This window comes from Stappia stellulata (genome assembly GCF_020176715.1).
GTDB lineage: Bacteria > Pseudomonadota > Alphaproteobacteria > Rhizobiales > Stappiaceae > Stappia.
Map to the genome: position 1 here is coordinate 113,581 of NZ_JAIVMF010000004.1, position 114,352 is coordinate 227,932.

Sequence of the window (114,352 nt, forward strand, 5' to 3'; positions counted from 1 at the left end):
GGCGAGCTTCAGGCTCTGCCGCGCTGAGCCGGTAGACTTTGACATCGGTGGGCGGCTCCCGTACGGGGGCCGCCTGTCGATTTGGATCGGGGAGCTTGGGCGTGAAACGGCTTGGTGAAACGGTGGGGAGCCTGTGCGCGCTTCCCGGAATGATCGTGGGGTGGCTGATCCTGCCGCTGATCGTGTCGGTGTGCCTCGGGGTGGTCGCCGCGCAGCTCGGGATCAACCAGCTTATCGATTGGGAGGGCAGCGTGCCCTTCTTCGACGAGGCGCTGACCGTCAACAGCATGCTCGACCTGCAGTGGCACATCTTCGCCATGGTGGTGCTCTTCGGCGGCGTCTACGCCTATCGCGACCGCGAGCATGTCAGCGTCGACTTCCTGGCCGCGCATTTCTCCAAGCGGCGCAAGGCCTGGGTCGACATGCTGTGCGACCTGTTCTTCCTGCTTCCCTTCTGCGCGATCGTCGTCTGGTTCGGCACCAAGTTCGCCTATCGCGCCTATCTCACCGGCGAAGGCTCCACCTACGGCGGCATGATCGACCGCTGGTTCGTGAAGGCCTGCATTCCGGCCGGTTTCCTGCTGCTTGGCACGGCCGCGCTTGCGCGGATCCTGTCGACGGCCGCCTTCCTCTTCGGCCCACGGGCAGCAGATGACGAGACGAGGCCCGCGCAATGATGGAAGATGCCTTCTGGCCCGTCCTGATGCTCATCGGTCTGATGGGCGGAATTTTCGCCGGCTATCCGGTTGCCTTCGTGCTGGCCGGCATCGGCATCTGTTTTGCCGTCCTCGCCGGCGTGCCGATGCTGTTCCTGTCGACCACCGTGTCGCGGATGTATTCCGGCATTCTCACCAACTGGCTGCTGATCGCGATCCCGCTCTTCGTCTTCATGGGACTGATGCTGGAGCGTTCCGGCATCGCGGAGCGCCTGCTGAAATCTCTCGCCTCGATCTTTCGCGGGCTGCCGGGCGGCTACGGCTTCGCCGTGGCGGTGATCGGCGTGATCATGGCGGCGTCGACCGGCATCATCGGCGCGTCGGTCGTCCTCATGGGCATGATGGCGCTGCCGACCATGCTGCAGAACAACTACGACCCGAAGATCTCCTCCGGCCTGATCGCGGCAAGCGGCACGCTCGGCATTCTCATTCCGCCGAGCATCATGCTCATTGTGCTCGGCGACCAGCTGCGCGTGTCCGTCGGCGACCTGTTCATGGCGGCCGTCGGTCCGGGGCTGCTGCTCGGCGGTCTCTACATCGGTTATCTGCTCCTCGTCGCCATTTTCCAGCCGCATCGCATGCCGCCGGCCGCTGTTGCCGAACACAAGCCGTTCTGGTCGGCAGTGGCATCGCTTGCGCTCGACCTGCTGGCGCCGGTGGTCCTGATCGTCTCCGTGCTCGGCACCATCGTCGCGGGCATCGCCACGCCGACGGAATCGGCTGCCATCGGCGCGCTGGGCGCCATGTTTCTCGCGCTTGTCTCGCGCAAGCTGGACTGGAAGACGCTGAGTTCGGCCCTGCGCGACACCACCAAGACGACGGCGATGATCATCTTCGTGATGATGGGCGCGACGGTGTTTTCCGTGGTGTTCCGCAAGCTCGGCGGCGACGCATTGATCGCCGACGCCTTCGCCATCCATGACGGCAATCCCTATGTCGTCTTCATCATGATCATGGCGCTGGTCTTCGTGCTCGGCTTCTTCCTGGAGTGGGTGGAAATCACGCTGGTGGTCGTGCCCATCGTCGCGCCTGTGGTGGCGGCGCTCGATTTCGGCCTGCCGCCGGAACAGGTGCTGATCTGGTTCGCCATCGCGCTCGCCGTGAACCTGCAGACCTCTTTCCTGACGCCGCCCTTCGGTTATGCGCTGTTCTACCTGCGCGGCATCGCGCCCAAGGGCGTGACCATCGGCATGATCTATCGCGGCGTCATTCCCTTCGTCGTGCTGCAGATCCTGGCGCTGGCCTCGGTCATCGCCTGGCCGCAGATCGCGCTCTACATCCCCAACGCGCTCGCCCGCTGAGGCGGCGCGGGGCGCTCACTTTGTCTCTGCGGTGAAAACGCCGTCCCAGACGGGGCCGGGCGGTGTCATGCTCAACCTGGCGAGGCGCGCGCGGTAGGCGGGCACCAGCCCCGCGAGGGCCGGCGGCGCGATCTCCGCGAAGCGGGTGAGCGCGGCCGCGGCCGTGCTCCAGTCTTGGCTGCGGTAGGCGTTAAGCATCGAGGCGAAGACGGTCTTCTCCTCGAGGAATGCCGGATCGCGGCGCATCTTCGCGTCGCCCACCAGGCAATGGATCGTCTCCGGCTCGCTCTTGCCCTTCACCCGGATCCTGTCGATCTCCAGGAAGGCGTAGTCGTCCGCCGCGCCGCGCGCCGTTTCCGCGCCGGCGATGATGGTGACGCCATAGGTCTTGGTCTGTCCCTCGAGCCGCGAGGCGAGGTTCACCGCGTCGCCCATCACGGAATAGTCGAAGCGGAACTCGGACCCCATGTTGCCGACGACGCAGTCGCCGGTGTTGAGGCCGATGCCGACGCGCAGCGGCACATGGGTGCGGCCCGCCTTTTCGTCTTCGGCGAGCCGTGCGGCGTTGACCTCGGCGAGCCGGCGGACCATTTCCAGCGCCGCCGCGCAGGCGTCGGCGGCATGGTCCGGCGTGTCGAGCGGTGCGTTCCAGAACGCCATGATGGCGTCGCCCATGTATTTGTCGATGGTGCCGCCCTGGCGCAGGATCGCGTCCGACAAGGGCGTCAGGAAGCGGTTCATCAGCGTCGTCAGGCCCTGCGGATCGCTCTTGTAGCTCTCCGAGATGGCCGTGAAATCCCGCACATCCGAAAACAGGAACGTCATTTTGCGGGTTTCGCCGCCCAGCGACAGCCGCTCCGGATTGCGGGCGATCTGCTCGACGAAGGACGGGGCCAGATATTGCCCGAAGGCGCTGCGGATCTGCTGGCGCTGAACCTCCTCGCGCCGGTAGTTGAGAAACACCAGGATCATGAAGGCGGTGAAGCTGGTCATGAGCGGATAGACCACGTCGATCAGCATCCGGTGCTCGATATAGAGATACCAGCTGCCACCGACGGTCGCCGCGGCGATCGCCATGCCCAGGAACAGCACCGGGATCGCGCCGAGGATCGGGGCGAGGATCACGACCAGCAGCGACAGCGCGATCGCCAGCACGATTTCCGCGCCGAGCGCGTAGTTCGGGCGCACGAGATAGCTCTTGTCCAAAATGGTCTCCAGGATCTGGGCATGGACTTCCACGCCCGGCATTGCCGGATCGAGGGGCGTTGCCTTGAGGTCCAGCAGGCCGATCGCCGAGGTTCCGACCAGCACCAGATGATTGCGGATGCGGTCGACGTTGAAGCTGCCGCGCATCAGGTCGACCGCGGAGACGAAGCGGGCCTTGTCATGCGGCGTGTAGTGGATCCAGATGCGCCCGCGCGGATCGGTCGGCACCTCCACGCCGCCGACGACGACGGAGCGCACGCCCGCCGCATCCGTCTTGATCGCCACCGCGTTGCCGCCGGTCGCGACCCGCAGCAGCTCGACGCTGAGGGACGGGTGAATGGTCTCGCCGACGGCCGCGACAAGGGCGACGCGGCGCACGATGCTGTCGAGATCGGGCAGTATCGACAGCAGCCCGCGCCCGCTTGCGGCCGCATCGAGCGGCTCGATGTTGCGCAAGAGCCCGGGATAGGTGATCAGATGCGAGCGCGGATCGGGGCCGATGAAGGCGACCGGCGTCCCGGGCTGCTCCGCGTTTTGCGCAGTGTCGCGGCCGCGCGCTGCCTGTCCGACGACGATCCGCATCTGGCCCATCGTTTCGGCCAGCAGCGTGTCGGTGTTCGGCAACCGGTCGAGTTCGGCTGCCGCCTCGCCGGAAAGTCTGGCGATGGAGCGTCCGAAGCGGTCCGGCGACAGCCGGTCCGGCTCGGCGAAGAGGATGTCGAAGGCAACGGCGATGCCGCCGGCCCGGCCGATGGTACGCAAGAGGTCGGCGACATCAGAGCGCGGCCATGGCCACTGGCCGATTTCGCGCAGGCTGCGCTCGTCGATGTCGACAATGACCACCGGCAGCGGTGCCCGCTCGCGCGGCTTGAGGATCTGGTAGAAGTCGAAGGTGCGCAGGCGCGCCGTCTCGAGAAGAGCCGGGTCCAAGAGCCGGAAGGCGACCAGGCCCAGCATGCAGGCGATGGCGACCAGCCGGCCCTGTCCGATCCAGCGGAATGCCCGCACGATCCGTGAAGATGCGGGCGCGGCGGCCTTCGGCGGCGTCTTGCTGGCCTTCCTCACCCCGCCTCCCGAGTTGTCGCCACGCCGCCTAGACGGCAATCTCGGCAGCGCCCGGTGCGCTGTCGAAGACGATGTCGATGGCGGCTCCCGCGCCGACGCCGGTGAGAACCGCCACGTCGACGAAGTCCGCCGCTGTCCCGCTGCCGTCGGCATCGACGCTGACGATCGTGTTGCCGCCGTCCTGGCGGATGCTGAAGAAATCCGCTTCGGCGCCGAGCGTGAAATAGGCTTGAAGAAGGGCCGAGATGTCGAGCCGATCCTCGCCGGGCATGAAATCCGTGATGGTGTCGACGCCGTCGAAATCGCTCATCGCGAAGGTGTCGGCCTGCGCACCGCCGGTGAGCGCGTCGAAGCCCGGACCGCCGGCCAGCACGTCCTCCCCGTCGCCGCCCTCCAGCGTATCGTCGCCCTCAAGGCCAAGGAGCCGGTCGTTGCCGCCGAGCCCGCGTAAGGTATCGTCGAGCAACCCGGGCAGGGGGGCTTCCGCGCCCTCGCCGTCGGCCGCGTCCGCGCTGCCGCGTCCGATCAGGAGTTCGTCGGCATTCGTGCCCGTGACCTCGTCCGCCGCGTCGGAGGCGCCGCGCGCGATCGAGGCGAAGGCCGTGGAGGTCGCCTCGCCGTCGTCGCCGACCTGGTAGAAAAAGCCGTCGCCCGCGCCGTTCGCCGGGCCGCCCTCGAAAAACTCGAAGTACACGGTGTTGCCGTACTGCCAGGCGCTCTCGTCGGTCAGTTGCAGCCAAATCGGCGCGCCTTCGGGATCGCTGTCGTTGGCAAGCAGCTCCGCCACGGGAATCGCGAGAGTACCGGCCATGGTATTCGTCAAAATGGTCTCGCCGACCGCATCGGGCGCATCGTCGACACCGGTCAGAAGCAGGGAGATCTCATGGGTCACGCTCTGGAGCCCGCTGTCGGTCAGGGTGAGCGTGTAGGTCTGGCTGATCGTATTGCCCGACTTCAGAAAATCGAGATCTGCATCGTCCACGGAGAAGCTCCAGGACACCGTGCCGACGCTGTCGCCGGTCGCCGGCTGCGTCACCGACAGGGAAAGCGTGCCCAGTGGATCGACCGGCTCTCCTTCCCCGATGGTTGCCGAAACCGAGGTGACGGAGATGCCATGCGTGTCGGTCAGGTCGATATCGGTGAAGCCGAAGGCGCCGCTCGTCGTCAGCGTCGCGCTGTTCTCGCCGGGCGCGCCGTCGGCCAGTTCGGCAATTGTGGCGCCGTTCCCGGTCTCCAGTCGGATGTTGTCGATATCGAGCCGGCTGTCGACGACGCCGTCGCCGATATCGAAGACGGCGAAGCCGAGTGTCAGTTCGCCGCTGTCCTCGATGGTGAGCGAGGTGGTCTGCCACCCCGTGCTGGTGGTGTTGCCGACGGTGTTTCCAAGCGCTGCCACATCGGAAAGTTCGGTCACCGCCGATCCGAGCACCACGGCAGCGAAATCGTTGAAGGGCAGATAGTCGCTGGTGGTGAAGCGCCAGTCGAAGGACAGCGTCGCTCCGGCCGTTGCCGCAATCGTCGTGCGCAGCCCCGCGCCTTCCTGCGGCGATCCGTTTCCGAGGCTAGCGAAGCTTCCCGACGTCAGACCGAAGAGCGCTTCCAGCGCGGTGATGTTGAAGGCGCCGGCGCTGGTGTCGAGCAGCGCGGACGCATTGCTTTCGGTGGAAACGCCGGTCTGGGTCTGGGCGTGCGCATTGCTCCAGCCGCTCAGCCCGCCCTCGAAGCCCTCGATCAGCCCGGCAACGATCACCGGCGGCGTGTCGTCGACCGGCTGGATCGTGATGGAAAGCTCTTGCGTGTCGCTCAGGGCAGCGGCGCCGGCCTGATCGTCGACCGCGACGCTCAGCGTGTCGGTGCCGAAGGAATTGGCGAGCGGCGTGTAGACGATGGAGTTGGCAAGCGCCGCGGTGATGGCCGAGGCCGTGCCGGAAAAGGCCAGCGAGCCATCGCTTCCATCGCTGTCGGTGAAGGTGAGGCCCGTCGTCTGCGTCAGCGCCAGCGTGCCGGCGGAGACGGACAGGGTCATGGCAAGCGGGGTGGCGGCTGCATCGACATCCGAAACCGCAAGGCCGCTGATCGTCAGCGGCTCGTCCTCGTCGGTCGACAACTCCGGCAGGGCGGAAACGTCGATCTCCGGCGCATCGTTTTCGCCGGTGACGGTGATTGTCACGGTTGTTGTCGCGGTGCCGTCTGTCGAGGTGACGAGGAAGCCGTCGGTCTCCGTCTGCCCCGCGTTCAGCGCTTCAAGTGCTGCCGAGCCGGTGGCGGGCACATAGGTCCAGGCGCCGGAGGCGGCGATAGAGAAGACGCCATAGGTGCCGGCGACATTGGTCTGCGGCTGGACGCCGGCCTCGCCGGTGTCGCTGTCGGAGACGGTGAGCGTTCCGGAGAGCGTTGCCGCGTCGTCCTCGTCGAAAGCGTCGGAGGTCTTGCCGGCGATGCCGGCCGCGTCATTCTCGCCGGTAACGGTGATTGTCACGGTTGTCGTTGCGGTGCCGTCGGCGGAGGTGACGAGGAAGCTGTCGGTCTCCGTCTGCCCTTCGCTCAGCGCTTCAAGTGCGGCCGAGCCGTTGGCGGGTGCATAGGTCCAGGCGCCGGAGGCGGCGATGGAGAAGACGCCGTAGGTGCCGGCGACATTGGTCTGCGGCTGGACGCCGGCCTCGTCGGTGTCGATGTCGGAGACGGCAAGCGTTCCGGAGAGCGTTGCCGCATCGTCCTCGTCGAAACTGTCCGAGGTCTTGCCGGAGATGCCGGCCGCGTCATTCTTGCCGGTGACGGTGATCGTGACGGTTGTTGTCGCGGTGCCGTCGGTGGAGGTGACGAGGAAGCTGTCGGTCTCCGTCTGCCCTTCGCTCAGCGCTTCAAGTGCGGCCGAGCCGTTGGCGGGTGCATAGGTCCAGGCGCCGGAGGCGGCGATTGCGAAGACGCCATAGGTGCCGGCGACATTGGTCTGCGGCTGGACGCCGGCCTCGCCGGTGTCGCTGTCGGAGACGGCAAGCGTTCCGGACAGCGTTGCCGCGTCGTCCTCGTCGAAACTGTCGGAGGCCTTGCCGGCGATGCTGGCGGCGTCATTCTCTCCGGTGACGGTGATCGTGACGGTCCCCGGGACCGGCGAAACCAGGCCGGTGCTGTCGATCGCCGAATACTGGAACGATACGGTGGCTTTTTCGCCGGCTTTCAGGGCTTCGAAGGCGCCGTTCGTTGCGAAGGTGAAGGTGCCGTCGTCGAAGGTCGTCAGCGTGCCGGCGGACGGCAGGGTGAGCGTGTTCAGGGTAAGCGTGTCGCCCACGTCCGGGTCGGCACCGAGGAAGAGGGCGGTGATCGCGCCGCTCTCGCTCACCGCAAGGTCGATGTTGGCGACCGTCGGCGCGTCGGGTTGCGGCGTGATCGCGATCTCCAGCGGGATGATGATCCAGTCGGTGCCGTCGAAGATGGCGAAGCTCAGGCCGCCGGTCTCGCTGTTCGGCGTCGGCGTATAGGTCAGCCCGTTGAGCGCGGCGTTGACGTCGGCTTCCGATCCGAAGAACACCATGCGTTCGTCGTCGACGCCGTCGCCCTGCTGGAAGGTCAGGCCTTGGGTCGTGGCGAGGGTGACGGTCGAAAACGCGGTGATGTCGATGGCGACCGGGCCGCTTCCCGGCAGATTGACGACAAGGCCGGTGATGACGGTGGATGTGTCCTCGCCGGTGACGATGTCGAAGGAGGGGAGCGAGAATGAGAAGACATCCGGGGCCTGTGCGCTCCCCGGATCGCCGGTTCCCCCGCTGTATTGCGGCGGGCCGCCTTGCTGGCCGCCGCCCGGGCCGAGCAACCCCAGGCCGTTCGGCGGCGGGGATCCGTCAAGCGGTCCAAGCAGCGAGCCCTGATCGCCGAGCGGCGGGGGAGCGCCGTCCTGTCCGGGCGATGGCGGGCCGTCGTCGGTCTGCCCCGGCTCGCCCTGTCCTTGTTGTCCGTTGCCGCCGCCGTCCTGACCGGGGTCGGAATCGCTCGGCGGCGCGGATTGGCGGTATGTGCTGAAGGCGCGGGCGATCTCGGCCTGTTCTGCTGCGATCTCCGCCTGGCTCTTCGGTTCGATCAGCGGCGATGCGCCGATGCTGAACAGGCTGAGCACGATGTCCGTGCTCGACACGCTGCCGAGCAATTGCCCGCTGACCCGGTCGAAGAGCTGATAGGAGCCGACGCGCCCGTCCGGGTCCGGAGACAGCGAGAACCGTGTGGCGCCATCGACAGCGGAAATCTGCACGATCGGGGTCGTGCCGCGAATGCCCATGGTCGCGACCGGGGTTTCCACGCGCATGTCGCCGGTGGGGGCGACCTGTCCGGTGACGAAGACGAAGGTGCCCTGCACCAGGTTCATCACCATCGAGTTGTCGGAGCCACTGGGAGAATAGATCAATTCGTCGAGCACCATCCGGGCGCCCGCAGACAGGGAAAACACCGTGCCGTCGACGAAGGTGATAGAGAGCGCGCTCCCGCCCGCGGTCTCAACGACATCGCCCTGGAAGACCGGCGCGCCCTGCACCAGCGGCTCGCTCGTTCCGTTCGCGTGCCGCACCGTGGCGCTGCCGTCCACCGTCGAGACGCTGCCGATCGGGTCGGCACCGGCGGTCTGGCCGAGCTGGGCATATTGGCCGGGCGCGCGCGGTCCGGCGAGGGCGGCGACGGTCTCCGCCGTCAGCAGCGCTCCGTCGGGGGAGTGCAGTGCCGGCGGTGTCGCGTGAGCGAAGTAGTCGGCAATGACATGGCCGCTGCCATCCTCTCCGGAAATGACAAGGTCGGACCCTGCGCGGGCATAGTTGCCGGAAAACAGCAGATGTGCGTCGGGCACGAGCACGGCGGCCGGTCCGGCGGCACCCGTTTCGCTGGAAATGATGTCTTGCGCCAGGCCATTACTGGTCGAAGGGCGCGCGTCGAGAGTCAGCATGGCGTGTCTCGATGTCCGGGGCCCGCCTGAGGCACCTGCCTTCAGGTTTGCCTCAGGATGTATAAGTCTTTTACCATTTGTTAAGAAGTTTGTCTTCTGGCGTAATCGTAAAAAATACATTATAGTTACGTTACGAGAGATAAGAAAACTTCTTCGCGATGACTTAAAGATGAAAAGTGCTACTACAAAGTTCTGACTTGTCGTTTGCTTGTATCGTAGGTTTTTTGCGGCTTTTTCATCGGGCGTAGTGGCGCGCAGTTGGCACTGGAAGAACAAGAGTGCATTGTTTCGAAAAGACTTGATGAAAATACGCGCGTTGAGTGGGGGCTACATGAGGCGGATACTCGTATTTCTTGCAGGGTCTTTTATGCTGTGCCTGCCTGCCGATGGTCAGGCGATGGATCTGTCTTCGGCGGTCGAATATGCGGTTGCAACAAATCCGCGTATTCTCGAGGCCGCAGCCAACCGGCGGGCGGTCGACCAGGAGCTTGAGGAGGCGACCGGCGCCTATCTTCCGCGGCTCGACATCGAAGGCGCGATCGGACCGCAGATGCTTGAGCGGCCCAATGCCTCCAATGCCGCAAATCTCGGCGTGTGGCGCCTGTCGCGGGAGGTGAGCCTTGTCGCGCGCCAGACCGTGTTCGACGGCTTTGCCCGGGCCAATGAGGTCTACCGGCAGGAAGCGCGCATCGACGGGGCCGCGGCGCGGGTGATGGAGCGTGCCGAGGTGATCGGTCTGGAGGCGGTGGAAACCTATCTCGACGTGCTGCGCCACCGGCGGATCCTCGACGTCGCGACCCGCAACATCCGCATTCACCGCGACTTGCTGGCGCGCGTGCGCACACGGGTCGACGGCGGCTCCGCCACCGTTGGCGAGTTGCGCCAGGCGGAAGAGCGCCTCGCCGGCGCTGAGGCCGTGCACGCCGATATCCTGAAGGCGGTGGGGGCGGCGGATGCGCGCTTTCAAAACGTGATCGGTCGCGAGCCGCTGAAACTCGCCCGGGCCGGCCCGCCGCGCGGATTGCCGCCGTCGCAGGCGGCCGCCGTGGCGCTTGCGCGCACTCGCCATCCGGCGCTCCAGACCGGAGGCGCGGACGTCAATGCCGCCGAAGCGGCCTTCGACCAGACCCGCGCGCCCTATCTGCCGCGTGTCGATCTGGAAGGCCGGGCGACCATCGGGCAGGACCTCGACGGCACGCCGGGGCAGAACAACGACTTTTCCGTTCGCCTGTCGATGTCGTGGAACATCTTCAACGGCGGCATCGACCGGGCGCGGCGCATGCGCGAGGGCGAGCGCGTCACGGAAAGCAAGATGCGGCTCGACCAACTTCGCCGGACGGTGGACGAGACCGCGCGGCGGGCCTGGTCGGATATTTCCGCCAACGACCTGCGGCTTGCAGCACTGAAGCGCCAGAAGTCGGCCGCGATCGCGGTGATTTCCACCTATGACCAGGAGTTCGAGGCCGGGCTGCGCGACCTGCTCGACCTGCTCGACGCGCAAAGCTCCGCCTTCAACGTCGAGGTCCAGCAGATCAGCGCCCAGACTATCGCGGTCTTTGCCCGCTACCGGCTGCTCGCCGCCACCGGCGGCCTGCTGCGCAGCTTCAACATCACGCCCCCGGCGGAGAGCATTTCGCTGCCGCGGGAGCGTCCCTGGTTTGTCGGCGGCAAGCCGCTGATCGAGCCGCTGAACAAGTGGTAGGGGTGGTGGGAGGATGCGTCACGATCACGGGTCTTCCTTTCCCGAACCGCCCGCGCCGCGCGCTGAACCGTTTCACCCGGACACGGAAACGGGTTCGGCCGCGTCCGCAAACGGCCTGCTCGAGGCGCTTGTGCATGTCGCGCGGGTCCATGGACTGTCACCCAGCGCCGATGCGATCCTTTCCGCCGTCGCGGCCGATCCCGAGGGGCTGACGCTCGCCGGGCTTGAGGAGGCCGCCGACGGGCTCGGCCTGCGCACGCATGTCGCGCGCCTGTCCTGGCGGCGGATCCCGCAGGTGTCGCTTCCCGCCATCGTGTTCGACGCGGATGGAAGCGCTGTCGTGCTCACCGGCGTGTCGCGCGCGACCCGGACGCTGGAAATCGTCGCGCCGGCGGCCGGGACCTCATCCCATAGGGTAGAGGCCGGCAGCTTCGGCGGCGGCGGGGCGCTCATCTGCGTCTTTCTGGCCCCGGCCACCGGCGGTGGGGCCGATCCGGGCGAGGCCGGTGCCGGTGCCGGCGCACTGCAGCGCGGCCACTGGTTCTGGTCGGCGGTCCGGCGGCTGTGGCCCGACTATCTCCAGGTCGTGGTCGCGGCGCTGATCGGCAATCTGCTGGGACTTGCGACCCCGCTCTTCGTGATGAACGTCTACGACCGGGTGATCCCCAATCTCGCGATCCCGACGCTCTGGGCGCTGACCGCCGGCGTCGTCCTGGCGCTCTTGATGGATTTCGCGCTCAAGATCCTGCGCACGCGCATTGTCGACGATGCCGGGCGGCGGGTGGACATGGCGGTGGCAGGCCGGATGTACGACAAGATCCTCGCCATGCGGCTGGAGGCGCGGGCCGACACCACCGGCGCCCTGGCAAATCGCATCCGCGATCTCGATACCGTGCGCGACGTGCTGACCTCCTCCACCGTGATCGCGCTGACCGACATGCTGTTCATCGGCGTGTTTCTCTGGGTGATGTGGGTGCTGGTCGGGCCGCTGGCGGCGATCCCCGCCCTTGCGGTGCCGCTGGTCCTCCTCGTCACCGGTCTGGTGCAGATCCCGCTCGCCGGCGCCCTGCGCGCCAGCCAGACCGATACCGCCCGCCGCCAGTCTTTGGTGGTGGAAACGCTCTCCGGCCTGGAGACGGTCAAGGCCGCCGGGGCGGAGGGCTTCCTGCGCCGTGCCTTCGACCGGGCGGTGGCGGTCGCCAGCCGCTCGACCGCGCGGGCGCGCGGCTGGGCCAATCTCGCCGCGTCCTTCACCGCCCTGGTGTTTCAGGGCGTGTCGATCCTGATCGTGGTCTTCGGGGTCTTTCTGGTGGTGGAGGGGCGCATCACCATCGGCGCGCTGATCGCGGCCAACATCCTGGCCGGGCGCGTGTTGGCGCCGCTCGGCAACATCGCGCAGACGCTGGCGCGGCTGCATCAGGCCCGCGCCGCGTTGCAGGGGCTCGACGGCCTCATGACGGCGCCGCCCGAACGCGCCCGCGATGCTCGTGCCCACGCTCATGCCCGCGTATCTGCGGCCGCCGCCGTCGAGGCGCCCGAGGCTGTCGGCTTCCAGCGGGTGTCCTTCACCTATCCGGGCGCACGGGACCCGGCGCTTGACGGTGTGAGCTTCTCGATCGCCCGCGGCGAGCGTGTCGGCATCATCGGCCGCGTCGGCTCGGGCAAGTCAACGCTCGCCCGGCTGATCGGCGGGCTCTACGATCCCACTGCCGGCACCTGTCTGCTCCACGGCACGGACGCGCGCCAATATGCCGCCGCGACCCTGCGCCGGGAGGTCGGCGTCTGCCTGCAGGACGCGGAACTCTTCACCGGGACGCTGGGCGAGAACATCGCCATCGGCCGGCCCTTCGCGACGGAAGCGGATCTCGAGCGCGCGGTGCGGCTCTCCGGCGTTGCGGCCTTCGCCGCGCATCATCCCCTCGGCCTCGATCTGCCGGTCGCCGAACACGGACGCAATCTTTCCGGCGGCCAGCGCCAGGCGGTGGCGCTGGCGCGCTGCCTGATCCGGCGTCCGGGGATCGTCTTTCTGGACGAGCCCACCTCGGCGATGGATGTCTCCAGCGAGCGCGCGGTCTGCGCGAACCTGAAGACCCTTGCCGCGGAGGGGGTGACGCTGCTGATCGCCACCCACCGCGATGGCCCGCTCGATCTGGTGGACCGGCTGCTGGTGTTCGAGGCCGGGCGGCTCGTCATGGACGGGCCAAAGGCGGAGGTGCTGGACAAGCTGCGCGGCGGCGGGGAGGGCGCGCGATGAGACCGCCGCGCGACGAGGCCTTCGCAAACGATGTGCGCGCCGCATTGATCCGGCGGCGCGGCACGCGGGTCTGGCCGCTGCTGCTGGTGCTTGTCGTCTGTCTGGGCGCGGGCATTGCCTGGGCGCATTACGCGGTGATCGAGGAGGTCACCGCCGGCAGCGGGCGTATCATCGCCTCGTCGCAGACGCAGGTGGTGCAGCCGCTGGAGGGCGGGCGGATCGCCGCCATCGAGGTCGCGGAAGGCGACATTGTCGAGGCGGGGCAGGTGCTCTTGCGCATCGACGACACCGACGTTGCCTCGCAGTTGGGCGAGCTTCGCCAACGGCGGCTGGCGCTGACGATGCGCGGCGACCGGCTGCGGGCGGAGGCGACCGGCACGCCCTTGCGGTTTTCCGTGAGGGGGCGCCAGGCGGAGGATCTCGTTTCAGGAGAGCGCGCGCTTTATGCCGCCCGACAGGCCGCGCTTGCCCGGGAACTGTCGGTGATCGACCAGGTGCTGGCGCAGCGCCGGCTGGAAAAGGTCGAGCTGGAAACGCGGCTGGACGAAACCCGCGGCACCATCGAGCTGCTCGACCGCGAGCTCGGCAAGGCCCGCGAATTGCAGAAACTCGGCGCCTATCCGGAGATGGACCTGCTGCGGCTGGAGCGTCAGGCGCGCACGGAGAAGACCGAAATCGCGGTCTTGGACGCTTCGCTGCCGCGCGCGGCGGCTGCCATCGAGGAGGCGGAGGCGCGCCGTGCCAGCGCCATGAGCGGTTTTCGCGCCAAGGCGCATGAGGACTTGACCGCGACCCTGTCGGATCTCTCGGTGCTGGAGCAGACCCTGCGCTCCGCGGAGGACAAGGTGCGCCGCACCGTTCTCAAGGCGCCGGTGCACGGCATCGTCAACAAGCTGATGGTGACGACGCTTGGCGCGGTGGTGCGCCCGGGCGAAAGCATCGCCGAACTGGTGCCGCTCGACGACACGCTGCTGGTGGAGGCGCGGATCCGGCCGAAGGACGTTGCCTTCGTGCGACCGGGGCAGGAGGCGAGCGTCAAGGTCACGGCCTATGACTTCACCATCTACGGCGATCTGCCCGGGCGGGTGGAGCGCATCAGCGCGGATAGCATCGCCGACGAAGAGGGGCGAACCTACTACCGCGTGGTTGTTCGCACGGAAAAGACCTTCCTTGGCGAGGAAAAGGATTCTTTACCATTGATTCCGGGAATGGTGGTTTCTGTCTCCATCTTAACCGGAGAGAGAACAGTCCTGAATTACCTTCTGAAGCCAATAATAAAGGCGCGCTCGGAAGCTTTCCGCGAGAGATAATGCGGGTTCGGCGCGCCGCTTCAGGGGTGTCGAACCATGCGGATGCCGGTCGCTGCGCCGCGCCTTGCGCGCGTGCGTGCAGTCTGTGCGTTGTCCTTTGCCGCGCTGCTGGCCGTGGCTGTCCTGTCGCCCTCCGCGACCGCGGCCTCTTCCAGTCCGTTCGAGAGAGCCCCGCCTGTCCCGCCCCGGCCTGCCGCCATCCTTGCCGGCGTTCCCGTCGATGCGGCGCCGCAACTGCGCTCCGCCCCGGCGACCCGCAACACGCCGCTTGCCCGGCGCTGGGCCCGGGCGCGGGCACGGCTTGATGCGGAGCTGGCGTGGCTGATGTCCTGCGAGCGCGGGGCATGCCGCGATCCGCGCGCGGCCGAGTGGGGCCGCATGCGCGGGCTTATCGCCGCCGCGCCGGCTGCTGCGCGCCCGGCGCTCGTTCAGGCCGGCGTCGGTCGCAGGATCCGCTATCTTGCCGATGCACCGGGCGATGACCACTGGGCGACGCCGCTTGCAACCCTTGCCCGCGGGGCCGGCGATTGCGAGGACATCGCCATCCTGAAATACGCGCTGCTGCGCGCCGGGGGCATTGACGAGGCCGATCTCGGCCTGATGGTTCTCGCGACTGCCGGCGGCGGCGGGCATGTCGCGCTGCTTGTCGGCAAAGAGCGACCGCTGGTCCTCGACAACCGCTTCCGCCGCCCGCGTCCCGCGTCCGCGCTGGCCGAGGATCGTCTGGTGGCGCTGCTGTTGCCGCGGGGTTTCGTGCCTGCGAAAGACAGCGGTACACCGGCACAGCGCCTTGCGGCAACCGCCGGGCTTTGATGCCTCCGCAACCTGCTCAAAAAGCGGAAATACCGCCGTCGACGGCGAGCGCCTGACCCGTGACATAGCTGTTGTCGGGTGAAATCAGCGCGATCATCGCGGCGACGACCTCCTCCGGTTCGGGCAGGCGTTTCATCGGTGCGCCAGCGGCGAGCCGCTCGGCGCGGTCGGCGAGCGGGCCGTCGCTCAGCATGGCAGTCGGGCTGTAGTAGGGGCAGACCGCATTGACGCGAATGTTGTCGCGGGCGTGTTCCACCGCCGCCGTTCGGGTGATGCCGATCACCGCATGTTTTGCCGCCGAATAGGCGGCAAGCCTCGGACCGGCGCCGATGCCGGCGAGCGAGCTGACGTTCAGGATCGCGCCGCCGCCTTGCGTCCGCATCTGCCGGATCTGGTGCTTGACGCCGAAAAATACCCCCTTGGCATTCACCGCGAGGGCGAAATCGAGGTCTGCCTCGGTGGTGTCGATGAGCGGCTTCACCTCGCCGGTCGCACCCGCGTTGTTGACGGCGATGTCGAGCCGCCCGAAGGCGGAGACGGCCGCGGCCACCAGCGCCTCGACCTCGGCCTCGCGGGTCACGTCGCAGCTTTTCGCGACGACATCGGGCGTGGTTTCGCGCAGCGTCGCGGCAAGCTGCTCCAGCGCGCCGGCGTTGCGGTCGCCGAGGACGAGCCGGGCACCGGCGGCGGCAAGCCGCGCGGCCAGACGCCGGCCGAAGCCGCCGGCGGCCCCGGTGATCAGCACGACGTGTTCGGCAAAGGCATCGTCCGCCATGGCTTGTTCCCCCTCCCCAGGTGAGCGAAGCCCGGAGGCTCTCCTCCAGGCCCGACCAGTTGTGTCAGGACGTGCGGTCAAAGCCAATCCCCGAGGCCCCGCGAAAGCCGCGCGACCGTGTGTCCTTGCGGCAGACAGGCGCCGCCATGCGCAGGCCGGACCGTGGCTTCCGCGGGCTGTCGGGTAACCAAAGTGGAGATTGGTTCTGCGCCCCTTGCGGGAAACGAAGAAAACCTGCGATTCGAGGTCGAGAATCGTTCAGAAAGTTATTTTTCAGGCGCATTGATTGAAATTTTTGCACAAGGTGCTGCAATCAGAGGCTTGCCAAGTTTCACTGTTCAAGAAATAATCGAACCAATATCGCAAAAGGTTCACAAGGGTTCCCGCGTCTTGTCAGGCTCTCCCCAATCGCTGCGAAATTCCAGTCTCGCGCTCGAACGGTTGCGCATCATCGTCGACCAGCTTGAGCTGGAGGCGCGAGAGCAACTGCCGACCGAGCGGGAGCTTGCCGAGGAGATCGGCGTCGGCCGCCGCGCCGTTCGCCGCGCGCTCGACGTGCTGGAGGCGGAGGGGCGCATCTGGCGGCGTCAGGGGGCCGGAACCTTCATCGGCGCGGCGACGCGGCTGACCGGCGCGCAACAGATCGCGCGGCTTCCGCAGATGAGCAACATGTTCGAGGTGATGGAGGTCCGGCTGCGGCTGGAGCCGGCGCTGGCGCGGCTTGCCGCGGTCAGGGCCTCCGCCGCTGACGTGGCGCGGATGCGGGCCCTGTGCGACAGCGTTTCGCGCGCCGACGACATGGACAGCCGCGAGCTGTGGGACGGCGCGCTGCACCGCGCCATTGCCGAGGCCGCGGGCAACACGCTGTTTCTCGCCGTCTTCGAGGTGGTCGACCGGGTGCGTCAGGACGACACCTGGCGCCACGTGCGCGAGGCGCTGCGCACCCATGTCACGGCGGAACTCTACACCTCGCAGCATTCCGAGGTGCTCGATGCCATCGAGCGGCGCGATCCGGTCGCGGCCGAGCGGGCGATGCGCCGGCATCTGCTGTCGCTTCAGGAGCGCCTCCTGCTGCAGTCTTCCGAGGAGCTCGCCGATGCCGAGTGACGCGATCGAGCCGGTGGCCCCGCTGCTTGACCTTGAGGGGCTGTCGATCCGCTTCAAGGGCGCGCGGGCAAATGTCGTCGACGGCGTGTCGCTGTCGGTCAGGCCGGGCGAGACCCTGTGCATCGTCGGCGAGAGCGGCTGCGGCAAGTCGGTGACGGCGCTGTCGCTGATGGGGCTGCTGCCGATGCCGCCGGCGGAGATCGTCTCCGGGCGGGCGATGTTCGAGGGGCGCGACCTGCTGCATCTCAGCCGCGCCGAGCTCGGGGAAATCCGCGGCGACCGCATGTCGATGATCTTCCAGGAGCCGATGACCTCGCTCAACCCGGTCTATACCGTCGGCGACCAGATTGCGGAAATCGTGCTGCGTCATCGCCGGATCGGCAAGCGGGAAGCCCGCGCCCATGCGCTTGAGATGCTGCGCCGGGTCAAGGTGCCGGCGGCGGAAAAGCGGCTGGACGACTATCCGCACCAGCTCTCGGGCGGCATGCGCCAGCGCGTAATGATCGCCATGGCGCTGGCCAACGACCCGCAGCTCCTGATCGCCGACGAGCCGACCACGGCCCTCGACGTCACCATTCAGGCGCAGATCCTCGACCTGATCCGCACGCTCCAGAAGGAAAGCGGCACCGCGCTGGTGCTGATCACCCACGACCTCGGCGTCGTCGCGGAGATCGCCGACACGGTCGCGGTGATGTATGCCGGGCGCGTCGTGGAGCAGGGCAGCGTCGATGCGGTGTTCGACGATCCGCAGCATCCCTACACCATCGGCCTGATGAGTTCCGTGCCCTCGCTCGGCAAGCGCACGGGAAGCCTTGCGACCGTGCCGGGCATGGTGCCGACCGTGGACACCATGCCGGACGGCTGCCGCTTCGCGCCGCGCTGTCCTTTCGCGAGTGACGCCTGCCGCCGGGAGGTGCCGCGGCTGCGCGCCGTCGGCGGAGACGCGGACGCGGCGCATCGCGTTGCCTGCGTGCATGCGCCGCTCGAGGCGACCTTCGGCGGGGTGGCGGCATGAGTGATACCCGGACGAATGCGCCTCAGGCGCCGACGGGCGAGGCGGGCGACTACGTGCTGGAAGCCCGCGACCTGACGCGTCACTTCAAGGTCGGCTCCGCATTCCTGTCGAAGCCGCAGGTGGTGCGGGCCGTCGACGGGGTGTCGCTGGGGGTTCGCCGCGGCGAGACGCTGGCGATCGTCGGCGAGAGCGGTTGCGGAAAATCGACGCTGGCGCGGCTGCTGCTGCGGCTGATCCGCCCCAGTTCCGGGCAGGTGTTCTATGATCGGCAGGACATCAGTGCCCTGCCGGAAGGCGAGATGCGCCGGCTGCGCAAGGACCTGCAGTTCATCTTCCAGGATCCGTTCTCCTCGCTGAACCCGCGGATGACCGTGGGGGCGATCATCGAGGAGCCGATGCGCGTGCATGGCATCGGCACCCGCGCCACCCGTCCGCAGCGGGTCGCGGACCTCCTGCGCCGTGTCGGCCTCAGGGCGGAATTTGCCAACCGCTACCCGCATGAATTTTCCGGCGGCCAGCGCCAGCGCATCGGCATCGCCCGTGCGCTCGCCTCCGGTCCCAAGGTGCTGATCGGCGACGAGCCGGTCTCCGCGCTCGATGTGTCGATCCAGGCGCAGGTGATCAACCTGCTGGAGGAGCTGAAGGCGGAGTTCGACCTGACGCTGGTGCTGATCGCGCATGACCTGGCGGTGATCCGCCACATGAGTGACCGGGTGGCGGTGATGTATCTGGGCGAGATCGTCGAGCAGGGGGAAACCGATATCCTCTATGACGCGCCGCTGCATCCCTACACCCAGGCCCTGATGCGGGCGATCCCGATCCCCTCGCCACGCAGCCGCAAGGTGGATGCCGGGCTGAAAGGCGATGTGCCGTCGCCGCTGGCGCCGCCGCCGGGCTGCCGCTTTCACACCCGCTGTCCGCTGGCGAGCGACGTGTGCCGCGCCAAGCGCCCGCCGCTCGCCGAGGTGGAACCGGGGCGTTTCGTCGCCTGCCATCACTGGGAGGCCGCGCGCGCCGGTGTGCCGGCGGCAGCGGATGCGCCGGCGCATTCGCCTGCGGCCGAGCGGCGTTTCGCGCTTTACCGGGAACGCAGTCTCGCCGCGACGGCGGACGGCGCGGAGCGCGCGTCGTGACCGCGGACTTCAGCCATCGTCTTCCGTTCCGCGCGGGGCAAGATGCCCGCCGCGCGGGGCGGCAGTTTACCGGACACGGTGTTGCCGGCGGCCTTCGCCGGCGCGCGCGTCCGCCCTGCCGTAGCCGGACACCCCGGACGCGGCCCCTTGGCGGGGGCGCGTTCACAAGATCCGGCATGGTCCGACCGAGTTCATCTCACCAGAGGAGCGTTAGATGAAAACCAAACTGCTAGCCGCAATGCTGTTCGCCCTTGGCGCCTCGACGGCGCTGACGGTCCAGGCCGCCGATCTGCGCATCGGCCTCCAGGAAGACCCGGACGTGCTCGATCCCGATCAGTCCCGCACCTTCGTCGGCCGTATCGTCTATGCGTCGCTGTGCGACAAGCTGGTCGACATCACCCCGGATCTTGAAATCGTGCCGCAGCTCGCCACGGGCTGGTCCTGGTCCGAGGACGGCAAGACCCTGACGATGGACCTGCGCGAGGGCGTGACCTTCCATGACGGCACGCCGTTCGACGCGGAGGCCGTCAAGGCCAACATCGACCGCTCCAAGACCATGCCGGAAAGCCGGCGTAAGTCCGAGGTGAAGTCGATCGAAAGCGTTGCCGTGACCGGCCCGTATCAGGTCGCCTTCACGCTGACGGCGCCTGACGCGACCCTGCTTGCCCAGTTCGCCGACCGCGCCGGCATGATGCTGTCGCCGGCGGCGACCGCCGCCGCCGGCACCGACTTCGGCGCCAAACCGGTCTGCTCGGGTCCCTTCTCCTTCGTCGAGCGCATCCAGCAGGACCGGATCGTGCTGGCGAAGTTCGCCGACTACTGGAACGCGGACGCGATCCACTTCGACACGGTGACCTTCCTGCCGATCCCCGATACGACCGTGCGTCTTGCCAACCTGCGCGCCGGCGATCTCGACATGCTGGAGCGTCTCGCGGCGACCGACGCGGCTGCCGTCAAGGGCGATGCCGGGCTGGTCTATGCGGAGGCCGTCAGCCTCGGCTACCAGGGCATCACCGTGAACGTCGACAATGGCGAGCGCGGCGACAATCCCTTCGGCAACGAGGCGAAGCTGCGCCAGGCGTTCTCGCTGTCGCTTGATCGCGACGCGATCAACCAGGTGGTGTTCGAGGGCGCCTTCGCGCCGGGCAACCAGCCGTTCCCGCCGACGAGCCCCTGGTACGACACGTCGCATCCGGTGCCCGCGCGCGATGTCGCCAAGGCCAAGGAACTGATGAAGGAAGCCGGATACGAGACGCTCGACGTCGAGGTCCAGGTCGCCAACAACCCCGTGCAGACGCAGATGATGCAGGTGGTCCAGGCGATGGCGGCGGAAGCCGGCTTCAACGTCAAGCTCAAGTCGATGGAATTCGCCAGCCTGCTCGCCGACCAGTCGGCCGGCAACTATCAGGCGAGCCAGGTGGGCTGGTCGGGTCGCGTCGACCCGGATGGCAACATCCACCAGTTCATGACCTGCAAGGGCGGCATCAACGATTCCAAATACTGCAACCCGGAGGTCGACCGGCTGCTGGATGCGGCGCGCACGAGCAACGATCTGGCCGAGCGCAAGAAGAGCTATGATGCGGCCCGGACGATCCTCGCCGAGGATATGCCGATCATCTATCTCTACCACCCGACCTGGATCTGGGCGCTGGATGACAAGATCGAGGGCTTCACCCCCTATCCGGACGGCATGATCCGGCTGGAGAACGTGAAGTTCAAATCCTGATCCATCCCTGTCCGACACTGCGAAGGGCGGTGCAGCCGCCCTTCGCCCGCTCTTTTGTACCGTCCCTGTTTCGCCACCGGTCGATGCGCTAACAATGTCCATGATGCAGACCTTCCTCATCAATCTCGACCGGGTTCCGGAGCGCCTTGCGCTGATGGAAGAGCGGTTTCGCGCCCATGGCGCCGCGTTCGAGCGGGTCCCGGCGGTCGATGCGCGGCTCTTGAGCGACGCCGACATCGCCCGCTACGTGGACGGCATCGGCTACTGGGGGCGTCTGTCGAGATCCGAGGTCGCCTGTTTTCTCAGTCACAGGCTGTGCTGGCAGCGGATCGTGGACCGCGACCTGCCATACGCGCTGGTGCTGGAGGACGACGTCAGGCTCGGAGAGGATGTCGGCGAACTGCTGGCACAGACCCGCTGGATCCCGCAGGATGCGGATCTGGTGAAGCTTGAAACCAGCCTCAAACCGGTCTGGCTCGACCGGTCCGTTGCCGCGCGGGCTGCCGGGCGCAGTGTGACCCGGCTCTACTCCTCCCACGATTGCACCGCCGCCTATGTCGTGTCGCTTGCGACCGCCCGCCGCCTCCTGCGCGAGACGCAGCGGTTTCGTGACGAGGTGGACGAACTGCTGTTCACCGAGCGCTCGGCGCTGAACCGGAGCCTGACGATCTACCAGATGGATCCAGCGCCTTTCGCGCAGGAATGGAAACTCGGCGACGTGGACGGTATTCCGGGCCTCGCCAGTTCCCTCAAGGACCGTGACGAAAAGGTCTGGCCGAAGCGCTCCCTGCCGGTCCGGCTGCGGAACATGGCCGGCCAGGGGCGCCGCGACCTGACCCAGGCCGTCATGGAGTTCCTCGGCCGCCGCCACACGACCGTGGTCGCCTTCCGATGACCGCCCGTCTTGCCCCTCCCGCCCGCGCAACAGGACCAGCGTGATGCTTTCCTTTATCCTTCGCCGCCTGCTGATCGCCCTGCCGACGCTCGTGCTGGTGTCGATCTTCGTCTTCACCCTGCAAAAGCTCCTGCCGGGCGATCCCGCGCTGGTGCTTGCGGGCGAGGAGCGCGACCCCGAGACGCTCGCCTTCATCCGCGAGAAATACCATCTCAACGAGCCGATCCTCTATCAGTACTTCTATTGGGTCGGCGGCTTGCTGCAGGGGGATCTGGGCATTTCGCTGAGGACCAACCAGCCGGTCCTGACGCTGATCGCCGACAAGCTGCCGGTGACGATCCAGCTTGCCGTGATGGCGATGATCATCGCCATGGTGATCGGCATCCCGGCCGGCATTCTCTCCGCCGTCAAGAAGGGCGGGCCGGTCGACTATATCGCCAATTTTCTGGCGCTGTCGGGCCTCTCGATCCCAAATTTCTGGCTCGGGATCATGTTGATCCTGCTGGTGTCGGTCAATCTCGGCTGGCTGCCGGCGTCGGGCTATGAATCGATCTTCGTCGATCCGGTGCGCTCGCTGGAGACGATGATCATGCCGGCCTTCGTGCTCGGCACGGCGCTGGCCGCCACCTTGATGCGGCATACCCGCTCGGCGATGCTCGGCGTGCTCAAGGCCGACTACGTGCGCACCGCCCGCGCCAAGGGCTTGAGCGAGCGCGTCGTCGTGATCAAGCATGCCTTTCGCAACGCGCTGCTGCCGGTGGTGACGCTGGGCGCGCTGCTCTTCGGCGAGCTGCTTGCCGGCGCCGTTTTGACCGAGCAGATCTTCACCATTCCCGGTTTCGGCAAGCTGATCGTCGATGCGGTCTTCACCCGCGACTATGCGGTGGTGCAGGGCGTCGTGCTGTGCACCGCCGCCGGCTTCATCCTGATGAATCTGATCGCCGACGTGCTCTACGTCCTGCTCAATCCGCGCATGAGGAACGCCCAGTGACTGGTGCAACCGTTTCCCCCGCTGCTGACGGTCTCGCCACCCGGCGCCAGAGCCGGGTCTGGAGCAAGCTGAAGCGCAACCGCGGCGCGCTGGTCGGCGCGGTGATCGTCGGCTTCTTCGTGACCGTTGCAGCCCTTGCTCCGCTGCTGCCGATCGCCGATCCCACGGCGACGAGCTGGAGTGCCGTGCGCAAGGCGCCCTCCGCGCTCTACTGGCTCGGCACCGACGAGATCGGCCGCGACATCTTCTCGCGCATGATCTGGGGCGCGCAGGCGTCGCTGCTTGCCGGCGTCGTCTCCGTGCTGATTGCGGTCGCCATCGGCGTGCCCTTCGGACTGGTGTCCGGCTATTTCGGCGGCTGGATCGACCAGGCGATCTCGCGGGTGACCGATGCGCTGCTGGCGACGCCCTTCCTGATCCTGGCCATCGCGCTTGCCGCCTTCCTCGGCCCGAGCCTGACCAATGCGATGATCGCCATCGGCCTGTCGGCGACGCCGATCTTCATCCGCCTGACCCGCGGCCAGGTGCTCAGCGTCAAGACGGAAGACTATGTGGAGGGCGCGCGCGCCATCGGCTTGAGCGACCTGGCGATCATGTCGCGCTACATCCTGCCCAATGTCTTTGCGCCGATCCTGGTGCAGGCGACGCTGACCATTGCCACGGCCATCATCGCGGAGGCGAGCCTGTCCTTCCTCGGCCTTGGCCAGCAGCCGCCCTATCCGAGCTGGGGGTCGATGCTGAATGTCGCCAAGAACTTCATGACCCAGGCGCCCTGGATGGCGTGGTGGCCGGGCGCCGCGATCTTCCTCGTCGTGCTCGGCTTCAACCTTCTCGGCGACGGCCTGCGCGACGCGCTCGACCCGCGCGAGAGCTGATCAAGAAACCAAACAAGAAATTTCGGGAGCTTCGATGTCCACCTTCACCACCCGTCCGGAAATCCAGGGCACCTTCGGCGTTGTCACCTCGACCCATTGGATCGCCTCGGCGGTCGGCATGCGCATTCTCGAGATCGGCGGCAATGCCTTCGACGCGGCCGCGGCCACCGGCTTCGTGCTGCAGGTCGTCGAGCCGCACCTCAACGGACCGGGCGGGGACATGCCGGCAATCGTCTATGACGCGGGCCAGGACCGGATCGAGGTGATCTGCGGCCAGGGCGGCGCGCCGGCGGGCGCGACCATCGAACGCTACAAGGCGGAGGGCATCGACCTCATTCCCGGCGACGGTCTGCTGGCGACGGTGATCCCGGGCGCCTTCGACGCCTGGATGGTGATGCTGCGCGACCATGGCAGCCTGCCGCTGCGCGAGGTGCTCGAACCGGCGATCCACTACGCCGAGGCCGGCCATCCGGTGCTGCCGCGCGTGAGCGCGACCATCGAGGGGCTCGGCGGCTTCTTCAAGGAGCACTGGCCCACGTCCCATGCCACCTGGCTGCCGGGCGGCTCCGCGCCCGAGGCGCATGCGCTGTTCAAGAACCCGGTTCTGGCGGAAACCTGGAAGCGTCTGCTGCGCGAGGCGGAATCCGTGTCCGGACGCGAGGCGCAGATCGAGGCGGCGCGCGCCACTTTCTACCGCGGCTTCATTGCCGAGGAGATCGACACATTCCTGCGCGAAACCGAGGCGATGGACGGCAGCGGCCAGCGCCACAAGGGGGTGATGACCGGCGAGGATCTGGCCGGCTGGCAGGCCGGCGTCGAGGCGCCGCTGACCTACGACTATCACGGCTGGAGCGTCGCCAAGACCGGGCCCTGGGGCCAGGGGCCGGTGCTGCTGCAGAGCCTGGCGATCCTGAAGGGCATGGATGTCGGCTCGCTCGATCCGGCCGGGTCCGACTTTGTCCATCTTGTCACGGAGACGATGAAGCTCGCCTATGCCGACCGGGAGGTCTATTACGGCGATCCGGATTTCGCCGAGGTGCCGATGGAGCACCTGTTGTCGGACGCCTACAACGCGGAGCGTCGCAGGCTGATCGGCCTGCAGGCATCCCTCAGCCTGCGGCCCGGCACCGTGCCCGGTTTCGAGGACCAGTGCGCGCGCGCAAGCGCCGCCATCGATGCGCTCGGGGTTTCGGACAAGGGCGTCTACGAGCCGACGATGGCGCATCTGTCGGAGCGGCGCGGCGATACGGTGCATATCGACGTCATCGACCGCTGGGGCAACATGGTCTCCTCGACGCCCTCGGGCGGCTGGCTGCAGTCCTCCCCGATCATTCCGGGTCTTGGCTTTTGCCTGAACTCGCGGGCGCAGATGTTCCTGATGACGCCGGGCCTGCCGACCTCGCTTGCGCCGGGCAAGCGGCCGCGCACGACGCTGACGCCGAGCCTTGCCTCGCGCGACGGAAAGCCGATGCTTGCCTTCGGGACGCCCGGTGGCGACCAGCAGGACCAGTGGCAGCTCTCGCTGTTCCTGCGGCTGGTGCATCACGATCTGAACCTGCAGCAGGCCATCGACATGCCGCTGTTCCACACCACCCATTTCCCGGCCTCCTTCCATCCGCGCAAGCGCGCGCCGGGCCATGTGATGGTGGAGGAGAACTTCGGCGAGGGCGTTTTGAATGCCTTGCGCACCCGTGGCCATATCCTCGACGTGGCGCCGCCCTGGACCATCGGGCGTCTGACCGCGGCCAAACGCGAGGCCGACGGCCTGTTGAAGGCGGCGGCGACGCCTCGGCTGATGCAGGCCTATGCCATCGGGCGCTAAGGCTGGGCCGCAGCGAAAAGGAGACGAGGATGACCTATTCGATTGTCGCGCGCGATCCGCGCACCGGCGCCTTCGGCGTCGCGGTTGCCAGCCGGTTCTTCGCCGTCGGCGCGCTGGTGCCGCATATGCACGGTCAGGCCGGCGCGATCGCCACGCAGGCCTTCGTCAGTCCGCTCTACGGCACCGACGGTCTCGACATGTTGAAGAGCGGCCATGACGCGCAAACGGTGATGGAGGCGGTGACCGGACGCGATGCCGGCCGCCATTCCCGCCAGATGCATGTGATCGATGCGCAAGGGCGCAATGCCGCTTTCACGGGCGAGAAATGCGTCGACTGGGCCGGGCATCTGGTCGCCGACAACGTCTCGGTCGCCGGCAACATGTTGGCCGGGCCAGAGGTGCTGGAGGCGACGCTTGCCGCCTATCAGGACGGGGCAGAGCTTGATCTTGCCGAGCGCCTGCTGCGGGCGATGGAGGCGGGCGAGGCCGCCGGCGGCGACAAGCGCGGCAAGCAGTCGGCGGCCCTTCGGATCACCCATGGCGAGGCCTATCCCTGGCTCGACATCCGCGCCGACGATCATGGCGATCCGCTTGCCGAGCTGCGCCGGCTCCTGGCGGTTGCCGGCGAGCGCTTCCTGCATGTGGCCGAAACCCTGCCGACGGCGGACAATGTCTCCGGCCTGCTCGACCGTAGCCATATCGACCTGAAGATCGCGGAACTGGACGCGGAGCGAAAGGCAAAGGGGCGTTCGTCGGCATCCCTGGCAACGCCGCCGCTTTGAACCGGGCGCCGCCGCCAGGCGCAAACGCCGGCGGCGGGCAGCACTGGCTTGGCAATCCTGCCTAGAATCCGGCTTTCCTGGCGTCCGGCTTTCGTTTCCACAAGTCATGAACTTTCGCCCTGTTGTTTATTTGTAGTACCGATGCCGATTTGAGAGAGTTGATTTGCGAAAATTCAGCCTGACTATGATGTAAAACCCGTTTGTGCACTAATTTTGTGCATTGTTTACAGAAACAATAAGTATATTGCTGCATCGCACAATAAAATATATGCATCTAATACGATATGATTGTTCGGTGTCGATTTCGGATAAAAAACGAAGCCGTTTAAACGGCGTATTATACTAAAAGAGAGTTGCGATCTTCTGGTGTTTCCGAAACCCTGATGGCTCGGATCGAAAGTGACGTTGCGTTCGCTTTCATCCCAAGAAAAGGCCCGTGAAAAACGGCGGGCATAGGGAAATGCTGGAGGAGAAATTTCATGATAAAGCGACCAATCAGCCGTCGCAGTCTCATCAAGACTGCCGGCGCCGCGGGTGTGGGTCTTGCCGCGCCGCACGTTCTTATCCGCAATGCGCATGCCTTTACCAACGAGCCGACGGGGTCGACCGTCACGCTCGGTTTCAACGTTCCGCAGACCGGTCCCTATGCCGACGAGGGCGCCGACGAGTTGCGCGCCTATGAGCTTGCCGTTGAGCATCTCAACGGTGGCGGCGACGGCGGCATGCTCGGCACCTTCTCGTCGAAGGCGCTGAAGGGCAACGGCATTCTCGGCAAGAAGGTCGAATACGTCACGGGCGACACCCAGACCAAGTCCGATGCGGCGCGCGCCTCGGCCAAGTCGATGATCGAGAAGGACGGCGCCGTCATGATCACCGGCGGGTCCTCGTCGGGCGTGGCGGTCGCGGTGCAGGCGCTTTGCCAGGAGGCGGGCGTGATCTTCATGGCCGGCCTGACGCACTCCAACGACACCACCGGCAAGGACAAGAAGGCCAACGGCTTCCGCCACTTCTTCAACTCCTACATGTCGGGTGCGGCACTCGCGCCGGTGCTGAAGAACGCTTATGGCACCGACCGCAAGGCCTATCACCTGACGGCCGACTACAACTGGGGCTACACCACCGAGGAAGCCGTGCGCTCCTCCACCGAGGCCATGGGCTGGGAGACGGTCGAGGCCGTGAAAACCCCGCTCGCCCAGACCGACTTCTCCTCCTATATCGCGCCGGTCCTGCAGTCCGACGCCGATGTGCTGGTGTTGAACCACTACGGCGGCAACATGGTGAATTCGCTCACCAACGCCGTGCAGTTCGGCCTGCGCGACCGTGTCGTGAACGGCAAGAACTTCGAGATCGTCGTGCCGCTCTACTCGCGCCTGATGGCCAAGGGCGCCGGCGCGAACGTCAAGGGCATCTTCGGCTCCACCAACTGGCACTGGTCGCTGGAAGACGAGGGCTCTGTCGCCTTCGTGCAGTCCTTCGGCAAGAAGTACGGGTTCCCGCCCTCGCAGGCGGCGCATACCTGCTACGTGCAGGCGCTGCTCTATGCGGATGCGGTGGAACGTGCCGGCTCGTTCAACCCCTGCGCCGTTGTCGAGGCGCTGGAAGGCTTCGAGTTCGACGGACTGGGCAACGGTCCGACGCTTTACCGGGCCGACGACCACCAGTGCTTCAAGGACGTGCTCGTGGTGAAGGGCAAGGAAAACCCGACGTCCGAGTTCGACCTTCTGGAGATCGTCGAAGTGACGCCGGTCGCCCAGGTGACCTATCCGCCCGATCACCCGCAGTTCGCGGGCGGACAGCTCGGGTCCTGCAACCCGGGCACCTGATCCCCGGGGTTTGCGCAACGACGGTCCGGCTGCGCCATGCGCGCAGCCGGTTCCCTCGTCTTTTCAGGCTGCTTCGCCAACACGGATACGACAATGGACGCAATCATCCTGCAGGTCCTGAACGGACTGGACAAGGGCAGTGCCTATGCGCTGATCGCTCTCGGGCTCACGCTGATCTTCGGCACCCTGGGGGTCGTGAATTTCGCGCATGGCGCGCTGTTCATGCTGGGCGCCTTCTGCGCGGTCACCCTCAACGGCATTCTGCGGCTGTCTTCTGAATCGATCGACCCGAGCCGGACCGACTTCCTCGGCAATCCGCTCAAGGTCAAGACGCCGTACGTGGAGAGCTGGTTCGGGCCCGAGATCGGCGGTGCGATGATCGAATGGTCCGTGCCGTTGGCGATCCTCTTCGCGATTCCGATCATGGCGGCCGTCGGCGTCGCGATCGAGCGCGGACTGATCAAGTTCTTCTACAAGCGCGCGCATGCCGACCAGATCCTGGTCACCTTCGGCCTCGCTATCGTGCTGCAGGAGATCATCAAGTATTTCTACGGCGCCAATCCGATCCCGACGCCGGCGCCGGATGCGTTCACCGGCAGCTTCGATTTCGGCATGCTGCTCGGCTTCGATCCGGGCGTGATCATCTATCCCTACTGGCGGCTGGTCTATTTCGCCTTCGCCGCCCTGATCATCGGCGGCGTCTTCGCCTTCCTGCAGTACACGACCTTCGGCATGGTGGTGCGCGCCGGCATGGCGGACCGCGAGACCGTGGGCCTGCTCGGCATCAACATCGACCGCCGCTTCACCATCATGTTCGCGATCGCGGCCTGTGTCGCCGGTCTCGCCGGGGTGATGTATGCGCCGATCAATTCGCCAAACTATCACATGGGCATGGACTTCCTGGTGCTGTCCTTCGTCGTGGTGGTCGTCGGCGGCATGGGGTCGCTGCCCGGAGCCGTGGCGGCCGGCTTCCTGCTCGGCATCCTGGAATCCTTTGCCTCCATGGCGCAGGTCGTCAGCCTGCTGCCCGGCATCAACCAGATCATCATCTACCTGGTGGCGATCATCATCTTGCTGACCCGTCCCCGCGGCCTTCTTGGTCGCAAGGGCGTGATGGAGGGATAACGTCATGCTCGGACTGAACAGGAGAGACGCGTTGCTGTTCGCGATCGTCATCGCGATCACGCTCTTCGCGCCGATTATCCTCAATCCCTTCCCGGAAGGCTCGGAACTCGCCCAGTTCAACGCGGGCTATCCGGACCTGATGCAGCGCTTCGTCATCTTCGGGATCTTCGCCATCGGCTTCAACATTCTCTTCGGCCTGACCGGCTATCTGTCCTTCGGTCATGCCGCCTTCCTCGGCGTCGGCTCCTATGCGGGCGTGTGGATGATGAAGCTTTTGACGATGAACGTCGTGCCGGCGATCATCGTCTCGGTGATCTTCGCCGGGCTGTTCTCGCTGCTGGTCGGCTATATCTCGCTGCGTCGCTCGGGCATCTACTTCTCGATCCTGACGCTGGCCTTCGCGCAGATGTCGTTCGCGCTGGCCTATTCGGTGCTGACGCCGATCACCAACGGCGAGACCGGCCTGCAGCTTGCGCTGGACGACCCGCGCATCCTCGGCATCAGCCAGACGGCGGACGGCTCGATCCCGCTCACGAACTTCTTCGGGATCACCATGCGCGACGGCTTCGAGATCGCGATGGGCGGCTGGCTCTTCACCTTCAACGCCGGCTACTATCTGTGCGCCATCGTGATGCTGATCGCTTTCTATGTCTCGATCCGGATTTTCCGCTCGCCTTTCGGCGTGATGCTGAAGGCGGTGAAATCCAACCAGCAGCGCATGCTCTACACCGGCCTCAACCCGCGTCCCTACACGCTGGCGGCCTTCGTGATCTCAGGCATGTATGCCGGTCTTGCCGGCGGGCTGATGGTGGCGATGGATCCGCTCGCGGGCGCCGAGCGCATGCAGTGGACCGCCTCCGGCGAGGTGGTGCTGATGACCATCCTCGGCGGCATGGGCACGCTGATCGGACCGGTGCTCGGGTCCGGCGTGATCAAATACCTGGAAAACATCTTCTCCAAGATCAACGACAACATCCTGCACCAGTGGTTTTCCTTCCTTCCCGACGGGCTGGAGGATTTCGTCGTCGCCATTGTCTATCCCTTCATCGGCAAGGGCTGGCACCTGACGCTCGGCATCGTGTTCATGCTGGTGGTGATCTTCCTGCCGGGCGGGATCGTGGAGGGCGGACAGCGCATTGCGGGGCTCTTCAAGCGCAAGCCGCCCGAGGACAAGAACAAGACCGCGGCGGCCTCGGCGCCGTCGGCGGCGGAGTGAGGCGTCATGGGCATTCTTGAAGTCAAGGGCGTCAACAAGCGCTTCGGCGGCCTGAAGGCGCTGAGCGACGTCAATCTGGACATTGCCGAGGGCAGCGTTCACGCCATCATCGGGCCGAACGGGGCTGGCAAGTCGACGCTGCTCAACTGTTTCGTCGGCCGGCTCGAACCCGACACGGGCACGGTGATGTTCGACGGCCGGTCGCTGCTGGGCATTCAGCCTTTCGAGATCAACCAGGCAGGCGTCAGCCGCGTGTTCCAGACGCCGGAGATCTTCGCCGACCTGAATCTTCTGGAAAACGTGATGATCCCGGCCTTCGCCCGGCGCGACGGCTCGTTCAAGATCAACGGCTGGATGAGCGTTGGCGACGAGGCGGAAATCCGCGAGGAGGCGATGACGATGCTCGCCGAACTGGGGATGGACGCCAAGGCCGACCATATCGCCGGACAGCTCTCGCGCGGCGACAAGCGGCGGCTGGAACTGGCGATGTGCCTGGTGCAAAAGCCCAAGCTTCTGCTGCTCGACGAGCCGACCGCCGGCATGGCGCGGGCCGACACCAACAACACCATCGACCTGTTGAAGCAGATCGCCAAGCGCGGCATCACGATGGTCGTCATCGAGCACGACATGCATGTGGTGTTCTCGCTCGCCGACCGGATCTCGGTGCTGGCGCAGGGCACGGTGATCGTCGAGGACGAGCCGGGCAAGATCAAAGGCAACCCGAAGGTTCAGGAAGCCTATCTGGGAGGGGCGCACCTATGAACGAGACATCGCCGGCCGAGCCGAAAGCCGCTCAAGCGGGTGGCGGCCTGATTCCTGACGACCCCTGGAAGGGGCATGCGCCCGGCGTTCCGCCGAAAAAGGCGCAGGGCGGTCAACGGGCCTATTTTTCGGTCTGGGATCTGCACGCCTATTACGGCGAAAGCTATGTGGTGCAGGGCGTCAGCTTCAACGTGCGTGAGGGCGAGATCGTCGCGCTCCTGGGCCGCAACGGCGCGGGCAAGACCTCGACATTGCGCGCCATCGCCCGCGTCGACAATCCTGAGGTTCGGCACGGTGAGGTGTGGCTCGACCACAAGCCGCTGCACGAGATGAAATCGTATCAGGCGGCGCAAAACGGCATCGGTCTGGTCCCGGAGGACCGGCGCATCATCCAGGGGCTGACGGTTGAGGAAAACCTCAAGCTTGCCCAGATCGCCCCGCCGCACGGCTGGTCGCTGGAGCGGATTTACGAACTGTTTCCCCGGCTTGCCGAGCGCCGGACGCAGGAGGGTACGACGTTGTCGGGCGGCGAGCAGCAGATGCTGGCGCTTGCCCGCATCCTCGCCCGCGACGTGAAACTGCTTCTCCTCGACGAACCCTACGAGGGGCTTGCGCCGGTCATCGTGCAGGAGATCGAACGCACGCTGGAGGAGATCAAGGCGCTCGGCATGACCACGATCATCGTCGAGCAGAACGCCATCGCCGCCCTGCATCTCGCAGACCGCGCGCTGATCCTCGACATGGGCGAGATCGTCTTCGACGGCACTGCCCAGGAGGTTCTCGACAACGAGGACCTGCGTCACGAGTATCTGGCGCTTTAGGGTTTAAAGCTCTGTTTTTTGGTCATTGGGTTCGGCGCTCGCCAGTCATGGCGGGCGCCTTTTCGTGCCTGCGGAAAAGGTCCAGGGTCATTTCGGCGTTGCCCTTACCAGATATCCATTCGTCAGAAGCTCCGAGGAACTCGCCGCTGCGGATGATTTTTCCAGGTCGGAGATACGACGAAGATAGGCGCGCGTCAGCCACAGAAGTCCGCGACCCAGTGGGCCGATCCGCCGGTTCGTATAGCGTTTGTGGAGACGCGGCACGCGTCCCGTCTCATGCGAGAGCCAATCGAAGTAGTTGCCGTTCGCTGTCATTTCGACGATGTCCAGCCCGGCCTTCTCAAGGTGGGTTTCGTAGAAGTAGCGCGAAAACCCCGTGCAGTAAAAATGGGGTGAGAAGTGCGTGAGGCTGCAGAAGGGCGCGGTGAGGATGAGTTCCCCGCCCTTGTTTAGCAGCCGGCCGAGTTTCGCCAGCGCTGCGGCAGGGTCGGGAACATGCTCCAACACCTCGATGAAAAGGATGGTATCGAATTTCCGATCCTCGGGAATATCCAGAAGATCGCAGACGATATCGATCTCCGAGAAGTCGAATTGTCCGGTCTGAAGGCCCGCCCCGTCGCCCGAGCCGTCATATTGCGCGATGTCCTGCGACGTATAGTCGAGGTGCCGCGCATAGACACGGTTCGCGCACTCGCCCGCGCCCACATCGAGCACGCTCGAACCGTTGGGCCGGTTCTTGAGTGCCGCTTCGATCCATCGTTGGCGGATCTGATCGAATTTGAGCTTCGGGGTCGGTGAGCTCATGGTTTGTCCTTCGAGTTCTGCACAGCGATGGCCGTGCCGAGATTGGTGGCGCAATGGAGGTAGCGCCTCTTTGACAGCCCTGTTCGCGTCGCGTTCCTTAGCTTCGCCGCAGAAGGCGATAAAGCACTTTTTTGATTCTGGATCGCGGCTTCTTGCTGTCCGTTTCTATCTGTTCGGCATCTTCGGGAACGAGAGCGTCGCGAATGTAGACGCCATCGCCCCAGCCGCGCCCGACCCAGTGCGTTTCCATGCGCGTGAAGCCGTAACCCGCCATGATCCTGTCGATATCCGTAATCGTCGCTGACGCGTGGTAAGTGATGTCTCGGTTGATTTCGCAGATCACGGCATCGAAAGTCCCGATCGTCTCCTTCGATCCAAGCAAAACCTCCTTCTCGAAACCCTGCGTATCCAGCACGAGGAAATTGAAGTCGTTGTCGCGGTCTATGTAGCGATCCAGCGTTTGAACCTCGACGGTCTCCTTTGCGTCGAAGTCGATGTTTTTCATCGAGCGCTTGCCGGCGATCGGCTTGAGAAGCGAACTGGAGGCTCCGCCGTTGCTGGCGACGAACATGTTCGCTCTGTCCGGCGACGAGCCGAGCGCCACCTGAAATAGCTCGAATGCGGCGAGATGCTCACGCGCCTTGACGTTCTCCGTCAGCTTCGCGAAGGGACCGTGCAGCGGTTCGAACATTTTGAAACGCGAGAAGCCGGCCTCGAGATAGGCGTCTATTTCCTGACCTTCGTTCGCACCGACGTGCACGACACCGCGCGTTTCCAGCCCGTAGCGCTTGGCGACCTCATCGAGTTTGAGCTGCACGAGTCTTTTCCTTTTGCCTGCGGAGTGGCGGCGCTCGAACCTGAGTTTCACGCCGAGCGTTTCTGCCGCGCGAGATAGAGGTTCCTGCGGATCGCGTCCTTGAAGCGCAGCATGCGTCCGTCGAGATGGTCGACCGTGCGCGGCAGGCCGAGCGATCCGTAGATATAGCCGCCGCCGACGATCCGGCACATGCCGCCTTCCAGCCCGCAGGTCGAGCCGTCGGGCCGGCGCAGGTGCGGCAGCACCATTTCGCGATAGTAGTGCATGTCGATGATATGCGGATTGTTGGAGCGCCCGCTCACCCGGCAGACCGGGAAGTCGGCGTCGCCGCGCGGTTCCAGCGCCAGGTCGTAAACGGCGGGCTTGTTGGTGCGCTTGTTGAAGCGCAGGTAGTTGACCTCATGGGCGCCCATCCAGGCGAGCATCTCGTCGAGCGTGTGGGTGATGCGGCTCTTCATGAAGACGAAATCATGCTCGAGCTGCATGGCGTATGCGCCTTCGCAGATCTCGAGGGAGCGCGCGAATCCGTCGATCAGGCCGTCGGTCGCGATGAACTCGAAGGGGACGTCGGGAAGGGCGTCTCGGATCGTCGCCTTCCATGCCTCGAGCGTCTGAGGGTGGGGATTGGCGTCGATGAAGACGCGTGTGACGATGCGTCGTGTCGTGCCGGCTGCAAAGACCTCGTGAAACGAGCGAACCGCATGTTGCGCCAGGCAATGTGCCGGATCGGGGGAGGCGACATTGGTGAAGACGTTCAGATTGAAGATGTCTCGATCCATGCTTGCTTTCCCGCGGTCCCGCTTCTAAGCGTGAGGCGCATATTCCGTTCCAATGCCTTATAGGTGTCTTGCTGTGACGACGCTAGCGTTGCGTGCCTGGCTGGTCAGACTGGAGGTCGCCGCGCGCCAGCGGGTCTATCGCGGGCTGGTGAGCCGGCTGCTGGTGCCGTTCTGGCCGCTTACCGATCTTTCCGGAAGCAGTGTGGAAACGCTCGCCGACGAGGCGATGCCGATCCCGCCCGCCGTGCTGACCGCAGCGCCCGAGGCCTTGCGCGAACCGGTGTCCCGTCTGGCGGAAACCCCGGACCGTCTGGCCTGCCGGCGCATCTCCGGGCGGACGATCGATGTCGAGCCGAGATCCGGCGCGCTGTTCTTCGACGGCAAATGGGCAACGGAAGCGCCCGTGCGCGAGCTGCTTCCGGTTCGGCGCACGCATCCCGATCTCACGCGGTTCCTGCGTCTGCGCCCGATGCTGCGCGAGCCGGTTGTCGTTCTTCATGGTGGCGGCGACACGTCGCTCGACGCCTTCTTCACCGATCTCCTGCCGCGCTTCTTCAGTCTCGATGCGCTGGATCTGCCGCGGGACCTGCTGGTGATCGTGCCGGTTTCCATGGCGATGACCGATCCCTTTCAGGATGCGATCAACGATGGGGTGTTTAGGCCCCGGCCGATCGAGCTGATGCAGCCGCGCCGCGTCACGCGCACCGAGACCGTCTATCGGGTCGACCGTCCGCTGTTGCGGCGCGATGTCTACGAACGTCTGTGGCAGCGGATCTCGGATGTCTATTCGCTAGACGGATCGTCAGCGGTACGTCCCGTGTTTCTGTGCAAAGGCGGCGCGGAGCGCGCGGCGAGGCTCTTTGCCACGTGGCCGCAGATCGCGGACTGGCTCGCGCATCGCGACATCGAGGTGATCGATCCGGCCGCACTGTCGCTCGGCAAGCTGGTCAGGCGGCTCTGGGGCGCGCCGCTCGTGATGGGACCGGATACCGGCGAGGTCTCCGCCTGCGTGCTTGGCGGCCCGGGTCTGGGGCGTGTGATCGAGCTCTCGACCGGGCGTCGGGACCCCAAGCGCTACCTGCTGGCATCCACGCTCGGCTGTGACTACGCGCTGCTGCCGCCGTCGCCCGCCGACTGGCCCGGGGACATGATCCCGGTCGCCTGACGGGTGTCGCTGCGGGCCGGGACTGGCAGGTCCGGTGGAGGCCGCCTCAGGTGAGCTTGCCGCGCGCGGCGATGTCGATGCGGCGCAGCACGCCGTCCTCGCCCTTCAGCCAGGCAAAATCGAAAAGATTGGTCACGACGCAGGCGTGGTTCGGCACGATGGCGACGCGCTGGCCGATGGCGAATTCGTTCTCGCCCGCGGTGTGGACGATGGCGTGTTCCTCGCTGAGCGTCACGATGGCGGCATCCGGATGCCCGAGGATCGTGCCGTGGCCGGTGAGGCCGAGAAGATCCGACGACAGCGCCTTGGAACCGGCGTCGAGGATCGCGCGGGCCGGTGTCGGCGTGCTGACCACCGTTGCCTCGACGGTAAGCGCGCAGTCATCGAGCGCACACGCCCCGCCCGCCACCAGCGAGCGGTCGTTGTAGATATAGGTGCCGGCGCGATACTCGGTGACGACCGTCCCGCCGCCCGATTTCCACATGTCGGGCGAGCCGCCGCTGGTGATCGTCGGGCAGGCGATGCCGGCCTGTTCGATCAGCGCCTTTGCATCGCGCATGAAGGTCTCCACTGCGCTCTGGCCGCCGGGGGCGGGGTAGGTCATCAGCCCGCCGAAGGCGAGGCCGTCGGTCGCATCGATCCGCGCGGCAAGACCGGCAGCTGCCTCGGGCGTCTGCACGCCGCAGCGCCCGGCGCCCGTGTCGCATTCCACCAGCACGGAGAGCGGGCGGTCCTCGCGCGCAAACGCCGCGCCCAGTCCGTCGACAGTGGCCGCGCTGTCGGCGACGACGGCGAAGCGCTCCACCCGGCGGGCGACGGCGGCGAGCCGGGCGAGCTTGTCGACGCCCAGGATGTTGTAGGTCAGCAGGATGTCGTCGATGCCCGCATCGGCCATGACCTCCGCCTCGCCGATCTTCTGCACGGTGATGCCGCAGGCCCCGGCCGCGATCTGGGCGCGGGCGAAGAGCGGCAGCTTGTGCGTCTTGATATGCGGGCGCAGCGCCAGCCCGGCCGCGTCGCAATGGGCCTGGAAGCGGGCGATATTGGCCAGTGCGACGCGCTCGTCGATGACGAGAGCCGGGGTCTCGGGGGCATGGGCGGTCATTGCGGGCAAATCCTTCGGCAGGTCAGCTTCCCGTTGCCTTCAGGGCGTGCGGGTCTTCCACGCGCGGCCAGATGGCGCGCGTCAGCTTGGTGTAGGCATTGGTCGCGGGATCGTTGGGGTAGGGGCCATCGACCGCAGCGTAGAGAATTTCCGAGGCCACCGGCAAGAAGGCATCGTGGAAATGGTTGGTCGACTTCACCACCAGCACCTTGCGTTTCGCCGGATCGATGCCGAGGTTGGAAAAGGCGTCCGGGCTGAAGATCTGCGAGCGCACGGTGTTGAGGATGATGTCGACGCCCTCGACGCTGATCCAGACGCTGTCGCCGAGCGGCACGATGCTCTCGCCGAAGCTCTGCACCGCGTTGCGCACCACCTTGCGCACCCGCACCGTCGCGTCGATCGGGTCGCCGGCGGTCGCCGACATCTTGCCGCCGAAGCGCAGCGGCAGCACGGCGCCCTCGCCGGCGGAGATGCAGGTGCGCACCGCGACCGGATCCCAGATCGAGGCGAGCGCGACATTCTCCATCTTCCGCTTCAGCATTTCGCGCAGGATGATGGTGGAATCGCCGGCCACGCCGCCGCCGGGGTTGTCCCAGACATCTGCCACGACGATGGGCGCGCCCTCGCGTGTTTCCGCCAGTTCCAGCGCCCGATGCGGCGACAGGAAATCCGGGCGCGTGCGGCCGCGGTAGGAGAAGAGCTCCATGCCGAGCTTTTGCGCCAGCGCGTCGCCCTTCGCCTTCTGGCCGTCGGTGACGACGACGATCTTGCTGCCGAGGTCGGCGACGTCGGCGGCCATGAAGCCGTGGATCGTGGAGACGGAGAGCACGCCGTCGTGGCCTTCCATCGCCTTCATCCGGTCCACGAAGCCGCGCATCGGTTCGCGGCTCGTCGGGAAGATCTCGATCATGCGGCAGTCGAAGACGGAGATTTCCGGCGCGACGGCGCCCGTCGAGGTGCGGTGGGCGAGATCCACCAGGCTTTCCGCCGCGATGACGAAATCGGTGTGCGGGAATTCCTTGAAGACGACGACGAGGTCGGCGTTTTCGGTCCGGCGTGCCGACAGGTGGCTGTGCGGATCGAAAGTCGCGCCGATCACCGTGTCCGGTCCGACGAGCTTGCGGACCTTCTCCAGCAGTTCGCCCTCGCAGTCGTCGCAGCTCTCCGCGATCATCGCGCCATGCAGGCCGAGCAGGACGATGTCGAGCGGAAGCGCCGCCTCGATCTCGGAAAGGATCGCATCGCGCAGGAACTCCCAGGTGGCGCGGTTGACGACGCCGCCGGGTTCGGCCCAGGCGGCGGTCCCCTCGATCACGGTCCAGCCGTACTGGCGGGCGCGGTCGCGCGCGACCGGAAACACCGCGCTGCACAGCGTCGGCGTCACCGGGTGATGGCCGGGGGGCGCGTAGAAGCTGTCGCGGAAGTCCTGCATGTCGGTGCGCAGCGGGGAGAATGTGTTTGTTTCCGTTGCCACGGATCCGACGTAGACGCGTTTGTTCCCGGCCATCACGCGGCCTCCCCTTGTTGTTTGCCGGCGTGGTGACAGGCGCTGAATTGTCCGTTGCCGAGATCGACCGGCTGCGGCCGCTCGCTGCGGCAGATGTCGGTGGCGATCGGGCAGCGCGGGTGAAACGGGCAGCCGGGCGGGGGGGCTGCCGCACTTGCGGGCTCGCCCCGGTCCTCGGCCGGAATGCGGCCCGGGCGGATGCGCGGGATCGAGGCGAGCAGAAGCCTGGTGTAGGGATGCGACGGCGCGGAAAACAGCGTCGCCTTTGGCGCGGTTTCCACGATCCGCCCGAGATACATCACCGCCACGCGGTCGCAGATGTGACGCACGACGCCGAGGTCGTGGGAGATGAACAGCATCGAGATGCCGCTCTCCTTCTGCAGGTCCTTGATCAGGTTGAGCACCTGCGCCTGGATCGAGACGTCGAGCGCGGAGACCGCCTCGTCGGCGATGACGAGTTTCGGTTCGACGATCATCACCCGGGCGATGCCGATACGCTGGCGCTGGCCGCCGGAAAACTCGTGCGGGTGGCGGCTCATCACCTTCGGATCGAGACCAACCTGCGTCAGCGTGCGGGCGATGCGCGCGCGGATGCCCTCGCGGGTGGTTTCCAGCCCGTGGATGCGCACCGGTTCGGCCAGCGTCTGCTCGATGGTCAGGCGCGGATTGAGCGAGGCGAAGGGATCCTGGAAGATCATCTGGATCTCCCGGCGCAACGGGCGGAAGGCGGCCTTCGACAGCGACAGCATCTCGCGCCCGTCGAATTCGGCCGTGCCGCCGGTGGCGTCTTCCAGCCGCGTCAGCGTGCGCCCGACGGTGGACTTGCCGCAGCCGCTCTCGCCGACGATGCCGAGCACCTCGCCGGCTGCGAGGTCGAAGGAGACGCCGTCGACGGCCTTGAGTAGCTTTTTGCTGCCACCGAAGAGGCTGCCGGACTTCAGCGTGAAATGGGTCTTGAGGTCGCGGACCCTGAGCAGGGGGCGTTCAGCGTCTGTGGTCATGCGTCCGGCTCCAGCGGGTGGTGGCAGCGCGCGGCGTGTCCGCCGCCGAAGGCGGTTTCGCCCGGGTCCTCTTCGCGGCAGACCGCGGAGGCGCGCGCGCAGCGCGGATTGAAGGCGCAGCCGTCGACCCGTTCGTCGAGGCCGGGCACCCGGCCGGGGATCGTCGGCAGGCGGTCGACGTCTTCATCGGGCTCGGGGATGGAATCCAGCAGCCCGCGCGTATAGGGGTGGCGCATCGTGGCGAAGAGGTCGCGGGTTTCCGCGCTTTCCACCACGCGCCCGCGGTACATCACCGCGATGCGGTCGCAGGTCTCGGCAATCACGCCGAGATCGTGCGAGATCAGGATGATGCCCATGCCGGTCTCGCTCTGCAGATCGGCGATCAGCTTGAGGATCTGGGCCTGCACGGTCACGTCGAGCGCCGTGGTCGGCTCGTCCGCGATCAGAAGGCGGGGCGAGCCGGCAAGCGCCATGGCGATCATCACGCGCTGACGCATGCCGCCCGACAACTGGTGCGGATAGCTGTCGATGCGCCCTTCAGGGTCGGGAATGCGCACCATGCGCAGGAGCTCGACGGCGCGGGTGCGGGCAGCCGATTTCGACATCGGCTGATGCTCGCGGATCGTCTCCACGATCTGGTCGCCGATCCGGTAGACCGGATTGAGGCTCGTCATCGGCTCCTGGAAGATCATGGACATCTCGTTGCCCATGATGCGGCGGCGTTCGCGAGGGGGAAGCGTCAGCAGGTCGCGGCCCTGGAACAGGATCTCGCCTGCCGTGACGCGCACCGGCGTTCCCTCCAGAAGGCCCATGATCGCAAGCGATGTCAGGCTCTTGCCGCAGCCCGATTCCCCGACGATGCCGAGTGTCTCGGAGGCGTTGAGGGAAAAGGACATATCGCGCACGACCGGCATCAGGCCGTCGCCGGTTGCGACCGACAGCGACAGGCCGCGCACGTCGAGGAGGGGCGGATTGGACTGTGTCATCGTCACACCCCCTTGATGTCGTTCTTGAACCTGGGGTCGATGCTGTCGCGCAGCGCGTCGCCGACAAGGTTCATGGAAAAGACGGACAGGATGATCAGCGCGCCGGGGAAAAGCAGCAGCCAGGGCGCGCGGGTGACGTAGATGCGCGATTCCGACAGCATGTTGCCCCAGCTCGGCACCTCCGGCGGCAGGCCGAGGCCGAGGAAGTCGAGGGCGGCGGCCTGCAACTGGGCGAAGGCGAAGATGAAGCTCGCCTGCACCAGCAGCGGCGAGATCAGGTTCGGCAGGATGTGGCGGAACAGGATGCTGGCGTGACCGGCGCCGGAGCACACGGCGGCGTCGATGAAGACCTCGTTCTTCAGCTTCAGCGTCATGCCGAAGAGAATGCGCGCGGTCGTCGTCGCATAGACGATGCCGATGACCAGCACGGTGTTCATCACGCTGCGTTCCAGCAGCGTCATCAGCACCAGCGCCAGAAGCAGCGCGGGAAAGGCCATCAGCACGTCGACGACGCGCATCAGGAAGGCGCCGAGCCTCGTGAAATAGGCCGAGATCATGCCGGTGAGGCCGCCGACCAGCAGCGCGACGAGCACGGAGCCGAGGCCGATGACGATGGCCATGCGGGCGCCGTAGATGCTGCGCGAGAAGGTGTCGCGGCCGAAGTGGTCGGTGCCGAAGAAATGCGCGGCACCGGGTTCGGTCAGCCGGGCCACCGGATCGATCTCGAGCGGATCGAACGGCACGATCAGCGGTGCGAAGACGGCGGCGAGCACCACCAGCACCAGCCAGGCGAGGCCAAGCGTTGCGAGCCAGCGGCCGCGGAAGATCCGCCGGCCGGTGGCGAACCACTGGATTGTCGCGTTGGGGGTCATTTCAGCGATACCCTTGGGTCGAGCCATGCGTAGGCCAGGTCGACGAGAAGATTGATGACCATGTAGAGGACCACGATGATCAGGATGACGCCCTGGATGACGGGATAGTCGCGGCGCAGGATCGACTGCACCACCAGCCGGCCGATGCCGGGCAGCGAGAACACGGTTTCCGTCACCACCGCCTCGGAGACCAGCGCCGCGAAGGTGAAGCCGAAGGCGGCAGCGACCGCGATCAGCGCGTTGCGGAAGACGTGTTTGGTGGCGACCTTCCAGGGGGCAAGGCCCTTGGCGCGTGCGGTGCGCACATGGTCCTCGCGCTGCACGTCCAGCATCGAGGCGCGCACCAGGCGGATGATCAGTGCTGCATTGGGCGCGGCCAGCGTGAAGCTCGGCAGCAGCAGGTAGCGCAGGTTCGCAAGCCCCCCGTCGTCGGAGATCGAGGGATAGCCGGACGACGGCAGCCAGCCGAGGCTCACCGAGAAGATCAGGATCAGGTAGAGGCCGAGCCAGAAGGTCGGCACGGAGGCAAACAGCATCGCGCCGCCGGAGGCGACCTGATCGACCCAGGTGCCGTGGCGGGTGGCCGAGACCACGCCGATCGGAACGCCGAGGATCACGATCCAGACCATCGTCATGACGGCAAGCAGGATGGAGGTTTCCGCGCCGTCGGCGATCACCGAGAGAACCGGGGCGCCGAAGAAGATCGATGTGCCGAGATCGCCCTGCAGGACGTTGCCGAGCCAGTAGAGATACTGGAGGTAAAGGGGCGCATTGAGGCCCATTTCGCGCGTCAGCGCCTCGACCTCTTCCGGGGTTGCCGTGTCGCCGAGAAGGACGGCGGCGGGGTCGCCGGGAATAAGATGGACGAAGAGGAAGACGAGCAGGGATGCGGCAAGCAGCGTGGGAATGAGCGCCAGCAGTCTCCGCGTCGCATATCCGAGCATGTCGACGGTCTTTCCGCGTTCAGGAGGGGTGGTTCAGGCAGTGTGCCGCGATTTTCAGCGCATGTCGCGGGGCGCAAAGGCCCCTCCCGCGCCTCGGTCCGTGAGGACCGGGCAGGCAGCGCGGGAGGGGCAGCCGGGAGGAAGCCGGCTTACTTGTCGACGTTCCAGAAGTGCGGCCAGATCAGGGTGGCTTCACCCAGGCCGGTCAGCTTCGTGGAGGCGATGTTGTAGGTGTAGACATCGCCCGTCTTCATCGTCGGGACCTGCTCGTAGATCAGGGCCTGGATTTCGCCCCACAGCTTCTGACGCTCGGCCGGGTCGGCGCTTTCGGTAAACTTCGCCTTGAGCGCGGCCTTCTCCGGGGTCGTCCACCAGCCCGGATAGTTGTCGTTCATCACCGAGATCAGGATCGGATCCGGAACGAAGCCGTGGTGAGTGAAGAACAGGTCCCACTGGTCCGGCTCGGCGCGCTTTTTGATCAGGGTGGCCCAGTCATAGACCTGAAGGTCGATGTTGAAGCCGGCCTGGGCGAGCTGCTTTGTGTAGACGATGGCCGTGTCGTAGTGGAACGGATAGTTGGTGGAGACCATGAACTTGATGGGCTCGCCGTTGTACCCGGCTTCCTTGGCCAGCGACCGCGCGGTGTCTGCGTCGCCCCTGGAGAAGTTCTCCGCACCCGCTTCCGTGTACCAGACGTTGCCCTTGGGCAGGAACGAGCCGTTGGCGCGCCACAGCTTGTCCGGGCCGATGGCGACCTGAAGCGCCGGCACCTTGTCGATGGCGGTCTGGATGGCACGGCGCAGCGCGAAGTTTTCCTTCAGCGGGCCGTCCTTGGAGTTCATGAAGACGAGGCCGAAGAGCGGGCCGCCGTTGACGATGGTGGTGACCTGCGGGTTGGCGTCCAGATCGGCGAAGAGATCGCCGGGGATGCTTTCGGCATAGTCGTAGTCGCCCGCCTGAAGGCCGCTGACACGGGTGCCGACGTCGGGCACGGGGATGAAGCGCAGCGCGTCGAAGTTGGCCTTGCGCTCGCCGGCGTAGCCGTCGGCGGCACCGGAGGGCGAATCATAGTCGTCGAAGCGGACCAGCTCGACGTGACGGTTGGCCTGCCATTCGCCGAATTTGTAAGGGCCGGTGCCGATGTAGTTTTCCGGGGAAATCGGTGCCTTGCCGGCGTCGGCGACGACGGAGGCCGGATAGATCGCCGGACCGCCGTTGATGAAGGCCATCAGGTTCTTCCAGGGGCCGAACGGCTTCGACAGGCGGATCGTGACTTCATGGTCGCCGGTCGCCTCGACGCTTTCCACGTTGGAGAAAAGCAGCGAACCGCGCGAGCCGTGCTCGCCCCAGCGCTTCAGCGAGGCAACGACGTCGGCCGAGGTCATGTCGGTGCCGTCGTGGAAGGTGACGTCCTTGCGCAGGGTGATGACGATGGTCTTGCCGTCGTTCTCGAGCCGATCGCTTTCGGCGAGCAAGGGCTGGGGTGCATTGGCCGCGTCGAAGGTGTAGAGACCTTCGAACATGTGATGGGCAATGGTCGTCGCCAGGTCCGAGGTGACCACGTGCTGGTCGAGGCTCGGCGGCTCGCCGACGGTCGCGTAGCGCAGCGTCCCGCCGGCATAGGCAGTGCTCGCCATCGATGCGGCAAATGCCGCAGCGAGAATGGTTTTAAGGGGTCTGTTCAGCGTCATGCCAGTCTCCTCCCAGATCGTTCGCATGCCGGACATCGGCCGGTCGATATGAAAGAAATTTTCAGAAATGGCAGAAATTGTCAATTCCAGATTTGCATATCGTGTAAATGACGCTAATTTATGAAAGAAACTTACAAAGCGGAGCTGACGCATGACCACTGGAATCACCCGATACGACACCGCCGACCTCGCAGCCGGCGGCACGCGCCGTCCTTTCGCCAAGGCGGTGCGCGCAGGCGATTTCGTCTATGTCTCCGGTCAGGTGCCGGCGGAAAAGGGCGAGATCATCACCGGGGGAATCGTCGCGCAGACGGAAAAGGTGATGGAAAACCTCATCGAGGTTCTGGCGCTGGCCGGCTGCACGCTGGAGCACGTCGTGAAGGTCAATGTCTGGCTCGACGATGCCCGCGACTTCTCCAGCTTCAACGGCGTGTTCGAGCGCTATTTTCTCGATCATCCGCCGGCACGCTCCACCGTCCAGTCGCCGCTGATGGTGGATGCCAAGGTCGAGATGGACGTGATCGCCTACAAGCCGGAATAGGCGCGGGCCGCGCGGGGCCCTATCCTGCGCGACGGGAAGATCGGGAAAGGCGAGGTCGGGGAACGTGAGCAAGGTGATCGACATCATCGCCCAGTTGCGGGGCTTGAACGGGGCGTTGCCGAAGCGCGAGCAGCATGTCGCCGACTATGTGCTCGCCAATCTGGAAACCATCGCCTATCAGCGCCAGAGCGAGATCGCCAAGGGGGCGGGGGTGTCGGACGCCACCGTCAACCGCTTCTGCCAGTCGCTCGGCTGCGACGGGTTCAAGGAGTTCAAGATCCGCCTGGCGCAAAGCGTGGCGGTCAGCCTCCAGTATCTCGGCGGGCAGGGCAACGACCGCTCGCCCGCCGACCAATTGGTCGCGCAGGTCTTCGGCGCGCTGGTCGACACGCTCAACACCGCCCGCTCGCAGCTCGACGGGGCAGCACTTCAATCGGCCATCGACATGCTGGCCGACGCGCGGCGGATCGTGTTCTTCGGCGTCGGCGGCGGCTCCGCCAATGTCGCGCGCGAGGGGGCGAATCGCTTCTTCCGCCTCGGCATTCCGGCCGAGGCCCATGCTGACGGCTACCTGCAGCGGATGATTGCCTCGACGCTGGAACGCGGCGACGTGGTCTTTGCGGTCTCTGCCAGCGGCACGCCGGCGGAGCTGCTCGACAGCGTCGCCATCGCGCGTCAGTACGGCGCGGCGACGATCAGCCTGACCAAGGCCGGCTCCGACCTGGCCGCAGCCTGCGACATCGCCATCGGGGTCGATCTGCCGGAGGATCACGACATCTACAAGCCGAGCGCCTCGCGGCTTGCCTATATCGCGATTGTCGACGTGCTGGCGGCGGGGGCCGCGCGACGCCGGCCGGAGCGGGTCAAGGAATACCTGCGCCGCATCCGCACCTCGCTGGTGCCGCTGTCGACCGACGTCGGACCCAAGCCCATCGGCGACTGACGCGCGCCGCCGACGGCCGCGTCGGCTATCGGCTTTCGTGATACCCGCTTTACTGAATGCTATTTGATTGAAATATCAATCTGCCGTCTCCTGAGCCTCGGAATCATGTGCCGGACCGGACCCGACAGCGCCCTGCTGCGCCGGGGGAGGGACTGGACCGGCAATGCGGGAGCGGGACATGTCGAGACTTGCAGCCTTCAATTTTCAGAAGTGGATCGAGGACAACAAGCATCTGCTGAAGCCGCCGGTCGGCAATCAGCAGATCTGGAAGGACGCGGACCTGATGGTCACCGTCGTCGGCGGTCCGAACAAGCGCACCGACTATCATGACGACCCGGTGGAGGAGTTCTTCTACCAACTCAAGGGCGACATGCTGCTCAAGCTCTACGACGGCAAGGAGTTCTACGACGTGCCGATCCGCGAGGGCGAGATCTTCCTGCTGCCGCCGCATGTGCGCCATTCGCCGCAGCGCCCGCAGGAAGGCTCCATCGGCCTCGTCATTGAGCCGGCCCGCCCCGAAGGCGCGCTCGACGCCATCGAATGGTACTGCTTCGAATGCGCGCATCTGGTGCATCGCGCGGAGCTCGACCTGGAATCGATCGTCGACGATCTGCCGCCCGTCTACAAGGCCTTCTATGCCTCCGAGGAGGCGCGCACCTGCCCCAATTGCGGCACGCTTCATCCGGGCAAGGAGCCGCCGGAGGGCTGGGTCAAGCTCTAGGCACGCCCGGCGCCCGGTCGCGGCGCCGCTTCGCTCTTTTCACCATCATCAACAACGTGACGGCCTGCCCGGCATGGAGGTGCCCGGCCGGTCTTCGGGAGGATCGACATGAACTTCAAGACCCTGATCGCGCGCACGCTGCCGGCGGCGCTGGTTGCCTTGGCCTCGACCACCGGCCTTGCCTCCGCCAAGGAATTCCGTCTCGGGCTGATCACCCCGCCGCCGCATATCTGGACCGTCGCGGCGCAGGCCTTCGGCGAAGACCTGAAGGCGGAAACCGACGGCAAGCATTCGGTGGCGGTGTTCCCGTCGCGCCAGCTCGGCAACGAGGCGCAGATGATGCAGCTCTTGCAGACCGGCGCGCTCGACATGGCCTTCCTGACGATCGCGGAAGTCTCCAACCGCGTGCCGGACTTCGGTGCCTTCTACGCGCCCTATATGGCCGACGACGTGGCCCATGCCGGGCGCATCCTGCGCTCGGATGAAGCCAAGGCGATGCTGGCCGACCTGCCGCAGAAGGCCGGTGTCGTCGGCATCGGCTACAGCATGGCAGGCCTGCGCCAGATCGTCAGCCGCGATCCCGTCACGAGCGCGGCCGACCTTGCCGGCAAGAAGCTCCGGATCACGCCGTTCGAGCCGATCAAGGACTTCTACAACGCGGTGGGAGCTGCCTCCACGCCGATGCCGCTGCCGGCGGTCTATGATGCGCTTGCCAACGGCCAGGTCGACGCCATCGACATGGACGCGGAGCTGATCTGGAAGCTCAAGTACTACGAGCATGCCGACACGGTGCTGATCTCCAACCACATGATGTTCCCGATGGTCGGTCTGGTGTCGGCCCGCGTGTGGAAGGACCTCTCCCCCGAGGAGCGAGAGACGATCACCCGGCTGATGGCACGCCATCTCGACGGGGCGATCGACACCTATATCTCCAAGGAGGCCGACTGGCTGCTCGCAGTCGAAGGCACCGGCACCAATATCGTCGAGGCGGATGCGTCCTTCTTCCAGGATGCCATCGCCCAGTGGGAAGCGATCTGGAGCGAGAAGGCGCCGGCGCTCGCCACGCTTCGCAAGGTTGCCGACGAGACCCGGCAGTAGGTCCCGGCCCGACACCCGCAACCCCGCATCCGGACGGTCAGGGCCCAATAGCCTTGCGGTCCGGGTGCGCGGCGTGGATGGATAACGCGCGATGCTCTACAGGATCTCCGCCTTCTGGGCGCGGTGCGAAATCGCGCTGGCAGCCACCCTTGCCGCCACGATCACCGGGCTGATCCTTCTCAATGTGGTCACCCGGTCCGCCGATATGGCGATCTACTGGATCGACGAGACGGCGATCACCGCCATGGTCTGGATGACGTTTCTGGCCGGCTCCGCCGCCGTCCACCGGCGCTCCGGCGTTGCCGTCACGCTTGTCTACGACATGCTGTCCTCGCGGGTCGCGCGCTGGTGGCGGCTCGGCCTCGATGTCGTGACGGTCGTCTTCGCCGTCGCGATGATCCGGTTCTGCCTGCTGTGGTTCGATCCGCTGGCGCTTTATGCCGCCGGCTTCGACGCCCTGGCCTTCCAGGGCGAGACCTTCAATTTCATCTATGCCGAGCCGACGGTGACGCTCGGCATCCGCAAGGCCTGGGTCTGGTCCATCATGATCGTCTTCACCTTCGGGCTGACGCTGCATGCCGCGTCCAATCTGGTTGCGAGCCTTTGCGTGCTCGCCGGCGGTGACGATCCGCAGGCGGACGCCGACGCGGGGACACGGGCATGACGGCGATTGTCTTTCTGCTTCTGCTGTTCGGCGCGGTGCCCATCGCGCTGGTGCTGGCGCTGTCGGCGATCTGGTACATCCAGGCGAGCGGCAACGAGGTGCTCTACGCAAGCTTCGCCCAGCAGCTTTACTCCGGGATCGAGAGCTACGGGCTCTTGGCGATCCCGCTGTTCATGCTCACCGGCGAACTGATGAACGAGGGCGGGCTGACCCGGCGGCTGATCCAGGCGGCGCGCGTCTTCGTCGGCGGGTTTCGCGGCGGGCTTGCCTATATCAACCTGCTCGCCAACATGTTCATGGCCGCGATCATCGGCTCCGCCGCCTCGCAGATCGCGGTGATGGCGCGTGCCATGGTGCCGGCGATGGAGGCGGAGGGCTACCGCCGCGATTTCGCCGCCGCAACGACCGCCGCCGGCGGCCTGCTGTCGCCGATCATTCCGCCGTCCATGCTGTTCGTCATCTACGGCGTTCTGGCGCAGATCCCCATCGGCGACATGTTCATGGCCGGCATCATTCCCGGCCTGATGCTGTCGGCGTCCTTCTTCGTCATCATCGCGCTCGTCGGGCTGACGCAGTCGTTTCCCAAGGGCAAGTGGATGAACCGCGGCGAGGCCCTGGCCGCGCTGCGCGACTGCCTTCCGGCGGCGCTCATTCCCGTCGCCATCGTCGGCGGCATCCTGCTCGGGGTGGCGACGCCGACCGAATCGGCCGCCGTCGCCTCGCTGATCGCTTTCCTGATCGGGCGGTTCATCTACCGGGATCTCAAGATCACCCGGCTCGGCGCCCTGTTCGTGCGCACCGCGACCAGCTCCAGCCTGGTGATCTTCCTGATCGCCGCCGCCAATGTGTTCGGCTGGGTGATCATCTACGAGGCGCTGCCGCAAAAGCTCGCGGGCCAGATCACGTCGATCACCTCCGATCCCTTCGTCTTCCTCTTGATCGTCAACCTGTCGCTCTTCGTGATCGGCATGGTGATCGACGGCATCGCCGCACTGATCCTGGTGGTGCCGATCCTGCTGCCGATCGCGCAGATGCATTACGACATCGATCCGTTCCAGTTCGGGGTGATCGTCTGCCTCAACCTGGTGCTCGGCCTTTTGACGCCGCCGGTCGGCGCGGGGCTCTATATCGCCTCGGCGATGAGCGGCACCCCGCCGATGCAGATCGTGCGCGCGCTCTATCCGTTCCTGATCGCGGTGGCGCTGATCCTGGTGCTGTTGAGCTGGGCGCCGATCCTGACGACGGCGCTGATCTGACGGGAGCGGCGCTCGCCCGGCGCTATTACAGCGTTGCGGCGACCGCCCGCAATTCGTCGAGGAAGAAGGCGGCCGCCGGCGTCAGGCCCTTGGTCTTGCGGTAGGAGACGCCCACGGGGCCGATGGGAATCGGCACGTCCCAGGGCACGCGCGCCAGGATGCCGGCGGCGATATCCTGTTCCACCACGTGATTGGGCAGGATGCCGATCATCGTCGAGGTGGCGAGCAGGCTGCGGTTGGCGAGGAAGGACACCGATTCCACCGCGTTGATCGGCGAGCTCAGGCCGTGGTCGAGGAACACCAGATCGATCTGGCGCCGCAGCGTCGTTTCCGGCGGCGGCAGGATCCAGCCATAGTCCATCATGTCCTGGAAGGTGACACGCTTGCGCCCTTGCAGCGGGTGGCTCATGCCGGTGACGGCGATGACCTTTTCCTCGTAGAGGCGCTCCTGCAGCAGTTCGTCGCGGTGGCGATGGGTCGGCAGCCGGCCGACGACAAGATCGACCTCGCCGGAGCGCAGCGCCGGCATCAGCACCTCGTTGGTGCCTTCCTGGATCTTGATCGACAGGCCCGGCTTTTGCGCCAGTACCCGGGCGATGGTCTTCGGCAGGAGCAGTGCCGAGGCAGCGAGCAGCGTGCCGATGACGATACGCCCGCTCGATCCTTCCGCCAGATCGTCGAGTTCCTGCGCGGCGTGGGAAATCTGCGCGAAGATCAGCTTGCCGTGGCGGGCCAGCGCCTCGCCGTAGATCGTCGGCACCACGCCCCGGTTGGTGCGCTCGAACAGCAGCACGCCGAAATCGGCTTCCAGATCCTTGATCAGCTTGGTGGCGGCGGGCTGCGACAGGTTCAGCTCGCGCGCGGCATGGAGAATGCTGTTGTGGCGCTCGACCGCGACCAGCAGGCGCAGCTGCTTGAGCTTGAGGCGGGTCAGGATCCGCTCGACGATGCGGACGTGCTTCTGGTTCGGTTCGCTCATCGCAGCGTCTTCAGTGTTGTGCCGGGAGCCGGGATGGCGGGACAGCGCGCACAGCCATAGCCCAACGGATCAGGCAATGCGAATGGCGTCTTCAAGCCGCGCCAGCGTGTCGACCATGCTCATCGCGGTCAAGGCGGAGGATTTCGGATTGTCCGGCATGGCGCGGCCGGAAATCTGGATGGCGAAGGAGCCGAAGGCGCCCTCGACGGCAAGCTCGTGCCGGTTCTCGCGACACGCGGGATCGGAAATCAGCTCGACCTCGGTCTCGTCGAAGCCGATCCCGGCGAGCGCGATGCTCGCCGTGACATTGGCGTTCTTGGGATAAAGCGCCGCCGCCTGACGGGCGGTGCCGCGAAAATGCACCTGCGCCTCGCTTTGCGCGTCGAGGTCAATCCTGTCCTCCGCCGGCGTGCCGCGCCAGCTCGCGGGCGGCTTGCGGCCCCGGTAGATCACGCGGGTCAGCCCACCCTGACGCGCCGCGCTCAGGATATCGAGGCCGCCGATCGCGCCCGACACGATCCTGAGCGCAGTCCCGCCGCGCCGGGCGGCATCGCTCAGGTCGCGGTAGAGATCCGCGTCGGCGAGGGCGCCGGCGGAGACGCTGTAGAGATCGATGCCGCCTGCAAGGATGTCGGGTCCGTGTTCGCGCAGGCCGGCATGGCCGGCGCAGTCGAGCACCAGGTCGGGGCGCTGCGGCAGATCGCCCACACTGTCGGCGATCGCAATCGCGCCGGGCGCGCAGGCGCGGGCATCCTCCAGCCGTCCGGCACGCCCGATGATGCCGCACAGGGTCACAGTGTCCCGCTCGGCGATCGCCGTCATGACATACCGGGCAATTGCGCCATAACCGATGATGGCGACATGTTTCATGGGCAGCTCCAGTCAGGTCTCGACGCTTGCGATCTTGCGCCAATCCGCGCGCTCCAGCTATCCAATTTCCAGATAGCAGGTTTGAAACACAATATTTGCCGCGATATCTGATTGCCGCCACTGTCGGCTCGAATTCCTGAAGGGCATGCCGCCCGCCAGCAGAAGACGAGTTTTGGCCGTGACAGTCATTTCCGCCCGGGACCGCGAGCGCGCGGGATCGCAGCAACCGCAGATCGGCCAACCCTTGCGCCGGCGCGAGGACCTTCGCCTGGTTACCGGAGCGGGCTGCTATGTGGCGGATGTGCCGTTGCAGGACCCCTTGCATGTCGCCTTCGTGCGCAGTCCCGTGCCCGGCGGGCGGATCGTCGGATGCGACGTGCAGGATGCCCGCGACATGCCCGGCGTGGAACAGGTCGTGCGTGCCGCAGATCTCGGGGAGTTGGGCCGGTTGAGCATCAATCCGGTGCTGGAACCTTTCGGGTCGGCGCCCTTTCCCGTGCTGGCGGGCGAGCGGGTCTCCGCCGTCGGTCAGCCGGTCGTGGCCGTTCTGGCGGAAACGCCGGCTGAGGCGCTGGATGCCTGCGACGCGGTTCTGGTCGAGATCGATGACGACGAGGCTGCCGTCGAGCCGGCCGGCTTTCGCGGCGCCTGGTCGTCGGGCGATTGCGATCAGGCTCTGGCCGGTGCCGCGCACCGCGTCTCGGTGAGGGTCGACCATCCGCGTCTGGCGCCCGCTTCGCTGGAACCGCGCGGCATTGCCGTTGCCTATCACGATGAGAGCGACAGCGTGACCGTCTGGCTGTCGACGCAGACCCCCCACCGCGCGCGGCGGGAACTGTCGCGCATCCTGTCCGTCGCGCCCGAGCGCATCCAGGTCGCGGCCCCCGATGTCGGCGGCGCTTTCGGCATGAAGGCCTCGCTCTATCCGGAAGAGGTGCTGTGCGTCTGGGCCGCGCTGCGGTTCAAGCGCGCGACCCGCTGGATCTCCTCGCGCGGCGAGGATTTCCTGGCCGCAAGTCACGGTCGGGGCGCAACGAGCGAGGGCACGCTCGGCGTCGATGCCGACGGGCGGTTCCTGGCGTTGAAGGCGCGGGTCGACGCGCCGCTTGGCCACTGGCTGCCGAATAGCGCCGCCATTCCCGCCTGGAACGCCGGGCGTATCCTGCCCAGCGGCTACCGCGTCGCGGCGGTTGATATCGTCACGCGAGCCGAGGTCTCCAACACGGCGGCGGTCGGAATCTATCGCGGGGCCGGGCGTCCGGAAGCCAACTGCCTGATGGAACGTCTCGTGGATGCGGCGGCGGCGGCGACCGGGATCGATCCGCTGGAGATCCGCCGGCGCAATCTGGTGGAAGCGGCCGCCTTTCCGCACGAGGGGCCGACCGGGGTCGTGCTCGATTCCGGCCGTTATGCGGAGCTGCTGGACCATCTTGCACGCGAGACGGAGTACGACGCGCGCCGCGCAGAGGTCGCGGCGCGCCGGGCCCGGGGCGAGGTCGTCGGACTGGGCGTTGCCTTCTACATCGAGCCCTGCGGCACGGGATGGGAAAGCGCGCGCGTCACGCGCAATCCGGACGGCACGGCGCTTGTCGCCTTCGGCGGCAGCACGCAAGGCCACGGGCGCGAGACGGCGCTCGCCCAGATCGCGGCGGATGCGCTCGGCCTATCGCCCGAGGCGGTGGAGGTCTTCTGCGGCTCGACGCGGGACTGCCCGACCGGCATCGGCGCGCTCGCCAGTCGCAGCACGGCAATCGGCGGCAGCGCGGTGCTGAAGGCCTGCGAGGCGCTGCTTGCCCGCATCGACAGTGGCGCGGACACCAGCGTGCCCGTCAGCGAGGAGGTGGTCTATGAGGCCGCCGGCGAGGCCTGGGGCTATGGCGCCTATCTGGTGCAGATGGCAATCGACCCGGAGACCGGCGATCCGACGCTTGAATATGTCGCCTGCGTCGATGATGCCGGCACGGTGATCAACCCGATGCTGGTCGAGGGCCAGATCCGGGGCGGCTTCGCGCAGGGGCTCGGCGAGGCGCTGATGGAGCGGCTGGTCTATGACGGCGACGGCCAGCTCGTGACCGGATCGCTGATGGACTATGCGCTGCCGCGCGCAAGCGACATTCCGGCCTTTGCGATTTCCAAGATGGAGACCCGCTCGCCCAACAATCCGCTCGGCGCCAAGGGGGTCGGCGAAGCCGGCACCATCGGCGCGCCCGCCGCCATTCTCAATGCCGCCATCGACGCGCTGCGTCCCCATGGCGTGACCGACCTTCCGATGCCGCTCACCAGCGAAACGCTGTGGCGCGCGCTTCACCGAACGTGAGACAGGATCAAGCGATGAACTACAGCAGACTGGACGCCAAGGCCTACGCCCGTGCCAACATGAAGGGCATCTGGGCGGCAGCGCTCAATCCCTTCCGTCCCGACTTCAGCCTGAACGAGGAGGGCCTGCGCGCCAACATCCGCCACTGGGTCGACGATCTCGGCATTGCCGGGCTGTTCATCGCCGGCAAGCAGGGCGAGTTTTTTTCCATGTCGCTCGACGAGCGCAAGCGCAACTTCGAGATCGCGGTGGAAGAGACCGGGGACCGGGCCGGCACTATCATGTCGTGTTCCGACCAAAACTTCGACACGGTGATCGACCTGGCGAAACACGCCGAGGCCGTCGGTGCCGACTATATCGTCGTGCATGCGCCGATGCTGCATTTCGTCACCGATCCCGACGAGACCGTCTATCAGTACTACAAGGCGATTTGCGAGAGCGTGAACATCGGCATCGCCATGTGGAGCCATCCGGATTCCGGCTATCTGATGAGCCCGGAGCTCTGCGCCCGCGTCGCCGAGCTGCCCAATATCGTCGCGATCAAATATTCCGTGCCCCGGCCGATGTACACGAAGCTGACCGAAATGGTCGGCGACACAATCCTGGTGTCGACGGCCTCGGAAGAGGAATGGCTCGACAACATCCTCGAGCTCGGCTGGCAGCTCTATCTGTGTTCCTCGCCCCCCTATCTGCTGCAAACGGCAAACGACCGGCGCATGCATGACTACACGCAGGCGGCCTTTGCCGGCGACGCGGCGCGGGCGCGCGAGATCAGCAAGAGCCTCGATCCCGTGCGCAAGGCGCTGAAGGGCACGCGTCCGGGCGGCAAGCCGCAGGCGCACCAGAAATTCTGGCAGGAGCTGCTCGGCCAGGTCGGCGGCCCGGTGCGCCCGCCGCTGCTGCAACTGACCGAGGACGAAAAGGCCGCGACGAAGGCCGCCTTCGAGGCCTGCGGGTTGCGGCTCTGACACCGGGCGGGGCGGGCGGAATTCACGCAACGGTAACCAAGCGGGGCGATTGATCCCGCTCGCCTTTCCCGGATTAACCGAACTTGAGCCTCGCTGTCGGACACTCGCCTTTCAAGGGGAGTGGTCATGGCGAAATCGTTTTTCAGGCAGGAGGCGCTCGACGCGGCGACCCGGGTGGACGAGACGCAGCGCACGATGCGCGTCTCCACCGCGGTGACGCGGCTGAGTGCCGCGGCCCTTGCCACCGCACTTGCCGGCGTCGTCACCTGGAGCGCCTTCGTCGACGTGCCGATCCATGTCACCGGCCACGGCGTTTTGGCGCGGTCCGGCGAGACGCTGATCTCGCCGGTGCGCGCGGCGTCTTCCGGTTATGTCGCCGAGGTGCTGGTGAAGCGCGGCGATACGGTTGCCGCCGGCGACGTGCTCCTGCGGCTCTCCCAGCCTGAACGCATGGCCGCCTTGAAGAAGGCGGAGCGCATCCTGGAGGTGCTGAGCCGCAATGCGGAGCGCAGCGAAACCCTGCGGGCCGAAGATGCCGAAGCCGAAAGCCGCAGCCACGCGCGCCAGCTGATCGCGCTCGGCGAGCGGATCGAGGCGCTGTCCTCCAAGAAGAGATGGCTCGACGAGCGCCGCGCCACCCTTGAAAAGCTCCATGCCGACGGGATCGTCTCGCTGGAGGCGGTGTCCAACGCGCGCATCGCCGCCGATGTCGCGGAAGACGATCTGGCGGCCGCCCGTGCCGCACAGGTCGCGCTCGACGTTGCCCGAGAGGAGGCAGCCTCCGAGCGCGAGCGTGCGGCCCTGTCCACCCGGCTCGAACTGGAGCGGCTGCAGGCCGAGGTCGCGGAAATCCGCGCCGATCTCGAGGCCGGTTCGACCGTCACCGCCGATGCGCCCGGCCGCGTCATCGCCATCAACACGCGCCTCGGCGCACTCGCCGCCCCCGGTCAGCCGCTGCTGGAAATCCTGGTCGACGGCACGTCCGGTGCCGATCCCGACGCGCTGGAGGCGGTGGTCTTCGTGCCGCTGTCGCAGGGCAAGCGGCTGTCGCCGGACGACCGCGCGCTGCTGACGCCTGCGGATCTGCCGCTCGACCGGCACGACCGTCTGATCGCCCGCGTGATCTCGATCTCGGAGGTTCCCGCCTCCTCGCAGGCGCTTCAGTTCGCGCTTGGCGACGACACGCTGGCGGAAAAGATCTCCGCCGGCGGGCCGACCTTCGAGGTGCGGCTGGCGATGGAGCGCAAGACGGAAGGGAGCACCGGCTACGCCTGGACCGGCGCGCCGCCCCCCGGCGTGACCCTGTCGCCGGGCACGCCGCTCAGCGCCGACGTGACGGTGGAACGCCGTCCGCTGCTGGCGCTTGCCGTGCCCGCGCTCAAGCGCTTCCTGCATCTTGAGGCCGACGACTGGACGGGCCGTCCATGACGGGTTTCGGGTCCCGGCGGGCGCGCACCATCCTGCAGATGGAGGCGGCGGAATGCGGCGCCGCCTGTCTCGCCATGGTGTTGAGCGCCCACGGCCGGGAAATCGTGCTGGAGGACGCGCGCGAGCGCTGCGGCACCTCCCGCGACGGGGTGGATGCGGCAGCCCTTGCCCGCGCCGGCGAAAGCTATGGCCTCAAGGTCAAGGCGGTGCGGCGCGAGCCGGAGGATCTGGCGGAACTGCCGCTTCCCGCGATCCTGCACTGGAACTTCAATCATTTCGTGGTGCTGGAAGCCGTGAAGGGCGACCGCTTCGTGCTGCTCGATCCGGCGGTCGGCCGGCGGGTCGTCACCCGCGCGAAGCTCGGCAAGGCGCTGACCGGTCTGGTGCTCGTCATGGTGCCGGGCGAGAGCTTCAAGGCCGGTGGCCGTCGCCCGATGGCACTTCCGGCGCTGCTGCGCCAGGCGGCCGGCTCCTGGGACGCGATGGCCATCGTCTTCGTCTGCGGCGTGGTCGGGATCATTCCGGGGCTGGTTCTGGCGGGTGCGATCCAGACCTATTCCGACTATGTGGTGGCGCAGGGCCGCCGCGACTGGCTGATCTTCATCCTTGTCGCGCTCGCCGCGACGCTTCTGGTGCAGGTCGCGCTCGGCGCGCTGCGCGAATGGACGGTCGCCGCGCTGAAATCCAAGATCGGCGTTGTCGTGGCGGCGCGCGCCTTCGAGCATGTGCTGTTCCTGCCGCTGTCCTTCTTCGCGCAGCGCAATGCCGGCGAGGTGGTCTCGCGGCTGCGCATCGGCTCCGAGATCGGCGGCACCGTCGCAGGCCCGCTGGCGCAGATGCTGCCCAACATCGCCGTCGCCGGCGGCTATCTGGCGATCATCTGGCTCTATGACGCGGTGCTCGGCGGCATCGTCACGGCAATTGCGCTCGCCAATCTCGTCGTGCTGATCCGCCTGTCGGAACGCCTGAGCGAGGCGACGCGGCTGCAAAACGTGCTGGAAGGGGCGGCAAGCGGCGTGGCAACCGCCGGTTTCATGGCCTTCGATGCCTTCCGGCTGCTGGGCCGCGAAGCGCTGTTCGCCTCGCGCTGGCTGACGGCGGAGGAAGCCGCGCTCGATGCCGAGCAGCGGCTCGGACGCATCCGCGCGGCGGTCAATCTCGGCCCGGCGGCGGCGATGCTCCTGATCAGCATGTGCGTGCTCGGCGCCGGCGCTTTTCGGGTGATGCAGGGCGATCTGGCGCTGGGCGGTCTTCTGGCGCTGCAGGTGCTTGCCGGCCTCGTTGCCGCGCCGATTGCCGCCATTGCCTCCCACTATTGCGCGCTTCAGGAATCCGCCGGCGCGCTGATGCGCCTCGACGACCTGATCGACCATGCCGCCGATCCCCAGATCAACCGCGGCGCGGCCTATCCGGCAAACACGGCCGATGCGGCCGCGCCGCTGCTGCGCCTCGAGGCGCTCTCGTTTGGCTTTGGCACGGGCGCGGATCTGTTTTCCGGTGTGGATCTGGCGTTTTCGGCGAATGAACTGACCGCGATCACCGGCGTTTCCGGCGCCGGCAAGTCGACGCTCGCCCGTCTGGCGGCCGGCCTTGTCGCGCCGCGCGCCGGACGGGTGCTGTTTGAGGGCCGTCCGCTCGGCGACTGGCCGCACGAGAGCCTGCGCCGGCGCCTGCAATATGTGCCGCAGGCTAGCGCGGTGATGAGCGGCACCATTCGCGACAACATCACCATGTGGGACGAGACCATCGCGCAGGATGCCATCGACGCAGCACTCGAGCTTGCCGGCGCGCAGGAGATGGTTGCGCGCGCCGGTGGCCTTACGGCGATGCTGTCCGCCGACCGTCCCGGCTTGAGCGGCGGCGAGATCCAGCGGCTGGCGCTTGCCCGTGCGCTCGCCCGCCGGCCGCAGGTGTTGGTGCTGGACGAGACGACATCCGCGCTCGATGCCTTGAGCGAGCAGCGCGTGCTCGACGGTCTCAGGCGCTCGGGCGCGGCGGTGCTTCTCGTGTCGCACCGTCCGGGGTCGATCCGGCGTTGCGACCGCGTGCTTCATCTGGACGGCGCGGGCGGTGTTTCGCTGCGCGCCACTGTCGAAGACGGGTCCGCGGAGGCGCAGCCCATGCAGCCGCGTGACGCGGGGAGGGCGGTCGCATGAGCGGGCAGATGGGAAACGATTTCTTCCTGCGCTCGGCCGAGCGCATCGAGACGCTGCTGACCGAGCCGCGCCCGGCAATGGCGACGCCGACACCGGTGCTGGTCGACGCGCTGCATGCGGCTGCTGACGCGGCGCAGTCGAAGCTTGTGCCGGGCAGCGCGCTGGTGCCGGGCGAGCCGGCGGCAGCCTCCATCGAGCGGCTGGCGCGCGCCGCCGGCCTTCAGGTGCGCCAGGTTCGGCTCAGCGACCAGAGCATCGGCGAAAGCCCGGTGCCGATCCTCGCGCTCCGCAAGCCGGCGAGGGAGGATACCGATGCGGACGCACCCGCCGAAGCGGTGCTGCTGACGCGCGACGGGCCGCGCTGGCGGGTCGCGGATGCGGGAAGCCGCTGGAAACCGGGACCCGCGCGCCGACTGCCGCTCGACGACTTCGAGGAAACCGCCTTTCTGCTTCTGCCGGCCCTTCCCGACACACGGCTGACCGGCAGGGCGCTGCTGCGCTTCGGCCTGCCGCAGGCGCGCGGCGATCTCGCTGCCTTCTTCGCCTTCACGCTGCTGGCCGGCATGGCCGTGGCAACGCTGCCGCTCGTCACCGGGCCGCTGTTTGAAACCGTCGTGCCGGAAGGCGATTTCGGCCTGCTCGCCAATATGCTGGCGTTCTTCGTCGTCCTCTTCGGCGCCAACCTCCTGACACGCTTTGCCGCCGGCATCGCAAAGCTTCGGCTTGACGGGCGCATCGGCTTCTTCCTGCGCGCGGCGGCCATCGACCGCGCGATCCGCATCGCCGATGCCACGGCCGCGAGCGCCGGCGACTTGCCGCCGGCACCCATCGCAGCACTTTCCACCCGCTCTGTGGAACGCTGGCATCGGGGTGTGTGGGGCATGGGGCTTTCCGTCGTCGCGGCGCTTCTCGTCGCGCTTCCCAATATCGCGGTCGTTGCCGCAACCTCGGCCATCGGCGCTGTGGTCATCGGTGGCGTGGTCGCCATCGTCATTCTGGCCGGTGCGCTGATCGCCCGCCGCCGGGTGCAGGCGCTTCTGAGCGGTCTGGCCGCCCCGCAAAGCTGGATGAGCACCGCCTATGAGGCGCTGACCATGATCGACACGGTGCGCGCCACCGCGTCCGAAGGCCGGGTGTTCAGCCGCTGGACCGACGGATTTTTATCGCTGCGTCACCGCTTCCTGAAAGCCGACCGGGTCGGGGCTGCCTCTTCCGCGCTGGAAGAGGCGGTGGAAGGCTCTCTGGTGTTGTCGGCCATTGTCGCGCTGGCGCTTGCCGGTGGTGTCGTCGCCGGCGGGGCGCCGATCTCGCTCGTCGTTGCCGCCGGCAGCATCGCCGGCGCGGTGTCGGCCGTGCTCGGCGCCTTCGGTCAGGCAACGATGCTGGGCCTTCAGTTTCGTATGATCAAGCCGCTGCTCGACGGCGTTCCGCGCCCGGCGATCGACGGCTGGACGCCGCCGCAGCTTGGCGGCGCCATCGAAGCCTGCGATCTCACTTGCCGGCACCGTGCCGGCGCGCCGGCGGCGCTGGAGGGCGTGAGCTTTCGCGTCGAAGCGGGCGAGCACATCGGCATCGCCGGACCGTCGGGCGCGGGCAAGTCGACACTGATCAAGGCGCTGCTCGGGCTGATCCCGCGCGAGGCCGGGTCGGTCACCTTCGACGGGATCGATCTCGACCGGCTCGACGACCGGCTGCTGCGCCGCCAGATCGGCATTGTCGGCCAGGGCGGGAAGCTGTTTCCCGGAACCCTGTTCGACAATATCGCGGCCGGCGCGCCAATCACCCCGGCGGAGGCCCGGGAGGCCGCGCGCAAGGCCGGCCTGGAGGCCGACATCGAGGCGCTGCCGCTCGGCCTGGGCACTCCGGTCGGCGACACCGAATGCGGCTTTTCCGGCGGCCAGGTGCAGCGCATCCTGCTGGCGCGCGCCTTTGCCGGCCGTCCGAAGATCCTCATTCTCGACGAGGCGACCAGCGCGCTCGATCCCGCCCTGCAGGAGCATGTCGCCTGGGCCATCGACGAGATGGATGCGACCGTGATCAGCGTCGCGCATCGGCTCGAGACGCTTGCCGCCTGCGACCGGATCCTGGTGCTTGACCAGGGCCGCTTCGTGGAATGCGGCGCCTACCGCGAGCTGGTCGCCGGAAACGGCCTGTTCTCGCAGATGATCGAGGCACAGGACGCGGCGTGACGACCCGGGCCGGGCCTGACCGAAGATCGGCAGCAGCCCCCTCGACTCATTGTCTTTTGTCGCGGCCTTCAAGTTATCGCGATGCTCTTTTGGAGACATCGTTCGCTCAAACGCGCTCATTCATATTATAAAACTGTTTACCCTTTGATATAATAAAAGAATTTTCCGGAAAAATTAGAATAATGGCAATCTCTGTTCCCTAGGGTTCACTCCGCAATCAACAAACCAGAGGTGGCGGGATGAACAGGGAAATTCGCAACAAGTTCGACAAGCTCGATGATGCCATTCCGCTGGAGACCCTGGACGGGGTGTCCGGCGGCACGCGCGTGTTTTCGACTGACGACGGCGGGTGGAGCGATCCCGACCTTGGCGTTCATGCCGGAGCCTCCGGCTCGACGGGCGACAGCAATCTCGGCGCCTCCGGCAGCGCCCATGCCGGCGACGGCGTCTCCGGTCATGCCGGCCACGGAAGCGTGTCGGGTGCGGCGGGGGCCGGCGCCAGCGCTTCGGGCGAGGTTCATGCGCATTCCGGTCCGGTCAGCGCGGGTGCGTCCGGTGAGGCGCAGGCCGGGGCCGGCGTCTCCGGCTCGGCCCATTCCAACAGTTCCGATACGGGCGCTTCGGCCTCCGCCGGCGCCTCTGCCGGTGTTTCCGGCGATGCCAGCGCGTCGGTCGGCACGCATGGCGTTTCGGCCGGCGAGAGCGCCGGCGGATCTGCGACGGCCGGCGCCAGCGCCAGCGGCTCGGGCGACATCCAGCACGGTCATGGCTCCTACGGGGCGGGCGGATCCGGCAACGCGATGGCGGGCGCCGGTGCGGAAGCTCATGCCGGCGGCAGCGCGTCGGTTCACGGCGTCGGGTCGGGCGGCGGGTCCGGCGGTGTCGACGCGGGCGAGGTCGGTGTTGGCGGCGAGGCACATGCAGGCATTTCGCATCACCATATCAATTTCGGTCTCGGCGGCGATCTGGCGGCCGGTCTCGGCATCCACTTCGACTTCCACATCTCGATCGATACGCGTCCCTTCGAGAACGCCTTCCACTTCCTGGAGCATTCCTTTGGCGGGGCGGTTGCCCATGCGGCGTCCGAGGCCGGTCACGACATCAGCCATGCGGCGCATGAGGTTGGCCATGCGGTCAGCCACGAGGCGCATGCGGTGGAACACACCGTCAGCCATGCCGCCCACAAGGTCGGCCATGCGGTGAAGCATTTCTTCCATCACTGGTGATCGCGGAAACGCGCGGGCCGCGTCATGCGGCCTGACACCCAATTGAAGACTTTCCGGTTTCAGGAGTGAATGAACATGAGCATGGGCAAGGAATCCGTTTCAAAGGTGAAGGACATCGTCACCGGCCTGGCCGCCGGCGGCGCATCGCTGGCCGGCTGGTCGGCGGGCGAGGCCGCGCTCCTCGGCGTCAAGGCCGAAGAGGCGACCACCGCGCGGCTGGCGCTCGGTCAGGATTTCGACGGCGCCATGGATGCCTCCATCTCGGAAGCGGAAATGGTGCTGGTGATGGACGTCTTCTGCAAGGCGATGGACGAGACCGGCGACGCGCAGGCCGCCTTCGACCGGGTGGTCGCGATCAAGATGAACGCGGCCGAGGGCGCGCCGGGCGCGGAGACCGCGTTGAAGGTGGCGCGGGCCTCCTTCCTGGATGCGGTACGCGGTGGCTTCGCCCCGCAGGCGGCAATGCTCAGCGCCTTCATCTCGGCCGCCGCGACGATGCGCCTGGCCGCCGCCGGCACACACTGAGCGACCCGCGCAGCCGCTTTCAAGACACAGTCAAAAGGGCCGGCAATGTCGGCCCTTTTTGCGTTGGGGATACGCGAATGCTCGATCTGGAAAGACCGTGCCTCAGTCGCGCCTGAGACCTCTCAGACGGCCGGGCGAGAGCGTCCCGGACGGGTCAAGGGCTGCGCGCAGACGGGTGAGAACGGCCGGCCAGTCGTCGTCGGCGGTGGCGATCTCGTCGAGCGCATCCGCATCCGCAAGACCGAGCCGATAGGGCGCAAAGCCAAGCGCATGACAGCCCCTTATGAGCGCGTCATGGGCGGTCATCGCGGCCGCGTCGGCGCCGGGCGTTGAGCGGTCCCAGGCGAGCGAGACATAGCCGTGCAGGGCGCGTGCGGTCACCGCCTGCAGGCCGAGTGCCGGATAAAGCGGCGTTCCGGCGGCGACCGTTTCCAGCAGGTCGGCGAGCGCGCGCACCGCCTGGCCCTCCAGCGGAAGCGCCGGACAGACCCACAGGAAACCGCAGCCGTCGAGATCCGGATTGCCCGGCACCTCGGGCCGCTCCGCCTTGCCCCAATAGGCGCTCATCACGTTGTTGCCGTCGCTGAAGCCGGTGATCGGCGTTTCCAGCCGCCGGCCGTCGGCGTCGCGGTCGCTTTGAACCTGGATGTCGCGGCAGACCTTGGCCAGTTCGCTGGTGACGATCCTGACGCTCAGTTGCAGCAGGTCGGGATGGGCGGCGGTGACGACCACCGAAAGCGCCCAGTCGTCCGGTTTCGTGGCGAGTGCGCCGGCGTCGCCATGGTGGCGGCCGACGAGCGAGGAGACGCGTTTCGCGCCGTTCCAGATCGCCGCCGCGTGGGGCGCGACGAGGCCGGCGTGGATCAGCCGGGTCAGCGTCGCAAGGGCCGCATCGAGGCCGTCTTTCGTGCCGATGTCGGCGAGGATCATGTTGGCATGGGCAAGGGTCGGCTGCAGCGCGATGCGGCCCGACAGCATGACGCCGAGGCCGGACTGGCTGAACAGCCCTTCGACCAGCGGGCCGGCGGGACGGGCATGGCGGGCGGAGAGCGGCTCTTGTGCGAAGCGCGCGTGGCCGGTGCGAAACCGCTCGCCGGTCGCAAGCGCCACGTCGAGATCCCAAAGTGATGCGAAGCGGTCGCCCAGCGGTCCGGCGCCTTCGCCGCGCTCCAGCGCATTGGCGAGCACGCTGGCGTCGCGCGGTCCGCCGAAGGAGGGAAGGTGAAAGGCCAGACCCTCTGCCTTCAGCCGGGCCTGCAGCGCCTCGAAGGTGACGCCGGGCTCGATGCGCGCCGTGCCGCGCGCCATGTCGACATCAAGGATGCGGTCGAGCCCGGAGAGATCGAGGATCGCGGCATCGCGCGGCGGCAGGCGCGAGCCGAGCCCCCAGCTGCGGCCGCGACTGACCGGGTGCACGGCCACGCCGTGGTGTGCGGCGAGCGCCAGAAGCGCCGGCACCGCGTCGGCGGTTTCGGGCGACAGCACCGCCAGCGGCCGGGCCGTCCAGGGGAGAGTGGCGGAGGTCCATTCCGCGCCAATAGCGTCGCCGGCTGCGACCTGTCCGGCTCCGATGCGCGATCTCGCGGCCTCCAGGAAGGCGGCAAGCGCGCTCGGGTCGTTGGCAGGAGGCGTGGATGGCACGGAGCGCGGGTCCCTGGGTGCGAGGTGCCGCGATTAGACGCGATTCGCGCGGCATTGGCGACGGGTGTCCCGGACGGGAGGTTGAGTGTTATTCCCCTTGGTCGCGGCGGAAATCCCCGTCGCCGGCCCCTGACGCGCGGCGGCGCGAGATGCGGCAGATTTTGCAAGATCGGCAAACCAGAGATCAATTTTCGCAAATTCCGGACTTCATTTTGCAAAAATTGCACAAGCGACGGCGCCGCGCGCCAGGGCCGCCTTGTCTGAAAAAAAAAGCGCGCGAGGGGCGCCCCTCACGCGCTCCAGAGTGATGACAAAGGGCGCGACTGATCTCCCGCGTCATACCGGGCAAGCGCAAGCGCGATCCGGTATCGGAGAGCCAAGAACCTGTCCGTTTGATGGAGTTGCCAGGGGGCGGGTCCCAGCCTCTCCGATCCCGGATCGCAGCTCACGCTGCGTCCGGGAGGATGCCTGCTCGAGGCCTTTGCATCATCCTCAAGCGCGCGAGGGTGGCCCTCACGCGCTCTTCGATGGTGCGGTCCGGCGGTCGCGGATCAGCCGAGGACTTCTTTGACCGCCTCGCGGGTCTTGGCCACGACGTGCAGGGCTTCGGCTCGCGTGATGCAGAACGGCGGGGCGAAGCCAAGGATGTCGCCCTGGGGCATCGCCCGGCCGATGACGCCGTGCTTGAGCAGGGCGCCCGACACCAGCGCGCCGATCTTCTTGGACGGGTCGAAGAAGGTGCGGCTTTTCTTGTCGTCGACGAATTCGACCGCGCAGAGCAGGCCCTCGCCGCGCACGTCGCCGACATGCGGATGGTCGGCCAGCGCCTCGCGCATCTGGGCGTTGAAATAGGCGCCGGTCTCGCCCGCATTGGCGACGAGGTTCTGGTCGTCGATCAGCTTGAGGTTGGCGACGCCGGCGGCTGCGCCGATCGGATGGGCCGAGTAGGTCCAGCCGTGACCGATCGGGCCGTTCTCGTCGGTGCCCTGTTCCAGAACCTTCCAGACCTTGTCGGAGATGATCGAGCCGGACAGCGGCGCATAGGCCGAGGTCAGGCCCTTGGCGATGGTGATGATGTCGGCCTCGATGCCGTAGTGGTCCGAGCCGAACATGGAGCCGAGACGGCCGAAGCCGGTGACGACCTCATCGGCGATCAGCAGGATGTCGTGGCGCTTCAACACCTCCTGGATCGCGGCCCAGTAGCCGGCGGGCGGAGGCACGATGCCGCCGGTGCCAAGCGCCGGCTCGCCGATGAAGGCGGCGATGGTGTCGGCGCCCTCGCGGTCGATCAGCGCTTCCAGCTCGGCGACGCAATGGGCGACGAAATCGGCCTCGCTCATGTCGAGGTCGGGGCGGCGGAAATAATAGGGCGCTTCCGTATGAAGCACCTGCGAGAGCGGCAGGTCGAACTTCTTGTGGAACAGCTCAAGCCCGGTCAGCGAGCCGGTCATCAGGCCGGAACCGTGGTAGCCGCGCCAGCGCGAGATGATCTTCTTCTTCTGCGGCAGGCCGCGGATATTGTTGTAGTACCAGACCAGCTTGATGTTGGTCTCGTTGGCATCCGACCCGCTCAGGCCGAAATAGACCTTCGACATGTTCTTCGGCGCCCGCTCCAGCACCATATGGGCGAGCGTGATCGAGGCTTCCGTGCCGTGGCCGACATAGGCGTGATAATAGGCAAGCTCCCGTGCCTGTGCGGCGATGGCGTCGGCGATCTCCGTGCGGCCGTAGCCGACGTTGACGCAGTAGAGGCCGGCGAAGGCGTCGAGCAGCTTGGTGCCGTCGCGATCCTCGATGTGAACGCCCTTGCCGCCGGTGATGATGCGCGCCGGGCTTTCGCCGCGCGCATGCTGCGCCAGATGGGTGGAGGGGTGAAAGAAGCTCTCGCGGTCCCACTTGCCCAGTTGATCGTTGGTCAGCATGTCGTGTCTCCCTTTTGTGTCCCGGGATCGCTATCCGGATCCTGTAAAGAAATCATGTGCTTGGTGTGTCGCGCCCGCGGCTTGGCTCAGGCCCAGTCGCGGCAGACGTATTTGAGTTCCATGAAGGCCTGCATGCCTAGTGCGGCGCCCTCGCGGCCGACGCCGGACTGTTTCATGCCGCCGAAGGGGATCGGCGCGCCGGTCACCTTCGTGCGGTTGACCGCGACCATGCCGTAGGTCAGCGCCCGCGTCAGGCGATAGGTGCGCCGCGCGTCCTGGGTGTGGACATAGGCGACCAGCCCGTATTCGCTGTCGTTGGCCCGTGCGATCGCCTCGTCTTCCGTGTCGAAGGGGGTGATCGCGGCCACCGGTCCGAAGGTCTCCTCGCGCATGATCAGCGCTTCGTCCGGCACATCGGCGAGAACCGTCGGCTGGAAGAACAGCGGCCCGGCGGAATGCCGCTCGCCACCGGCGAGAAGCTTCGCGCCGTGCTTGAGGGCATCCTCGACATGGGACACCTGCTTGGCGACGGCGCGTTCGTTCATCAGCGGGCCGATGTCGGGATCGTCGAGGCCAACTCCGACGCTGAGCGCCCTGGTGCGCTCGGCGAAGAGCTCGCAGAAGCGCTTGTAGAGCGGGCGGGCGACATAGAAGCGGTTGGCGCCGAGGCAGTCCTGGCCGGAGGTGGCGAATTTCGCCTTGATGCCTTCGTCGACGGCGCGGTCGAGATCGGCGTCGGCGAAGACGATGAAGGGCGCGTGTCCGCCAAGCTCCAGCACCATGCGCTTCACGGTGGCCGCGCACTGGCTGTAGATCAGCCGGCCGACTTCGGTGGAACCGGTGAAGGAGACGGCGCGCACGCGGGCGTCCTTGGTCCAGGCGCCGACCACGGTCGCCGCATCGCCGGTGACGACGTTGAAGACACCGGCGGGAAAGCCGGCGCGTTCGGCGAGTTCGGCGAGCGCCAGTCCGGAGAACGGGGTCTCGTGCGAGGGATGGATCAGCACGGTGCAGCCGGCGGCAAGGGCTGCCGCCGCCTTGCGGGTGATCATCGCGCAGGGAAAGTTCCAGGGCGTGACCAGCGCCGCGACGCCGACCGGCTCGAGCCAGACTTCCATCTCCGCGTCGGGCAGATGCGATGTCACGCTCTCGATGTTCGGGCGCTTGGCTTCCTCGGCGTAGAATTCGGCGAAGGAGGCGGCGTAGTCGATCTCGCCGCGCGCCTCGGAAATCGGCTTGCCCTGCTCCAGCGTCATCAGCCGGGCGAGGTCTTCCTTGTGTTCCACGATGAGGTCGAACCAGCGCCGCAGGATCGCCGAGCGCTCCTGGGGAAGCGTCAGCGACCAGTCCGCGAAAGCCTCATGGGCAACGGCGACGGCCGCGCCGCTCTGCTCGGCGGTCAGGCTTGCGACCTCGCCGAGGCGCTCGCCGTCGCCCGGATTGCGCACGGCAATGGTCTCGCCTGTCTCGCCGGCGATCCAGCGGCCGCCGACATAGGCGAACTGGCGCATCAGCCGTGCGTCGTGAAGCGAGGGCCGGGTGTGGCCGGTTTCCGTTCCCGTCTTGATCATGGCGCCGAACTCCCTGCTGGCGGTCGCGTCGTTGACGACAGAATGGGCGCGCAGGTGCAGACGATGCATCTGAACTGGCGCCATGCGCCAGACGATCCGTCTTTTTTCGGTCGCTCTCGCAGGCCGATCAGTCTGCCTGGGAGGAGAGCAGGAAATCGAGTGGCGGCGTGCCAGACGATTTCACGTCCTTGGTGACGATGTAGGTGTAGTAGCGCGCCAGCCCCAGACCGCGGTCGAGCAACCGGTCGATCAGTCGCTGGTAGGTGTCGACGTCGCGGGTGACGATCTGCATGAGATAATCGAAGCCGCCGCCGAGCGCCCAGCAGTGAACGATCTCGTCCTGGGTCTCGACCATCTGCTCGAACAGCTGGAAGGCACCGGCGCTGTGGTTGTCGAGCTCCAGCGTGACGAAGACGGTGACATGCGGTGCGGTCTTCTTGAGCGCGATGCGGGCGTTGTAGCCCTCGATGATGCCGGCCTTCTCCAGCCGCTTCAGCCGTTCCCAGCACGGCGTCGGGCTGAGGTTGATGCGCCGCGCGAGATCGGCCTTCGACAGCCGGCCTTCGCGGGCAAGCACTTTCAGGATGGCGATGTCGCGGTCATCGAGGCGGATCATGCTTTGGTCATAGCGCCAGCCGGCCCCGCCTGTCCATCGCGGCGCGGGTGGCGGGTCTGCCTGGACGCGCGCGCAGACGGGATCAGGCGCGGATGATCGTGCCGATGCGCTCTTTCGTGCCGGCGTCCCGGCACACTGCGAAGACATGGCTCGCTATTGCCGTGTCCTGCGCGCCCGTGCCGGTGAGGTCGCAAATGGTGACATCGGAAGGCGCCCGCCGTCCCGGCCGGGTGCCGGCGATCACTTCGCCCAGTTCGGCCGGGGTTTCCTGCAGGAGCAGGCCGGCGGCCCGGGCGCTGCGCAGTTCGCCGAGTTTCTCGCACTGGCTCACCCGGTCGCAGACATAGGCATCGGCACGGGCAAGCGCCTGCGGATCGATCTCGGTCTTGCCGTTCTGGTCGGACCCCATGGCGGTGATGTGGAGACCCGGATGGAGCCAGTCGGCCAGAAAGACGGGCTCGCGCGCCGGGGTGGTGGTGATCGCGAGCTGGCTTTGCGCCACGGCCGTCGCCGGATCGTCGGTGGCGCGGGCCTCGACGCCATGGGCTTGCGCGATCTCGCGGGCGCAAGTCTCGGCCTTTGCCGGATCGCGTCCCCAGACGAAGACGCGCGAGAACGGACGCACCAGACGGGCGGCGGCGACCTGGAGCCTGGCCTGAACGCCGGTGCCGAAGACCGTGACGGTGTCGACCGTCTCCGGCGCGAGGTGGCGGGCGGCAACCGCACCGGCGGCGGCCGTGCGGATATCGGTCAGATAGCCGTTGTCGAGGAAGAGGGCTTCCACCAGTCCGGTCTTCGCCGAAAACAGGATCATCAGCCCGTTGAGGCTTGCAAGCCCGAGGGCTGGATTGTCGAAGAAGCCTGGGCTGACCTTGATGGCGAAGCCGTCGAAGCCCGGAATATAGGCGGTCTTGACGTCGACCTCGCCGTTGACCATCGGCAGGTCCATCGAGAGAACGGGGGGCATCACCACGTCTCCGCGCGCAAGTGCCCGAAAGGCCTCTTCCACCACATCGACGATGCGTTCGTCGAGCTGCACGGACCGGCGCAATTCCGCTTCGGTGGCGATCACAATGTCATGCGGCATAGGAGCGTCCCTCGATCCGGTAGTCGCCGAGTGTCACGTCCTGACCCGTGATGACGCGGGTGAAGACCGTCATGTCGACATTGCGGCCGGTGATGATGGTGGCGATCGGGCCTTTCGGCCTCGGCAGCTTGCCGGCCATGAGGGCTGCGATGCCGACGACGCAGGCGCCTTCGGCGACCAAGCGTTCCTCGAAATAGAGCGCCTGCATCGCCCGGTAGATCTCCGCTTCGCTGACGAGGATGACATCGTCGAGCAGGTCGCGGCACAGCGCGAAGGAGAGGCGGTTGTCGAGGCCGATGCCGCCGCCGAGCGAATCGGCGAGGCTTTCCACCTCCTCCACCTCCACCGGGCGCCCCGCCTCGATCGAGGCATGCATCGCCGCGCCCCGGTCCATCGAGAGACCGATGACCCGGATCGCCGGGTTGATCGCCTTGGCGGCGAGCGCGACGCCGGCGGCGAGACCGCCGCCCGACAGCGGCACGAGGATGGTGTCGAGCTCGGGCGCGTCCTGCAGCAACTCCAGCCCGATGGTGCCTTGGCCGGCGATGACGTGTTCGTCGTCGAAGGGGGAGATCTCGACAAGCCCGTTTTCGGCGGCAAGGCGGCGGCTTTCGGCGAGCGCGTCATCCTGGCTGCGGCCGATGATGCGCACCTCGGCGCCAAGCGCGCGGATGCCGTCGACCTTGGTCTGCGGCACCAGCGCCGACATGCAGACGACCGCCTTGAGACCCCGCGCCCGTGCGGCATAGGCGACGGCGCGTCCGTGATTGCCGGTGGAACAGCAGGTCACGCCCTTTGCGTCCGGCGGCAGGTGGGCAAGTGCGTTGAGCGCGCCGCGCAGCTTGAAGGCGCCGGTCGGCTGGGCGGTTTCCAACTTGAGCAGGACCGGCTGGCCGGCGATGGTGCGGGCGGCGGACAGGATATCGTTCAGATGCAAGGGGTTCATGGTCTCCGCCGAAGGGGTCTTGTCATGAGCGGGCAGGCGAGCACGCAGCGCGCCCTGCGTCAATCCTGCCGGACGACACCGAAGGCACGCAAAGGCGACACAAACGAAAAACCCTCTGTCCAAAGGCGGCTCGGCGTGTGTACAACGCGAGAGAGGTTCACTTTTTCCGGATGCAAACAGGGGGGCTCATGCCGGCGTCTGAATTACCGTTTTCCGCAGCAGAGTTCTCGCGCCGCCTGGAAAAAGTGCGTGCCGCCATGCGGAAAGAGGACATCGACATTCTGTTCGTCGAGGATCCGTCGAACATGGCCTGGCTGACCGGCTACGACGGCTGGTCGTTCTACGTCCACCAGGGCGTTCTGGTGTTTCACGACGCGGAGCCGATCTGGTGGGGACGGTTGCAGGATGCCAATGGCGCGATCCGCACCGTGTGGATGGATGACGAGCGGGTCTCCGGCTATCCCGATTTCTACGTCCAGTCGACGCTGCGCCACCCGATGGAGACGCTGGCCGCGATCATCCGCAGCTACGGCTACGACAACAAGCGCGTCGGCGTGGAACTGGAAAACTACTATTTCTCGGCCAAGGCCTTCCTGACGCTGCAAAGCGAGCTGCCGGAAGCGGAATTCGTCGATGCGACCGCGCTGGTCAACTGGCAGCGGGCGGTGAAGTCCGAGGAGGAAATCGTCTTCATGCGCCGCGCCGCGCGGATCTCGGAAAAGATCATCGACGGCATTGTCGAGCGCATCCGTCCGGGCATGCGCAAGACCGATCTCGTGGCGGAAATTTATGCCGACGCGATCCGCGGCACCGAGGACGCCTGGGGCGACTATCCGGCGATCGTGCCGCTGCTGCCGAGCGGATCGGACGCCGCCGCGCCGCATCTGACCTGGGACGGCCGGCTGATCGAGGCGGAGACCGCGACCTTCTTCGAGATCGCCGGCTGCTACCGGCGCTATCACGCGCCGTTCTGCCGGACGGTGTTTCTCGGCAAGCCGCCGCAGTATCTGCTGGACGCGGAGATGGCGCTGGTCGAGGGGCTGGAAGCCGGTCTGGACGCTGCACGCGCCGGCAACACCGCCGCCGATATCGCCGAGGCGCTGGGCGCGCCGCTGGCCAGGGCCGGCATCGACCGGGCGGCGCGCTGCGGCTATCCGATCGGCGTTTCCTATCCGCCCGACTGGGGCGAGCGAACGATCTCGCTTAGGCCCGACGACGACACGGTGCTGGAAGCCGGCATGACGTTCCACTTCATGCCGGGCCTTTGGATGGATTCCTGGGGACTGGAAATCACCGAAAGCATCCTGATCCTGCCCGAGGGGCCGGCCGAATGCCTGTGCAAGCGGCCGCGAGAGCTGATCGTCAAGGCCTGAGCGACGGACTGCGTAGCCGAAACGGAGAGAGCCCGATGGCCCTGATCGACGACACGCGCGACATTCTGGCCGAGCTGATCGCCTTTCCCACCGTCACGAGCGACAGCAATCTGGAGCTGATCGCCTATGCGGCCGACTATCTCGGCGCGCTGGGCGCACGCACCCAGGTGATGGTCGACCCCACCGGTCACAAGGCCAATCTCTTCGCGACCCTCGGACCGGAGACCGACGGCGGCATCGTGCTGTCGGGGCACAGCGACGTGGTGCCGGTGGAGGATCAGGACTGGTCGTCCGATCCCTTCGCGCTTCGCGAGGCGGACGGGCTGCTCTACGGGCGCGGCAGCTGCGACATGAAGGGCTTCATCGCAGCCGCCATGGCGGTGGCGCCGCGCTATGCCGCGCGAGAGCTGACGCGGCCGCTGCATTTCTCTATCACCTACGATGAGGAGGTCGGTTGCCTCGGCGCGCAGCAACTGGTCGAGGATCTGGTGCGGATGAAGCTGCGTCCGTCGGTGGCGATCATCGGCGAGCCGACGGAAATGCGCATCATCGAGGGCCACAAGGGCTGCTGCGAATACACCACGCGGTTCACCGGGCTGGAGGGACATGCCTCCGCGCCGGACGCCGGCGTCAACGCGGTCGAATATGCCGTGCGCTACGTCTCGCGGCTGATGGAGCTGCGCGAGGCGCTGAAGGAGCGCGCGCCGCAGGGCAGCCGCTTCGATCCCCCCTGGACGACGGTGCAGGTCGGGCGGCTCGTCGGCGGCGTGGCGCATAACGTCATTCCCGGCCATTGCAGCGTCGACTGGGAGATGCGGCCCGTGACGGAGGCCGACCGGCTGTTCGTGCGCTCGCGCATCGAGGCCTATGTGGCGGAGGAACTGCTGCCGGCGATGCGGGCGGTGTCGAAGGACGCGGAGATCGTGATCGAGGTGATCGGCGAGGTCGCCGGGCTCGAACCCGCCGACGAGAACGAGGCACGGCGGATCGTTTCAGAGCTCACCGGCGCCAATGGCGCGGATGTGGTCGCCTTCGGAACGGAAGCCGGTATTTTCCAGGCGTTCGGCATGTCCGCCGTCGTCTGCGGGCCGGGCTCGATTGCCCAGGCGCACAAGCCTGACGAATTCGTCAGCCGCGACCAGCTGCAGTCCTGTCTCGACATGCTCTGCGGCCTGGAGCGCAAGCTGGTCGCCTGAGCGGCGCTGCCTGCTCGCCATTGCGCCGACACCGCCACGCAATTCGGCGCGCCATCGCCGACGTCCGCATGGATTTGCACTTTTTGCGCGAAATTTGGGATGTTGAACTTTTCTGGTGTTTCCGGGTACTCTTTTTGCGCGCAGTCTTCCACTTCTTTGCGTTTTTCTGGTCGTGACTGTGCGTTGTTTCGACCTGCCGCAGCGGCGGGGCGTTCTGATTTCGGGTCTTTTTTTCAGGGAGATATTTGAAAATGGTCAGCTCACCGAAGGATGCCAAGGGCAATCGCGACATCATGGCGCGGATCGTGGTCAAGGCCTGGACCGATCCCGATTACGCCAGGAAACTCGAGGAACATCCGCACCGGATGCTCGAGGAGGAGGGCTTCGAATTCGAGGAGGGCGGCGACGTCAAGGTCCAGTTCCATTTCGATACCAAGACCCACAAGAACATCGTCATCCCGTCACCGCCGGATCTCCTGAAGCTCGACAAGGAAGACCTCCTGACGATCGCCGCCCAAGTGATCGGCATTCAGCTCGAGTTGTTCTGAGCGCGGGAGGGCGTCATGACCGTACAGGCAAGCACGCCGGCGGAAGCGTCGGCGGGCCTCGCCTCGATGCTCGCGCCGGTGTCGGTGGAGACGTTTTTCGCTGACTACTACGAAAAGCGTCCGCTGCATCTCACGGGGCGCAGCGTGGCGGAGCGCTACCCGGGGTTTCCCGACATCGAGGGGTTTGAACATCTGCTCTGGTCGCAGGAGGAAAAGCTGCGCCGGGTGCTCAGGGTCAACCGGCAGGGCAGCTATTTCGCGCTGCCGCATCCCTCGCAGGGCAAGAGCCTTTTTCGCTGGTCGGTGGACAGGCTGGCCGACGGATGCACGCTGATCCTCAACGGCATGGACACGATGTCGGTGCCGGTGGCGCGCGTGGCGCGCGCCATCGAGGCGGAATTCGGCGGAAAGGTCGCGGCGAACGGCTTTCTGACGCCGGCCGACCAGCAGGGGTTTCTCGCCCATTTCGACACGCATGACGTCTTTATCCTGCAGCTTGAGGGCGGCAAGCGCTGGCCGTTGTTCGATCAGCGGCTGGAGCTTCCGATCGACCGGCAGATCCATCTGATCGATCAGGCCAGCGTGGGCGAGCCGACCGCTGTTTTTGATCTGGAGCCGGGCGATCTCCTGTATGTGCCGCGCGGTCTTGTGCACGGGCCGCATACGCTTGAGGGCCACTCCCTGCATCTGACCATGGGGTTCCGGCCGATGCGCTGGGTCGACTATCTCGCCGCGATGGTGCAGATCGCGGCGGAGCAGGACCCGGCCTTTCGAAGCTCGATCCTCCAGCATGACGGCGAGGCGTTCGAGGCGCTGCTGGCGGAAAAGACCGCAGTGTTCGCGAAGATTGCCGGCAAGGCGCGTCCGCGCAAGCTGGCGATGGAACGCCTTATGGAGAATTTCGGCGCGCAGCTTCGCCCCTTGCCGGGCGACCACATCAAGGTCGCGACGCGGGCCGGAGAGATCGATGCCGGGACATCCGTGCTCCGGCGTCCCGAGTGCCCCTGCCATATCTACGAGACGGGGGATGCGGTGCGCATCCAGTTTCCCGGGATCGGCCTTGCGACGGAGGAGGACCTTCAGCCCGGCTGCATCGAGGCGCCGCTGGTGGCCGGCGGCGCGCTGCGCTGGATCGCGCGCTCCCAAGCACCGTTTTGCGCGCGTGACCTGCCGGAACCGCTTGCGCTCGACGCGCGTGTCGAACTGATACGCCGGCTTGCCCGCGACGGGCTGCTCACGCTCTGCCCGCCCGGATGATCTATCGCGGCCGGGCGGAGGACCTGCCCGGGTTCGAGACCTGTCGGGCGCTGGCCGAACATGCGGTGGCGGAGGCGGTTTCGCGCGCGGGCGCAGGCGATCCGGAGACCGGCGCGCGGATCACGCGGGACGCCTTGCGCGGTCTCGTTGGCGAAGGCGCAAACGTCCTTGCCGGCATCGCGCTTGCCGAGACGGCGATGGCGCAAGCGGCCGGGGCCGCACTGCCCTTGTCCGGCCTGGCGGGGACGGGCGGATTTCATGCCTTCCAGGATGCGGCGCGGCGCGATGGCGCGCGCGGTCTGGCGGTTCATCTCGCCGTCTTCCTGGCGGACTGGACGGATGGTCTTTCGGCGGTGATGACGCGGCTTGCCGCGGATGCGGCGGCGCTGGAGGAGATGTTCGCCGTTCCCCGCGCGGCGCGTGTCGTCGGCCTCGTCGGTGCCGGCGGCGAGTATCATCGCGGCGCCTGCGTGCGGCGGATCGACTTCGACGACGGCACTCGGATTGCCTACAAGCCGCGCCCGGTCGAGCGCGAGCTTGTGTGGCACACGCTCGGCGAATGGCTTCGCGGTCAGGGAGCGGCCTCCGTGCTGTACGCACCGCAAACGCTGAAGTGCGGCGACTACGGTTGGAGCCGGTGGGTCGATCCGCGCGCTGCGACCGACAGCGCGGAGCTTGAGGCCTATTTCCGTCACGCCGGCCAGTTGCTGTTCTGGTTGTGGCTGACGAATTCGCGCGACGCGGTTGCCTCCAATCTCGTCGCGCGGGGCGCAGCGCCGTGGCTGATCGACTGCGAGACCTGTTTTTACCCCGGTGCCGATGAGCCCGCGCCACCGCTTGCGCAGACCGGGCTCTTGCCGACAGCCGGGGCCGAACCGGAGCGTGCGCGCGCCGGTCTCGCGGTGTCGGTCGCGCCGCGCCACAGCGTCCGCCATTTCAGCGTCGGGGCGGACGGCCGCCTGGTGCTCGCCCGGCGCGACATCGCCGACGACGGTCTCGCCAACCTGCCCCGGCTTGACGGACGCGCCGTTTCGGCTCGCGGGCGCGCCGAAGAGGTGTTGCGCGGATTTCACGAGGCGGCGGGCGATGCCCTTCGCTTGCGCGAGGGACTGTTGGCGGATGGCGGGCCGTTGCGCGCTCCGGCGGGCGGCGGACGGTTCGTCCTGCGCGCGACGGTTCTCTATGGCGAGTTGATGGCCGGCTATCTGGCGCGCGGACGCGCGCCGGCGTGGCTTGAGACGATGTTGTGCGAGTTGCCGACTTCCGTCGCGCTCGATCCTCGGGTCGAGACCGCGTTGCGCGCGCGCGAGTTCGATGAACTGACGCGCATCTCCATGCCGAAATTCTTCTATGAGGACGCGGCGGCGGCGCGCGGCGGCAGTCCCCGGCTGATCGATGGCGGTCTTGCTCTTTCGCCGCTGCGCTGCGGCCGGGCGATCGCGAGAGCGCGGCTTGCGGGTCTGCGGGAGGGCGATTTGGCGGCCCTGGACCGGGAGATCCGGGCGGCGCTGACGGGCGAGGGAGAGAGGTGTCCGGGGCGACGGGGAGCGGCGCTCACAAGCGGATGAAGCTGCGCTCCGCGTGGCGCCTCTTCCAGCGCGGGTCCGCCTCCACCCAGGCGACCGGCAAGAGATCGAAGGCGACGGAAATCCGCGCGTCTGCACCGCTATAGGCCGGCACGTCATGGGACAGGCCGGGCCTGGCGAACAACGTGATGTCGCCCGGCCTGTTTTCGATTTCCACCGGCTCCGTCGTTCCGTAGCGGGTCACGCTTCCGGAGGTGGAGATGTTGATATGGCCGTGCAGCGGATAGGGGTGGGCGTGGCGCGGCAGGCCCGCGCCGCTGCGCAGGATGTTCGACCAGCACTGGATGTACATCGGCCTTTCGGCGATGCCGCGGTCCGCGCGCAGCGCGTTGATGCTTGCGCGGATCGCGTGGCCGAGGGCCTGAAAGGCCGGGTCGGCGAGCGCCAGCAGATTGTAGCTTGCGTAGCGCGACGAGGCGACGTGATCGTGCCGTTCGCTCCAGTCCGCACTGCGCGGCAGGCTCAGGATCTCGGCTTCGCGGGCGAGCACCGCGTCGCGCACGGCCGAAACGGCGGCCGCGTCCCTCCACCGGTAGAGATGCAGCGGGACGGCGTCCACGGTGAGGGTGCGAACCGGCTCTAGCCTTGCGCAGCCCTTGGCGCAGGCTCGGGTTTCCTGGGCTGGGACCATTCGGGCTTTCCGTGAACATGGGTGGCGAGATGGGAAACGAAGTCCGGGGACACGTGGGCGGGAGCCGGTGCGGGCGGGATGCGCGGACGGCCGTCGAAGGCGCCCAGTCCCGAAAGCACGACATCCCAATTGTTCGGCCGGTAGAAAAAGCCGGGGTCGGTTTCGATCGCCCGATAATCGCCTCGTCCCGCGGCGTTGATCACGTCCGACAGGCGCCGGCTCGGTATGCATTGCTTCAGGTCCCGCCAATAGGGCGTGTCCATGCGTTTGCTCAGCCAATAGTGGGCGAAGATGAAGTCGACGGTGGTGTCGAAGCGGCGGCGGCACAGGCGGTCCCATTCGCCGAGGTCGGCAAGGCCGGGCACGAGCGCCATGATCGCCGCCTGGGTCATCGACAGGCCTGTCGATTCCAGCGGCTCGATGAAGCCGAAGGCGCCGCCGAGCGCCACGCAGTTGCCGCGCCGGGCGCGCCGGTGGCGACCATGGCGAAAGGCAATGTGCATGGCTTTCAGGCCATCGCTTTCTTCCGCGCCAGCCTTAAGCCCCAGATCCGCGCGCAGGCGGGCCTCGGCCTGCGAGGGCGATATGTGGCGGGAACTGTAGCAATAGCCGGTGCCGAGCCTGGACCAGAGCGGGATGCGCCAGATCCAGCCGGCCTCGCCCGCGGTGCAGCGGGTGTAGGGGACGGGGCGGTCCTCGATCGCGTCATAGGGCACACGCAAGGCGACGGCGGCATCATTTTGAAGCAGATCCGACAGCGGGTCGAAGGGCGTTTCGAGCGTCTGTCCGATCAGGAGCGCGCGAAACCCGGTGCAGTCGACGAAGAGATCGGCCGCCAGCCCCTCGACACGGGCAATGCGCTCGCCATCGCGGACCACCTCGTCCACGTGGCGGACAATGTGGTGGACGCCGAGCGCCAGCGCCAGATCGCGCAAGACGGCACCGTAGCGGGTGGCGCAGACGTGATAGCCGCGCGCCTCCTGACCGGGATCGAAGCGGTTTTCCCGGCAGAGTGTGGTGGCAGCATAGCCTTCCTGCGCACCGGGGCGGGCCCGCGTTTCGGTTTCCGGTTTGCCGAAAGGGTGGAAGAACACGCCCCCCTGGCGGTCGAAGTTGTCGAAGCGGATGCCGATCTTGTAGGTGCCGTCGGTTGCCCGGAGAAATTCGGCCTCGTCCAGTCCGAGCGCCGTGTTGAAGCGCCGCGAGATGTCGTTGAGCGATTCTCCGACGCCGAGCGGGGCGACATCGGGCGAATCCATCAAGGTGATGTCCGCCGAGGGCAGGGCGCGCTTGAGGTAGGCGGCGGCCATCCATCCGGTGGCGCCGCCTCCGATCACGGCGATATCGGTTTGCCTCGGGCAGTTCATGGCACGGCGGTCCGGCTCCATTGTCCCTGGTCCTTGAGGATGGTCCGCAACCGCTGATTGGTCAAGCTGTTACCCCTCGCGGATGCGGGTCCGCAGTTTCGCGAGGTTGGCCTCGTGACGATTTGATGACACTCTTGATGTTCCGTCACGGAACGTGGGGAGGGGATCATGATCAGTCTGGTGGACTGCATCGCGCTGAGCGGTCTCAGCGAGGAGGAAATCTGCGCGATCGCCGAACATGAACATGTCAGCGAAACGGTTGCCTGCGGGCTGGCGCAATATCTGTCGCAGGACAAGTCCGGCGAGGGGCGGATGCGCGACATGATCATCGACGACATTCGCAATGCACGGGCGCGCGGCGACGACGACCATGTGCGCGAACTCCTGCACGTGCTGCACCACTATCTGCGCACGCACCCGGATGCCCGCCCGGCCGTGCACCCCTGGAGTGCGGTGTTCTGAAACGCGGTGTCTGCATCTGTCCCGGAAGACGCTGCGCCGGAAGATGCCGCTACGGAACGAAAAGACGCCGGCGCCCGGTGCAAGCCGGTTGCCGACGTCTGTGCGATTGCGGTTGCGTGGAGCGAAGGTCGGACAGGCTGCACGCCGGGGGGACGATCAGAACGACAGGATGCGTGCATTCTCCGCCAGAAGATGGCCCGCCATTGCCGGCGGCTTGGCCACCGAAACACCGTCGAGCAGGACGTCCGGCCCGCTGTCGCGGTTGGGAAGATAGATCGCGCAGACTTCGACCGGGGTGCCCTGGGACATCAGCTTTCGCATCAGGTCCTGGGGACCGACGCCGAGCGGTTTCTGTGGTTTTGTGGCGGAGGCCGGCGCGTCCTTGAGCGCGAGATCCGCGGCCGGGCCGCACAGAAGGATGCGGGCCTTCGACCCCTGTTTCACGGATTGCATCGTCAGCACCATGGCCATCATCTGCGTCTGGGCATCGGGGGCCGCGAGCACGGTGACGAGCGCGGGCTTCGCGGCGGTCTCGGCGGAGACGGCGGCGGAAAGCGGCAGGGTGACGGCGACGAGCGCGGCCGACAGGAGGGTTTTCAGCATGGTGGGGTTCCTGGATTGCTGGGGAGGGGACGGTTGCTTCAGGATTCGCGACGCGGCGCGATCAGCGCCAGTGCGACATAGGTGACGATCGTCAGGCCGACGGCCCCGGTCGTGCCGATGGCGATCAAGACGATGACATCGACAGGGCCGCCGATGTCGGAAAAGCCCGAACTGGTGATCCATTGCACGAAGAGGATCGCGGCGAGCGCACCGACGGGAGCCATCAGTTCGGCACGCAGGAAACGGTGCCCCTCGAGCCGGTGCTCGCGCAGCACGATCACGATGAAGGCGGCGGTGACCGCGAGTGCGGCGGCCACGAGTCCCCAGAACAGGAACACACCGAACATCTCCTCGAAGACGGCGAGCAGGGTGGAAAGGGTAAGGTCCTTCATGGTGTCTTGCTCCTTACGCGCGGCCGCGCAGCATGGCGTTGTAGGTGGCCTTGAGCGCGATTTCCTTCATCAGCCAGGAGATCCAGAGCTCTTCAAGCGGCGCGATGATTCCGGGAAAGGACGGGGTCAGGTTGTTGTCGTAGTCGAACTCGACCAGCATCGCGCGGCCGATGCGGGTGATCAGCGGGCAGGAGGTGTAGCCGTCGTAGCGCGCCTGGCTGTCGCGGCCGGCGATCTGCGCGGTGAGTTGCGCCTCGACGACGGGGACCTGCCACTTGACGCTGGCCGCGGTCTTGCCCTTCGGCACACCGGCGACGTCGCCGACTGCAAAGACCTCCGGATAGCGCAGGTGGCGCAGGCTGTGCTTGTCGACCTCGACCCAGCCCTCGGAGACCCATTTTCCGGTTTTCCACGACAGCGGGCTGTCGCGGATGACGTCGGGTGCACGCATCGGCGGAATGACGTTGGTAAAGTCGTAGCCGATCTCCTTCGACCCCTCCGGGGTCTGGAAGGTCGCGATCTTGCGGCCGGGATCGATGGCCGTCATGACATGATTGCGGACCGACGCGACGCCCCGGTCTTCAAACAGCATGCGGACCTTTTCATCGACGATGGGAACCGAAAAGAAGGTGTCGTTGTGAGCCGCGTAGACGAGTTCCGCTTTGCTCCGAGTGCCTTTCTTGCGGGCGTAGTCATCGGTCAGAAAGGTGTATTTGAGCGGTGCGCCGGCGCATTTCATTTCCGTCGCCGGTCGCGTGAACAGGGCGATGCCGCCCTTGTCGGTGAAGCGGTCCATTTCTTCCCAGGTCCTGGCCGCATGTTCCGGCCCGGCATAGACCGCGCCGATGCCGTTGCTGCCGACCAGGTCGAGCGACATTCCCTCGATGGCGTCGAAGTCGAGTTTCAAGCCGGTGGCAACGACAAGGTAGTCGTAGGCGATGGCTGTGCCGCCGGTGGTCACGACGCGTCGGGCATCCGGATCGATCTCGGCGGCAGCTTCCGGCACCCAATCAATGGTGCGCGGCAGCCAGTCGGCGGTCGCGGAAACCGAGTAGTCCGCCGGCTTGAGCCCGGCGGCGATCAGCGTGAAGCCCGGCTGATAATAGTGCTGCATGCGCGGATCGAGGATCGTGATCCGGGCCCCGTCGAGCGTTTCCGACAACCGGTTGGCGAGCGCGGTGCCGGCCGCGCCGGCGCCGAGGATCAAGATACGGGCATTCGTCTTCACGCTCTGGGCCGAAGAGGCGGCGGGCAGTGCGGACAGCGCCGCCAGTCCCGCGGACATCGCCAGGAAATCACGTCGCGTGGTCAACAAGGGCGTACTCCCGAGGTTCGTTTTTGCCATGCCGTCGGGCCAATGCCTGCAGCAGGAAATTATATTCACATGTTCGAATAAACTAACACTAAAGGTGCCGCCGGCTTTGACATTTCGCAATCCGGGGCTTGAAAAATGCCTGCGGCATTTGCGCTCATGGACGCGCGGGCTCCGCCGGCCCGTCCCCGACGCGGTCGGTGCGGCGAAAGATCTTGAGGAAGCTCAGGCGTTTACGCGATCTTTCCAGGTTTCGTGCCATGTCCCGCACCTGGGCGGTCGCCCCCGGTCGCCGCCGACCGGCGTTCTGCCGCAGACACACCGGGCAAAGAGGGGATGGAATGACGGGTTTGAAGACAGTTGCGGCGACCTGCGTCTTGAGCGCGGCATTGGTGTCGGGCGCGATGGCCGAGGAGGTCGACTTCAAGCGGTTCCTGGCGACGCCCGCCGGCGCTTCGGGCGTTGCGGCGATGGTGGCCGGGCTCGGCAGGTGCGACGGGGCGATCAACTGGGGCTATGCCTATGACGAGGCGGCCGGCAAGGTGAGCCAGGACATGCTCTTCGCCGGCTGCGAGGAGACGGTCGAGGGCGAGGACGATCCCTTCGAAAAGTCCGTGGTGGCGAAGTTCCAGTTCTGGAACGGGCCGATGCTGGAAAGCCTGACCTATCTGCCCTGACCGGGCAGGACTGCGGCCCCGCGGGGCCGCACTCTAGTTCGTGGCGGTCGTGGGCACGGACACGGTTCCGGTGTAGCGACCGTCGCCCTGGCAACTGCCGGCGATCGTCACATGCACGATCCGCGCGGTTCCGATGAAGCTGCTGCCGGCCAGCAGCGGCATCGGATCGCCGCCCGGGTCCCGCAGTTCCTTGCCGTCCCGATAGAGCGTCAGCGTGCCCGGATCGCAGGAGATATTGCTGGCGTTGAAGGCGACCTTGAAGCGCGTCGGCGTGTTGAAGGCGGCCAGCATCAGGGTGTGGTCGCGGGCCGGGTCGTAGCTCCACCGGGTGGAGAAGCTCTTCGTCGCATCGCCCGGTGCCTTCCAGGTGCAGGGGCGGACCGGGCGATCCTGATTGAGCTGCACCGCGATGTCGCGTCCCTTCACGAAGGCCCCGCCTTCCTCGTTGAAGGTCGAGATCACCTGTGCGCCGTCCACATTCACCCGGTAGCGCGGATATTCGCTGTCGTTGACGATGTCGTTGCATTGTACGGCGATGAGCAAGGGCGCATCCGGCGGCGGGTCCATCAGCACCAGGGTCTTTGCGCTTGGCGACAGCATGAAGCTGCCGGAATGGAATTTTTCCGCCCGGGCCGCCCCGGTCAGGGCGAGCGCTGTTGCAGCAATCAGGATTGCGACGATCCGGTTCATGGCGCTTTTCCCCCCGCCCGCATGATGCCCAAGCCTACCGTCCGTGTGGCCCCGGTGTACAGGCTCTAGCCGTCTCCGTTCCCGTCCCGATCCCCGCTTTCGGGCGCATTGCGCACCGACAGCGTGACCCGGTCGGCGGCGAAGCGGCTGCGGCTCATCTGGATCGGAACGCCGTCCTGATCGGCATTGACGGAGGTGGTGAGCAGGACCACCGCGCCGGCCTGCAGGCCGAGGTCCTCGCGGTCCGTCCGGCTTGCGGGGGCGGCGGAAATCTCCGTGGAAAGGCGCTTGTAGTCGCCGACGCCGCAGGCCTTCAGCGCATGGGTGATCGAGCCGCTTTGCGCGCAATGCGCCGGAAGCTCTGCGAAGCGTGCGGCGTCGAACCAGTGGGTCGCGCGCGACAGCGCCGTTCCGTCGGCGGCGCCGACGGTTTCCAGGCGCAGAACGGGGGTCTGCGGCGCCAGTGCCAGCGCCCGTGCGACCTCCTCGCTTGCCGGCTCCGTTGCCGTCTCGAGAAACCGCGTCGCAGCCTTTGCCACCTGTCCGCCGAGGCCGGCGGAAAAGCGGGTGCGCGCGCCGATCGGATAGCTGACGCGGGCGCGCGGCAGGAGCTCCGTTCCCCGACCCTGAACGGTTCGGACCACGCCGTCGCGGGCAAGGGCCGCCAGTGCCTGACGTACGGTGTGGCGGTTGACGTCGAATTGCGCGGCAAGGGCTGCTTCGGTCGGAAGTTTTCCTGCCGCGTCATAGACGCCGTTGCCGATGGCGGCGCGAATGTCGTCGGCGATCTGGCGCCACAGCGCGACGCCGCTGCGTCGTTCGATCCCGCTTTCCATCTGCTTCTGCCTCCCCCGTTTTCCACCATCCGCCAGGCGTCCGCCGGGCGTCGGTCCGCATGCCTCAGCGTCCGTTTCGCCCGCTCCTTCGTGCGACGCAAGCGGTTTTCCAAGATGCGGCTGGAAGGGCGCGAGGGTCATCAAGGCGTCATGCGGCGGATATAGAGTGCTTGCTGTTGGTTGTCTATAAAACTATACAAATCAGCGACTCGCCGGGACCCGGGACCGGAAGAGACGCGACCTGCCTGACCGGGCCGGGGGTCCGGTCCGCTGATTGAAACGGAGCGAGTGAATGACATCGCAAGCCAACGGGCATGCCACCGGCGCCGAGCCGCAAGGGGGTGACGCGCGCGGACTGAAGACCCTGATGGACGTGCTGGCCGCCTCACCGGCCGGCGAGATCGCCGCCTGCGCCGAGGCGCTTGGGCGGCTGCCAGAAGCGGCGCCCGTGCGCGGGCCGGAAACGGGCCTCGTCATGGTGCGCGGCCGCATCGGCGGCGATGGCGCGCCGTTCAATCTGGGCGAGGCGACGGTGACCCGCGCCACGGTGCGGCTTGAAGACGGTGCCGTCGGCCACGCCTATGCGCTTGGCCAGGACCGCGCCAAGGCGACGCTTTCGGCAACGCTTGCCGCGCTCTGGGCGCAAGGCGCGCGCCGGGCGGACATCGACGCCGCCGTAGTCGTGCCGCTTGTCGCGGCCCGGGCCCGCGAGGCGACACAGACGAAACGCGAGGCGGCCGCGACCAAGGTCGACTTCTTCACCATGGTACGCGGAGACGACTGATGCAGACGGTTCACTTCGACGCAGGCCCGTTCACGGCAAAGGCCATCGAGGGCGGTTTCGCCGATCCGGTGTTCGGGTCCCAGGCGGTCTTCGCCGCGCTGATGCAGGCAATGGCCCGCCCGGGCAGGCGCAAGACGCTCGACGACTGTCTCCAGCCGCCGGCACCGCTGGAGCCGGGTCTTGCGGCGGTGGCGCTGACGCTTTGCGATCCCGACACGCCGGTGTGGCTGTCGCCCGCCCTGCGCAGCGACGCGGTGCGCGCCTGGCTCGCCTTTCACGCCGGCTGCCCGCTGACGGAGGATGAAGGCGCTGCCGCTTTCGTCTTCTGTGCGCAAGACGATACGCCGCCGGCGCAGGCGGCACTTCATGCCGGCACGCAGGAATACCCCGACCGGGCGGCGACGCTGGTGCTGGCGTTGCCGGCGTTCGACGGCGGCCCGGTCCTGACGCTCACGGGTCCCGGCATCGACGGCAGCGAAACCATCACGCCCGTCGGCCTGCCGGAGGGTTTCGTCGCCGCGCGCGCCGACAACCGCGCGCTCTTCCCGCGCGGGGTCGATGTGGTGCTGGTTTCGGGCCGCGATCTCCTCGCCCTGCCGCGCACGACCGTTGTCGCGGTGGCGGACGGCTCTTCTTCCAATGCGGAGGCCAACTGACATGTATGTTGCAGTCAAGGGCGGTGAGGCGGCCATCGCCAACGCCCACAAGATGCTGGCCGACCGCCGGCGCGGCGACCGGTCGGTGCCGGCGATCACCGTGGAGCAGCTCGTCGAGCAGCTCGCGCTCGGCGTTGACCGGGTGATGGCGGAAGCCTCGCTCTATGCGCCGGACCTTGCCGCGCTCGCCGTCAAGCAGGCGCGCGGCGACATGATCGAGGCGATCTTCCTGCTGCGCGCCTATCGCACGACGCTGCCGCGCTTCGGCGCCTCGCGGCCGGTCGAGACCGGCGAGATGATCGCCGAGCGGCGGATTTCGGCCACTTACAAGGATCTGCCGGGCGGGCAGGTGCTGGGGCCGACCTTCGACTACACCCACCGCCTTCTCGATCCGGAGCTTGGCCGTGACGCCAAGGTGCCGGCCGCGCCGGCGCGCGAGAGCGAGGGCGAGCCGCTGACGCGGGTGGCCGACATCCTGGCGCATGAGGACCTGATCGAGCGCACCGCCCCCGATCCGGACGGCGAGCCGTTGCCGGAGGAGCCCTCGGGCGATCTCACGCGCGAGCCGCTGGAGTTTCCCATGGCCCGCGACCTGCGCCTGCAGGCGCTGGCGCGCGGCGACGAGGGTTTTTTGCTGGCGCTCGGCTATTCCACCCAGCGCGGCTACGGCCGCACCCATCCCTTCGCCGGCGAGATCCGCATGGGCGAGGTCGCGGTGGAGATGGACGTGCCGGAACTCGGCTTCGCCGTCGCGCTCGGCACGATCAAGGTGACCGAATGCCAGATGGTCAACCAGTTCGCCGGATCGGCGAAGGTGCCGCCGCAGTTCACGCGCGGCTACGGGCTGGTGTTCGGCCAGTCGGAGCGCAAGGCCATGTCCATGGCGCTGGTCGACCGCTCGCTGAGAGCCGGCGAGCTCGGCGAGGACCGGGTCGCGCCCGCGCAGGACGAGGAATTCGTGATCTCCCATTCCGACAACGTCCAGGCGACGGGCTTCGTGGAGCACCTTAAACTGCCGCATTACGTCGACTTCCAGGCCGAACTCGACCTCGTGCGCCGCATGCGGGGCGAATTCGAGGACCGGGCGAAAGACGTCGACACCGCCACACAGGAGGCCGCGGAATGACGGTCATGACCGGCGACATCGCCACCTACAATTTTGCCTATCTGGACGAGCAGACCAAGCGGATGATCCGCCGCGCGATCCTCAAGGCCATCGCCATTCCGGGCTATCAGGTGCCCTTCGCCAGCCGCGAGATGCCGATGCCCTACGGCTGGGGCACGGGCGGGGTCCAGGTGACGGCCTCGATCATCGGTCCCGACGACCGGCTCAAGGTGATCGACCAGGGCGCCGACGACACCACCAACGCGGTCTCGATCCGCGCCTTTTTCCAGAAGGTTGCCAATGTCGCGGTGACGACGCACACGGGCGAGGCGACGATCATCCAGACCCGCCACCGCATTCCCGAGGAGCCGCTCGTCGAGGGGCAGGTGCTCGTCTACCAGGTGCCGATCCCCGAGCCGCTGCGCTTCCTGGAGCCGCGCGAGACCGAAACGCGCAAGATGCACGCGCTTGAGGAATACGGCCTCATGCATGTGAAGCTCTATGAGGACATCGCCCGCCACGGCCATATCGCCACGACCTATGCCTATCCGGTGCTGGTCGCAGGCCGATACGTGATGGATCCCTCGCCGACGCCGAAGTTCGACAATCCGAAGATGGACATGTCGCCGGCGCTGCAGCTCTTCGGCGCCGGCCGCGAGAAGCGGATCTACGCGATCCCGCCGTTCACCCGCGTCGTCAGCCTCGATTTCGAGGATCACCCCTTCGAGATCCAGAGCTTCGAGGAGCCCTGCGCCCTCTGCGGGGCGGAGAACGTCTATCTCGACGAGGTCATCCTCGACGACCGGGGCGGGCGGATGTTCGTCTGTTCCGACACCGATCACTGCGAGGGGCGGCTTGAGCAGGGCCACAAGGGCCGGCTCGCCCCGGAAGACGCCTATGCGACCAGGGAGACGGCGCAATGAGTTCGCTTTTCGAGGATGCCGCGCCGCTTCTTTCGGTCGACGGTCTGACGAAATTCTATGGATCCCGCATCGGCTGCCGCGATGTCTCCTTCGACGTCTATCCGGGCGAAGTGGTTGCCATCGTCGGGGAATCCGGCTCCGGCAAGACGACGCTCCTGAACTGCATCTCGACCCGGCTGGAACCGTCTCACGGGTCGGTTCGCTATCGCATGCGCGACGGCGGGACCCGCGACCTCTACGCGATGAGCGAGGCGGAACGCCGCCTGCTGATGCGCACCGACTGGGGCTTCGTGCACCAGAACCCGGCCGACGGGTTGCGCATGACCGTCTCCGCCGGCGCCAATGTCGGCGAGCGGCTGATGGCGGTCGGCGAGCGGCACTACGGCCGCATCCGCGAGACGGCCACCGGCTGGCTCGAGCGGGTGGAAATCGCGGAGGACCGCATCGACGACCAGCCGCGCGCCTTTTCCGGCGGCATGCGCCAGCGTCTCCAGATCGCCCGCAACCTCGTGACGGGTCCGCGCCTCGTCTTCATGGACGAGCCGACCGGCGGTCTCGACGTTTCGGTGCAGGCGCGCCTGCTCGACCTGTTGCGGGGGCTTGTCGCGGATCTCGGGCTTGCCGCCATCGTCGTGACCCATGATCTCGCGGTCGCGCGGCTCCTGTCGCACCGCATGATCGTGATGAAGGGCGGCGATGTCGTGGAGGCCGGTCTCACCGACCGCGTGCTCGACGATCCGCAGGCGCCCTACACCCAGCTTCTGGTTTCCTCCATCCTTCAGGTGTGACGATGGCTCAGGCTCAGACTTTTGACGCGGCGCTCGCCGTCAGCGTCGCCGATCTTTCCAAGACCTTCACCATGCATCTTCAGGGCGGCATCGTCCTGCCGGTCGTCGAGGCCGCGTCCTTCGACGTCGCGGCAGGCGAATGCGTCGTGCTCGGCGGGCCTTCGGGCGCCGGCAAGAGCTCGATCATGAAGATGCTCTACGGCAACTACGCGGCCGCAAGCGGACGCATCCTGGTGCGGCATCGCGGCGAGGTGGTGGATCTTGTCGCGGCGAGCCCGCGCGCGGTGATCGCCATGCGGCGCGAGACAATCGGCTATGTCAGCCAGTTCCTGCGCACGGTGCCGCGCGTGAGCGCGCTCGACCTCGTCGCCGAACCGCTGACGGCGCGGGGCGTGGCGCTTGAGGCCGCCCGTGTCCGGGCCGGCGAGATGCTCGCCCGGCTCAACGTGCCGGAGCGGCTGTGGGCGCTGCCGCCGGCGACCTTTTCCGGCGGCGAGCAGCAGCGGGTGAACATCGCGCGCGGCTTCATCACCGATCATCCGGTGCTTTTGCTCGACGAACCGACGGCCTCGCTCGACGCCACCAACCGGCGCGTCGTCATCGAGATGATCGCCGAAAAGAAGACGGCCGGCGTCGCGCAGATCGGCATCTTCCACGACGAGGAAGTGCGTGAGGCGGTGGCCGACCGGATCATCGACGTGCGCGCCTTCGCGCCGAAACAGGCGGCGTGAGACGATCATGACGAAACTCTCCGAGACGCCGCTCGTCCATGAGACGGCAACGGTGACGCAGTCCGATCTCGGGCGCTACACGGAAGTGGCCGAGGGGGTGCGCATCAGCGAGACCACCCTCGGCGACTACTCCTATGTCATGTACGACAGCATCGTCTGGTGCGCGGAGATCGGCAAATTCGCCAATATCGCCGCCTCGGTGCGCATCAATGCGCCCAATCACCCGACCTGGCGGGCGACGCTGCACCATTTCACCTATCGCGCCAACGACTACTGGCCGGACGCGGAGGCGGACGTCGCCTTCTTCGACTGGCGGCGCGAGGGGCGGGTCGTGATCGGCCACGACGTGTGGATCGGTCACGGGGCGACGATCCTGCCCGGCGTCACGGTCGGCGACGGCGCGGTGATCGGCGCGGGGGCGGTCGTCTCCCGCGATGTCGCGCCCTACACGATCGTCGGCGGCGTGCCGGCAAAGCTTATTCGCGAGCGGTTTCCCAAGGCCGTTTCGGAGCGCATGCAGACGCTTGCCTGGTGGGACTGGGATCACGCCCGTCTGCGGTCCGCGCTTGAGGATTTTCGCACCCTCGACGCGGAGGCGTTCCTCGCGCGGCACGGCGGTTAGCGGCCGGTTTTGCTTAGCCGCGCCGTGAGCCGGCTGTGTAAGCAAATCGTCACAAAATCGCAGACCGCCTGTCATGAACTGCCGCTAAGCAGTTCTTGCAAGACAAACAGGGGCGCACATGTTCAAGCTCGAAGGCGTGACACGAAAGTTCGGGTCCAATACGGCGGTCAAGTCGGTGACCCTCGACATTCCCGACGGCCAGATGGTCGGCATCATCGGCCGTTCCGGGGCAGGCAAATCCACCCTGCTTCGGATGATCAACAGGCTGATCGACCCCAATGGCGGGCGCATCGTCTTCAACGACACCGAGGTGTCGGCGCTGCGCGGCAAGGCGCTGCGCAGCTGGCAGCGCGACTGCGCGATGATCTTCCAGCAGTTCAACCTGGTGCCGCGTCTCGACGTGCTCACCAACGTGCTGCTCGGCCGGCTCAACCATCGCAATTCGGCGAAGAACCTGCTCGGCATGTTCTCTCAGGCCGAACGCGCCATGGCGATTGCCGCCCTTGAGCGGCTCGGCATCGCCCAGACCGCGCTGCAGCCGGCGGGAACGCTCTCCGGCGGCCAGCAGCAGCGCGTGGCGATCGCCCGGGCGCTGATGCAGCAGCCGAAGATGGTGCTCGCCGACGAGCCCATCGCCTCGCTCGATCCGCTGAACGCGCAGAAGGTGATGGACGCGCTGAAGGACATCAACGAGCGCGACGGCATCACCGTCGTCACCAACCTGCACACGCTGGACACCGCGCGCAGCTACTGCGAACGCATCATCGGCATGTCGCAGGGCGCGGTGGTCTTCGACGGTCCGCCGGAAGAGCTGACGACAGAGGCCGCCCGGCGGATCTACGGCGCGGAAGGCGAGGCGCTCTCGGAAGCGATCACCTCCACAAGCATCACGGCGCCCGCCCGGGCCGCCTCCTCATCCGCTGGGGTCCTGCGGCCGGCGCTCGCCGGCTGAGGGTCACGGATCGGCTTCCCACGAAACGGGACAAAATCGACATTCAACGGCCGGATCACCCGGACCATCATGGAGACGTCAATGCTCAAGAGCACCCTTCTTGGCGCAGTTGCTGCCGCCACCCTTCTGGTCACCGGCGGCGCGATTGCCCCGGTTCAGGCCGAGGACCTCAAGGAATTCCGCATCGGCATTCTCGGCGGCGAGAACGAGGCCGACCGCCTGCGCAACTTCCAGTGCATGACCGAAAAGCTTCCGGACGTGCTCGGCGTGGAAAAGGTCTCGCTGTTCCCGGCCGCCGACTATGACGGCGTGATCCAGGGCCTGCTCGGCGGCACGCTCGACTATGCCGAACTCGGCGCCTCGGGCTACGCCAAGGTCTACCTGAACGACCCGGAAGCGGTGGAGCCGATCCTCACGACCGTGCAGACCGATGGTTCGACCGGCTATTATTCGGTCATGGTCGCGCGTTCCGACAGCGGCATCGCCTCGCTTGAGGACATGAAGGGCAAGAAGCTCGGCTTCGCCGATCCCGACAGCACCTCAGGTTTCCTGGTTCCGTCCGTGACGCTTCCCGAGGCCATCGGCGGCCCGATCGACGGCTATTTCGCCGAGACCGGCTTCGGCGGCGGTCACGAGAACCTGGTTCTCGAAGTGATCAAGGGCACCTTTGACGCCGGCACCACCTGGTCGTCGGGCGTTGGCGAGTTCAAGGACGGCTACACCTCCGGCAACCTGCGCAAGATGGTCGACAAGGGCATCCTCGACATGGACGACCTGGTTCAGATCTGGCAGTCGCCGCTGATCCCGAACGGCCCGGTCGTCGTGCGCTCCTCGCTGAGCGACGACATGAAGACCAAGTTCAAGAACTTCATGCTCGCAATGCCGGAGACCGACCGCGACTGCTTCATGGCGATCCAGGGCGGCGACTTCAAGGCGTTCACCGAAGTCAACGTCGACTTCTACAAGGCGATCATCGCCGCCCGCAAGGCGAAGATCGGCTCCTAAGCCCCACTCGCTTGCGGACGCCGGCGCCAACGCCGGCGTCCGTTTTCTTTGTTCCCCGTTGCCATTGCGAGCCCCGCCCATGTCGCTTGCGACGCTTTCCCCCAACGCCGCACCCCGCGACGGCGTCCCCTTGAGCGCGCAAGGCGCGCTCGTCGAGCGCCACTGGCGCGAGCAGGCCGGCCGGCGCCGGCTCTACACCGTCGGCGGCCTTGCGGTGCTTCTCCTCGCGCTTTCCGGATCGCTCTGGTTCGCGAATGAGACCAACGCCGGCAAGTTCTTCGACCGGCTGCCCTATTTCTTCGATTTCTTCATCGATCTCGCGCCGCGCGATCCGATGGAAATCTGGCGGGCGCTGTTCGACCTTCCCTCGCCCTATGACGACGGCAGCTTCAAGTACAATTATCCGGAAGGCCGGGTCTATCTGACCCAAAGCTTCTACATTCCGGAATATTTCTACAAGATGCTGGAGACGCTGAACATCGCGATCCTGTCGACGCTGATCGGCTTTACCTTCGGCTTCCTGCTGTGCTTCGTCGCCTCCAAGAACCTGGTGCGCAATGCCTGGCTGCGCGGAACCGTGCGCCGACTGATGGAGCTGCTGCGTGCCTTCCCCGAGATCGTCATCGCCGGCTTCTTCGTGGCGATCCTGACCATCGGCCCGATCCCGGCGATCATCGCGGTGTCGATCCATACGGTCGGCTCGCTCGGCAAGATGTTCTTCGAGGTGGTGGAAAACGCCGACATGCGCCCCGACGAAGGTCTTCGGGCGGTGGGCGCCAACTGGTTCGAGCGGGTGTGGTTCGCCATCGTGCCGCAGGTCGCGCCCAACTTCATGAGCTATGCGCTGCTCCGGCTGGAGATCAACGTGCGCGCCTCCACCATCATCGGCGCGGTCGGCGGCGGCGGCATCGGCGAGGTGCTGCGCCTGTCGATCAGCCGCGGCCACGAGGCCAAGACGCTCGCCATCATCCTCCTGCTGTTCCTGACGATCGTCGCCGTCGACCAGTTCTCGGCCTGGCTGCGCAAGCGCCTCGTCGGCAACCAGGCCTTCGAGTTCGGACGCTAGACAAGGTCCCGTTTCATGGCTTCCACCGCTTCCCTCCCGCTGAGCCAGAGCGATGTCGACGACATCGCCGCGCGCCATCCCGAGGTTTTCAAGAACCGCCCCTGGCGGCGCTATCGCGCGCCGCTGGCGATCCTCGCGGTCGTGCTCTACAGCGTCTATTGCTGGTCGTTCTTCGGCATCGGCAAGGTGCTTCAGGACGCCAATTGGGACATCGCCGGCAATTATCTCGCCGACTGGATCTCCTATGAGGTCCGTCCCGACTTCGAGATCGAGCCGGACGGGGCGATCCTGCTGGAATGGCCGAGGTTCTCGCCGCTGGGGTCGGACCCCGACCCCGACTGGATCACCACGCAGACCGCGACGATGGAGCGGGTGCGCGCCTCGGATGGTGCAACGCCCGCAGCCACGGCGGCCGAGAAGACCGCCAACAGCTTCATGGTGCCGGATGCCAAGGGCACCGCACCTTCGTCCGCCGGCACCTCCAGCAGCTTCTCCTTCATGGCGCCGGATGCGGCGACCGGCGCGGGGACGGCTGGCGATGCGGGCGAACCTGCTGCGCCTGAGACTGTCGTCGAAGAAGTGATCACCGAGGCAACGGTCGAGGTGGGGCGCGGCAACCTGATCGAGATCGCGCCGACGCGTGTGGTCCTGACGCGCGGGTCGGAAAGCGTCGCCGTGCGGCTCGGCCCCGGAGAGCTGGTCACGGTCGAGGGCGAGATGCCGGACTGGGTCCAGCAGAAGCGCGCCGGGCGCAAGGTGCTTGCCTCCTTCGGCTTCGACGGGCGCGCCGAGATCGACTACGACGGCGTCAAGGTGCGCCACCGCTTCATCGGCTGGGAGAACTTCGTCTTCGACGCCAATTCCCCGTTCTGGGGCAAGAGCGCGGGCGAGGTCCTCGGGCTGATCGTCTCCGGCAAGCGGATCGATCCGGAGCGCTCCAACCTGTCGCTTGCCTGGAACAACATCCTCTACAATGCCGACTGGCAGCATCTCGACGTGTGGACCAAGCTGCTGCAGACCATCGTCATGGCCTTTGTCGGCACGCTGTTTGCCGGGGTGGTGGCCTTCCCGCTCGCCTTCCTGGCGGCGCGCAACATCACCCGCAGCCGGATCCTCAACCAGATCAACAAGCGCTTCTTCGACTTCCTGCGCTCGGTGGACATGCTGATCTGGGCGCTGTTCTTCACCCGCGCCTTCGGTCCGGGACCGCTGGCCGGCATGTCGGCGATCTTCTTCACCGACACCGGCACGCTCGGAAAACTCTACGCCGAGGCGCTGGAAAACATCGACGACAAGCAGCGCGAAGGGGTACGCTCCGTCGGCGCCTCTCCGGCGTCCGTGCAGCGATTCGGCGTGTTGCCGCAGGTTCTTCCTGTCTTTGCCAGCCAGGCGCTCTATTTCTGGGAATCCAACACGCGCTCGGCGACGATCATCGGCGCCGTGGGTGCCGGCGGCATCGGCCTGAAGCTGTGGGAAGCGATGCGCACCAACCAGGACTGGGAGAACGTCGCCTATATGGTGATCCTGATCCTCGCCGTCGTCTTCCTGTTCGACGGCATCTCCAATGCCCTGCGCTCGCGCCTGATGGGCGGGCAGAAGCGCTAGGACGCCTTAGTCCGGGCCCGCCCGATGGCGCGGGTCCGGCTTTTCACCCGATCCGCGGCGTCCCGTCCAACGGGGGGCCGCGCGATCATTCGTTTGCGGGATGTTTTCGTCCCGCACAGGACCGACCGACCCGATGCGATACGCTCTCTACTACTCCCCCTCCGCCGACCATCCGCTGGTCGCCGCGGCTGAACACTGGCTCGGCCGCAGCCTCTTCGGCCGCGAGGTGCCCGGCGACACGATCGGCGGGCTGACGCCGCAGGCGCGCGCGCCCTGGATCGCCTCGCCGCGCCGCTACGGCTTTCACGCGACCCTGAAGGCGCCGTTCCGCCTGGCGGAGGGGTGCGACGAGGCCGCGCTGATTGCGGCCATCGACGCGTTTGCAGCGACCACAGGGCCGGCGCCGGCGGCGCGTCTCGGGCTGGAGAACCTGCGCGGGTTTCTGGCGCTCACCTTTGTCCGGCCGACCCCGGAACTCGACGCGCTTGCCGCGGAGATCGTGCGGGACTTCGACGGCTTCCGCGCGCCGATGAGCCCCGAGGATCGCGCCCGCCGGCAGCCGGAGCGTCTGGAGGAGGCCCTGCGCCGCAATCTCGACACCTGGGGCTATCCTTATGTGATGGAGGCCTTCCGCTTCCACATGACATTGACGGAGCGGCTCGATGCGGCCGACGCCGCGCGCGCCGGCGAGGCGCTGCGGCAGCATTTCGCCGAACTGCTCGAGACGCCCGTCACTGTCGACCGGATCGTGCTGTGCCGGGAGCCGGCCCCGGGCGCGCCCTTTACCTCTATCCACGCGACGCCGCTCATCGGCGCTGCGTCCAAAACCGCCTGAAAGACGAAACGCATGGAAACGATTTTGACGAATGCCCGCATCGTGTTGGGCGACGAGGTGATCACCGGCACGCTGCACCTCAAGGACGGGGCGATCGCTGGCGTGGATACCACCGCGAGCACCGCGGCGGGCGCCGAGGACATGAACGGCGATTATGTGATCCCCGGGTTGGTCGAACTGCACACCGACCACCTGGAAAACCACTATATGCCGCGCCCGAGAGTGCGCTGGAACCCGATCGCGGCGGTCTGCGCCCATGATGCGCAGGTTGCCTCGAGCGGCATCACCACCGTGTTCGACGCCCTGCGCGTCGGGCTCGACGAGGACGCCGGGGTGACGGCGGAGGACATGCGGCGGCTGGCCGACGCCATCGAGGCGGGCGTGGTCGGGGACCGGCTCAGGGCCGACCATTTCATTCACCTGCGCTGCGAGGTGTCCGCGCCCAATTGTCTGGAGAGCTTCCGCCTGTTCGACGGCGATCCGAGGGTGCGCATCGCCTCGCTGATGGACCATTCGCCCGGCCAGCGCCAGTTCGCGAGCCTCGAGGCCTATGCGGTCTACTACAAGGGCAAGATGAAGATGAGCGACGCGGAGTTCAACGAATTCTGCGAGACGCGCATGGCGCAGTCGGCCGAATATTCCGACAAGAACCGCACCGCCGTCGCCGATCTGGCCCGTCCGCGCGGGATCGTGCTCGCCAGCCACGACGACGCGACGACCGCCCATGTGGACGAGGCGGTCGACCAGGGGATCAAGATCGCGGAATTCCCGACGACCATGGAAGCGGCGCGGGCGTCGAAGGACCAGGGGCTCGCGGTGCTGATGGGTGCGCCGAACGTGGTGCGGGGCGGCTCGCACTCCGGCAATATCTCGGCGCGCACGCTTGCCGAACACGGGCTGCTCGACATCCTGTCGTCCGACTACATCCCCTTCAGCCTCATTCAGGCGGCGTTCTTCCTCAGCGAGGTGGTCGACGAAGTCGACCTGCCGCAGGCCGTTGCCATGGTGTCGCGCAACCCGGCGCGGGCGGCGGGGCTTGAGGATCGCGGCGAGATCGCGCTTAACCGGCGCGCCGATCTCGTGCGGGTGCGGGTCGAGGATCACATCCCGATCGTGCGCTGCGTGTGGCGCGAGGGGCGCCGCGTCGCGTGATGGGCGAGACATCCACGGGAAACGGGATGACGAGCGCACGGCCCCGGGGCCGGCTGATCGCCGTGGTCGGCCCGAGCGGGGTCGGCAAGGACAGCCTGCTGACGCTTGCCCGGCGCGAACTCGACGGCGAGCTGCACTTCGTGCGCCGGACCATCACCCGGCCGGTTGCCGCCGACGCGGAGGATCATCTGGCCGCGAGCGACGCGGACTTCGCGGCATGCGAGGCGGCGGGAGGGTTTTGTTTTTCCTGGCGTGCGCACGGGCTGAGCTACGGGCTGCCTATCGCGCTTGACGATCACCTCGCCGCCGGACGCCCGGCGGTGGTGAACGGATCGCGCAAGGTGCTGCCGCAAATGGCGGACCGGTTTCCGGGGCTTGTCATCGTTTCCGTGACCGCGGATCCGCAGGTGATCGCCGCCAGGCTGCTCGCCCGCGGGCGCGAGGATGCCGACGCGGTGGCCGCGCGTCTGGCGCGCTCCGCGCCGGTTCCGGCCGTCGCGCCGGTGCGCGTCATCGACAATTCCGGAGCGCTGGAGGCCGCGGCGGCCGAGTTCATCGGCGCGCTGCGGGCCTTTGCTCATTCCGACGGGTTGTCCTCAGACTGACAGGCTGCGTGCGGAGATGCTGCGGACACTGCGCTGAAGCCGCAGTCTTCGCCCGCCGAAGGCTGTCGGCGCTCTGACTACGGCGCTCGGGCCACGGCGTTTTCCACACATCGCGCGGACTTGCAACGCTGAGCAGTGATTTTGTGGTTTGCACGCAATTTTTGATATATGATTTTCGCAATCGATAGCTGCGCAAGACGCGGCTGCAACAGCCTGTTCCCGCCCGGCCAAGACCGGCGGGCTGCGTGCTTCGGCAAGCATCGCGGGATTTCAGGCATCATCGCAAGGTTCGAATCGTGACGGGTTTTCTGGCAACGCATGGAACGAGCGGACTGGTGCTCAGTCTCGACGACGAGGTGGCGAACGAACGCATCGTCTCCGAAATCAAGCGCGGCCGCTACGAGGCGAGCGAACTTGCCATCGCGTCGCGTTTCGTGCGCGCCGGGGACCGGGTTCTGGAACTGGGGGCCGGCGTCGGCTTCATCTCCGCCGGCGTGATGCGCAACGTGGGACCCGCCTATTACGCGGCGGTGGAGGCCGATGCCAGGCTCATCCCGCATATTCGCGAAACCCATGCGCGCAACGGCGTGAGCGGGGTCGAGATCATCAACGCCGCCTTCACCAGCGATCCGGACGTGCTGGCGAAGGGGACGGTGGCCTTTACCCTGCACCGGGAGTTCTGGCGCTCCGGGATCGGGCAGGATCAGCCGGGCAGTGCGGAAACGGTCAGCGTTCCGGCCCGGGACGTCTCCCGGTTCCTGGCGGAAAAGGACATCACCGTGTTGATCGCGGATATCGAAGGCGCCGAACTGGACCTGCTCCGCCACATCGACACCGCGCGGCTGGAAAAGATCGTGCTGGAGCTGCATCCCCAGCGGATCGGCAAGGCGGGGGTGCTGGAAATCTTCCAGATCCTCTGTGCCCGGGGATTTGCCTATAACACGGCTTTGTCCGAGGGGTCCGTAGTGTGTTTCGAGGCGGTCCCATCCCAAAGCGCGGCAATCGGCGAGGCGGCCTGTTCCGCCGGGAATCCTTGAGCGAAAAAGACGCACTTAAGCGATCGCCGAGACTTCGTAATTCTTACGATGAATTGCAAGTCATTTTTGGGAAATTTATAAATAAATTTATTGTAGTATCCGGATAAATGACAGTAAGTATTATTCGTTTTTGAATCTATCTTTTCATTTATACGATGGGTTAGCGGATCTCATTAAAGAAACATTATATTTGTTGGCGTCACTCTTGTGCTATGATGCAATATCTGTCGCGGAACACCTTCGCCGGGCGGTGTGCGGCAGTAGCAAGAGCGAGATGTGATGAAGAATCTTCGACTGGTTTGCGCCGGGTTTCTCCTGCTGGTGTCCGTGCTTGCGAGTTCGGTTCTGGCCGACGATGCGGTCGTGCTGACCGTCGACGGCCGCATTGCGGGCGATACGGCTGTCGACTTCACGCTTGCCGACCTGCAGGCGCTAGGCATGGAGCGCATCGAGACAACGACGCCGTGGCATGACGGCGTGATGGTGTTCGAAGGCGTTCCCCTGTCCAGGCTGATGGCGCATGTCGGAGCGCAGGGGGACAATCTGACCGCCATCGCTCTCAACGACTTCTACGCCGAAATCCCGATCTCCGATGCCGCGGCCTATGACGTCCTGCTCGCCTATCGCGCGAACGGGTCGATCCTGACGGTGCGCGACAAGGGGCCGCTTTTCCTGATTTACCCGTTCGACCGGTTTCCCGACCTGCGGAACGAGTTGTACTATTCCCGTTCCATCTGGCAGCTGCGCCGGCTGACGGTCAGATAAGGCCGCAATGATGGATGGGTTTTCGCGTATCGGCGAAACGCTTGTCGGAAAGATGAGGCTCCTTGCCATCATGGTGCTGGGCGGCCTCGTGCTTGTCATCATCGTGCAGGCGGAAGCGGTTCTCACGACCGGCGAGGCGGTCAACCGGTCGATGCGCTACGACATCGCCATGAACGGGCTGAACGGCAAGCTGGACGCGGTGAATGCGCTGGAACGGGTGTCTCGTTTCGCGGCAACCCGGACGCCTGAAGATGCCCAGGCCGCCCGTCTGTTCCACAATATCCTGCTGAGCCGCATCGACACCTGGTCCGCCGGGGCCTTCGGGAACTTTGTCGCCACTTCGCCGGAGCGCGTCGCGCTGCTTGAGCGGGTCCGGGCGCAAGTCTCGGGCCTGTCGCCGCTTTATGCCCGGATCGAGGATCCGGGCGTGCCGGACGAGATCCGCCGAACCCTGGCGCAGGCTGTCAGCGGACTGATCCGAATCGGCGGTCAGGCGATGATGTCGAACCTGACGGAGGCCGCGGACATCCGGGAGACGCTGCGCGAGCGCCAGCGCTTCCAGAATGCGCTCGTCATGGTGCTGATCGTGTTCGGCGCGGTCCTTTTGGCGATGATGTCGTTTCAGGCCAGAGGCCTGCGCCTGGCGCGCGAATCGGCGGAGCGCAGCGCCCGGAAGTTCGAGCAGGTTGCGCAGCGCGATCCGCTGACGCAGCTCGCCAACCGGCTGGCCTTCGACGCCGCGCTCGACAAGGTGATCGTCGAGGGCGATGCGGGCGCGGGGCGGCTGGCGGTCTTTGCCATCGACCTCGACGGCTTCAAGGCGGTCAACGACATGCTCGGCCATGCCGCGGGAGACAGTCTCCTGATGTCGGTGGCGCGGCGGCTGGAGGAAATCGTCGGCGGCTGGGGCGGCGACGGCCTCGTGTCGCGGCTTGGCGGCGACGAGTTCACGGTGCTGACCAGGGTGCCGAAGGGCGCGCCGCAGGCCAAGGCCCGGGCCCAGGAAATGATCGACGGTCTGCATGCCGCCCATGGTCTCGACCACGGAAACATCGTCGTCAATGTCACCATCGGCTACGCCCTGGTCGATGGGCAGACCGCCGATGCCGACTCGGTGGTCCAGAACGCGGATCTTGCCCTGAGCCATGCCAAGGCCGCCGGAAAGGGGCGCTCCCAGGCCTATGACGCGTCGATGCGCGAGGATGCGACGCGGCGACAGTTGATCGAGGCCGGATTTTCCTGTGCATTGTCGCGGGGCGAGATCGTGACGCACTACCAGCCCCAGGTGGAGATGGCGACCGGGCGCATCGTCGGCTTCGAGGCGCTGGCGCGCTGGCGCCATGCCGAGCTTGGCTGGATCCCGCCAAGCGAGTTCATCCGGATCGCGGAAGCCTCGGGCCGGATCGCCGAGATCGGCGAACACATCCTGCGCTCCGCCTGCCGGGACGCCAGCCTGCTGCCGCAGGACGTGCCGGTGTCCGTCAACCTGTCCGTGGCGCAATTGGCGCGCGCGGACCTGCCGGGCACGGTTGCCGACATCCTGGAAGAGACAGGGTTGCCGCCTGAGCGCCTCAAGCTTGAAGTGACCGAGAGCATGGTGATGAGCGATTCCACGCGGGCGCTCGCGACCTTGCGGCGGCTCAAGGCGCTCGGCGTGTGGATCGCGCTCGACGATTTCGGCACGGGCTATTCCGCCTTGTCCTATCTGCGCGACTTCGCCTGGGACGAGTTGAAGGTCGACCGCAGCTTCGTCCAGACCCTGGAAAGCGATGCGCAAAGCCTGCTGATCATCCGCTCCATCGTCGAGCTGGCGCAGCGTCTCAACATCAGCGTCACGGTGGAAGGGGTGGAGACACCCAGCCAGTGCGCGCTGCTGCGCCGCGCCGGGTGCCGGGTCGCCCAGGGGTTCTATTACGGCCATGCGGTGCCGGCCGGCGAACTTGCCGGCCAGTTGCTGCGAAGTTTCGCCCGGGTGCCGTTGCTGGAAAAGCCGGACCTGCTTGGAAAAGGCGCCTGAGGCTCGGGGCGGACGCGCCGGGCCATGCTCGGGTGCGGTTTGCTGTTGCTGGCGGAAGCTGATAACCAAAACACCGTTGCCGCATCCTGCGGCCAGCCGCCTTCGCGCCGGTTCATGACAATTGCCAAAAGAGGCGCCGGAGGCCAAAGCAGCCGCCGGGCGCATCGCGTTTCACGGGAGCCTTCTCGCATGTCCGATCCATGCATTATCTGCGTCGCCATCACCGGTTCGGTGCCGAAAAAGTCGGACAATCCCGCGGTTCCGATCACCGTCAGCGAGCAGATCGAAAGCACGCAGGAAGCGTTTGAGGCCGGGGCCACCATCGCCCATTGCCATGTGCGCGAGGACGACGGCACACCAACCTCCGACCCGGATCGCTTTGCCCGGCTGATGGAGGGGATCAAGACCCATTGTCCGGGCATGATCGTGCAGCTCTCCACCGGCGGCCGCTCGGGCGCCGGCAAGACACGCGGCGGCATGCTGCCGCTCGCACCCGAAATGGCGTCGCTCTCGGTCGGATCGAACAATTTCCCGACCCGCGTCTACGAAAACCCGCCCGAGCTGGTCGACTGGCTGGCAAGCGAAATGCGCACCTACAACATCAAGCCCGAGATCGAAGCCTTCGACCTGTCGCACATCTTCCAGGCTGCGGCGATGGTCGCCGACGGGCGGCTCGCCGCGCCGCTGCATGTGCAGTTCGTCATGGGCGTGAAGAACGCCATGCCGGTCGACCGCCGCGTGTTCGAGTTTTACGTCGAGACCACCCGGCGGCTGATGCCGGAGGCGACCTGGACGGCGGCGGGCATCGGCCGGCACCAGCTGGAGGTCAGCCGCTGGGCAATGGAAGCCGGCGGACATTGCCGCACCGGTCTGGAGGACAACATCCGGCTGGACCGCGACACGCTTGCCCCCTCCAATGCAGCTCTGGTGAAACGCACCGCCGATATCTGCGCCGACTACGGCCGGCATCCGGCAAGCGTTGCGGAGGCACGCGCGATCCTCGGTCTGGAGGCCTAGCGGGCCACGACCTTCGGCGGTCGGTGTCACACGAAATTGACATGTGTCAATTTCGTGTGACGGTGTCGGGTGTAACCTTTCCCTTTCACGGGAGGGTTTGCCATGCGCATCGTGCTTGTTCATCCGAATTATCATTCCGGCGGCGCCGAGATCGCCGGAAGCTGGCCGCCGGCGTGGGTTGCCTACCTCGCCGGCAGTCTTCGGCGCGCGGGCTTTGACGATATCCACTTCATCGACGCGATGACGCATCACATCGACGACGAGGCCCTGGCGGCGCGCCTTGGCGCGCTCCAGCCGGACCTCGTCGGGGTGACGGCGATCACACCGTCCATCTATACGGCCGAGCGCGTGCTCGAGGTGGCGCGCGACGCCTGTCCGGACGCGGTGCGGGTGCTTGGCGGCGTCCATGCCACCTTCATGTACAAGCAGGTGCTGAGCGAGGCGCCGCAGGTCGATGTGATCGTGCGCGGGGAGGGCGAGGAGATCTTCGCCAATCTGGTGACCGCCATCGCCGCCGGGTCCTGGCGCGATGCGGTGGGCGGGATCAAGGGGCTGGCCTTCAGGCGCGGCGACGAGATCATCGCAACGCCCGCGGCGCCGACGGTGAAGGACCTGGACGGCATCGACCCCGACTGGTCGCTGCTGGAGTGGGAGAACTACATCTATGTGCCCTTGGGCGTTCGCGTCGCGATCCCCAACATGGCGCGCGGCTGTCCCTTCACCTGTTCGTTCTGCTCGCAGTGGAAGTTCTGGCGCGACTACCGGGTGCGCGACCCGAAGAAGGTCGTCGACGAGATCGAACGGCTGGTGGAGGATCACCAGGTCGGCTTCTTCATCCTCGCCGACGAGGAACCCACCATCAACCGCAAGAAGTTCATCGCCTTTTGCGAGGAGCTGATCGCGCGCGGCCTGCCCGACAAGGTGAAATGGGGGATCAACACCCGCGTCACCGACATCCTGCGCGACGAGGCGCTGCTGCCGCTCTACCGCAAGGCGGGGCTGGTGCATGTCTCGCTCGGCACGGAAGCCGCCGCGCAGCTGAAACTCGACCGGTTCAACAAGGAAACCAAGGTCGCCGACAACCGCCGCGCCATCGAGCTGTTGCGCAACGCGGACATCTTCGTCGAGGCGCAGTTCATCGTCGGGCTTGACAACGAGACCCCGGAAACGCTGGAAGAGACCTACAAGATGGCGCGGGACTGGAACCCGGACCTCGCCAACTGGGCGATGTACACCCCCTGGCCGTTCTCGCCGCTCTACCAGGATCTCGGCGACAAGGTCGAGGTTTTCGACTTCTCCAAGTATAATTTCGTCACGCCGATCATGAAGCCGGAGGCCATGGACCGGGCGGAACTGCTCGACCGGGTGATGAACAACTACCGGCGCTTCTACATGAAGAAGGCGCTGCTGGACTATCCATGGCGCGGCAGCGGCTTCCGCCGGCGCTATCTGCTTGGATGCCTGAAGGCGTTTCTCAAGGCCGGGTTCCAGCGCACGTTCTACGACCTCGGCAAGGTCGGCTACTGGGGGCCGCAGTCGAAGAAGAAGGTCGACTTCCATTTCGACGACACGCGCAAGATCGCCCCGGCCCAGTTGGAAGACTGGGAGGCGGCGGCGGAGCGGGCGCAAAAGGCGAAGGCGGTGCGAAGCCAGGCGGCGGCGCAAAAGGCCTGCGGCGGCGGCGAGGAGCAGATGGCCGATGCGTGAGGAGGTCGCGCGCGACGGCGCGGCCGTGCGGCCTGCCGCGTCCGTGCCATCCGGTCAGGCCGGGGTGATCGGTCCCAACGCCGCCTTGCAGCTGGCGGTCGCCATGACGCAAATGGCGGGGGCGGAGGAGACCGGCCGGCTGTTTGCCGCAGCCGGACTGTCCGCCTGGCTCGAGACGCCGCCGGGCGAGATGGTTCCGGTCCCGGAGGTTGAGCGCCTCTATGCGGTTCTCTATCGCGACTGGCCCGAGACAGCGTCCGCCTTTTGTACGCAGGCCGGGTGGCGAACGGCGGATTACCTGATTGCCAATCGCATTCCGGCGCTTGCGCGCGGCGTGCTGCGGGCGCTTCCAGCCGGTGCGGCCGCGCATCTGCTTGCCCTTGCGGTGGCGCGCAATGCCTGGACCTTTGCAGGCGAGGGCACGCTGCGGGTGCTGCCGGGGCGACCGATGAAATTCCTCTTGCAGGGGCATCCGCTGGCGCTTGCCGGCTGCCCCTGGCACCGGGCGGTGTTTCAGCGTCTGTTTCGGGCGTTCGTCAGCCCGCGGGCGGCGGTCGCCCATGTGCCGGCTACCGGCCCCGACGGTCCGGGAGACCTTCTGATCGTCACCTGGTGAGACACTTTTAAGCGACGGGCGCGGCCGGCATGCGGTCGGTGAACTTCGCCGCAAGGTCGACGGAGGCTGCCTCTTGCGGATGCAGCTCGTCGTTCCAGCGGCCATCGACGACATTGCGCAGGTTCACCACCTGCACATGGGCATGTTCGCCCGCAACCCCCTCGAGCATGTCGTAGAAGGCATCGACAAGATGCCTGAGGATCGCGGCGATCAGCTCCTCGTCGACGGTCAGGTCGTAGCCTTTCGCGGTGAAAGGGACGGCAAGCCACGGCTGGCCGGCGCGCGGGGCCGGATAATCGTAGCCGTGGACGAGCATGGTGACGCCGGTGTCGGCGGCCCTGACGTCGCGGGCGATGAAGTCGTAGCCGCTCGCAAGGGTCGCCACGGCGGAGGCGAGCGCGTCCGGATCGATGCAGTCGTGCGGATCCGGGCTGCTGCCCACGGCCTGCCGGTCGCGCAAAAGGGCGACAAGCGCGCTGCCGCCGAGGATATCGTTGCCCCCGCCGGAAAAGACGAAATAGTCGAAGGTCCCGGAATCCAGCGGTTGGCGGTAGTCGCGCGCGGCCAGCATGTCCGCCAGCGTGTCGCCGGGATAGCCGACGCTGCGGCTGTAATAGGAGACGTTCTCCTCGATCACGTCGAAGAAGGTCTTCTCGTGGCCGAACAGCGTTGACCATGGCCAGAGGATGTTGATCCAGGAATCGCCGTCGGCGCACACGCGCACGAGGTTCTCCGCCGGCGCAGTTTCGCTGCTCTGGCGGGCAGCGCGCAGCCGTGCGCGCAGCTCGTCGGTCTCGTCTCGCCCGTCGGGACCGAAGATCCGATAGGCAAGGGCAACCTCCGGGTCCTTCTTCATCGATCGCCCCGGGAGCCCGAGCATGTCCAGAATTGCCTTTACCATCGTACCGCCTCCCATTTCGAGATGGCCTTGATTTTGACTGTATCCCGAAAAAATTCAATCAAAGGGTGTAAGTGCCGCGGCTGCCGGGGTCAGGCCCGAATGAGCTCGGACGGTTCTGCGGGCACGACAATGCGGGTGCCGGCCTGCTGCAGCCGGCGGCGCAGCGCGTCGGGGGGCGGACGGTCGCAGACGACCGCCGCCACGTCGGTGATATGCCCGCCGCGCACATGCGCCGGCCGGCCGAACTTGCTAGCATCGAGCACGAGATAGGCCTGACGGCAGTTCGCCAGGATCGCCTGGCGGGCCGTGACCTCCTCTTCGTGGAAGTCGAGCAGCGTGCCGTCGGCATCGACGCCGGCAACGCCGAAGATGCCGATATCGACCTTGTAGCCGGCGAAGAAGCTCTGGGTTTCCGCGCCCAGGATGTCGCAGTCGCCATGGCGCAGGCGGCCGCCGGCGATGGTGACCTCGAAGCTGTCGCATTGCGAGGCGGCAAAGGCGACATGCAGGTTGTTGGTGAAGATGCGCAGGTTCTTGTGGTGCACCAGCGCCTGCATCACGATTTCGGGCGTCGTTCCGATGGAAAACGCCAGGGCGGCGCCGTCGCGCACTTCTTCCGCAACCGCCTCTGCAATCGCGCGCTTGGCCGCGAGATTGAGGATCTGGCGCCGGGCGTAATGCAGGTTTCCCGTCTGGGCCGGCGGTTCCACCCCGCCATGGGTGCGCCGCAGGATGCCGCGCCGGCACAGTCGCGTGAGATCACGCCGGATGGTCTGGGTCGTGACCCCGAAGCGCCGGGCAAGATCCTCCACCGAGGCAAACCCGTCCGACTGCACCAGGTCTGCGATGTCGCGCTGGCGCGGCGTGATGTCCCCTTCGCCGAACATGGATGCGACGATGCTCCCTGGTTGTCTGCGGAGGCTCGCCCGAAGAGGCAAGCCGTTCGGGTGATCGTTGAACTACGTTCATATGAACATAGCGTGACGCGACGGTGCCGTCCCCGTCGCGCGGCCGCTTTTCCCTATTTTGCGCAAAGGAGCTCGCGCGCGATCCGGCAGGGGCGCATTGCCGTAAACGCAATCAGGCTATGCCCGCGTGCTGGCGCGACAGGGCTTGGCTCGTTTTTGCAAATGGTTCTCATTTTCATTGACAGTTGCAAATCATTCTCATATTCATGTTGGGCGCGGACCGGAGACGGCCGCGCAAGGACAGGCAAAGAGGCGAGGTTGGTAAATGCGCGACTGGACGAGACGGCAACTGGTGGTCGGCGCCGCGGCGCTTGGTCTGATGCTCTCCCTTGCCGCGCCGTCGCCGCTTCGCGCCGAGGGCGAGGCGCTCAAGGTCGTCGCGACCACGGGCATGATCGCCGACGCCGCGCGTCGCGTCGGTGGCGATGCGGTGACCGTGCAGGCCCTGATGGGGCCGGGCGTCGATCCGCACTCCTACCGCCAGACCCGCACCGACATCGTCGCGATGGTGAACGCCGATCTCGTGCTGCGCCACGGCCTCTATCTCGAGGCGCAGATGGAGGACTTTTTCGCCGGTCTCGGCAAACGCAAACCGGTCGTTTCCGTCGCCGAGGTTTTGCCCCGCGACGCGCTGATCGCCCATGAGGACTATGCCGACAAGTTCGATCCGCACGTCTGGATGGATCCGGACCTGTGGTCCAATGCAATCGTTGCGGTGCGCGATGCGCTGATCGAGGCGCGGCCGGCGTCGGAAGAGGTCTTCCGCGCCAATGCGGCCGCCCATCTGGAGGAAATCGCCGCACTTGCCGCCTATGCGCGCAAGGTGCAGGCGAGCGTTCCGCCGGAGGCGCGGGTGCTGGTCACCGCCCATGACGCCTTCAACTATTTCGGCCGGGCCTACGGGTTCGAGGTGCTCGGTATCCAGGGCATTTCCACGCAAAGCGAGGCCGGATTGCAGCGCGTGTCGGAGCTGGTCGACGTGCTGGTGTCGCGCGGGATCAAGGCGGTCTTCGTGGAATCCTCCGTGTCCGACCGTAGCGTGCGCGCGCTCATCGAAGGAGCGGCGTCGCGCGGCCATGAGGTCGCCATCGGCGGCGAGCTATTCTCCGATGCCATGGGCGAGGACGGAACCTATGAGGGGACCTATCTCGGCATGATCGACCACAATGTGACGCTGATCGCGCGGGCGCTGGGCGGCGACGCTCCTGAGCGCGGCGCGACCGGGCGTCTGGCGGCCGGAAGCTGAACCCGCTATCGTCGCGACACCCGCAACGCCGCCGTCGGGCGGCAGGGAGCCATGAATGTCTGCGCCCAAGCTTGAACTTGCTGCCAAAGACGGTGCCCGGGCGCCGTCGCCCACGGAAATCGCCAATGCGTCGCTGGCGCTCAGCGAGATCACGGTCTCCTATGGCGAGAAGCCGGCGGTGTTTTCCGTCGATGCCGCGCTTCCCCGCGAAAGCATGGTCGCGATCATCGGCCCGAACGGGGCGGGAAAATCCACGCTCCTGAAGGCCGCGCTCGGCATCGTGCCGCGGCTGTCCGGCAGCGTGCGTGTGTTCGGCCAGGAGATCGAGCGCGCCCGCGACCGGGTGGCCTATGTGCCGCAGCGCGCCTCGGTCGACTGGGATTTCCCCACGCGGGTGATCGACGTCGTGCTGATGGGCCTCTACCGCGAGCTCGGGCTCCTGCGCTTCGTACGCAAGGCGCACCGGGAGCGCGCGCGTGCCTGCCTGGAGCGGGTCGGCATGGCCGACTTCGCGGAGCGTCAGATCGGCCAGCTCTCGGGCGGTCAGCAGCAGCGCGTCTTCCTGGCCCGCGCGCTGGCGCAGGATGCGGATCTCTATCTGCTCGACGAGCCCTTCGCCGGCGTGGATGCGGCGACCGAAAAGGCGATCATCGACGTGCTGCATACGCTGAAGGCGGCGCGCAAGACCGTGGTTTGCGTCCATCACGACCTGGCGACGGTGGTCGATTATTTCGACCACGTGCTCCTGATCAACGTGCGCAAGATCGCCGAAGGGCCGACGGCCACCACCTTTACCTCGGACAATCTCCAGGCAACCTACGGCGGGCGGCTGGCCTCCACCCATATCGACCAGCTCAAGCTGTCGAGCTGATCGGCCATGCCCGACGCCATCCTCTCCGCGCTTCTGTTCCAGGCCGGCTACAACGCGGCTCTCGTCGCGATCGGATCCGCGCTGCTGGGGATCGCCGCCGGCGCCGGCGGCACCTTCCTGTTCCTGCGCAAGCGCGCATTGATCAGCGATGCGGTGGCCCATGCCACGCTGCCCGGCATCGGGCTGGCGTTCATCGCCATGGTCGCGCTTGGCGGCGACGGCCGCAATCTTGTCGGGCTGCTGGCCGGTTCGGCGGTGTCGGCCGCCGTCGGACTGTTGCTGGTCGACTGGATCGTGCGCCACACCCGCCTTGCCGAGGATGTCGCCATCGGCGCGATCCTCTCGGTGTTCTTCGGACTGGGCATCGTGTTGCTCACCGTGATCCAGACCATGTCGAGCGGGCGTCAGGCGGGGCTGGAAGGCTTTCTGCTGGGCTCGACCGCGGGCATGCTGCGCCAGGATGCGCTGGTGATTGCCGTTGGCGGGGCGCTGGCGCTGGCGGTTCTGGTGCTGCTGCGCCGGCCGATGACGCTGGTCGCCTTCGACCCGGGCTATGCGGCCGCGCGCGGCGTGCGGGTGCAGGCCGTCGATCTCGCCATGATGGGGCTGGTGCTCGCCGTCACCGTGATCGGGCTGAAGGTCGTCGGCCTGATCCTGATCGTCGCCATGCTGATCATCCCGCCGGTGACCGCGCGGCTGTGGAGCGAGCGGACCGACACGGTGGTTGCGGTCGCGGGCGTGCTCGGCGGGCTTGCCGGCTATCTCGGGGCGGCGATCTCGGCTTCCGCGCCCAATCTGCCGACCGGGCCGATCATCGTGCTCGTTTCGTTCTCGCTATTTTGCTTTTCGCTGCTGATGGCGCCCAGCCGGGGCGTGCTTGCGGCCGCGGTGCGCCACCGGCGGTTTCAGCGCCGGGTGCACCGCCGGCAAGGCCTGCTGGCGCTGGCCCGCAACGAGCCGATCCTCGATCCGTTGACGCTGAAGGTGCTGCGCCGGGACGGGCTCATCCGGCCCGACAAGGTGGCCACCGACGCCGGACGGGCCCGGGCCGCCAAGGCGCTCAGGGACGAGCGTCGCTGGGAGGTGGCGCGGCGGATGCACCAGGACGAGGGGGCCTCGGGCCGCTACGACGGGCTGACCTCCATCGAGACGGTGCTGACGCCGGACGAGATCGCGGCGATCGACGCGGAGATCGGTGCGCCGCGGCTCGCTGGCCAGGGAGCCAACTGACCATGGATGCCTTTCTGCAACTCTCTCTCGCACCGATCCTGATCGGCGTGCTTTCGGCGATCGCCTGCGCGCTTCCCGGCAATTTCCTGATCCTGCGCCGGCAGGCGCTGATCGGCGATGCGATCAGCCATGTGGTGCTGCCAGGCATCGTCGTCGCCTTTCTCGCCACCGGGGTCATCGCGGCGCTGCCGATGCTGGTCGGCGCGGCCGGGGCGGCGCTGGTCGCCGTGGTGTTGATCGAGACGATCAAGCGGGTCGGACGGATCGAGCCGGGTGCGGCGATGGGCGTCGTCTTCACCGCCATGTTCGCCGGCGGCGTGCTCTTGCTGGAACAGACCGACACGAGCGCGGTGCATCTCGACGTGGAACACGCGCTGATGGGCAATCTGGAAAGCCTGATCTGGTTCGACGCCGCCGGATGGGGCTCGCTTGTCGACCCGGCAGCGCTCGCCGGGCTGCCGCCAGAACTGCCGCGGATCGCCGTGGTGGCCGCCGTGATCGCGCTGCTCACCTTCGTGTTCTGGCGTCCGCTCAAACTGTCGACCTTCGACGAGGGCTTCGCCGCGACCGTCGGCGTGCCGACGCGGACGATCGGGCTGGCGCTTGTCGCGGCCTCCGCCGTTGCCGCCGTCGCCGCCTTCGATGCGGTCGGCTCGATCATCGTCATCGCCATGTTCATCTGTCCGCCGGCGGCGGCCCGGCTGATGACCAACCGGCTGGAGGCGCAGGTCGGCTGGAGTATCGTCTTCGCCACGGTGTCCGCCATCCTCGGCTATGTGTTCGCCGGCTATGGCCCGCTGTGGTTCGGCGCGCAGAATGCCGTCAGCGCGGCCGGCATGATCGCGGCGGTGTCGGGCGCCATTCTCGCCGTCGCCTGTCTCGCGGCCCCGCACCGGCGCCGCATCGGCGCCGCGCAGGGGCAGGGCTAGGCGTCAGACGCGGACACCCGGGCCGATTGCCGGCCGGGCGCCTGGCCCGGACCTCAAGAACCTCGCCGGCTGCGGATATCATGATCTTCCCTTTGCCATGACCCGGAGGTCGGCGCGCGTCTGGCCGTGTGTCGTTTGCACGGTGGCAAGACGTCGATGAACCGCCCGCGGCGGTCTGCGGCGGCGGATTAGAATTCGGAAATTTCAGATTTTTTAGAAAATTATACTGATAACACACGCAAATCGTGTAAAATTGTTATTTTGGTTGCATTAGAAACTCAGCATCATCCGGCCAAATTCACTTGTAAGTTGAGTTGTCGAATGTCACTCTTCTCTCATAGGTAGATTTCTCAAATTCTTCTAATTTATCGCGATGCGAGGACGCCATGTTTGACATCACCACAGTGCGCGAAATCGATTACGGCCCGAACAGCGTTGTCTATGTCTATCAGGACCACGACAATCCCAAGCTCTGGTACATGGTGCCGGTTCCCACGCTGCGGACGTTGAATGGCGCTCCCGCCTTCTCGATCACCGAATACACCAAGAACGGCGGGGGGATCTCGGGGCTTTGCACCTTCGAGATGGAGCTCGTCCAGCCGCTGGCGGCCCGTCAGGCCGCGGAGCAGGTGCTGGGCGACGACATCAGCTGGGGCGGGTTCACCTGGGTCGGCGGCACGGCCTATTTCTACTATGACATTGAGGGCGAGACGGAGGTTCTGGCGGTCGAGCCCACCCTCTACGGGACCAATGTCGCGGCCTTCCAGATCCCGCTCGAGACACCGGAGGCGCTGAACACCTTCAAGGCCGCCTATTCCGAAGGCGGCGGCGCCTCGCCCTTCCGCATCGAATACGACATGCAGGTGCTGACCAAGCTTCTCGGCGCCAAGGCCACGGTCAAATACGTCGCCGAAGCCGCCATCCACTACGAGAAGACCTACAAGACGGTTCGCGATACCTGGGGCAACCAGAAACGGGTCCTGCAGGACGTCAAGCAGGTGTTGCAACAGTCGGGCGCGGGCGAGGTGCATGTGGAAATCGGCGCCGGCAGCACGCAGGAGCTGGAGCAGCGCGTGCGCGACTGGGGCTGGACGACGCTGGAAAACCAGGTGGCGAACACCGTCGCGGCCGCCGCGACCATGGCCACCGGCCCCAATCCGGTGTCGGCGACAACCTCCTTCGAGCAGACCTACAGCGAAGACACGGTGATCGACTGGTCGACGCCGGTATCCAGCTTCATGCGCAAGTTCTCGAGCGAGGAATGGAACAAGCTCTTCATCAAGGTCGACAACCGCAAGCTGTCGGTGGTGTTCAACCTGATCGGTCAGCTGACCCGTACCGACAATGGCGATGCGGTCGCCGAATCCGTAACGGTCACCGTGACTTATCCCACCCGCACGACGGACAACACCTTCGTGCTGATCGTCAAGGACGGCGACCAGTCGTCGATGATCTACGAAGCGCCGGGAGACTTTTCCGGCGGGTCTTACAACGCCGAGTACAGCTATTCCTATGTCATCGCGTTCAAGGACGGGACGAGCTTCCAGAGCGACCCCGTCACAACGTCCGACACATTGATCAACATCACGCCGAATGTCTTCGGCACGCGTCAGGTCAGCTTTATCGGGCAGTCCATTCCGTTCCTAACCGCCTCGTCCCCCAACGGCGCCGTCAAGACGGTCAATATCGACTTCTTCTTCGCGCCGCCCTCCGGCAGTCCCGCGATCGTTCAGACGAAGACGATGACCGGAAACGGCGAAGAGAGTGCGGTTCTTTTCGACAGCTTCTACAATCTCCCGATCGGGCAGGCCTACAGCTATCGGCTGCGCTACCAGATGGCGGACAATTCCGAGGTGATCTCGCAACCGCCCGGTGCGCTGTCGAGCGCTCCCGACAACACGAACTCCGGGAATGCGGATATCGTGTTCGTGAAGGATCCGAAGGGGTTGTTCACCCAGTTCACCCTGCGCGCCTTCAACTATGCCAATCAGTCGCAGGACCTCCTGCTGGTCGATGTCAACGCCCAGTATTTCGATCCGGCGAACGACCCCAACAGCTGGCTGTTTGAAAACACCTGGTCGAACTGGCAGCCGACCGGACTTCTCAGCTTCGCCGAGCCGCGCTGGAACTTCCAGGCGGTCGATAACACCAATTCGGCCTATTACAACATCGCTGGCACGATCTTCTACTCGGACGGCACCGACTTCACGCTCGCGAACTACAAGCAGTCGAGCGAGTACAAGACACTGACGATCACCAATACGATCGAGAATTACAGCGTTCTTGTCGACACCACCCTGATTGACTGGACCAAGGTGGCCAGCGTCAATCTGACGATGTTCCAGTTGAAGAAAACGGCGAAGGAACGCTTTGGCGACACGCTTCCCGATTTCTTCACCAAGCCGCGCGAGGAGATGACCAGCGAGGAACGGGCGACCGCGCTCGGGTCGCAGGACAACCTGCTGCTGTTCAGCATTCTCAGCCCGGCCGGAACGCCGCAGGTCGACGATCTCAACCGCTACTATGGTGTCCAGCGGCTGCGCGACGACCCGCTCGTCGAGTTCTATTACACCGCCGTTTACGTGATGAAGAGCGACGGCGAACAGCGCACGCTGACGGACCAGAAGGTGGAAGGAAAGCTGTCGGTGGAATTGCCGGCGCTACCGCCGACCACGGTCAAGCCCGGTATCGTGCGTCACAGCATCGAGCCCGAGGCGCTCGCAGCCCATATGCGCGTCGCGGGCTAGGGCAATGGCCGACGCCCTGTCCATGGATGGCGTCGGCGCGGGCCAGGGTGGCGGCGGGGTGGCCGCCAGCTTTTCCGCGCTGCGGGGCCTTGCCAGGGCCGCCACCGACGATGCCGCGATGCTGGCAGCGGCGGTGGCGCGGTGTGCGCCTTCCGCGTCGTCGTCGGCACCGAGCCGGCTTACGCCGGCCGGTGCGCCACTGGAGGCGGCGGTCGTGTGGCCGGCGCCGGGGCTGCGGGTCAGCCTCGACCCTTGTCCGGATGCCTCGCCGGGCGTGCGTGTGCGGTCCTGTCGCACCGATATCGCGGAGCCTTTTACGGCGGAGCAGGCCGATGTGATGGCGCGCGTTGCGCTGTGGCGCAAGGAGCATCCTGGCCGCTACGGCGGCTGGCTTGGCCTGCGCGTCGTCGACGGGGAGTTGCGCAAGAAACTCTATCTCGACGTGCCGCAGGGCTGTTCCTGGGAGACGTTCGAGACGCAAACCGTCGGGGCGCCGGCGGTGCTGCCGCGCCGGCAGATCCGGCTGACGATGATCGGCCTCGATCCTGTGTCGGGCGGGGTGGAGCTCTACTATCGCTGCGGCCGGCTGTTCCCGCCCGAGATTGACACGCTGCTGCGCCGCTTCGCGCTGGCGGAGCGCGGGGCGGAGGTCGTGGAATTCATCGCGGCGCTGACGCAGCGCACGGTCCGCTTCGAGTTGCCCTCCTTCGACATGGGTTTCAGTTGCGCCTTCGATGCGCAGGGCCGGGCGCGGGTCTTCACCTGGTATTCCAACGCCCGGGCGCTGCTTGGCCCGCCGGCGCGGGGGCGGGCCGCGTTGTTGCGCATTGGAACCGAAGCCGGCTGGCCGATGGCCGATTACGAGGCGCTGAGCCGGCCGGACGCGCAGGGTCGCGTGCCCGAACACGGGCTTGTCGGCGTGATGCTGGCTGACGGGCACCCCCTGCAGGCAACCGCAACGGTCGCGCTGTCGCCGCCCGATGCGGCGGTGCCGCGCGCAGCCATCGCGGGCGAGGGCTGCCATGCGTGACGGGGATCTCGACGGCCTTCTTGCCCTGCAATGCGCATCGGGCGCCTTTCCCTCCACGGTCGAGGGGCCGGAGGGTCGTGTCGCAGACGAAACCTGTTTCGTTACCGCGCAGGTCGCGCTGATCCTGGCCTCGCTTGCCCGACAAGGCGCGACGGCGTGTGAAACGCAGCCCGTCGCCTTGCGCCGGGCGCTGGCGCGGGCGCTCGACTTTGTCGAGACCTGCGCGGTGCCGGAGGTGCCCGGCGCGTTTTCCTTCTACCCGCCCGACGGCACTGCACGGCTCGCCATTCGCCTGCCGGCGGATGCCGATGACACGGCGCTTGCCTGGATGGCGCTGATCGCCGGCGGACGCCGGTCGCCGCAAGACGCCGCAACGGTCCTTGCCCGGCTTTTCGCCGGCCATGGCGTTCGTGCCCCGCGTCGCGGCGATCCGCCTTTCGTGCGCGCGCCGATGGTCCGGACGTGGCTTGAGGCGGAGGCCCCGGCAAATCCGGTCGACCTGATCGTCAATCTCAATGTGCTGGCGAGCCTTGCCGCCGCCGGTGTCAACCCGGATGCGCATGACGGGTTCGCGGCGCGGCTTTCTGCGCGTCTCGCCGCCGCCTTGCCGCAGGATCCGCCGTCCCTGTCGCAACTGCGCATGCTGGCGCCTTTTTATGCGCATCCCCGCGAACTGGCCGAGGCGCTGGCGCGTGCGGTCGCGGCCGGCGGTCGCGCGCTCGCCCCCGCGCTGGAGCGGATCGCACCGCATGCGGCTCCCGGAGCGCATGAGGACGACCAGCCGCTCTACTGCAATGCGCACGGGCGTCCGCTGTGGCGCTCGCCGGCCCTTCAGGCGGCGCGCCGGTGTCGGGACGGGCTGCCGGAGGATGTCCCGACGCCGTTTATTTCATCTTCGATTTCAGGAGGTTCCCATGACATTCATGCCCAGATCCGCATTCGCTGAACTGTCCGCGGGAGAATTCCCGGCGGCGCGCGCAAGCACGAAGTACATGGAGACGTTCCAGCTGTCGAAGCCCGCGCTCGGCGGCACCGACATCCGCACCTATCCGAATGTCGCGGGAAACCTCGACCTCTATACGATCGGCACCAACGACGAGATCTACCGCCTGCGCCGCGGGGAGAACGCCGAGGCGCCCTATCACGACACCAACCTGAAGATCACCGGACGCCAGCTCTTTCTCTATTCCTCGATTTCCGAAAGCAGCGATACGCCCAGTATCCTGTCGCTCGGCGGCAACGGCCAACTGCGGTTCGCCTCCTACAAGTCGACGACGGACACCTACTTCCAGCAGGAGACCAAGCCGGAGGATGCAACGGAGACCATTCGCCAGTTCCGGGCGGTGCGCGGGGCGACGAACGGCAACATCTACGTCAACGTGATGCTCGACGTTCCCGGCGAGAGCTTCGGTCTGCTGGCCAACAACTTCTTCACCCCCGGCGAGGACAAATGGAACGGCCCCGTCTGGGCGCCGCTGATGGGGCCGGGCGGGACCCAGGCCGAGGTCCTCTCGATCGCCATGGTGGAAAACAGCGTCGTGCAGTCGTCCATTCTGGCGATCAGCAAGAACTACGAGGTTCTTTATTGCGAACAGGCGAACCGCGCGACCCCGCTCAGGGTGCTTGGCTCCAAGAAGGCGACGGCGCTTTATGTTGTTGTCGACCAGGAGCAGCGGCTCAACATTTTCGCGGTGGAAAAGGACACCGGCAAGCTGCTGCTCAAGAAGCAGAGGAAGTACCAGTCCGGCACCCTCAAGCAGTTCGATGACTGGATCTATGTCGATGCGGCGCAGGATGTGAGGCTGACGCAGATCTATGCCTCGATCTGTTTTGACGGGCTGTTGCAGGTCTTCGGCATCGGCGATGACGGGCGGTTGTGGCGCGCCGGTCAGGTGCCGGGGAGCGGACGCTCCGCCGAGCCCGCCTGGAACACGCTGTTTCCGCTGGGCAACGAGATCCCCAGCGATGCGGGATCCAAGGCCTCGATCTTCGCGGTCGGCCGCGACCTCGCCGGCTAT

General features: G+C 66.6%; 100 protein-coding genes (2 of these 100 running past the window's edge). 70 read left to right on the top strand and 30 right to left on the bottom strand.

The annotated features are described in order from the left end of the window. From LC092_RS06925 to LC092_RS06935, 3 genes are all read left to right on the top strand, one after another. Positions 1-27: the end of a TRAP transporter substrate-binding protein gene (locus tag LC092_RS06925; RefSeq protein ID WP_224805720.1), read on the top strand. 1,005 nt of this gene lie to the left of the window's left edge; only the last 27 of its 1,032 coding nucleotides appear in the window; its start codon lies off the left edge, out of view; it ends in the stop codon at positions 25-27. Positions 28-101: 74 nt separating this feature from the next. Further along, on the top strand, positions 102-677 hold the full coding sequence (locus tag LC092_RS06930) for a TRAP transporter small permease subunit (RefSeq protein WP_224805721.1): 576 nt from the start codon (positions 102-104) through the stop codon (positions 675-677). Then, complete coding sequence (locus LC092_RS06935; protein WP_224805722.1) at positions 674-2,017, top strand: TRAP transporter large permease; 1,344 nt, start codon at positions 674-676, stop codon at positions 2,015-2,017. The genes LC092_RS06930 and LC092_RS06935 overlap by 4 nt, the downstream gene beginning before the upstream one ends. A gap of 15 nt (positions 2,018-2,032) precedes the next feature. Here LC092_RS06935 and LC092_RS06940 read toward each other — a convergent pair whose 3' ends face one another. Both LC092_RS06940 and LC092_RS06945 read right to left on the bottom strand, forming a co-directional pair. Next, positions 2,033-4,288 (bottom strand): CHASE2 domain-containing protein, encoded by a 2,256-nt coding sequence (locus LC092_RS06940; RefSeq protein WP_224805723.1) that lies wholly within the window; start codon positions 4,286-4,288, stop codon positions 2,033-2,035. A 28-nt stretch (positions 4,289-4,316) separates the two neighbouring features. After that, a complete protein-coding gene (locus LC092_RS06945; protein WP_263627041.1) occupies positions 4,317-9,212 on the bottom strand; it encodes a VCBS domain-containing protein in 4,896 nt (1,631 codons plus the stop codon). A 397-nt stretch (positions 9,213-9,609) separates the two neighbouring features. On the opposite strand from LC092_RS06945, the gene LC092_RS06950 reads away from it, so the two are divergent. Genes LC092_RS06950 through LC092_RS06965 form a run of 4 tightly spaced genes read left to right on the top strand, consistent with a single transcriptional unit; the run spans position 9,610 to position 15,291 of the window. After that, positions 9,610-10,914, top strand: a complete 1,305-nt coding sequence (locus tag LC092_RS06950) for a TolC family outer membrane protein (protein WP_224805724.1) — start codon at positions 9,610-9,612, stop codon at positions 10,912-10,914. A 13-nt stretch (positions 10,915-10,927) separates the two neighbouring features. Further along, positions 10,928-13,168, top strand: coding sequence for a type I secretion system permease/ATPase (locus tag LC092_RS06955; RefSeq protein ID WP_224805725.1), 2,241 nt, complete (start codon positions 10,928-10,930; stop codon positions 13,166-13,168). Further along, entirely contained in the window at positions 13,165-14,478 is a 1,314-nt protein-coding gene (locus LC092_RS06960; protein ID WP_224805726.1) for an HlyD family type I secretion periplasmic adaptor subunit, read from the top strand. The genes LC092_RS06955 and LC092_RS06960 overlap by 4 nt, the downstream gene beginning before the upstream one ends. Positions 14,479-14,514: 36 nt before the next feature. Next, on the top strand, positions 14,515-15,291 hold the full coding sequence (locus LC092_RS06965; RefSeq protein ID WP_224805727.1) for a transglutaminase-like cysteine peptidase: 777 nt from the start codon (positions 14,515-14,517) through the stop codon (positions 15,289-15,291). A gap of 16 nt (positions 15,292-15,307) precedes the next feature. Here the strand turns inward: LC092_RS06965 and LC092_RS06970 are convergent, their stop codons facing one another. Next, the gene (locus LC092_RS06970; RefSeq protein ID WP_224805728.1) at positions 15,308-16,066 is read right to left on the bottom strand and encodes an SDR family NAD(P)-dependent oxidoreductase; all 759 of its coding nucleotides are present in this window, start codon (positions 16,064-16,066) and stop codon (positions 15,308-15,310) included. A 390-nt stretch (positions 16,067-16,456) separates the two neighbouring features. Between LC092_RS06970 and LC092_RS06975 the strand changes: the two genes are divergently transcribed. The 14 genes from LC092_RS06975 to LC092_RS07040 all read left to right on the top strand — a co-directional run bounded on the left by LC092_RS06975 (position 16,457) and on the right by LC092_RS07040 (position 32,159). Beyond that, positions 16,457-17,173 carry a FadR/GntR family transcriptional regulator gene (locus LC092_RS06975; RefSeq protein ID WP_224805729.1) on the top strand — a complete coding sequence of 239 codons (717 nt, stop codon included), beginning with the start codon at positions 16,457-16,459 and terminating at the stop codon, positions 17,171-17,173. Continuing rightward, on the top strand, positions 17,163-18,188 hold the full coding sequence (locus LC092_RS06980; protein WP_224805730.1) for an ABC transporter ATP-binding protein: 1,026 nt from the start codon (positions 17,163-17,165) through the stop codon (positions 18,186-18,188). The genes LC092_RS06975 and LC092_RS06980 overlap by 11 nt, the downstream gene beginning before the upstream one ends. Then, positions 18,185-19,321 (top strand): ABC transporter ATP-binding protein, encoded by a 1,137-nt coding sequence (locus LC092_RS06985; protein ID WP_224805731.1) that lies wholly within the window; start codon positions 18,185-18,187, stop codon positions 19,319-19,321. The genes LC092_RS06980 and LC092_RS06985 overlap by 4 nt, the downstream gene beginning before the upstream one ends. Positions 19,322-19,535: 214 nt before the next feature. Then, the gene (locus LC092_RS06990; RefSeq protein ID WP_224805732.1) at positions 19,536-21,047 is read left to right on the top strand and encodes an ABC transporter substrate-binding protein; all 1,512 of its coding nucleotides are present in this window, start codon (positions 19,536-19,538) and stop codon (positions 21,045-21,047) included. A gap of 94 nt (positions 21,048-21,141) precedes the next feature. Next, complete coding sequence (locus LC092_RS06995) at positions 21,142-21,942, top strand: glycosyltransferase family 25 protein (RefSeq protein ID WP_224805733.1); 801 nt, start codon at positions 21,142-21,144, stop codon at positions 21,940-21,942. 43 nt (positions 21,943-21,985) lie between these two features. Further along, positions 21,986-22,933: an ABC transporter permease gene (locus LC092_RS07000; protein ID WP_224805734.1), complete on the top strand. Its 948-nt coding sequence runs from the start codon at positions 21,986-21,988 to the stop codon at positions 22,931-22,933. Next, positions 22,930-23,808, top strand: coding sequence for an ABC transporter permease (locus tag LC092_RS07005; RefSeq protein ID WP_224805735.1), 879 nt, complete (start codon positions 22,930-22,932; stop codon positions 23,806-23,808). The genes LC092_RS07000 and LC092_RS07005 overlap by 4 nt, the downstream gene beginning before the upstream one ends. 34 nt (positions 23,809-23,842) lie before the next feature. After that, positions 23,843-25,630 (top strand): gamma-glutamyltransferase family protein, encoded by a 1,788-nt coding sequence (locus LC092_RS07010; RefSeq protein WP_224805736.1) that lies wholly within the window; start codon positions 23,843-23,845, stop codon positions 25,628-25,630. 29 nt (positions 25,631-25,659) lie between these two features. Beyond that, a complete protein-coding gene (locus LC092_RS07015) occupies positions 25,660-26,412 on the top strand; it encodes a DUF1028 domain-containing protein (RefSeq protein WP_224805737.1) in 753 nt (250 codons plus the stop codon). 479 nt (positions 26,413-26,891) lie between these two features. Next, entirely contained in the window at positions 26,892-28,235 is a 1,344-nt protein-coding gene (locus LC092_RS07020; RefSeq protein WP_224805738.1) for a substrate-binding protein, read from the top strand. A 93-nt stretch (positions 28,236-28,328) separates the two neighbouring features. After that, complete coding sequence (locus LC092_RS07025; protein WP_224805739.1) at positions 28,329-29,360, top strand: branched-chain amino acid ABC transporter permease; 1,032 nt, start codon at positions 28,329-28,331, stop codon at positions 29,358-29,360. Between the two features lie 4 nt (positions 29,361-29,364). Continuing rightward, positions 29,365-30,576 (top strand): branched-chain amino acid ABC transporter permease, encoded by a 1,212-nt coding sequence (locus LC092_RS07030; protein ID WP_224805740.1) that lies wholly within the window; start codon positions 29,365-29,367, stop codon positions 30,574-30,576. A gap of 6 nt (positions 30,577-30,582) precedes the next feature. After that, positions 30,583-31,338, top strand: a complete 756-nt coding sequence (locus tag LC092_RS07035) for an ABC transporter ATP-binding protein (RefSeq protein ID WP_224805741.1) — start codon at positions 30,583-30,585, stop codon at positions 31,336-31,338. Further along, positions 31,335-32,159, top strand: coding sequence for an ABC transporter ATP-binding protein (locus LC092_RS07040; protein ID WP_224805742.1), 825 nt, complete (start codon positions 31,335-31,337; stop codon positions 32,157-32,159). The genes LC092_RS07035 and LC092_RS07040 overlap by 4 nt, the downstream gene beginning before the upstream one ends. A gap of 87 nt (positions 32,160-32,246) precedes the next feature. Here the strand turns inward: LC092_RS07040 and LC092_RS07045 are convergent, their stop codons facing one another. The 3 genes from LC092_RS07045 to LC092_RS07055 form a co-directional block, all read right to left on the bottom strand. Next, positions 32,247-32,963: a class I SAM-dependent methyltransferase gene (locus LC092_RS07045; RefSeq protein WP_224805743.1), complete on the bottom strand. Its 717-nt coding sequence runs from the start codon at positions 32,961-32,963 to the stop codon at positions 32,247-32,249. Between the two features lie 97 nt (positions 32,964-33,060). Then, positions 33,061-33,780, bottom strand: coding sequence for an FkbM family methyltransferase (locus tag LC092_RS07050; protein WP_224805744.1), 720 nt, complete (start codon positions 33,778-33,780; stop codon positions 33,061-33,063). A 47-nt stretch (positions 33,781-33,827) separates the two neighbouring features. Continuing rightward, on the bottom strand, positions 33,828-34,559 hold the full coding sequence (locus LC092_RS07055; RefSeq protein ID WP_224805745.1) for a hypothetical protein: 732 nt from the start codon (positions 34,557-34,559) through the stop codon (positions 33,828-33,830). A 73-nt stretch (positions 34,560-34,632) separates the two neighbouring features. Here LC092_RS07055 and LC092_RS07060 point away from each other — a divergent pair, with 73 nt between their 5' ends. After that, the gene (locus LC092_RS07060; RefSeq protein ID WP_224805746.1) at positions 34,633-35,724 is read left to right on the top strand and encodes a glycosyltransferase family 61 protein; all 1,092 of its coding nucleotides are present in this window, start codon (positions 34,633-34,635) and stop codon (positions 35,722-35,724) included. Between the two features lie 46 nt (positions 35,725-35,770). Here LC092_RS07060 and LC092_RS07065 read toward each other — a convergent pair whose 3' ends face one another. The 7 genes from LC092_RS07065 to LC092_RS07095 all read right to left on the bottom strand — a co-directional run bounded on the left by LC092_RS07065 (position 35,771) and on the right by LC092_RS07095 (position 43,830). Further along, positions 35,771-36,829: an alanine racemase gene (locus tag LC092_RS07065; protein WP_224805747.1), complete on the bottom strand. Its 1,059-nt coding sequence runs from the start codon at positions 36,827-36,829 to the stop codon at positions 35,771-35,773. A gap of 22 nt (positions 36,830-36,851) precedes the next feature. Then, on the bottom strand, positions 36,852-38,336 hold the full coding sequence (locus LC092_RS07070; RefSeq protein ID WP_224805748.1) for a M81 family metallopeptidase: 1,485 nt from the start codon (positions 38,334-38,336) through the stop codon (positions 36,852-36,854). Beyond that, positions 38,336-39,337 (bottom strand): ABC transporter ATP-binding protein, encoded by a 1,002-nt coding sequence (locus tag LC092_RS07075; protein WP_224805749.1) that lies wholly within the window; start codon positions 39,335-39,337, stop codon positions 38,336-38,338. The genes LC092_RS07070 and LC092_RS07075 overlap by 1 nt, the downstream gene beginning before the upstream one ends. After that, entirely contained in the window at positions 39,334-40,323 is a 990-nt protein-coding gene (locus tag LC092_RS07080) for an ABC transporter ATP-binding protein (RefSeq protein WP_224805750.1), read from the bottom strand. The genes LC092_RS07075 and LC092_RS07080 overlap by 4 nt, the downstream gene beginning before the upstream one ends. A 2-nt stretch (positions 40,324-40,325) precedes the next feature. Beyond that, positions 40,326-41,195, bottom strand: coding sequence for an ABC transporter permease (locus LC092_RS07085; protein WP_224805751.1), 870 nt, complete (start codon positions 41,193-41,195; stop codon positions 40,326-40,328). After that, entirely contained in the window at positions 41,192-42,139 is a 948-nt protein-coding gene (locus LC092_RS07090) for an ABC transporter permease (protein ID WP_224805752.1), read from the bottom strand. The genes LC092_RS07085 and LC092_RS07090 overlap by 4 nt, the downstream gene beginning before the upstream one ends. A 149-nt stretch (positions 42,140-42,288) precedes the next feature. After that, complete coding sequence (locus LC092_RS07095) at positions 42,289-43,830, bottom strand: ABC transporter substrate-binding protein (RefSeq protein WP_224805753.1); 1,542 nt, start codon at positions 43,828-43,830, stop codon at positions 42,289-42,291. Positions 43,831-43,981: 151 nt separating this feature from the next. Between LC092_RS07095 and LC092_RS07100 the strand changes: the two genes are divergently transcribed. The 6 genes from LC092_RS07100 to LC092_RS07125 all read left to right on the top strand — a co-directional run bounded on the left by LC092_RS07100 (position 43,982) and on the right by LC092_RS07125 (position 49,053). Continuing rightward, on the top strand, positions 43,982-44,371 hold the full coding sequence (locus tag LC092_RS07100; RefSeq protein WP_224805754.1) for a RidA family protein: 390 nt from the start codon (positions 43,982-43,984) through the stop codon (positions 44,369-44,371). 64 nt (positions 44,372-44,435) lie between these two features. Next, positions 44,436-45,314: a MurR/RpiR family transcriptional regulator gene (locus tag LC092_RS07105; RefSeq protein ID WP_224805755.1), complete on the top strand. Its 879-nt coding sequence runs from the start codon at positions 44,436-44,438 to the stop codon at positions 45,312-45,314. A 178-nt stretch (positions 45,315-45,492) separates the two neighbouring features. Beyond that, the gene (locus tag LC092_RS07110) at positions 45,493-46,035 is read left to right on the top strand and encodes a 3-hydroxyanthranilate 3,4-dioxygenase (RefSeq protein ID WP_224805756.1); all 543 of its coding nucleotides are present in this window, start codon (positions 45,493-45,495) and stop codon (positions 46,033-46,035) included. Positions 46,036-46,143: 108 nt separating this feature from the next. Further along, positions 46,144-47,133: a TRAP transporter substrate-binding protein gene (locus LC092_RS07115; protein WP_224805757.1), complete on the top strand. Its 990-nt coding sequence runs from the start codon at positions 46,144-46,146 to the stop codon at positions 47,131-47,133. Positions 47,134-47,224: 91 nt separating this feature from the next. Continuing rightward, entirely contained in the window at positions 47,225-47,797 is a 573-nt protein-coding gene (locus LC092_RS07120; protein ID WP_224805758.1) for a TRAP transporter small permease, read from the top strand. Beyond that, entirely contained in the window at positions 47,794-49,053 is a 1,260-nt protein-coding gene (locus LC092_RS07125; protein WP_224805759.1) for a TRAP transporter large permease, read from the top strand. Before LC092_RS07120 ends, LC092_RS07125 begins: the two co-directional genes overlap by 4 nt. 25 nt (positions 49,054-49,078) lie before the next feature. On the opposite strand, the gene LC092_RS07130 is transcribed toward LC092_RS07125, so the two are convergent. Then, positions 49,079-50,032, bottom strand: coding sequence for a LysR substrate-binding domain-containing protein (locus LC092_RS07130; protein ID WP_224805760.1), 954 nt, complete (start codon positions 50,030-50,032; stop codon positions 49,079-49,081). 69 nt (positions 50,033-50,101) lie between these two features. Continuing rightward, positions 50,102-50,902: an aspartate dehydrogenase gene (locus LC092_RS07135; protein ID WP_224805761.1), complete on the bottom strand. Its 801-nt coding sequence runs from the start codon at positions 50,900-50,902 to the stop codon at positions 50,102-50,104. A gap of 178 nt (positions 50,903-51,080) precedes the next feature. Here LC092_RS07135 and LC092_RS07140 point away from each other — a divergent pair, with 178 nt between their 5' ends. The 7 genes from LC092_RS07140 (at position 51,081) to LC092_RS07170 (ending at position 61,711) form a co-directional block, all read left to right on the top strand. Next, on the top strand, positions 51,081-53,219 hold the full coding sequence (locus LC092_RS07140; protein ID WP_224805762.1) for a xanthine dehydrogenase family protein molybdopterin-binding subunit: 2,139 nt from the start codon (positions 51,081-51,083) through the stop codon (positions 53,217-53,219). 14 nt (positions 53,220-53,233) lie between these two features. After that, positions 53,234-54,187: a dihydrodipicolinate synthase family protein gene (locus LC092_RS07145; protein WP_224805763.1), complete on the top strand. Its 954-nt coding sequence runs from the start codon at positions 53,234-53,236 to the stop codon at positions 54,185-54,187. A gap of 126 nt (positions 54,188-54,313) precedes the next feature. After that, positions 54,314-55,615 (top strand): NHLP bacteriocin system secretion protein, encoded by a 1,302-nt coding sequence (locus LC092_RS07150; protein ID WP_224805764.1) that lies wholly within the window; start codon positions 54,314-54,316, stop codon positions 55,613-55,615. After that, positions 55,612-57,771 carry a cysteine peptidase family C39 domain-containing protein gene (locus tag LC092_RS07155; protein WP_224805765.1) on the top strand — a complete coding sequence of 720 codons (2,160 nt, stop codon included), beginning with the start codon at positions 55,612-55,614 and terminating at the stop codon, positions 57,769-57,771. The genes LC092_RS07150 and LC092_RS07155 overlap by 4 nt, the downstream gene beginning before the upstream one ends. Next, positions 57,768-59,960, top strand: a complete 2,193-nt coding sequence (locus LC092_RS07160; protein WP_224805766.1) for an ATP-binding cassette domain-containing protein — start codon at positions 57,768-57,770, stop codon at positions 59,958-59,960. Before LC092_RS07155 ends, LC092_RS07160 begins: the two co-directional genes overlap by 4 nt. A 239-nt stretch (positions 59,961-60,199) precedes the next feature. Beyond that, positions 60,200-61,186, top strand: a complete 987-nt coding sequence (locus tag LC092_RS07165) for a hypothetical protein (RefSeq protein WP_224805767.1) — start codon at positions 60,200-60,202, stop codon at positions 61,184-61,186. Positions 61,187-61,261: 75 nt separating this feature from the next. Next, the gene (locus LC092_RS07170) at positions 61,262-61,711 is read left to right on the top strand and encodes a hypothetical protein (protein ID WP_224805768.1); all 450 of its coding nucleotides are present in this window, start codon (positions 61,262-61,264) and stop codon (positions 61,709-61,711) included. 102 nt (positions 61,712-61,813) lie between these two features. On the opposite strand, the gene LC092_RS07175 is transcribed toward LC092_RS07170, so the two are convergent. From LC092_RS07175 to eutB, 6 genes are all read right to left on the bottom strand, one after another. Then, positions 61,814-63,352, bottom strand: coding sequence for an FAD-binding oxidoreductase (locus LC092_RS07175; RefSeq protein WP_224805769.1), 1,539 nt, complete (start codon positions 63,350-63,352; stop codon positions 61,814-61,816). A gap of 551 nt (positions 63,353-63,903) precedes the next feature. Beyond that, positions 63,904-65,274 carry an aspartate aminotransferase family protein gene (locus LC092_RS07180; protein WP_224805770.1) on the bottom strand — a complete coding sequence of 457 codons (1,371 nt, stop codon included), beginning with the start codon at positions 65,272-65,274 and terminating at the stop codon, positions 63,904-63,906. Between the two features lie 86 nt (positions 65,275-65,360). Beyond that, positions 65,361-66,845 carry an NAD-dependent succinate-semialdehyde dehydrogenase gene (locus tag LC092_RS07185; RefSeq protein ID WP_224805930.1) on the bottom strand — a complete coding sequence of 495 codons (1,485 nt, stop codon included), beginning with the start codon at positions 66,843-66,845 and terminating at the stop codon, positions 65,361-65,363. 127 nt (positions 66,846-66,972) lie between these two features. Next, positions 66,973-67,461, bottom strand: coding sequence for an Lrp/AsnC family transcriptional regulator (locus LC092_RS07190; protein WP_224805771.1), 489 nt, complete (start codon positions 67,459-67,461; stop codon positions 66,973-66,975). Positions 67,462-67,543: 82 nt separating this feature from the next. After that, positions 67,544-68,548: a cyclodeaminase gene (locus LC092_RS07195; protein ID WP_224805772.1), complete on the bottom strand. Its 1,005-nt coding sequence runs from the start codon at positions 68,546-68,548 to the stop codon at positions 67,544-67,546. Next, positions 68,538-69,494 (bottom strand): hydroxyectoine utilization dehydratase EutB, encoded by a 957-nt coding sequence (eutB, locus tag LC092_RS07200; protein WP_224805773.1) that lies wholly within the window; start codon positions 69,492-69,494, stop codon positions 68,538-68,540. Before eutB ends, LC092_RS07195 begins: the two co-directional genes overlap by 11 nt. A gap of 188 nt (positions 69,495-69,682) precedes the next feature. Between eutB and doeA the strand changes: the two genes are divergently transcribed. From doeA to LC092_RS07225, 5 genes are all read left to right on the top strand, one after another. Then, positions 69,683-70,867, top strand: a complete 1,185-nt coding sequence (doeA, locus tag LC092_RS07205) for an ectoine hydrolase DoeA (protein ID WP_224805774.1) — start codon at positions 69,683-69,685, stop codon at positions 70,865-70,867. A 35-nt stretch (positions 70,868-70,902) separates the two neighbouring features. Next, complete coding sequence (argE, locus tag LC092_RS07210; RefSeq protein ID WP_224805775.1) at positions 70,903-72,063, top strand: acetylornithine deacetylase; 1,161 nt, start codon at positions 70,903-70,905, stop codon at positions 72,061-72,063. 251 nt (positions 72,064-72,314) lie between these two features. Continuing rightward, positions 72,315-72,611: a nitrile hydratase subunit alpha gene (locus LC092_RS07215; protein WP_224805776.1), complete on the top strand. Its 297-nt coding sequence runs from the start codon at positions 72,315-72,317 to the stop codon at positions 72,609-72,611. Positions 72,612-72,626: 15 nt separating this feature from the next. Beyond that, on the top strand, positions 72,627-73,868 hold the full coding sequence (locus LC092_RS07220; RefSeq protein ID WP_224805777.1) for a cupin domain-containing protein: 1,242 nt from the start codon (positions 72,627-72,629) through the stop codon (positions 73,866-73,868). Then, positions 73,865-75,436 carry a type 2 lantipeptide synthetase LanM gene (locus LC092_RS07225; protein WP_224805778.1) on the top strand — a complete coding sequence of 524 codons (1,572 nt, stop codon included), beginning with the start codon at positions 73,865-73,867 and terminating at the stop codon, positions 75,434-75,436. The genes LC092_RS07220 and LC092_RS07225 overlap by 4 nt, the downstream gene beginning before the upstream one ends. Here the strand turns inward: LC092_RS07225 and LC092_RS07230 are convergent. Together LC092_RS07230 and LC092_RS07235 are read right to left on the bottom strand one after the other, a co-directional pair. Then, positions 75,423-76,085 carry a 2OG-Fe(II) oxygenase family protein gene (locus LC092_RS07230; protein ID WP_224805779.1) on the bottom strand — a complete coding sequence of 221 codons (663 nt, stop codon included), beginning with the start codon at positions 76,083-76,085 and terminating at the stop codon, positions 75,423-75,425. The genes LC092_RS07225 and LC092_RS07230 overlap by 14 nt on opposite strands. After that, positions 76,034-77,473 (bottom strand): tryptophan halogenase family protein, encoded by a 1,440-nt coding sequence (locus LC092_RS07235; RefSeq protein WP_224805780.1) that lies wholly within the window; start codon positions 77,471-77,473, stop codon positions 76,034-76,036. The genes LC092_RS07230 and LC092_RS07235 overlap by 52 nt, the downstream gene beginning before the upstream one ends. 147 nt (positions 77,474-77,620) lie before the next feature. On the opposite strand from LC092_RS07235, the gene LC092_RS07240 reads away from it, so the two are divergent. After that, positions 77,621-77,914 carry a hypothetical protein gene (locus LC092_RS07240; RefSeq protein WP_224805781.1) on the top strand — a complete coding sequence of 98 codons (294 nt, stop codon included), beginning with the start codon at positions 77,621-77,623 and terminating at the stop codon, positions 77,912-77,914. Between the two features lie 156 nt (positions 77,915-78,070). Here the strand turns inward: LC092_RS07240 and LC092_RS07245 are convergent, their stop codons facing one another. Genes LC092_RS07245 through LC092_RS07255 form a run of 3 tightly spaced genes read right to left on the bottom strand, consistent with a single transcriptional unit; the run spans position 78,071 to position 80,254 of the window. Next, the gene (locus LC092_RS07245) at positions 78,071-78,517 is read right to left on the bottom strand and encodes a hypothetical protein (protein WP_224805782.1); all 447 of its coding nucleotides are present in this window, start codon (positions 78,515-78,517) and stop codon (positions 78,071-78,073) included. Positions 78,518-78,555: 38 nt separating this feature from the next. Then, positions 78,556-78,909: a DUF5368 domain-containing protein gene (locus tag LC092_RS07250; RefSeq protein WP_224805783.1), complete on the bottom strand. Its 354-nt coding sequence runs from the start codon at positions 78,907-78,909 to the stop codon at positions 78,556-78,558. Between the two features lie 13 nt (positions 78,910-78,922). Next, positions 78,923-80,254: an FAD/NAD(P)-binding oxidoreductase gene (locus LC092_RS07255; protein WP_224805784.1), complete on the bottom strand. Its 1,332-nt coding sequence runs from the start codon at positions 80,252-80,254 to the stop codon at positions 78,923-78,925. Positions 80,255-80,562: 308 nt separating this feature from the next. Between LC092_RS07255 and LC092_RS07260 the strand changes: the two genes are divergently transcribed. After that, on the top strand, positions 80,563-80,898 hold the full coding sequence (locus LC092_RS07260; protein ID WP_224805785.1) for a hypothetical protein: 336 nt from the start codon (positions 80,563-80,565) through the stop codon (positions 80,896-80,898). Between the two features lie 33 nt (positions 80,899-80,931). Here the strand turns inward: LC092_RS07260 and LC092_RS07265 are convergent, their stop codons facing one another. Then, entirely contained in the window at positions 80,932-81,588 is a 657-nt protein-coding gene (locus LC092_RS07265) for a hypothetical protein (RefSeq protein WP_224805786.1), read from the bottom strand. A 65-nt stretch (positions 81,589-81,653) separates the two neighbouring features. Next, positions 81,654-82,424, bottom strand: coding sequence for a phosphonate metabolism transcriptional regulator PhnF (gene phnF, locus LC092_RS07270; protein WP_224805787.1), 771 nt, complete (start codon positions 82,422-82,424; stop codon positions 81,654-81,656). A gap of 292 nt (positions 82,425-82,716) precedes the next feature. Here phnF and phnG point away from each other — a divergent pair, with 292 nt between their 5' ends. From phnG to bchJ, 20 genes are all read left to right on the top strand, one after another. Continuing rightward, positions 82,717-83,208, top strand: a complete 492-nt coding sequence (gene phnG / locus LC092_RS07275) for a phosphonate C-P lyase system protein PhnG (RefSeq protein WP_224805788.1) — start codon at positions 82,717-82,719, stop codon at positions 83,206-83,208. Next, complete coding sequence (phnH, locus tag LC092_RS07280; RefSeq protein ID WP_224805789.1) at positions 83,208-83,864, top strand: phosphonate C-P lyase system protein PhnH; 657 nt, start codon at positions 83,208-83,210, stop codon at positions 83,862-83,864. Before phnG ends, phnH begins: the two co-directional genes overlap by 1 nt. A 1-nt stretch (position 83,865) precedes the next feature. Continuing rightward, entirely contained in the window at positions 83,866-84,990 is a 1,125-nt protein-coding gene (locus tag LC092_RS07285; RefSeq protein ID WP_224805790.1) for a carbon-phosphorus lyase complex subunit PhnI, read from the top strand. Continuing rightward, positions 84,987-85,892 carry an alpha-D-ribose 1-methylphosphonate 5-phosphate C-P-lyase PhnJ gene (locus LC092_RS07290; RefSeq protein ID WP_412103535.1) on the top strand — a complete coding sequence of 302 codons (906 nt, stop codon included), beginning with the start codon at positions 84,987-84,989 and terminating at the stop codon, positions 85,890-85,892. Before LC092_RS07285 ends, LC092_RS07290 begins: the two co-directional genes overlap by 4 nt. Beyond that, entirely contained in the window at positions 85,889-86,680 is a 792-nt protein-coding gene (gene phnK, locus LC092_RS07295) for a phosphonate C-P lyase system protein PhnK (protein WP_224805791.1), read from the top strand. The genes LC092_RS07290 and phnK overlap by 4 nt, the downstream gene beginning before the upstream one ends. Before the next feature lie 2 nt (positions 86,681-86,682). Continuing rightward, positions 86,683-87,411: a phosphonate C-P lyase system protein PhnL gene (gene phnL / locus LC092_RS07300; protein ID WP_224805792.1), complete on the top strand. Its 729-nt coding sequence runs from the start codon at positions 86,683-86,685 to the stop codon at positions 87,409-87,411. Between the two features lie 7 nt (positions 87,412-87,418). Next, entirely contained in the window at positions 87,419-88,033 is a 615-nt protein-coding gene (locus LC092_RS07305) for a DapH/DapD/GlmU-related protein (RefSeq protein ID WP_224805793.1), read from the top strand. A gap of 118 nt (positions 88,034-88,151) precedes the next feature. Next, positions 88,152-88,985: a phosphonate ABC transporter ATP-binding protein gene (gene phnC, locus LC092_RS07310; protein WP_224805794.1), complete on the top strand. Its 834-nt coding sequence runs from the start codon at positions 88,152-88,154 to the stop codon at positions 88,983-88,985. An 81-nt stretch (positions 88,986-89,066) separates the two neighbouring features. After that, positions 89,067-89,990, top strand: a complete 924-nt coding sequence (gene phnD / locus LC092_RS07315; protein WP_224805795.1) for a phosphonate ABC transporter substrate-binding protein — start codon at positions 89,067-89,069, stop codon at positions 89,988-89,990. Positions 89,991-90,069: 79 nt separating this feature from the next. Then, the gene (phnE, locus tag LC092_RS07320) at positions 90,070-91,056 is read left to right on the top strand and encodes a phosphonate ABC transporter, permease protein PhnE (RefSeq protein ID WP_224805796.1); all 987 of its coding nucleotides are present in this window, start codon (positions 90,070-90,072) and stop codon (positions 91,054-91,056) included. Between the two features lie 15 nt (positions 91,057-91,071). Further along, positions 91,072-92,661 (top strand): phosphonate ABC transporter, permease protein PhnE, encoded by a 1,590-nt coding sequence (phnE, locus tag LC092_RS07325; protein ID WP_224805797.1) that lies wholly within the window; start codon positions 91,072-91,074, stop codon positions 92,659-92,661. A gap of 133 nt (positions 92,662-92,794) precedes the next feature. Beyond that, positions 92,795-93,496: a DUF1045 domain-containing protein gene (locus tag LC092_RS07330; RefSeq protein WP_224805798.1), complete on the top strand. Its 702-nt coding sequence runs from the start codon at positions 92,795-92,797 to the stop codon at positions 93,494-93,496. A gap of 12 nt (positions 93,497-93,508) precedes the next feature. Continuing rightward, entirely contained in the window at positions 93,509-94,648 is a 1,140-nt protein-coding gene (locus LC092_RS07335; RefSeq protein ID WP_224805799.1) for an alpha-D-ribose 1-methylphosphonate 5-triphosphate diphosphatase, read from the top strand. Positions 94,649-94,674: 26 nt separating this feature from the next. Beyond that, positions 94,675-95,253, top strand: coding sequence for a phosphonate metabolism protein/1,5-bisphosphokinase (PRPP-forming) PhnN (gene phnN / locus LC092_RS07340; RefSeq protein WP_224805800.1), 579 nt, complete (start codon positions 94,675-94,677; stop codon positions 95,251-95,253). 296 nt (positions 95,254-95,549) lie between these two features. After that, positions 95,550-96,290, top strand: a complete 741-nt coding sequence (locus LC092_RS07345) for an FkbM family methyltransferase (protein ID WP_224805801.1) — start codon at positions 95,550-95,552, stop codon at positions 96,288-96,290. Between the two features lie 279 nt (positions 96,291-96,569). Beyond that, positions 96,570-97,055, top strand: a complete 486-nt coding sequence (locus LC092_RS07350) for a molybdopterin-dependent oxidoreductase (RefSeq protein ID WP_224805802.1) — start codon at positions 96,570-96,572, stop codon at positions 97,053-97,055. Between the two features lie 7 nt (positions 97,056-97,062). Continuing rightward, positions 97,063-99,072 carry a putative bifunctional diguanylate cyclase/phosphodiesterase gene (locus tag LC092_RS07355; protein ID WP_224805803.1) on the top strand — a complete coding sequence of 670 codons (2,010 nt, stop codon included), beginning with the start codon at positions 97,063-97,065 and terminating at the stop codon, positions 99,070-99,072. Between the two features lie 189 nt (positions 99,073-99,261). Then, complete coding sequence (locus tag LC092_RS07360; protein ID WP_224805804.1) at positions 99,262-100,089, top strand: 3-keto-5-aminohexanoate cleavage protein; 828 nt, start codon at positions 99,262-99,264, stop codon at positions 100,087-100,089. 102 nt (positions 100,090-100,191) lie between these two features. Then, a complete protein-coding gene (bchE, locus tag LC092_RS07365) occupies positions 100,192-101,796 on the top strand; it encodes a magnesium-protoporphyrin IX monomethyl ester anaerobic oxidative cyclase (protein ID WP_224805805.1) in 1,605 nt (534 codons plus the stop codon). Then, positions 101,789-102,412 carry a bacteriochlorophyll 4-vinyl reductase gene (bchJ, locus tag LC092_RS07370; RefSeq protein ID WP_224805806.1) on the top strand — a complete coding sequence of 208 codons (624 nt, stop codon included), beginning with the start codon at positions 101,789-101,791 and terminating at the stop codon, positions 102,410-102,412. Before bchE ends, bchJ begins: the two co-directional genes overlap by 8 nt. A gap of 7 nt (positions 102,413-102,419) precedes the next feature. Here the strand turns inward: bchJ and LC092_RS07375 are convergent, their stop codons facing one another. Further along, positions 102,420-103,313 (bottom strand): hypothetical protein, encoded by an 894-nt coding sequence (locus LC092_RS07375; protein WP_224805807.1) that lies wholly within the window; start codon positions 103,311-103,313, stop codon positions 102,420-102,422. A gap of 89 nt (positions 103,314-103,402) precedes the next feature. After that, complete coding sequence (locus tag LC092_RS07380) at positions 103,403-104,200, bottom strand: DeoR/GlpR family DNA-binding transcription regulator (RefSeq protein ID WP_224805808.1); 798 nt, start codon at positions 104,198-104,200, stop codon at positions 103,403-103,405. Between the two features lie 346 nt (positions 104,201-104,546). Here LC092_RS07380 and LC092_RS07385 point away from each other — a divergent pair, with 346 nt between their 5' ends. The 8 genes from LC092_RS07385 to LC092_RS07420 form a co-directional block, all read left to right on the top strand. Beyond that, complete coding sequence (locus LC092_RS07385; protein ID WP_224805809.1) at positions 104,547-105,527, top strand: metal ABC transporter solute-binding protein, Zn/Mn family; 981 nt, start codon at positions 104,547-104,549, stop codon at positions 105,525-105,527. 55 nt (positions 105,528-105,582) lie between these two features. Continuing rightward, positions 105,583-106,398 (top strand): metal ABC transporter ATP-binding protein, encoded by an 816-nt coding sequence (locus LC092_RS07390; RefSeq protein ID WP_224805810.1) that lies wholly within the window; start codon positions 105,583-105,585, stop codon positions 106,396-106,398. A 6-nt stretch (positions 106,399-106,404) separates the two neighbouring features. Further along, positions 106,405-107,628: an iron chelate uptake ABC transporter family permease subunit gene (locus LC092_RS07395; RefSeq protein WP_224805811.1), complete on the top strand. Its 1,224-nt coding sequence runs from the start codon at positions 106,405-106,407 to the stop codon at positions 107,626-107,628. 2 nt (positions 107,629-107,630) lie between these two features. After that, the gene (locus tag LC092_RS07400; RefSeq protein ID WP_224805812.1) at positions 107,631-108,557 is read left to right on the top strand and encodes a metal ABC transporter permease; all 927 of its coding nucleotides are present in this window, start codon (positions 107,631-107,633) and stop codon (positions 108,555-108,557) included. Between the two features lie 386 nt (positions 108,558-108,943). Beyond that, positions 108,944-111,304, top strand: coding sequence for a hypothetical protein (locus LC092_RS07405; protein WP_224805813.1), 2,361 nt, complete (start codon positions 108,944-108,946; stop codon positions 111,302-111,304). 4 nt (positions 111,305-111,308) lie between these two features. Further along, a complete protein-coding gene (locus LC092_RS07410; protein ID WP_224805814.1) occupies positions 111,309-112,334 on the top strand; it encodes a hypothetical protein in 1,026 nt (341 codons plus the stop codon). Further along, positions 112,327-113,280 (top strand): hypothetical protein, encoded by a 954-nt coding sequence (locus LC092_RS07415; RefSeq protein ID WP_224805815.1) that lies wholly within the window; start codon positions 112,327-112,329, stop codon positions 113,278-113,280. The genes LC092_RS07410 and LC092_RS07415 overlap by 8 nt, the downstream gene beginning before the upstream one ends. Next, positions 113,249-114,352 carry the beginning of a hypothetical protein gene (locus LC092_RS07420; protein WP_224805816.1) on the top strand. It continues 2,592 nt past the right edge of the window, so 1,104 of the gene's 3,696 nt are visible here — the first part of the coding sequence; it begins with the start codon at positions 113,249-113,251; its stop codon lies off the right edge, out of view. The genes LC092_RS07415 and LC092_RS07420 overlap by 32 nt, the downstream gene beginning before the upstream one ends.

What these genes read in the sequence shown, in the direction of transcription:
- LC092_RS06935 (WP_224805722.1), top strand. Translation starts at nt 674, where the DNA reads ATGATGGAAGATGCCTTCTGGCCCGTCCTGATGCTCATCGGTCTGATG.
- LC092_RS06945 (WP_263627041.1), bottom strand. Translation starts at nt 9,212, where the DNA reads ATGCTGACTCTCGACGCGCGCCCTTCGACCAGTAATGGCCTGGCGCAA.
- LC092_RS06950 (WP_224805724.1), top strand. Translation starts at nt 9,610, where the DNA reads ATGGATCTGTCTTCGGCGGTCGAATATGCGGTTGCAACAAATCCGCGT.
- LC092_RS06955 (WP_224805725.1), top strand. Translation starts at nt 10,928, where the DNA reads ATGCGTCACGATCACGGGTCTTCCTTTCCCGAACCGCCCGCGCCGCGC.
- LC092_RS06960 (WP_224805726.1), top strand. Translation starts at nt 13,165, where the DNA reads ATGAGACCGCCGCGCGACGAGGCCTTCGCAAACGATGTGCGCGCCGCA.
- LC092_RS06965 (WP_224805727.1), top strand. Translation starts at nt 14,515, where the DNA reads ATGCGGATGCCGGTCGCTGCGCCGCGCCTTGCGCGCGTGCGTGCAGTC.
- LC092_RS06970 (WP_224805728.1), bottom strand. Translation starts at nt 16,066, where the DNA reads ATGGCGGACGATGCCTTTGCCGAACACGTCGTGCTGATCACCGGGGCC.
- LC092_RS06980 (WP_224805730.1), top strand. Translation starts at nt 17,163, where the DNA reads ATGCCGAGTGACGCGATCGAGCCGGTGGCCCCGCTGCTTGACCTTGAG.
- LC092_RS06985 (WP_224805731.1), top strand. Translation starts at nt 18,185, where the DNA reads ATGAGTGATACCCGGACGAATGCGCCTCAGGCGCCGACGGGCGAGGCG.
- LC092_RS06990 (WP_224805732.1), top strand. Translation starts at nt 19,536, where the DNA reads ATGAAAACCAAACTGCTAGCCGCAATGCTGTTCGCCCTTGGCGCCTCG.
- LC092_RS06995 (WP_224805733.1), top strand. Translation starts at nt 21,142, where the DNA reads ATGTCCATGATGCAGACCTTCCTCATCAATCTCGACCGGGTTCCGGAG.
- LC092_RS07000 (WP_224805734.1), top strand. Translation starts at nt 21,986, where the DNA reads ATGCTTTCCTTTATCCTTCGCCGCCTGCTGATCGCCCTGCCGACGCTC.
- LC092_RS07010 (WP_224805736.1), top strand. Translation starts at nt 23,843, where the DNA reads ATGTCCACCTTCACCACCCGTCCGGAAATCCAGGGCACCTTCGGCGTT.
- LC092_RS07015 (WP_224805737.1), top strand. Translation starts at nt 25,660, where the DNA reads ATGACCTATTCGATTGTCGCGCGCGATCCGCGCACCGGCGCCTTCGGC.
- LC092_RS07020 (WP_224805738.1), top strand. Translation starts at nt 26,892, where the DNA reads ATGATAAAGCGACCAATCAGCCGTCGCAGTCTCATCAAGACTGCCGGC.
- LC092_RS07025 (WP_224805739.1), top strand. Translation starts at nt 28,329, where the DNA reads ATGGACGCAATCATCCTGCAGGTCCTGAACGGACTGGACAAGGGCAGT.
- LC092_RS07030 (WP_224805740.1), top strand. Translation starts at nt 29,365, where the DNA reads ATGCTCGGACTGAACAGGAGAGACGCGTTGCTGTTCGCGATCGTCATC.
- LC092_RS07035 (WP_224805741.1), top strand. Translation starts at nt 30,583, where the DNA reads ATGGGCATTCTTGAAGTCAAGGGCGTCAACAAGCGCTTCGGCGGCCTG.
- LC092_RS07040 (WP_224805742.1), top strand. Translation starts at nt 31,335, where the DNA reads ATGAACGAGACATCGCCGGCCGAGCCGAAAGCCGCTCAAGCGGGTGGC.
- LC092_RS07045 (WP_224805743.1), bottom strand. Translation starts at nt 32,963, where the DNA reads ATGAGCTCACCGACCCCGAAGCTCAAATTCGATCAGATCCGCCAACGA.
- LC092_RS07055 (WP_224805745.1), bottom strand. Translation starts at nt 34,559, where the DNA reads ATGGATCGAGACATCTTCAATCTGAACGTCTTCACCAATGTCGCCTCC.
- LC092_RS07065 (WP_224805747.1), bottom strand. Translation starts at nt 36,829, where the DNA reads ATGACCGCCCATGCCCCCGAGACCCCGGCTCTCGTCATCGACGAGCGC.
- LC092_RS07070 (WP_224805748.1), bottom strand. Translation starts at nt 38,336, where the DNA reads ATGGCCGGGAACAAACGCGTCTACGTCGGATCCGTGGCAACGGAAACA.
- LC092_RS07075 (WP_224805749.1), bottom strand. Translation starts at nt 39,337, where the DNA reads ATGACCACAGACGCTGAACGCCCCCTGCTCAGGGTCCGCGACCTCAAG.
- LC092_RS07080 (WP_224805750.1), bottom strand. Translation starts at nt 40,323, where the DNA reads ATGACACAGTCCAATCCGCCCCTCCTCGACGTGCGCGGCCTGTCGCTG.
- LC092_RS07085 (WP_224805751.1), bottom strand. Translation starts at nt 41,195, where the DNA reads ATGACCCCCAACGCGACAATCCAGTGGTTCGCCACCGGCCGGCGGATC.
- LC092_RS07090 (WP_224805752.1), bottom strand. Translation starts at nt 42,139, where the DNA reads ATGCTCGGATATGCGACGCGGAGACTGCTGGCGCTCATTCCCACGCTG.
- LC092_RS07095 (WP_224805753.1), bottom strand. Translation starts at nt 43,830, where the DNA reads ATGACGCTGAACAGACCCCTTAAAACCATTCTCGCTGCGGCATTTGCC.
- LC092_RS07100 (WP_224805754.1), top strand. Translation starts at nt 43,982, where the DNA reads ATGACCACTGGAATCACCCGATACGACACCGCCGACCTCGCAGCCGGC.
- LC092_RS07110 (WP_224805756.1), top strand. Translation starts at nt 45,493, where the DNA reads ATGTCGAGACTTGCAGCCTTCAATTTTCAGAAGTGGATCGAGGACAAC.
- LC092_RS07115 (WP_224805757.1), top strand. Translation starts at nt 46,144, where the DNA reads ATGAACTTCAAGACCCTGATCGCGCGCACGCTGCCGGCGGCGCTGGTT.
- LC092_RS07120 (WP_224805758.1), top strand. Translation starts at nt 47,225, where the DNA reads ATGCTCTACAGGATCTCCGCCTTCTGGGCGCGGTGCGAAATCGCGCTG.
- LC092_RS07125 (WP_224805759.1), top strand. Translation starts at nt 47,794, where the DNA reads ATGACGGCGATTGTCTTTCTGCTTCTGCTGTTCGGCGCGGTGCCCATC.
- LC092_RS07130 (WP_224805760.1), bottom strand. Translation starts at nt 50,032, where the DNA reads ATGAGCGAACCGAACCAGAAGCACGTCCGCATCGTCGAGCGGATCCTG.
- LC092_RS07135 (WP_224805761.1), bottom strand. Translation starts at nt 50,902, where the DNA reads ATGAAACATGTCGCCATCATCGGTTATGGCGCAATTGCCCGGTATGTC.
- LC092_RS07145 (WP_224805763.1), top strand. Translation starts at nt 53,234, where the DNA reads ATGAACTACAGCAGACTGGACGCCAAGGCCTACGCCCGTGCCAACATG.
- LC092_RS07150 (WP_224805764.1), top strand. Translation starts at nt 54,314, where the DNA reads ATGGCGAAATCGTTTTTCAGGCAGGAGGCGCTCGACGCGGCGACCCGG.
- LC092_RS07155 (WP_224805765.1), top strand. Translation starts at nt 55,612, where the DNA reads ATGACGGGTTTCGGGTCCCGGCGGGCGCGCACCATCCTGCAGATGGAG.
- LC092_RS07160 (WP_224805766.1), top strand. Translation starts at nt 57,768, where the DNA reads ATGAGCGGGCAGATGGGAAACGATTTCTTCCTGCGCTCGGCCGAGCGC.
- LC092_RS07165 (WP_224805767.1), top strand. Translation starts at nt 60,200, where the DNA reads ATGAACAGGGAAATTCGCAACAAGTTCGACAAGCTCGATGATGCCATT.
- LC092_RS07170 (WP_224805768.1), top strand. Translation starts at nt 61,262, where the DNA reads ATGAGCATGGGCAAGGAATCCGTTTCAAAGGTGAAGGACATCGTCACC.
- LC092_RS07180 (WP_224805770.1), bottom strand. Translation starts at nt 65,274, where the DNA reads ATGCTGACCAACGATCAACTGGGCAAGTGGGACCGCGAGAGCTTCTTT.
- LC092_RS07185 (WP_224805930.1), bottom strand. Translation starts at nt 66,845, where the DNA reads ATGATCAAGACGGGAACGGAAACCGGCCACACCCGGCCCTCGCTTCAC.
- LC092_RS07190 (WP_224805771.1), bottom strand. Translation starts at nt 67,461, where the DNA reads ATGATCCGCCTCGATGACCGCGACATCGCCATCCTGAAAGTGCTTGCC.
- LC092_RS07195 (WP_224805772.1), bottom strand. Translation starts at nt 68,548, where the DNA reads ATGCCGCATGACATTGTGATCGCCACCGAAGCGGAATTGCGCCGGTCC.
- eutB (WP_224805773.1), bottom strand. Translation starts at nt 69,494, where the DNA reads ATGAACCCCTTGCATCTGAACGATATCCTGTCCGCCGCCCGCACCATC.
- doeA (WP_224805774.1), top strand. Translation starts at nt 69,683, where the DNA reads ATGCCGGCGTCTGAATTACCGTTTTCCGCAGCAGAGTTCTCGCGCCGC.
- argE (WP_224805775.1), top strand. Translation starts at nt 70,903, where the DNA reads ATGGCCCTGATCGACGACACGCGCGACATTCTGGCCGAGCTGATCGCC.
- LC092_RS07215 (WP_224805776.1), top strand. Translation starts at nt 72,315, where the DNA reads ATGGTCAGCTCACCGAAGGATGCCAAGGGCAATCGCGACATCATGGCG.
- LC092_RS07220 (WP_224805777.1), top strand. Translation starts at nt 72,627, where the DNA reads ATGACCGTACAGGCAAGCACGCCGGCGGAAGCGTCGGCGGGCCTCGCC.
- LC092_RS07225 (WP_224805778.1), top strand. Translation starts at nt 73,865, where the DNA reads ATGATCTATCGCGGCCGGGCGGAGGACCTGCCCGGGTTCGAGACCTGT.
- LC092_RS07230 (WP_224805779.1), bottom strand. Translation starts at nt 76,085, where the DNA reads ATGGTCCCAGCCCAGGAAACCCGAGCCTGCGCCAAGGGCTGCGCAAGG.
- LC092_RS07235 (WP_224805780.1), bottom strand. Translation starts at nt 77,473, where the DNA reads ATGGAGCCGGACCGCCGTGCCATGAACTGCCCGAGGCAAACCGATATC.
- LC092_RS07240 (WP_224805781.1), top strand. Translation starts at nt 77,621, where the DNA reads ATGATCAGTCTGGTGGACTGCATCGCGCTGAGCGGTCTCAGCGAGGAG.
- LC092_RS07245 (WP_224805782.1), bottom strand. Translation starts at nt 78,517, where the DNA reads ATGCTGAAAACCCTCCTGTCGGCCGCGCTCGTCGCCGTCACCCTGCCG.
- LC092_RS07250 (WP_224805783.1), bottom strand. Translation starts at nt 78,909, where the DNA reads ATGAAGGACCTTACCCTTTCCACCCTGCTCGCCGTCTTCGAGGAGATG.
- LC092_RS07255 (WP_224805784.1), bottom strand. Translation starts at nt 80,254, where the DNA reads ATGGCAAAAACGAACCTCGGGAGTACGCCCTTGTTGACCACGCGACGT.
- LC092_RS07260 (WP_224805785.1), top strand. Translation starts at nt 80,563, where the DNA reads ATGACGGGTTTGAAGACAGTTGCGGCGACCTGCGTCTTGAGCGCGGCA.
- LC092_RS07265 (WP_224805786.1), bottom strand. Translation starts at nt 81,588, where the DNA reads ATGAACCGGATCGTCGCAATCCTGATTGCTGCAACAGCGCTCGCCCTG.
- phnF (WP_224805787.1), bottom strand. Translation starts at nt 82,424, where the DNA reads ATGGAAAGCGGGATCGAACGACGCAGCGGCGTCGCGCTGTGGCGCCAG.
- phnG (WP_224805788.1), top strand. Translation starts at nt 82,717, where the DNA reads ATGACATCGCAAGCCAACGGGCATGCCACCGGCGCCGAGCCGCAAGGG.
- phnH (WP_224805789.1), top strand. Translation starts at nt 83,208, where the DNA reads ATGCAGACGGTTCACTTCGACGCAGGCCCGTTCACGGCAAAGGCCATC.
- LC092_RS07285 (WP_224805790.1), top strand. Translation starts at nt 83,866, where the DNA reads ATGTATGTTGCAGTCAAGGGCGGTGAGGCGGCCATCGCCAACGCCCAC.
- LC092_RS07290 (WP_412103535.1), top strand. Translation starts at nt 84,987, where the DNA reads ATGACGGTCATGACCGGCGACATCGCCACCTACAATTTTGCCTATCTG.
- phnK (WP_224805791.1), top strand. Translation starts at nt 85,889, where the DNA reads ATGAGTTCGCTTTTCGAGGATGCCGCGCCGCTTCTTTCGGTCGACGGT.
- phnL (WP_224805792.1), top strand. Translation starts at nt 86,683, where the DNA reads ATGGCTCAGGCTCAGACTTTTGACGCGGCGCTCGCCGTCAGCGTCGCC.
- LC092_RS07305 (WP_224805793.1), top strand. Translation starts at nt 87,419, where the DNA reads ATGACGAAACTCTCCGAGACGCCGCTCGTCCATGAGACGGCAACGGTG.
- phnC (WP_224805794.1), top strand. Translation starts at nt 88,152, where the DNA reads ATGTTCAAGCTCGAAGGCGTGACACGAAAGTTCGGGTCCAATACGGCG.
- phnD (WP_224805795.1), top strand. Translation starts at nt 89,067, where the DNA reads ATGCTCAAGAGCACCCTTCTTGGCGCAGTTGCTGCCGCCACCCTTCTG.
- phnE (WP_224805796.1), top strand. Translation starts at nt 90,070, where the DNA reads ATGTCGCTTGCGACGCTTTCCCCCAACGCCGCACCCCGCGACGGCGTC.
- phnE (WP_224805797.1), top strand. Translation starts at nt 91,072, where the DNA reads ATGGCTTCCACCGCTTCCCTCCCGCTGAGCCAGAGCGATGTCGACGAC.
- LC092_RS07330 (WP_224805798.1), top strand. Translation starts at nt 92,795, where the DNA reads ATGCGATACGCTCTCTACTACTCCCCCTCCGCCGACCATCCGCTGGTC.
- LC092_RS07335 (WP_224805799.1), top strand. Translation starts at nt 93,509, where the DNA reads ATGGAAACGATTTTGACGAATGCCCGCATCGTGTTGGGCGACGAGGTG.
- phnN (WP_224805800.1), top strand. Translation starts at nt 94,675, where the DNA reads ATGACGAGCGCACGGCCCCGGGGCCGGCTGATCGCCGTGGTCGGCCCG.
- LC092_RS07350 (WP_224805802.1), top strand. Translation starts at nt 96,570, where the DNA reads ATGAAGAATCTTCGACTGGTTTGCGCCGGGTTTCTCCTGCTGGTGTCC.
- LC092_RS07355 (WP_224805803.1), top strand. Translation starts at nt 97,063, where the DNA reads ATGATGGATGGGTTTTCGCGTATCGGCGAAACGCTTGTCGGAAAGATG.
- LC092_RS07360 (WP_224805804.1), top strand. Translation starts at nt 99,262, where the DNA reads ATGTCCGATCCATGCATTATCTGCGTCGCCATCACCGGTTCGGTGCCG.
- bchE (WP_224805805.1), top strand. Translation starts at nt 100,192, where the DNA reads ATGCGCATCGTGCTTGTTCATCCGAATTATCATTCCGGCGGCGCCGAG.
- bchJ (WP_224805806.1), top strand. Translation starts at nt 101,789, where the DNA reads ATGCGTGAGGAGGTCGCGCGCGACGGCGCGGCCGTGCGGCCTGCCGCG.
- LC092_RS07375 (WP_224805807.1), bottom strand. Translation starts at nt 103,313, where the DNA reads ATGGTAAAGGCAATTCTGGACATGCTCGGGCTCCCGGGGCGATCGATG.
- LC092_RS07380 (WP_224805808.1), bottom strand. Translation starts at nt 104,200, where the DNA reads ATGTTCGGCGAAGGGGACATCACGCCGCGCCAGCGCGACATCGCAGAC.
- LC092_RS07385 (WP_224805809.1), top strand. Translation starts at nt 104,547, where the DNA reads ATGCGCGACTGGACGAGACGGCAACTGGTGGTCGGCGCCGCGGCGCTT.
- LC092_RS07390 (WP_224805810.1), top strand. Translation starts at nt 105,583, where the DNA reads ATGTCTGCGCCCAAGCTTGAACTTGCTGCCAAAGACGGTGCCCGGGCG.
- LC092_RS07395 (WP_224805811.1), top strand. Translation starts at nt 106,405, where the DNA reads ATGCCCGACGCCATCCTCTCCGCGCTTCTGTTCCAGGCCGGCTACAAC.
- LC092_RS07400 (WP_224805812.1), top strand. Translation starts at nt 107,631, where the DNA reads ATGGATGCCTTTCTGCAACTCTCTCTCGCACCGATCCTGATCGGCGTG.
- LC092_RS07405 (WP_224805813.1), top strand. Translation starts at nt 108,944, where the DNA reads ATGTTTGACATCACCACAGTGCGCGAAATCGATTACGGCCCGAACAGC.
- LC092_RS07410 (WP_224805814.1), top strand. Translation starts at nt 111,309, where the DNA reads ATGGCCGACGCCCTGTCCATGGATGGCGTCGGCGCGGGCCAGGGTGGC.
- LC092_RS07415 (WP_224805815.1), top strand. Translation starts at nt 112,327, where the DNA reads ATGCGTGACGGGGATCTCGACGGCCTTCTTGCCCTGCAATGCGCATCG.